This is a genomic window from Vibrio sp. Y58_MX_L22 (assembly GCF_024181865.1).
Lineage (GTDB): Bacteria > Pseudomonadota > Gammaproteobacteria > Enterobacterales > Vibrionaceae > Vibrio > Vibrio alginolyticus.
Genome location: NZ_JAMZAN010000011.1, coordinates 1 through 115,343 on the forward strand (window position 1 = coordinate 1; position 115,343 = coordinate 115,343).

105 protein-coding genes and 7 tRNA genes are annotated in these 115,343 nt (G+C 46.1%); 50 read left to right on the forward strand and 62 right to left on the reverse strand.

The window, feature by feature from the left end:
* From NL626_RS19615 to fkpA, 9 genes are all read right to left on the reverse strand, one after another.
* Nucleotides 1–334: GTP-binding protein (locus tag NL626_RS19615; RefSeq protein WP_253657663.1), on the reverse strand; the 334-nt coding region annotated here is incomplete at its 3' end.
* 153 nt (nucleotides 335–487) lie between these two features.
* Nucleotides 488–2,587 carry an elongation factor G gene (gene fusA / locus NL626_RS19620; protein ID WP_005382794.1) on the reverse strand — a complete coding sequence of 700 codons (2,100 nt, stop codon included), beginning with the start codon at nucleotides 2,585–2,587 and terminating at the stop codon, nucleotides 488–490.
* A 75-nt stretch (nucleotides 2,588–2,662) separates the two neighbouring features.
* Entirely contained in the window at nucleotides 2,663–3,133 is a 471-nt protein-coding gene (rpsG, locus tag NL626_RS19625; protein ID WP_005382796.1) for a 30S ribosomal protein S7, read from the reverse strand.
* A 101-nt stretch (nucleotides 3,134–3,234) separates the two neighbouring features.
* Nucleotides 3,235–3,609: a 30S ribosomal protein S12 gene (gene rpsL, locus NL626_RS19630; RefSeq protein WP_004399892.1), complete on the reverse strand. Its 375-nt coding sequence runs from the start codon at nucleotides 3,607–3,609 to the stop codon at nucleotides 3,235–3,237.
* 177 nt (nucleotides 3,610–3,786) lie between these two features.
* The gene (tusB, locus tag NL626_RS19635; RefSeq protein WP_213891978.1) at nucleotides 3,787–4,062 is read right to left on the reverse strand and encodes a sulfurtransferase complex subunit TusB; all 276 of its coding nucleotides are present in this window, start codon (nucleotides 4,060–4,062) and stop codon (nucleotides 3,787–3,789) included.
* A 7-nt stretch (nucleotides 4,063–4,069) separates the two neighbouring features.
* Nucleotides 4,070–4,426 (reverse strand): sulfurtransferase complex subunit TusC, encoded by a 357-nt coding sequence (gene tusC, locus NL626_RS19640; RefSeq protein ID WP_064354366.1) that lies wholly within the window; start codon nucleotides 4,424–4,426, stop codon nucleotides 4,070–4,072.
* Entirely contained in the window at nucleotides 4,423–4,818 is a 396-nt protein-coding gene (gene tusD, locus NL626_RS19645; RefSeq protein ID WP_017633744.1) for a sulfurtransferase complex subunit TusD, read from the reverse strand. Before tusD ends, tusC begins: the two co-directional genes overlap by 4 nt.
* Nucleotides 4,815–5,537, reverse strand: coding sequence for a transcriptional regulator (locus tag NL626_RS19650; RefSeq protein WP_005382804.1), 723 nt, complete (start codon nucleotides 5,535–5,537; stop codon nucleotides 4,815–4,817). The genes tusD and NL626_RS19650 overlap by 4 nt, the downstream gene beginning before the upstream one ends.
* Before the next feature lie 143 nt (nucleotides 5,538–5,680).
* Nucleotides 5,681–6,463 carry an FKBP-type peptidyl-prolyl cis-trans isomerase gene (gene fkpA, locus NL626_RS19655; protein WP_017821751.1) on the reverse strand — a complete coding sequence of 261 codons (783 nt, stop codon included), beginning with the start codon at nucleotides 6,461–6,463 and terminating at the stop codon, nucleotides 5,681–5,683.
* 128 nt (nucleotides 6,464–6,591) lie between these two features.
* Between fkpA and NL626_RS19660 the strand changes: the two genes are divergently transcribed.
* Entirely contained in the window at nucleotides 6,592–7,578 is a 987-nt protein-coding gene (locus NL626_RS19660; protein ID WP_253657674.1) for a WD40 repeat domain-containing protein, read from the forward strand.
* Nucleotides 7,575–7,802, forward strand: coding sequence for a SlyX family protein (locus tag NL626_RS19665; protein WP_005381455.1), 228 nt, complete (start codon nucleotides 7,575–7,577; stop codon nucleotides 7,800–7,802). The genes NL626_RS19660 and NL626_RS19665 overlap by 4 nt, the downstream gene beginning before the upstream one ends.
* Before the next feature lie 83 nt (nucleotides 7,803–7,885).
* On the opposite strand, the gene NL626_RS19670 is transcribed toward NL626_RS19665, so the two are convergent.
* The 5 genes from NL626_RS19670 to kefG form a co-directional block, all read right to left on the reverse strand.
* Nucleotides 7,886–8,827: an isoaspartyl peptidase/L-asparaginase family protein gene (locus NL626_RS19670; protein WP_085570109.1), complete on the reverse strand. Its 942-nt coding sequence runs from the start codon at nucleotides 8,825–8,827 to the stop codon at nucleotides 7,886–7,888.
* Nucleotides 8,828–8,958: 131 nt separating this feature from the next.
* A complete protein-coding gene (slyD, locus tag NL626_RS19675) occupies nucleotides 8,959–9,510 on the reverse strand; it encodes a peptidylprolyl isomerase (protein ID WP_005381451.1) in 552 nt (183 codons plus the stop codon).
* 92 nt (nucleotides 9,511–9,602) lie between these two features.
* Nucleotides 9,603–9,803, reverse strand: coding sequence for a YheV family putative zinc ribbon protein (locus NL626_RS19680; RefSeq protein WP_005381449.1), 201 nt, complete (start codon nucleotides 9,801–9,803; stop codon nucleotides 9,603–9,605).
* A gap of 33 nt (nucleotides 9,804–9,836) precedes the next feature.
* On the reverse strand, nucleotides 9,837–11,633 hold the full coding sequence (gene kefB, locus NL626_RS19685; protein ID WP_005382809.1) for a glutathione-regulated potassium-efflux system protein KefB: 1,797 nt from the start codon (nucleotides 11,631–11,633) through the stop codon (nucleotides 9,837–9,839).
* Nucleotides 11,617–12,210, reverse strand: coding sequence for a glutathione-regulated potassium-efflux system ancillary protein KefG (gene kefG / locus NL626_RS19690; RefSeq protein ID WP_017821749.1), 594 nt, complete (start codon nucleotides 12,208–12,210; stop codon nucleotides 11,617–11,619). The genes kefB and kefG overlap by 17 nt, the downstream gene beginning before the upstream one ends.
* A gap of 209 nt (nucleotides 12,211–12,419) precedes the next feature.
* Between kefG and NL626_RS19695 the strand changes: the two genes are divergently transcribed.
* The 6 genes from NL626_RS19695 (at nucleotide 12,420) to crp (ending at nucleotide 18,033) form a co-directional block, all read left to right on the forward strand.
* Entirely contained in the window at nucleotides 12,420–14,339 is a 1,920-nt protein-coding gene (locus NL626_RS19695) for an ABC transporter ATP-binding protein (RefSeq protein WP_042523641.1), read from the forward strand.
* Nucleotides 14,336–14,824, forward strand: coding sequence for a TIGR02444 family protein (locus NL626_RS19700; protein ID WP_033907158.1), 489 nt, complete (start codon nucleotides 14,336–14,338; stop codon nucleotides 14,822–14,824). Before NL626_RS19695 ends, NL626_RS19700 begins: the two co-directional genes overlap by 4 nt.
* Nucleotides 14,825–14,911: 87 nt before the next feature.
* Nucleotides 14,912–15,919, forward strand: coding sequence for a hydrolase (locus NL626_RS19705; RefSeq protein WP_033907159.1), 1,008 nt, complete (start codon nucleotides 14,912–14,914; stop codon nucleotides 15,917–15,919).
* A 33-nt stretch (nucleotides 15,920–15,952) separates the two neighbouring features.
* Nucleotides 15,953–16,165 (forward strand): YheU family protein, encoded by a 213-nt coding sequence (locus tag NL626_RS19710; RefSeq protein WP_005382815.1) that lies wholly within the window; start codon nucleotides 15,953–15,955, stop codon nucleotides 16,163–16,165.
* Nucleotides 16,166–16,290: 125 nt separating this feature from the next.
* A complete protein-coding gene (locus NL626_RS19715; protein ID WP_005381434.1) occupies nucleotides 16,291–17,160 on the forward strand; it encodes a phosphoribulokinase in 870 nt (289 codons plus the stop codon).
* 240 nt (nucleotides 17,161–17,400) lie between these two features.
* Nucleotides 17,401–18,033: a cAMP-activated global transcriptional regulator CRP gene (gene crp / locus NL626_RS19720; protein ID WP_005381432.1), complete on the forward strand. Its 633-nt coding sequence runs from the start codon at nucleotides 17,401–17,403 to the stop codon at nucleotides 18,031–18,033.
* A gap of 136 nt (nucleotides 18,034–18,169) precedes the next feature.
* Here the strand turns inward: crp and NL626_RS19725 are convergent, their stop codons facing one another.
* The 6 genes from NL626_RS19725 to NL626_RS19750 form a co-directional block, all read right to left on the reverse strand.
* Complete coding sequence (locus tag NL626_RS19725) at nucleotides 18,170–18,961, reverse strand: DUF1338 domain-containing protein (protein ID WP_064354370.1); 792 nt, start codon at nucleotides 18,959–18,961, stop codon at nucleotides 18,170–18,172.
* 248 nt (nucleotides 18,962–19,209) lie between these two features.
* On the reverse strand, nucleotides 19,210–20,667 hold the full coding sequence (astD, locus tag NL626_RS19730; protein ID WP_005381424.1) for a succinylglutamate-semialdehyde dehydrogenase: 1,458 nt from the start codon (nucleotides 20,665–20,667) through the stop codon (nucleotides 19,210–19,212).
* A gap of 28 nt (nucleotides 20,668–20,695) precedes the next feature.
* Nucleotides 20,696–21,715, reverse strand: coding sequence for an arginine N-succinyltransferase (gene astA / locus NL626_RS19735; protein ID WP_005381422.1), 1,020 nt, complete (start codon nucleotides 21,713–21,715; stop codon nucleotides 20,696–20,698).
* A gap of 109 nt (nucleotides 21,716–21,824) precedes the next feature.
* The gene (locus NL626_RS19740; protein ID WP_005381420.1) at nucleotides 21,825–23,036 is read right to left on the reverse strand and encodes an aspartate aminotransferase family protein; all 1,212 of its coding nucleotides are present in this window, start codon (nucleotides 23,034–23,036) and stop codon (nucleotides 21,825–21,827) included.
* A gap of 361 nt (nucleotides 23,037–23,397) precedes the next feature.
* Entirely contained in the window at nucleotides 23,398–23,985 is a 588-nt protein-coding gene (locus NL626_RS19745; protein WP_033907164.1) for an aminodeoxychorismate/anthranilate synthase component II, read from the reverse strand.
* A gap of 189 nt (nucleotides 23,986–24,174) precedes the next feature.
* Nucleotides 24,175–27,129 (reverse strand): ExeM/NucH family extracellular endonuclease, encoded by a 2,955-nt coding sequence (locus tag NL626_RS19750; RefSeq protein WP_253657664.1) that lies wholly within the window; start codon nucleotides 27,127–27,129, stop codon nucleotides 24,175–24,177.
* 544 nt (nucleotides 27,130–27,673) lie between these two features.
* Here NL626_RS19750 and NL626_RS19755 point away from each other — a divergent pair.
* Nucleotides 27,674–28,048, forward strand: coding sequence for a hypothetical protein (locus NL626_RS19755; RefSeq protein WP_042523632.1), 375 nt, complete (start codon nucleotides 27,674–27,676; stop codon nucleotides 28,046–28,048).
* A 57-nt stretch (nucleotides 28,049–28,105) separates the two neighbouring features.
* Here NL626_RS19755 and trpS read toward each other — a convergent pair whose 3' ends face one another.
* The 5 genes from trpS to nsrR form a co-directional block, all read right to left on the reverse strand.
* Entirely contained in the window at nucleotides 28,106–29,122 is a 1,017-nt protein-coding gene (gene trpS, locus NL626_RS19760) for a tryptophan--tRNA ligase (protein ID WP_005381398.1), read from the reverse strand.
* Nucleotides 29,123–29,238: 116 nt separating this feature from the next.
* On the reverse strand, nucleotides 29,239–29,925 hold the full coding sequence (locus tag NL626_RS19765; RefSeq protein WP_005382834.1) for a phosphoglycolate phosphatase: 687 nt from the start codon (nucleotides 29,923–29,925) through the stop codon (nucleotides 29,239–29,241).
* Between the two features lie 110 nt (nucleotides 29,926–30,035).
* Entirely contained in the window at nucleotides 30,036–30,779 is a 744-nt protein-coding gene (gene rlmB, locus NL626_RS19770; RefSeq protein WP_005381395.1) for a 23S rRNA (guanosine(2251)-2'-O)-methyltransferase RlmB, read from the reverse strand.
* Between the two features lie 67 nt (nucleotides 30,780–30,846).
* Entirely contained in the window at nucleotides 30,847–33,354 is a 2,508-nt protein-coding gene (gene rnr / locus NL626_RS19775) for a ribonuclease R (RefSeq protein ID WP_017821742.1), read from the reverse strand.
* A gap of 115 nt (nucleotides 33,355–33,469) precedes the next feature.
* Complete coding sequence (gene nsrR, locus NL626_RS19780; RefSeq protein WP_017633731.1) at nucleotides 33,470–33,895, reverse strand: nitric oxide-sensing transcriptional repressor NsrR; 426 nt, start codon at nucleotides 33,893–33,895, stop codon at nucleotides 33,470–33,472.
* A 157-nt stretch (nucleotides 33,896–34,052) separates the two neighbouring features.
* Between nsrR and hmpA the strand changes: the two genes are divergently transcribed.
* On the forward strand, nucleotides 34,053–35,237 hold the full coding sequence (gene hmpA, locus NL626_RS19785; RefSeq protein WP_253657665.1) for an NO-inducible flavohemoprotein: 1,185 nt from the start codon (nucleotides 34,053–34,055) through the stop codon (nucleotides 35,235–35,237).
* 80 nt (nucleotides 35,238–35,317) lie between these two features.
* On the opposite strand, the gene NL626_RS19790 is transcribed toward hmpA, so the two are convergent.
* Both NL626_RS19790 and NL626_RS19795 read right to left on the reverse strand, forming a co-directional pair.
* Complete coding sequence (locus tag NL626_RS19790) at nucleotides 35,318–35,953, reverse strand: tetratricopeptide repeat protein (protein WP_167415495.1); 636 nt, start codon at nucleotides 35,951–35,953, stop codon at nucleotides 35,318–35,320.
* Nucleotides 35,954–36,169: 216 nt separating this feature from the next.
* A complete protein-coding gene (locus NL626_RS19795; RefSeq protein WP_005387946.1) occupies nucleotides 36,170–37,486 on the reverse strand; it encodes an adenylosuccinate synthase in 1,317 nt (438 codons plus the stop codon).
* Nucleotides 37,487–37,658: 172 nt separating this feature from the next.
* On the opposite strand from NL626_RS19795, the gene NL626_RS19800 reads away from it, so the two are divergent.
* A complete protein-coding gene (locus tag NL626_RS19800) occupies nucleotides 37,659–37,844 on the forward strand; it encodes a DUF2065 domain-containing protein (protein WP_005381383.1) in 186 nt (61 codons plus the stop codon).
* A 63-nt stretch (nucleotides 37,845–37,907) separates the two neighbouring features.
* On the opposite strand, the gene hflC is transcribed toward NL626_RS19800, so the two are convergent.
* From hflC to tsaE, 8 genes are all read right to left on the reverse strand, one after another.
* Nucleotides 37,908–38,888, reverse strand: a complete 981-nt coding sequence (gene hflC / locus NL626_RS19805) for a protease modulator HflC (RefSeq protein ID WP_005381382.1) — start codon at nucleotides 38,886–38,888, stop codon at nucleotides 37,908–37,910.
* Between the two features lie 2 nt (nucleotides 38,889–38,890).
* Nucleotides 38,891–40,096, reverse strand: coding sequence for an FtsH protease activity modulator HflK (gene hflK / locus NL626_RS19810; protein ID WP_017633728.1), 1,206 nt, complete (start codon nucleotides 40,094–40,096; stop codon nucleotides 38,891–38,893).
* A gap of 45 nt (nucleotides 40,097–40,141) precedes the next feature.
* The gene (hflX, locus tag NL626_RS19815; protein ID WP_005381380.1) at nucleotides 40,142–41,431 is read right to left on the reverse strand and encodes a ribosome rescue GTPase HflX; all 1,290 of its coding nucleotides are present in this window, start codon (nucleotides 41,429–41,431) and stop codon (nucleotides 40,142–40,144) included.
* A 38-nt stretch (nucleotides 41,432–41,469) separates the two neighbouring features.
* A complete protein-coding gene (hfq, locus tag NL626_RS19820; RefSeq protein ID WP_005381379.1) occupies nucleotides 41,470–41,733 on the reverse strand; it encodes an RNA chaperone Hfq in 264 nt (87 codons plus the stop codon).
* Nucleotides 41,734–41,927: 194 nt separating this feature from the next.
* Nucleotides 41,928–42,860: a tRNA (adenosine(37)-N6)-dimethylallyltransferase MiaA gene (gene miaA / locus NL626_RS19825; protein ID WP_253657666.1), complete on the reverse strand. Its 933-nt coding sequence runs from the start codon at nucleotides 42,858–42,860 to the stop codon at nucleotides 41,928–41,930.
* Nucleotides 42,857–44,869, reverse strand: a complete 2,013-nt coding sequence (mutL, locus tag NL626_RS19830; RefSeq protein WP_253657667.1) for a DNA mismatch repair endonuclease MutL — start codon at nucleotides 44,867–44,869, stop codon at nucleotides 42,857–42,859. Before mutL ends, miaA begins: the two co-directional genes overlap by 4 nt.
* An 18-nt stretch (nucleotides 44,870–44,887) precedes the next feature.
* Entirely contained in the window at nucleotides 44,888–46,597 is a 1,710-nt protein-coding gene (locus NL626_RS19835; RefSeq protein ID WP_005381374.1) for an N-acetylmuramoyl-L-alanine amidase, read from the reverse strand.
* Nucleotides 46,591–47,055: a tRNA (adenosine(37)-N6)-threonylcarbamoyltransferase complex ATPase subunit type 1 TsaE gene (gene tsaE, locus NL626_RS19840; RefSeq protein WP_005381372.1), complete on the reverse strand. Its 465-nt coding sequence runs from the start codon at nucleotides 47,053–47,055 to the stop codon at nucleotides 46,591–46,593. The genes NL626_RS19835 and tsaE overlap by 7 nt, the downstream gene beginning before the upstream one ends.
* Before the next feature lie 278 nt (nucleotides 47,056–47,333).
* Between tsaE and queG the strand changes: the two genes are divergently transcribed.
* Nucleotides 47,334–48,461, forward strand: coding sequence for a tRNA epoxyqueuosine(34) reductase QueG (queG, locus tag NL626_RS19845; protein WP_253657668.1), 1,128 nt, complete (start codon nucleotides 47,334–47,336; stop codon nucleotides 48,459–48,461).
* 620 nt (nucleotides 48,462–49,081) lie between these two features.
* Here the strand turns inward: queG and NL626_RS19850 are convergent.
* The 8 genes from NL626_RS19850 to orn form a co-directional block, all read right to left on the reverse strand.
* Nucleotides 49,082–49,158 (reverse strand) — tRNA-Met (locus tag NL626_RS19850).
* 58 nt (nucleotides 49,159–49,216) lie between these two features.
* Nucleotides 49,217–49,292: transfer RNA gene (locus tag NL626_RS19855), tRNA-Gly, on the reverse strand.
* Nucleotides 49,293–49,328: 36 nt separating this feature from the next.
* A tRNA-Gly gene (locus NL626_RS19860) sits at nucleotides 49,329–49,404 on the reverse strand.
* Between the two features lie 30 nt (nucleotides 49,405–49,434).
* Nucleotides 49,435–49,511: transfer RNA gene (locus tag NL626_RS19865), tRNA-Met, on the reverse strand.
* 42 nt (nucleotides 49,512–49,553) lie between these two features.
* A tRNA-Gly gene (locus NL626_RS19870) sits at nucleotides 49,554–49,629 on the reverse strand.
* A gap of 2 nt (nucleotides 49,630–49,631) precedes the next feature.
* Nucleotides 49,632–49,708 (reverse strand) — tRNA-Met (locus tag NL626_RS19875).
* 42 nt (nucleotides 49,709–49,750) lie between these two features.
* Nucleotides 49,751–49,826: transfer RNA gene (locus NL626_RS19880), tRNA-Gly, on the reverse strand.
* 156 nt (nucleotides 49,827–49,982) lie between these two features.
* Nucleotides 49,983–50,528: an oligoribonuclease gene (gene orn / locus NL626_RS19885; RefSeq protein WP_017635574.1), complete on the reverse strand. Its 546-nt coding sequence runs from the start codon at nucleotides 50,526–50,528 to the stop codon at nucleotides 49,983–49,985.
* Nucleotides 50,529–50,657: 129 nt separating this feature from the next.
* Between orn and rsgA the strand changes: the two genes are divergently transcribed.
* From rsgA to NL626_RS19905, 4 genes are all read left to right on the forward strand, one after another.
* Nucleotides 50,658–51,722, forward strand: coding sequence for a small ribosomal subunit biogenesis GTPase RsgA (rsgA, locus tag NL626_RS19890; RefSeq protein WP_025768798.1), 1,065 nt, complete (start codon nucleotides 50,658–50,660; stop codon nucleotides 51,720–51,722).
* Nucleotides 51,723–51,838: 116 nt separating this feature from the next.
* Nucleotides 51,839–52,696 (forward strand): archaetidylserine decarboxylase, encoded by an 858-nt coding sequence (gene asd / locus NL626_RS19895; RefSeq protein WP_005381465.1) that lies wholly within the window; start codon nucleotides 51,839–51,841, stop codon nucleotides 52,694–52,696.
* Nucleotides 52,697–52,862: 166 nt separating this feature from the next.
* Complete coding sequence (locus tag NL626_RS19900) at nucleotides 52,863–54,278, forward strand: DASS family sodium-coupled anion symporter (RefSeq protein ID WP_253657669.1); 1,416 nt, start codon at nucleotides 52,863–52,865, stop codon at nucleotides 54,276–54,278.
* A gap of 132 nt (nucleotides 54,279–54,410) precedes the next feature.
* Entirely contained in the window at nucleotides 54,411–55,298 is an 888-nt protein-coding gene (locus NL626_RS19905; RefSeq protein ID WP_253657670.1) for a DMT family transporter, read from the forward strand.
* An 82-nt stretch (nucleotides 55,299–55,380) separates the two neighbouring features.
* Here the strand turns inward: NL626_RS19905 and gpmM are convergent, their stop codons facing one another.
* Nucleotides 55,381–56,913, reverse strand: a complete 1,533-nt coding sequence (gene gpmM / locus NL626_RS19910; protein ID WP_033907178.1) for a 2,3-bisphosphoglycerate-independent phosphoglycerate mutase — start codon at nucleotides 56,911–56,913, stop codon at nucleotides 55,381–55,383.
* A 547-nt stretch (nucleotides 56,914–57,460) separates the two neighbouring features.
* Between gpmM and NL626_RS19915 the strand changes: the two genes are divergently transcribed.
* The 5 genes from NL626_RS19915 (at nucleotide 57,461) to NL626_RS19935 (ending at nucleotide 61,891) form a co-directional block, all read left to right on the forward strand.
* A complete protein-coding gene (locus NL626_RS19915) occupies nucleotides 57,461–57,895 on the forward strand; it encodes a rhodanese-like domain-containing protein (protein WP_005386415.1) in 435 nt (144 codons plus the stop codon).
* A gap of 225 nt (nucleotides 57,896–58,120) precedes the next feature.
* Nucleotides 58,121–58,585 carry a protein-export chaperone SecB gene (gene secB, locus NL626_RS19920; protein WP_005386410.1) on the forward strand — a complete coding sequence of 155 codons (465 nt, stop codon included), beginning with the start codon at nucleotides 58,121–58,123 and terminating at the stop codon, nucleotides 58,583–58,585.
* 195 nt (nucleotides 58,586–58,780) lie between these two features.
* Nucleotides 58,781–59,818: an NAD(P)H-dependent glycerol-3-phosphate dehydrogenase gene (gene gpsA, locus NL626_RS19925; RefSeq protein ID WP_005381474.1), complete on the forward strand. Its 1,038-nt coding sequence runs from the start codon at nucleotides 58,781–58,783 to the stop codon at nucleotides 59,816–59,818.
* 78 nt (nucleotides 59,819–59,896) lie between these two features.
* Nucleotides 59,897–60,718 (forward strand): serine O-acetyltransferase, encoded by an 822-nt coding sequence (cysE, locus tag NL626_RS19930; RefSeq protein ID WP_005381475.1) that lies wholly within the window; start codon nucleotides 59,897–59,899, stop codon nucleotides 60,716–60,718.
* Between the two features lie 27 nt (nucleotides 60,719–60,745).
* Nucleotides 60,746–61,891, forward strand: a complete 1,146-nt coding sequence (locus NL626_RS19935; protein ID WP_005381476.1) for a murein hydrolase activator EnvC — start codon at nucleotides 60,746–60,748, stop codon at nucleotides 61,889–61,891.
* Between the two features lie 73 nt (nucleotides 61,892–61,964).
* Here the strand turns inward: NL626_RS19935 and NL626_RS19940 are convergent, their stop codons facing one another.
* From NL626_RS19940 to epmA, 4 genes are all read right to left on the reverse strand, one after another.
* Entirely contained in the window at nucleotides 61,965–62,921 is a 957-nt protein-coding gene (locus NL626_RS19940; RefSeq protein ID WP_054575298.1) for an acetyltransferase, read from the reverse strand.
* A 144-nt stretch (nucleotides 62,922–63,065) separates the two neighbouring features.
* The gene (locus NL626_RS19945; RefSeq protein ID WP_005381480.1) at nucleotides 63,066–63,701 is read right to left on the reverse strand and encodes a TetR/AcrR family transcriptional regulator; all 636 of its coding nucleotides are present in this window, start codon (nucleotides 63,699–63,701) and stop codon (nucleotides 63,066–63,068) included.
* A gap of 21 nt (nucleotides 63,702–63,722) precedes the next feature.
* Nucleotides 63,723–64,097: a VanZ family protein gene (locus NL626_RS19950; RefSeq protein ID WP_213968946.1), complete on the reverse strand. Its 375-nt coding sequence runs from the start codon at nucleotides 64,095–64,097 to the stop codon at nucleotides 63,723–63,725.
* Between the two features lie 9 nt (nucleotides 64,098–64,106).
* Nucleotides 64,107–65,078: an elongation factor P--(R)-beta-lysine ligase gene (gene epmA / locus NL626_RS19955; protein WP_005381485.1), complete on the reverse strand. Its 972-nt coding sequence runs from the start codon at nucleotides 65,076–65,078 to the stop codon at nucleotides 64,107–64,109.
* A gap of 435 nt (nucleotides 65,079–65,513) precedes the next feature.
* On the opposite strand from epmA, the gene frdA reads away from it, so the two are divergent.
* Genes frdA through frdD form a run of 4 tightly spaced genes read left to right on the forward strand, consistent with a single transcriptional unit; the run spans nucleotide 65,514 to nucleotide 68,846 of the window.
* Nucleotides 65,514–67,313 carry a fumarate reductase (quinol) flavoprotein subunit gene (gene frdA / locus NL626_RS19960; RefSeq protein ID WP_005381487.1) on the forward strand — a complete coding sequence of 600 codons (1,800 nt, stop codon included), beginning with the start codon at nucleotides 65,514–65,516 and terminating at the stop codon, nucleotides 67,311–67,313.
* The gene (locus NL626_RS19965) at nucleotides 67,313–68,071 is read left to right on the forward strand and encodes a succinate dehydrogenase/fumarate reductase iron-sulfur subunit (RefSeq protein ID WP_005381489.1); all 759 of its coding nucleotides are present in this window, start codon (nucleotides 67,313–67,315) and stop codon (nucleotides 68,069–68,071) included. Before frdA ends, NL626_RS19965 begins: the two co-directional genes overlap by 1 nt.
* Nucleotides 68,072–68,073: 2 nt before the next feature.
* Nucleotides 68,074–68,457, forward strand: a complete 384-nt coding sequence (gene frdC / locus NL626_RS19970) for a fumarate reductase subunit FrdC (protein ID WP_005381491.1) — start codon at nucleotides 68,074–68,076, stop codon at nucleotides 68,455–68,457.
* A gap of 11 nt (nucleotides 68,458–68,468) precedes the next feature.
* The gene (frdD, locus tag NL626_RS19975; protein WP_005381493.1) at nucleotides 68,469–68,846 is read left to right on the forward strand and encodes a fumarate reductase subunit FrdD; all 378 of its coding nucleotides are present in this window, start codon (nucleotides 68,469–68,471) and stop codon (nucleotides 68,844–68,846) included.
* 102 nt (nucleotides 68,847–68,948) lie between these two features.
* Here frdD and NL626_RS19980 read toward each other — a convergent pair whose 3' ends face one another.
* Both NL626_RS19980 and efp read right to left on the reverse strand, forming a co-directional pair.
* Entirely contained in the window at nucleotides 68,949–70,352 is a 1,404-nt protein-coding gene (locus NL626_RS19980) for an SPFH domain-containing protein (RefSeq protein ID WP_005386397.1), read from the reverse strand.
* A 266-nt stretch (nucleotides 70,353–70,618) separates the two neighbouring features.
* Nucleotides 70,619–71,185 (reverse strand): elongation factor P, encoded by a 567-nt coding sequence (gene efp / locus NL626_RS19985; RefSeq protein WP_005381500.1) that lies wholly within the window; start codon nucleotides 71,183–71,185, stop codon nucleotides 70,619–70,621.
* 32 nt (nucleotides 71,186–71,217) lie between these two features.
* Between efp and epmB the strand changes: the two genes are divergently transcribed.
* Both epmB and NL626_RS19995 read left to right on the forward strand, forming a co-directional pair.
* Nucleotides 71,218–72,240 (forward strand): EF-P beta-lysylation protein EpmB, encoded by a 1,023-nt coding sequence (epmB, locus tag NL626_RS19990; protein ID WP_213968947.1) that lies wholly within the window; start codon nucleotides 71,218–71,220, stop codon nucleotides 72,238–72,240.
* 95 nt (nucleotides 72,241–72,335) lie between these two features.
* Nucleotides 72,336–72,833 carry an MgtC/SapB family protein gene (locus NL626_RS19995; RefSeq protein WP_005381504.1) on the forward strand — a complete coding sequence of 166 codons (498 nt, stop codon included), beginning with the start codon at nucleotides 72,336–72,338 and terminating at the stop codon, nucleotides 72,831–72,833.
* A gap of 100 nt (nucleotides 72,834–72,933) precedes the next feature.
* Here NL626_RS19995 and NL626_RS20000 read toward each other — a convergent pair whose 3' ends face one another.
* The 3 genes from NL626_RS20000 to NL626_RS20010 all read right to left on the reverse strand — a co-directional run bounded on the left by NL626_RS20000 (nucleotide 72,934) and on the right by NL626_RS20010 (nucleotide 75,825).
* Nucleotides 72,934–73,497 carry a hypothetical protein gene (locus tag NL626_RS20000; RefSeq protein ID WP_005381507.1) on the reverse strand — a complete coding sequence of 188 codons (564 nt, stop codon included), beginning with the start codon at nucleotides 73,495–73,497 and terminating at the stop codon, nucleotides 72,934–72,936.
* 313 nt (nucleotides 73,498–73,810) lie between these two features.
* The gene (gene groL, locus NL626_RS20005) at nucleotides 73,811–75,457 is read right to left on the reverse strand and encodes a chaperonin GroEL (protein WP_005381509.1); all 1,647 of its coding nucleotides are present in this window, start codon (nucleotides 75,455–75,457) and stop codon (nucleotides 73,811–73,813) included.
* Nucleotides 75,458–75,534: 77 nt separating this feature from the next.
* Nucleotides 75,535–75,825 carry a co-chaperone GroES gene (locus NL626_RS20010; protein ID WP_005381516.1) on the reverse strand — a complete coding sequence of 97 codons (291 nt, stop codon included), beginning with the start codon at nucleotides 75,823–75,825 and terminating at the stop codon, nucleotides 75,535–75,537.
* A gap of 240 nt (nucleotides 75,826–76,065) precedes the next feature.
* Here NL626_RS20010 and NL626_RS20015 point away from each other — a divergent pair, with 240 nt between their 5' ends.
* Nucleotides 76,066–77,448 carry an MATE family efflux transporter gene (locus NL626_RS20015; protein ID WP_213968949.1) on the forward strand — a complete coding sequence of 461 codons (1,383 nt, stop codon included), beginning with the start codon at nucleotides 76,066–76,068 and terminating at the stop codon, nucleotides 77,446–77,448.
* Between the two features lie 90 nt (nucleotides 77,449–77,538).
* Here the strand turns inward: NL626_RS20015 and pfkA are convergent, their stop codons facing one another.
* The 3 genes from pfkA to NL626_RS20030 form a co-directional block, all read right to left on the reverse strand.
* A complete protein-coding gene (pfkA, locus tag NL626_RS20020; protein WP_005381521.1) occupies nucleotides 77,539–78,501 on the reverse strand; it encodes a 6-phosphofructokinase in 963 nt (320 codons plus the stop codon).
* Between the two features lie 283 nt (nucleotides 78,502–78,784).
* Entirely contained in the window at nucleotides 78,785–79,693 is a 909-nt protein-coding gene (gene fieF / locus NL626_RS20025) for a CDF family cation-efflux transporter FieF (protein WP_253657675.1), read from the reverse strand.
* Between the two features lie 111 nt (nucleotides 79,694–79,804).
* Entirely contained in the window at nucleotides 79,805–80,317 is a 513-nt protein-coding gene (locus NL626_RS20030; RefSeq protein ID WP_213968950.1) for a CpxP family protein, read from the reverse strand.
* A 190-nt stretch (nucleotides 80,318–80,507) separates the two neighbouring features.
* Between NL626_RS20030 and NL626_RS20035 the strand changes: the two genes are divergently transcribed.
* The 4 genes from NL626_RS20035 to trmL all read left to right on the forward strand — a co-directional run bounded on the left by NL626_RS20035 (nucleotide 80,508) and on the right by trmL (nucleotide 83,991).
* Nucleotides 80,508–81,197 (forward strand): response regulator, encoded by a 690-nt coding sequence (locus tag NL626_RS20035; RefSeq protein ID WP_005382384.1) that lies wholly within the window; start codon nucleotides 80,508–80,510, stop codon nucleotides 81,195–81,197.
* Complete coding sequence (cpxA, locus tag NL626_RS20040) at nucleotides 81,197–82,591, forward strand: envelope stress sensor histidine kinase CpxA (RefSeq protein WP_054579327.1); 1,395 nt, start codon at nucleotides 81,197–81,199, stop codon at nucleotides 82,589–82,591. The genes NL626_RS20035 and cpxA overlap by 1 nt, the downstream gene beginning before the upstream one ends.
* Before the next feature lie 175 nt (nucleotides 82,592–82,766).
* Nucleotides 82,767–83,375: a superoxide dismutase gene (locus NL626_RS20045; RefSeq protein WP_238843064.1), complete on the forward strand. Its 609-nt coding sequence runs from the start codon at nucleotides 82,767–82,769 to the stop codon at nucleotides 83,373–83,375.
* A 136-nt stretch (nucleotides 83,376–83,511) separates the two neighbouring features.
* Nucleotides 83,512–83,991 (forward strand): tRNA (uridine(34)/cytosine(34)/5-carboxymethylaminomethyluridine(34)-2'-O)-methyltransferase TrmL, encoded by a 480-nt coding sequence (trmL, locus tag NL626_RS20050; RefSeq protein WP_005386384.1) that lies wholly within the window; start codon nucleotides 83,512–83,514, stop codon nucleotides 83,989–83,991.
* Between the two features lie 70 nt (nucleotides 83,992–84,061).
* On the opposite strand, the gene NL626_RS20055 is transcribed toward trmL, so the two are convergent.
* Nucleotides 84,062–84,580, reverse strand: a complete 519-nt coding sequence (locus NL626_RS20055) for an FxsA family protein (RefSeq protein ID WP_005386383.1) — start codon at nucleotides 84,578–84,580, stop codon at nucleotides 84,062–84,064.
* 431 nt (nucleotides 84,581–85,011) lie between these two features.
* Here NL626_RS20055 and aspA point away from each other — a divergent pair, with 431 nt between their 5' ends.
* The 4 genes from aspA to NL626_RS20075 all read left to right on the forward strand — a co-directional run bounded on the left by aspA (nucleotide 85,012) and on the right by NL626_RS20075 (nucleotide 90,750).
* A complete protein-coding gene (aspA, locus tag NL626_RS20060) occupies nucleotides 85,012–86,463 on the forward strand; it encodes an aspartate ammonia-lyase (protein ID WP_005382379.1) in 1,452 nt (483 codons plus the stop codon).
* 176 nt (nucleotides 86,464–86,639) lie between these two features.
* Nucleotides 86,640–87,947: an anaerobic C4-dicarboxylate transporter gene (locus NL626_RS20065; protein WP_005382378.1), complete on the forward strand. Its 1,308-nt coding sequence runs from the start codon at nucleotides 86,640–86,642 to the stop codon at nucleotides 87,945–87,947.
* A 161-nt stretch (nucleotides 87,948–88,108) separates the two neighbouring features.
* Complete coding sequence (locus NL626_RS20070) at nucleotides 88,109–89,926, forward strand: protein-disulfide reductase DsbD (protein WP_253657671.1); 1,818 nt, start codon at nucleotides 88,109–88,111, stop codon at nucleotides 89,924–89,926.
* 194 nt (nucleotides 89,927–90,120) lie between these two features.
* Nucleotides 90,121–90,750 (forward strand): response regulator transcription factor, encoded by a 630-nt coding sequence (locus NL626_RS20075; protein WP_005382375.1) that lies wholly within the window; start codon nucleotides 90,121–90,123, stop codon nucleotides 90,748–90,750.
* On the opposite strand, the gene NL626_RS20080 is transcribed toward NL626_RS20075, so the two are convergent.
* Nucleotides 90,747–92,498 (reverse strand): potassium/proton antiporter, encoded by a 1,752-nt coding sequence (locus tag NL626_RS20080; protein WP_005382374.1) that lies wholly within the window; start codon nucleotides 92,496–92,498, stop codon nucleotides 90,747–90,749. The two genes, NL626_RS20075 and NL626_RS20080, sit on opposite strands and share 4 nt — an antisense overlap.
* A 520-nt stretch (nucleotides 92,499–93,018) precedes the next feature.
* On the opposite strand from NL626_RS20080, the gene NL626_RS20085 reads away from it, so the two are divergent.
* The 5 genes from NL626_RS20085 to NL626_RS20105 all read left to right on the forward strand — a co-directional run bounded on the left by NL626_RS20085 (nucleotide 93,019) and on the right by NL626_RS20105 (nucleotide 97,593).
* Nucleotides 93,019–93,282, forward strand: coding sequence for a DUF4212 domain-containing protein (locus tag NL626_RS20085; RefSeq protein ID WP_005382373.1), 264 nt, complete (start codon nucleotides 93,019–93,021; stop codon nucleotides 93,280–93,282).
* 12 nt (nucleotides 93,283–93,294) lie between these two features.
* Nucleotides 93,295–95,022, forward strand: a complete 1,728-nt coding sequence (locus NL626_RS20090; RefSeq protein WP_005382372.1) for a sodium:solute symporter family protein — start codon at nucleotides 93,295–93,297, stop codon at nucleotides 95,020–95,022.
* Between the two features lie 108 nt (nucleotides 95,023–95,130).
* Nucleotides 95,131–95,613 carry a hypothetical protein gene (locus tag NL626_RS20095; protein ID WP_005382371.1) on the forward strand — a complete coding sequence of 161 codons (483 nt, stop codon included), beginning with the start codon at nucleotides 95,131–95,133 and terminating at the stop codon, nucleotides 95,611–95,613.
* Nucleotides 95,614–95,812: 199 nt separating this feature from the next.
* A complete protein-coding gene (locus tag NL626_RS20100) occupies nucleotides 95,813–96,190 on the forward strand; it encodes a hypothetical protein (protein WP_005382370.1) in 378 nt (125 codons plus the stop codon).
* 17 nt (nucleotides 96,191–96,207) lie between these two features.
* Nucleotides 96,208–97,593 carry a lyase family protein gene (locus tag NL626_RS20105; RefSeq protein ID WP_176311193.1) on the forward strand — a complete coding sequence of 462 codons (1,386 nt, stop codon included), beginning with the start codon at nucleotides 96,208–96,210 and terminating at the stop codon, nucleotides 97,591–97,593.
* Between the two features lie 90 nt (nucleotides 97,594–97,683).
* Here the strand turns inward: NL626_RS20105 and NL626_RS20110 are convergent, their stop codons facing one another.
* Nucleotides 97,684–101,115 (reverse strand): PAS-domain containing protein, encoded by a 3,432-nt coding sequence (locus NL626_RS20110; protein WP_253657672.1) that lies wholly within the window; start codon nucleotides 101,113–101,115, stop codon nucleotides 97,684–97,686.
* A 135-nt stretch (nucleotides 101,116–101,250) separates the two neighbouring features.
* The gene (locus NL626_RS20115; RefSeq protein WP_053307400.1) at nucleotides 101,251–102,438 is read right to left on the reverse strand and encodes a 3-phenylpropionate MFS transporter; all 1,188 of its coding nucleotides are present in this window, start codon (nucleotides 102,436–102,438) and stop codon (nucleotides 101,251–101,253) included.
* Between the two features lie 233 nt (nucleotides 102,439–102,671).
* Between NL626_RS20115 and NL626_RS20120 the strand changes: the two genes are divergently transcribed.
* From NL626_RS20120 to fis, 9 genes are all read left to right on the forward strand, one after another.
* The gene (locus NL626_RS20120) at nucleotides 102,672–104,498 is read left to right on the forward strand and encodes a DUF294 nucleotidyltransferase-like domain-containing protein (protein WP_158159512.1); all 1,827 of its coding nucleotides are present in this window, start codon (nucleotides 102,672–102,674) and stop codon (nucleotides 104,496–104,498) included.
* Between the two features lie 33 nt (nucleotides 104,499–104,531).
* Complete coding sequence (locus tag NL626_RS20125) at nucleotides 104,532–105,161, forward strand: 3'-5' exonuclease (RefSeq protein WP_005382363.1); 630 nt, start codon at nucleotides 104,532–104,534, stop codon at nucleotides 105,159–105,161.
* 237 nt (nucleotides 105,162–105,398) lie between these two features.
* A complete protein-coding gene (gene acs / locus NL626_RS20130; RefSeq protein ID WP_005386359.1) occupies nucleotides 105,399–107,351 on the forward strand; it encodes an acetate--CoA ligase in 1,953 nt (650 codons plus the stop codon).
* Nucleotides 107,352–107,654: 303 nt separating this feature from the next.
* Nucleotides 107,655–108,104 carry a type II 3-dehydroquinate dehydratase gene (gene aroQ, locus NL626_RS20135; protein WP_005382360.1) on the forward strand — a complete coding sequence of 150 codons (450 nt, stop codon included), beginning with the start codon at nucleotides 107,655–107,657 and terminating at the stop codon, nucleotides 108,102–108,104.
* Nucleotides 108,105–108,165: 61 nt separating this feature from the next.
* Nucleotides 108,166–108,627, forward strand: coding sequence for an acetyl-CoA carboxylase biotin carboxyl carrier protein (gene accB / locus NL626_RS20140; protein WP_005386355.1), 462 nt, complete (start codon nucleotides 108,166–108,168; stop codon nucleotides 108,625–108,627).
* A 14-nt stretch (nucleotides 108,628–108,641) separates the two neighbouring features.
* Nucleotides 108,642–109,985, forward strand: coding sequence for an acetyl-CoA carboxylase biotin carboxylase subunit (gene accC, locus NL626_RS20145; protein WP_005382509.1), 1,344 nt, complete (start codon nucleotides 108,642–108,644; stop codon nucleotides 109,983–109,985).
* Nucleotides 109,986–110,150: 165 nt separating this feature from the next.
* Nucleotides 110,151–111,038, forward strand: coding sequence for a 50S ribosomal protein L11 methyltransferase (gene prmA, locus NL626_RS20150; RefSeq protein ID WP_191116275.1), 888 nt, complete (start codon nucleotides 110,151–110,153; stop codon nucleotides 111,036–111,038).
* Nucleotides 111,039–111,177: 139 nt separating this feature from the next.
* The gene (gene dusB / locus NL626_RS20155) at nucleotides 111,178–112,146 is read left to right on the forward strand and encodes a tRNA dihydrouridine synthase DusB (RefSeq protein WP_005382505.1); all 969 of its coding nucleotides are present in this window, start codon (nucleotides 111,178–111,180) and stop codon (nucleotides 112,144–112,146) included.
* A 23-nt stretch (nucleotides 112,147–112,169) separates the two neighbouring features.
* Nucleotides 112,170–112,466: a DNA-binding transcriptional regulator Fis gene (gene fis / locus NL626_RS20160; RefSeq protein WP_000462885.1), complete on the forward strand. Its 297-nt coding sequence runs from the start codon at nucleotides 112,170–112,172 to the stop codon at nucleotides 112,464–112,466.
* Nucleotides 112,467–112,558: 92 nt separating this feature from the next.
* Here fis and NL626_RS20165 read toward each other — a convergent pair whose 3' ends face one another.
* On the reverse strand, nucleotides 112,559–113,698 hold the full coding sequence (locus tag NL626_RS20165) for an MFS transporter (protein ID WP_253657673.1): 1,140 nt from the start codon (nucleotides 113,696–113,698) through the stop codon (nucleotides 112,559–112,561).
* Nucleotides 113,695–115,266 carry an ABC-F family ATP-binding cassette domain-containing protein gene (locus tag NL626_RS20170; protein ID WP_085570093.1) on the reverse strand — a complete coding sequence of 524 codons (1,572 nt, stop codon included), beginning with the start codon at nucleotides 115,264–115,266 and terminating at the stop codon, nucleotides 113,695–113,697. Before NL626_RS20170 ends, NL626_RS20165 begins: the two co-directional genes overlap by 4 nt.
* Nucleotides 115,267–115,343 lie beyond the last annotated feature (77 nt).

Genomic DNA, 115,343 nt, shown 5'->3' on the forward strand with positions numbered 1-115,343 from the left:
GGCCATCTGTCGCAGCAACAACTAGGATACCACCGTCCATCTGTGCAGCACCAGTGATCATGTTTTTAACATAGTCAGCGTGTCCTGGACAGTCAACGTGTGCGTAGTGGCGTGATGGAGTGTCGTACTCAACGTGAGAAGTTGCGATTGTGATACCGCGCTCACGCTCTTCTGGAGCGTTATCGATAGATGCGAAGTCTTTAGCTACACCGCCGTAAACTTTAGCAAGAGTAGTACAGATAGCTGCAGTTAGAGTTGTTTTACCGTGGTCAACGTGGCCGATAGTACCAACGTTAACGTGCGGTTTCGTACGTTCAAATTTTTCTTTAGACACGATCGTGTTCCTTCCTAGTTATGATTCGTCGTGATCATTATTGATCGACGACGCGCCAGAAATTGTTATTTTATGCGCCAACGCCCGTTAGCGCAATATTTGGACGCCCTGATCTCGCAAAAAGTCGTAAACTTTTTGCAGTTCAATCGTCAATTAGTAACCACGCTCTGCAATAATTTTATCTGCGAAGTTTTTCGGCACTTCAGCGTACTCGTGAAACTCCATAGAGTAAGACGCACGGCCTTGAGTTGCAGAACGTAGATCAGTTGCGTAACCGAACATTTCGGATAGTGGTACTTGAGCACGGATGATCTTAAGACCAGCCACACCTTCGTCCATGCCTTCAATGATACCGCGACGACGGTTTAGGTCACCAACAACGTCACCCATCCAGTCTTCCGGAGTGGTTACTTCGACATTCATCATAGGTTCTAGAATCACAGGTTGTGCTTCTAGTGCACCTTTCTTGAATGCCATCGAGCCAGCGATCTTAAACGCCATCTCGCTTGAGTCTACATCGTGGTAAGAACCATCAAATAGTGTAGCTTTAATATCTAGTACAGGGTAACCCGCTAGAACACCACTATTCATTTGCTCTTCGATACCTTTCGATACCGAACTGATGTATTCCTTAGGAATCACACCGCCCACGATTTCGTCTACGAATACGAAACCTTCACCAGGCTCTGAAGGCTCAAGTTTGACCCAAACATGACCGTATTGACCACGACCACCTGATTGACGAACAAACTTACCTTCAACTTCCGCTTTACCACGAATGGTTTCACGGTAAGCAACCTGAGGTTTACCAACGTTACAATCAACGCTGAATTCACGCTTCATACGATCAACGATAATGTCTAGGTGAAGTTCACCCATACCTGAGATCAGAGTCTGACCTGATTCGTCGTCCGTTTCCACGCGGAATGATGGATCTTCCGCTGCTAGTTTACCTAGCGCGATAGCCATTTTCTCTTGGTCTGCCTTAGAACGAGGCTCTACAGCAATCTGAATAACTGGTTCAGGGAACTCCATGCGCTCTAGAATCACTTTGTGGTTCTGATCACACAGTGTGTCACCTGTTGTTACGTCTTTCAGACCGATAGCAGCTGCAATATCACCAGCGCGAACTTCTTTCACTTCTTCACGCTTATTCGCATGCATCTGAACGATACGACCGAAACGCTCTTTCTTCTCTTTTACTGAGTTGTAAACAGCGTCACCCGAGTTTACAACACCGGAGTAAACACGCATGAAAGTTAGCGTGCCCACGAATGGGTCAGTCGCAATCTTAAACGCTAGCGCTGAGAAAGGTTCGTTGTCGTCAGCATGACGCTCAACTTCATTTTCTCTTTCGTCGACACCTTTAATTGCAGGTACGTCAACAGGCGATGGCAAGAACTCAACTACTGCATCCAGTACCGCTTGAACACCTTTGTTCTTAAACGCACTACCACAAGTAGCCAGTACGATTTCGTTATTTAGTGTGCGAGTACGTAGAGCTTGTTTGAGCTCAGCTTCAGTCAATTCACCTTCTTCAAGGTACTTGTCCATCAGCTCTTCGCTAGCTTCAGCAGCGGATTCAACCATGTGGTTGCGCCACTCTTCAGCAAGTTCAATCATGTCAGCTGGGATGTCTTCGTAAGTAAACGAAGTGCCTTGATCGGCATCATTCCAGTTGATCATTTTCATCTTGATAAGGTCGATGACACCTCTGAACTCATCTTCCGCACCAACGTTCAGCTGGATTGGAACAGGAGTCGCACCAAGACGATTCTTAATTTGGTTCACAACGCGTAGGAAGTCTGCGCCCGCACGGTCCATCTTGTTTACAAATACCAAACGTGGAACGTGGTATTTGTCTGCTTGACGCCATACAGTTTCAGACTGAGGTTCAACACCAGATGAGCCACAGAACACAACCACAGCACCATCAAGTACACGAAGAGAACGCTCTACTTCGATAGTAAAGTCAACGTGTCCAGGGGTATCAATGATGTTTACGCGATGCTCAGGGAACTGTGCTTCCATACCACGCCAGAATGTAGTAGTAGCAGCGGATGTGATAGTGATACCACGCTCCTGCTCCTGCTCCATCCAGTCCATGGTTGCTGCACCATCGTGAACTTCGCCGATTTTGTGAGAAAGGCCAGTGTAGAACAGAATACGCTCAGTTGTGGTTGTTTTTCCTGCATCTACGTGAGCACAGATACCGATATTACGGTATAGCTCAATAGGAGTTTTACGAGCCACGATTGTATCCTCTTACTAAGGTGTACCTTAGAGTATAGAAAAGTGCTGCGAGAGAACCTCGCAGCACAGAAGGTATTACCAACGGTAATGAGCGAACGCTTTGTTTGCGTCAGCCATGCGGTGAACGTCTTCACGTTTCTTAACCGCAGTACCTTTGTTCTCAGACGCGTCTAGCATTTCAGCAGCTAGGCGTTGAGCCATAGATTTTTCACCACGCTTGCGCGCAGCTTCAACCAACCAACGCATAGCAAGTGCGTTACGGCGAACCGGACGTACTTCTACAGGTACTTGGTAAGTTGAACCACCAACACGGCGAGATTTAACCTCTACCGCTGGGCGAACGTTTTCAAGAGCTTCTTCAAAAATAGCTAAGTGGTCTTTACCAGACTTTTCAGCCATAGCATCTAGTGCAGTGTAAACGATTTTCTCTGCAGTAGATTTTTTACCGTCAACCATTAGGATGTTAACGAATTTTGCCAGCAATTCAGATTTGAATTTTGGATCTGGAAGGATCTTACGCTGACCAATGACGCGACGACGTGGCATGGATTTATCTCCGTTGTCTTCTTCAGGTTTTATCCAAAACTTTTCAGTTTTTTCAAAAAATTAAAAATAATTTAGTGTTTGGCCTTACTTAACGGAATCCATTAAGACTTAGGACGCTTCACACCGTACTTAGAACGACCTTGTTTACGGTCATTTACGCCAGCACAGTCTAGTGCGCCGCGAACAGTGTGGTAACGCACACCTGGAAGGTCTTTAACACGACCACCACGGATTAGAACAACTGAGTGCTCTTGAAGGTTGTGACCTTCACCGCCGATGTACGATGTAACTTCGAAGCCGTTTGTCAGACGTACACGACAAACTTTACGAAGTGCTGAGTTAGGTTTTTTAGGTGTAGTAGTGTAAACACGAGTACATACACCACGTTTTTGTGGGCACGCTTCTAGTGCAGGCACGTTGCTTTTAACAACTTGCTTTGCACGTGGCTTACGTACCAACTGGTTAATAGTTGCCATTAACTAGCTCCTGATTTACTTGAAAGTAAGCTTTGTGAAAAATCTATCCCCAACTGCCAATGCAGTTAGGGACGCAAAATTCTATGCAGCAGTGAGAGGTGTGTCAAGAAATATACGGATCTTTTTTGTTCAATTAGAACAATTCATCCGTAAAGCTTTGTCGACAGCAAATCTTGTTCAATCCCAAGTTAGGGATTTATCCTGTTTTGCTGTTAGTTCAACGAAGCCTGAGTAATTCACAATCGTCAGGGATGGACTGATACGATTTGCAATACCGCGAGCTTGCGCATCGCTCTCTAACACAAATACGCTGCGGTTTTTGAGATGGGAAAATGCTTTATGTTGCGAGTTAGCAGCGTACACTGAATCTTCTATAAGTAAGATGTCATCCTGTTCACTGCATAAGGGCATGGCGTCTTCTAGAGCAGAGACTGTTTTTATGATGTGTAACATAACTTCCTCAAAAAGACAGTAGCTTGCCAGCGTGTTGTAACTTATCTTTGAGCTGTTCTGAGCTTAACGCTTGGGCTTCAAGGACTAAATCCGCTTGCGCCAAACCTCGCTGGGTTAACGACTCTGAACACACAAAGACTTGTTCGATGTCGTATAAATCGAAAAGCTTTAACATCGGCGCGTAATCTTTACTCAAAATATTGTTGGGGTCTTGTCCGAGTAGAAGCTGGTATACCCCGTCACCCATGAAAATGACGCTGATATCTTCACAGTAAGCCGACGCGGCTAACAGTGCATCCACACCTTCACGACCAGCTGCACTGCCATGTGGCGCACTACGAAATAGATAAGTTAACTGACTCAAAACTGTACCACTCTGTCTTGGGTTAACATCGCTTCAGCTAGGCTACCTAAGCCTGCTTGTTCAAAACCATCGGCTAGATTGTTCTGAACCAAACCATGTTGATTCGCTTCTTCTTCACTTACAATCCCGCGACGCAAAGCGGCCGCGACACAAGTTTCTAGGCGAACACCATGCTCTTTAGCCAAAGACTGCCACGCCTTATTGAGATCAAATTCATCGTTGGCTGGCACACTCAAAGCAGTACCATTAGTCACACCATCTTGATAAAAGAAGACGCTCACTAGCTGATGGCCTTGCTCTATCAACGCTTTGGCGAACTGATAAGCACTGCGCGCTGACTGGCTGCCATAAACGGGACCATTCACCACTAACGTGTAAGTCAGTTTACTCACCTTTCATCATCCTCGGTTTTACGTTGACGAATGTACAAGTAAACGGTGTGTTTTGAAATATTAAGGCGATCCGCGACACGGTTGATGGCATCTTTAATATCGAAGATACCTTTGTCGTACAACTCCATCACGATCTGGCGATTCTTGGTGTTGTTAGACACGGATTTATCCGCATTGATCTCTTCGATGGTGCGTTCAACAGTTTGGTCCACCAGCTCTTCTACGTCACTAGCAAAGTTGACCGAGGAAGCCGCTTCTTTCGCTTCTTGCGTCGGCATGAAAGACTGAAGAACTTGCGAGAAAGGCGCATCCAAGTTGACGTTGATACACAACAAACCAATCACGCGATTTTCGCCATTACGAATGGCGACAGTAATCGACTTCATCAACACGCCACCTTTTGCACGGGTAAAGTACGAACGTGAGAAGTTGCGCTCCGAGCCTTCGATGTCTTTTAGCATCTTAAGCGCTAAATCAGTGATTGGTGAGCCGACTTGGCGCCCCGTGTTTTCACCGTTAGCGATTTTAATTGCAGAGGTATTTAAGTCTTCTAGAGAGTGAAGAACGATTTCACAAAATGGACCTATCAGGCTGGCGATACCATCCACGACCGCCTCATAAGATCTTAAAATGATTTTGTCGTGCTCGGTAAACGGCATCACGTTAACGGATTCCATTTCGAGCAACATCTCCGCGTTTATTGTTTCTGTAGTTGTCATAAGCCTTCGAGCGAAAAATCAACAAATTGGTGTAAGTTTATCAGAAAATTTGAAAAGCAACCTAGCAAACTCACCAACTAGTGACCTAGAACAAAAAAGGCCCGTTAAACGGACCTTTTTCAATAACTTATCGCAGCTTATTGTTATTGCTCTGCGTTGTCGTTCTCAACTTTTAGCAGCTCAACTTCAAATACTAGCGTTGAGTTAGCAGGAATGCTTGGTGTGTCTTGGTCACCGTATGCTAGCTCTGGCGGGATAACGAATTTGAATTTAGAACCCACAGGCATTAACTGAACACCCTCTGTCCAACCTGGGATTACACGGTTAAGTGGGAACGTTGCAGGTTCACCACGATCGTATGAGCTGTCGAACTGAGTACCGTCGATCAGAGTACCTTTGTAGTGTACTTGAACCGTATCAGTGTCTTTTGGCTTCTCACCTTCAGCTGGTGTCATTACTTGGTATAGAAGACCTGTATCTGTCTTCACTACGCCTTCTTGCTTCTCAAACTCAGCTCGGAAATCATCGCCAGCTTTTTTCGCTTCAGCTGCTTTCTCAGCCGCTTGTGCTTGCATCTTTTCTGCAACACGCTTGTCTAGAGATTCTAGTGCTGCACGTGTTTCTTCTTCATTCAATTCAGCATTGCCTTTGAAGACGTCTTCGATACCTTTTAGTACCAAATCTTTGTTAAGATTAATGCCGATTTCGCTTGGCTTGTCGATGCTTGTGCTTAGGTAGTTAGCAAATGAAACACCGATTGCGTATGCCGCTTTGTCGTCGTCGGTTTTAAAGTGAACCGCTTTACCGGTTTCTGCTTGAACTTGTTCTGCTTGAGGTGCGGTTTCTGTTTTAGTTTCTTCTTTCTGACAACCTACCGCTAGCATAACTGTTGCAGCAAGTAGCGACACTTTTAAAACTGATTTCATTAAATTCTCCCAATAATGGCTCTGCCATTGGTTGTTGTGCACAAATCTTCTATGAGACTAGTGAAGACAATCGTTATACCAATATACTAGCTATATGTCTTAAGACACAAACCGGATTATTAGATGTGATGCAAAGAATTTTTCATTTATTCCTATATTTAATTGTCATCACCACGTTAAATGGTTGCTTTTTCGCCGAGCGTGAAGTGCAGCGTTGGCCGATAGAACCTCAAGGTGCGACGAGCTTCGTACTTAGCAGAGATGGACGGTTTGCTCTGCTCTATTCTCAACAACGTCATTTGATGTTGTGGGACCTAGAGCAAAATGAACAACTAGCCAATCTGGGTGAACTCGATGCCGATGCCAATGTGGTTTCCCATATCCGCATATCTGACAATGGTCGCTACGCAATTACAGCAAGCCAAATGAACTTCGCAGTTTGGGACCTAGGCTGGACGCAATCCGAAGGCCTTTGGTCTATCTCTGATGCGCTCATTCGCGACGTTGATATCACCAGTAATGGTGAACAAGTTCTGCTTGGGTTATCCAACGGTAAAGCAATTTATGTCAACTTAGTCACCGGGCGTCGCATGGAGTTCCTTGCGCATCGTGAAAAAGTCAATTCCGTGGCCATTTCTCCTAATGGGCGCTTCGCCCTAACCGGAGGTAATGACTATAAAGCGTATCTGTGGGATACCGAAACCGGACAAGTACTACGAACCTTCGAACATGAACAACGAATTGTTCGCGTGGCCCTGCAAAGAGATGGAAAATTAGCAATGACATCTGATGGCGGAAACCAAGCGATTGTTTGGGATTTAAAAACTGGACAAGAAGTCACACAGTTGAGCAGTTGGTCGCGCCAATTAATTTTCTCTACCGCACGATTTTCTGACGACGGGACTCAACTAGTCACAGGAAGCCCTTCTGGCCGTGTGTCGATATGGGATACTCAAACCGGAAAACGAATGAGTGGATTTGAAGTGGAGCCCAAAAAAGACACTCGCCCTCCCCGTGCGGTCGTGTATGATGCAGCCTTTGATTCAAAACAACGCGTAATTACTGCTACTTCAGCAGGTATTGCCCAAGCTTGGCAGTTAGAGAACGGATCATGACAGAAAAAATCATTCAGCAATTGGAAGCACGCATTAATGACTTAGAATGTCAGCTTGCGTTCCAAGAACAGACTATTGAAGATCTGAACGGAGCTTTATCGCAGCAACAACTGCAAATTACCAAGATGCTCGATCAGATGAAATATGTGGTAGGTAAAGTAAAAAATATGGACTCGTCGAATTTAGCCGATCCGTCAGAAGAAACCCCACCACCGCATTATTAAAATGCAGGCTCAAATAGCATAAAGCCCAGAACATGTTCTGGGCTTTGTTGTATTAATTACTTAAGAAGGTACTCAAGAGGAAGCTATTCGTCGGCGTAGATTTTAACGCTCAGCTCGCCTTGCGTATTAATGCCTGCTCGGTACATGCCAGAACTGTTCATCGCAAAGTGCATCTCACCTTTAGCATCAATGGCAATCAAACCGCCCTCTCCGCCCATCTGTTTGAGATCACCTTGGATAATGTGTTCACAAGCCGTATGAATATCTTCTTGTAAGTAACGCATACGTGCTGCAACGTCTTCCGCAACACGTTTACGAATAAAGAACTCGCCGACACCCGTAGTGGAAACTGCCACGACGCCATTTTCGGCCACCGTACCACAACCAATAAGAGCCGAATCTCCGACTCGGTTGTATTTCTTATTCGTCACGCCACCCGTACTGGTGGCAGCGGCTAAGTTGCCTTGTTGATCTAACGCTACCGCACCAACCGTACCGTGCTTACGGTCATCTGGGTAACGGGACTCGGAAAGAGCAAACAAGCCTTTCTCACGCATAGAAATCAGTTGTTCATAACGACGATCAGTGAAGAAGTAATCTTGCTCGGTATACTCATGGCCTTGCTCAAAAGCAAACTTCTCTGCGCCCTCACCCACCAACAGCACATGATTGCTGTTTCGCATCACGTCACGAGCGAGCTCAATTGGGTTTCTGATATGACGAACCCCAGCGACCGCGCCTGCTGCAAGGTTTCGCCCATCCATCACAGAAGCGTCCATTTCAACCATTTCGTTGTTGGTCAGCACTGAGCCTTTACCCGCATTAAAGTTAGGAGAGTCTTCCAATACTTTCACTGCCGCTACGACGGCATCTAAGGCTTCACCGCCCGTGTCTAGAATTTGATGTCCCGCTTTTACCGCAGCTTCTAAATCCGCCAAGATGGATTGTTGCAGCTCATCGCTCATCTGTTCACGCAAGATGGTGCCCGCACCACCATGAATGGCAATCGAGAAAGGTTTCGTCATCACTTTGTCCAACTGTTATTCCTTGTATGGTTGGCACTACACCTTAGATAAACAAAAAGCGCAAGTTGAAAACTCAACTTGCGCTTTTCAAAGCTTTGCTAGATAAGATTATCTAGTGAAGGAGCTTATGATTAGTGAGAACCACAGCTACCGCCGCCACAGCAGCCGCCTTCTTCTTCGTGATCGTGGTCATGATCGTGACCACCACAACAGCCACCACCTTGGTGGATGTGACCGTGTTCGATCTCTTCTGCTGTTGCTTCACGTGTAGACATGACTTCTACTTCGAAAGTTAGTGTTTGACCAGCTAACATATGGTTACCGTCAACAACCACTTCGTTGCCGTCAACTTCTGTTACTTCAACAGGGATTGGACCTTGGTCAGTGTCAGCTAGGAAGCGCATGCCCACTTCGATTTGCTCAACGCCTTGGAACACGTCCGCAGGAACGCGCTGTACTAGCGCATCGTTGTGCTCACCGTAAGCTTCTTCAGGAGCTACCGTTACTGAGAACTTGTCGCCAGCCACTTTACCTTCAAGTTCTTTTTCAAGACCTGTGATTAGGTTGTTGTGACCGTGAAGGTAATCTAGAGGTGCTTCTGCTGTTGATTGATCAACAACGACACCGTCTTCCATCATTACTTTGTATGCAAGGCTTGCAACAACGTTCTTTTCAATTTTCATACTAACTCCAGGGAGATTAATTGACTTAACCTGAATGGGGTTAAGTACTGAGATATCTGGGTGTATTATGGGGATCAATTATCGAAGTTCAATTATTCCGGCTTAAAAATTCCGATCATTTCCTGATCTGAGTGTTTATTTTTCTCTACAGATTGTGGTTTACGCTGCTCTGTAAACTCACACTCGACACACTCAACTAATTCGATGTTATTTTCAATCCACCAGCGCAGGGTATCTTGCTGGCTGCAATTTGGGCAGCTAGCGCCGGCAATAAAACGTTTCTTGATTTTCACGCTATTTCCTTAGCTTGAGTCTTGGCTCAAGTACTACTTCCAATGATTAGGTGACTGATGGTCGCTCTCCATTTCACGACCAAATATTTCTTCTAGCTCTTTGCGGGCCTCTTTCGCTCTTTGAGCCAATTTCTTATCTTCATTGTGTTGAGGCAATAAGTCCTTAAGCATAGCATTATCCAACTTGCGAAAATGTGCTTCTGCCCGCTTTGCTTGATAAGGATGCATACCCAGTTCTACGAGCGCTTGGCGACCGAGATCTAGCGCCCCTAAAAATGTTTCACGAGAGTAATTCTCTACACCATGACTCATTAACTGGTAAGCCTCGACACGGCTTCTTGCTCGAGCTAACAACTTAAGTTTCGGGAAGTGCACGCGACAAATGTCCACGATGGCCATCACCTCATCAGGTGAATCAGTACAAATAACCAATGCTTCCGCTTTATCAGCGCCAGCTGCCCTCAATAGGTCAATTTGTGTAGCATCGCCATAAAACACTTTGTAACCATACTTACGTAATAGGTGGATTTGGCTGGCATCACTTTCTAATACTGTCACTTTGATTTTATTGGCATACATTAAACGTCCGACGATCTGACCGAAACGTCCAAAGCCTGCAATGATAACGCGTGGTCGGCGATCCACGACTTTCGTGGTCATGCCCTCTTCTTCTTGATTCAGGGTATGAGCAAACCACTTCTTTTGTCCCATCAGCAAAAGAGGAGTCGTCACCATGGATAGACTGACCACCACCAACAGAAACGCCACTTGCTCTTTGGACAAAATGCCCTCTTGGCTCGCCGCGGTAAATATGACAAAGGCAAACTCACCGCCTTGGCTCAAAATTGCAGCCATACGGCTTCTCGCTTTGGCTCCGACACGGGCAGCTCTCGCCAATGCATACAAAACCAAACCCTTAACCACGACCAAAGCCACCACCGCACCGAGAATCTCTAAAGGGTGTAATGCCAATAACCCCAAGTTTACCGCCATGCCCACCGCAATAAAGAATAACCCCAACAACAGACCTTTAAATGGCTCGATAGCGATTTCCAGCTCATGGCGATACTCACTCTCTGCAAGCAAAACGCCTGCTAAAAAAGTCCCCAATGCCATCGAAAGGCCGAGCTTTTGCATCACGACCGAAATGCCAAGCACGACTAAAAGTGCAGCAACGGTAAAGAGCTCACGAACGCCGCTCATCACGACAAAACGAAATAGCGGACGTAGTAAAAAGTGACCACCAATCAACAGTGCTACCACACTGCCTAAAATAGTGAAGACATCCAACCAACTTCCACCACTATGCCCGCCTGCTAGCAAGGGCAACATCGCCAGCATCGGGATCACTGCAATATCTTGAAAGAGCAGCACCGCAAAACCAGATTGCCCCGTTTCGGTACCATTAAGCCCTTGCTCTTCAATGACTTTAAGCGCAATCGCCGTCGAGGACAGCGCCAACCCCATCCCGATCACCAAACTCACTTGCATGCTTACGCCAAACATACTGACGACACTACCAATCACGGCGGTCGTGACCACAACCTGCGCACCGCCTAAACCTAAAATCGGCCCTCGCATCTGCCACAATTTTTTAGGGTTTAATTCCAGCCCTATCAAAAACAGTAACAACACAACCCCAAGCTCGGCAAAATGCAAAATGGCATCAACGTCGCTAATTAAGCCAAGCCCCCATGGGCCAATCAACACACCAGCGAGTAAATAACCTAAAACCGAGCCAAGCCCAAGGCGCTGAGCAATCGGCACCGCAATAACCGCAGCCGAAAGAAAGACCACACTGCTTTGAAGAAACTCACTGGTGATCGCCATACTGACCTCCTCGCTCTGCCGCTTGCCAGTTTTCAAGTGGGTTACTCAGCCATCCACGGTATAACTCGGCATGTTCGTAGCGTTCAATATCTGAAACATTTCTTGACCAATACAACACCAGTGGTTCAATCCAGTGCATTTGACATAGGGCTGCCGTCAGTTCAAACGGTTGCAAGATTTGCTCAAGTGGGTATTTGTTGTACCCCTTCGCGCTGAAGGCTTCTTCTTTACCACCTGTTGTAATGACACTGCGCCAGTATTTTCCTTCTAGCGCCGCACCTCCGCCAAACGCAAAGCCTTTACCTAACACTCGGTCTAGCCACTCTTTTAATAGGGCTGGACATGAATACATATAAAGTGGGTGGTGAAATACAATCACATCGTGAGCGAGCAACAACTCATGTTCGTAATTCACATCAATAAAGAAATCGGGGTAAACACCGTAAAGATCGTGCACAGTGACGTGATCAAGCGACTGAGCTTTTTTTATCATCACTTGATTGGCAATCGAGTTATGTGGCTCTGGATGAGCATAAATGACCAGAACTTTTGGGAGAATAGACGGTGCAACAGCCAAATGGTCGTCCTTGTGGTTATTTTTATCCGTTATCAAATTGTTATACTTTTTTGTACAGCATAATGCAATTAAAGCGAATCAATCGACTTTTCCGGCCAATACCCCTACTATTCACCGCTAGATATATACCCAAGTGGCTTTAAAAACGATTGAAACCACTTCGCTATGTAACCAAGCAACGCGCACTGCGCAAAGTGAATGAAAACTTTATGATTACCTTCTCTGATATTCAGTTACTGCGTGGCGGTAAACCTCTTTTAGACCAAGCTTCTGCGACTATTCACCCTGGCGATAAAGTCGGTCTTGTGGGCAAAAACGGCTGCGGTAAATCAACGCTGTTTGCCCTACTGAAAGATGAACTGTCAATTGATGCAGGCTCATTTAGCCAACCTCAACATTGGGAGTTGGCCTGGGTCGCACAGGAAACGCCTGCGCTAGAGCGCACTGCACTGGAATACGTCATTGATGGTGATCGCGAATACCGCGCTCTCGAAAAGCAGTTAGCTGAAGCAGAAACACAAGACAACGGAACCCTAGTTGCCGAGATACACGGTAAAATTGAAACCATTGGTGGTTACAGCATTCGCGCTCGCGCGGCAGAACTGCTCGATGGTTTAGGGTTCAGCCAAGAGCAAATGAGTTGGAGTTTGACCCAATTCTCGGGTGGTTGGCGTATGCGTCTTAACTTGGCTCAAGCGCTATTGTGTCGTTCTGACTTATTGCTACTCGATGAGCCAACCAACCACTTGGATTTGGACGCGGTAATGTGGTTAGAGCGTTGGCTACAAAACTACCCTGGCACGCTGATTCTGATCTCGCACGACCGAGACTTCCTTGATCCAATTGTTGGTCGCATCATTCACATCGAGAATCAGCAGCTGAACGAATACACGGGTAACTACTCGTCATTCGAAAACCAACGTGCACAAAAAATGGTGTTACAACAAGCGATGTTTGAAAAGCAACAGAAGCAGATGTCGCACATGCAAAGTTACATCGACCGCTTCCGTTACAAAGCATCAAAAGCACGCCAAGCCCAAAGCCGTATCAAAGCTTTGGAGCGAATGGAAAAAGTACTGCCAGCTCAATTCGATAACCCATTTAGCTTCCAATTCCGTGAGCCAGCTGCGCTGCCAAACCCAATCATGATGATGGATGAAGTATCTGCAGGTTACGGTGACAACCTCATCTTAGAGAAGATCCGCTTGAACTTGGTTCCTGGCAGTCGTATTGGTTTACTCGGCCGTAATGGTGCGGGTAAATCGACCTTAATCAAGCTGCTCTCTGGTGAACTTAACGCGCAAGGTGGTGACCTAACTTACTCACAAGGCGTGAAAATTGGTTACTTCGCTCAGCACCAGTTAGAAACGCTTCATCCTGAAGAAACGCCGCTGCAACACATGATGCAAATCGCACCCGATCAAACCGAACAGCAGCTACGTGATTACCTAGGTAGCTTTGGCTTCCAAGGTGACAAAGCACTAGAAAAAGTTGCGCCGTTTTCTGGTGGCGAAAAAGCCCGTTTGGTATTGGCTTTAATTGTGTGGCAAAAGCCAAACCTGTTGCTACTTGATGAACCAACCAACCACTTGGATTTGGACATGCGTCAGGCATTGACGATGGCACTGCAAACGTTCGAAGGTGCAATGGTGATTGTTTCGCACGACCGTTACCTATTGCGTGCTACAACCGATGACTTGTATTTAGTGCATGATAGACAAGTTGCGCCGTTCGATGGTGACTTAAACGACTACTACAAGTGGTTAACCGAGCAACAAAGAGCGGAACGCAAAGAAGCGCAGGCTGCGCAGCCAAGCAAAGATACGGCCAACAGTGCAGCTGCGAAGAAAGAGCAAAAACGTCGCGATGCAGAGTTTCGAAAACAGACAGCGCCAATTCGCAAAACGCTGACACAACTAGAAAATAAAATGGATAAGTTAGGTGCTGCACTGGCCGAAGCTGAAGAACAATTGGCGGACAACTCACTGTATGCGGCCGAAAATAAAGCTAAACTTAACCAAGTGCTGGCACTTCAAGCTTCCAGTAAAGCTGAGCTCGAAGAAATTGAAATGGAATGGATGTCTGCTCAAGAAACGTTGGAGCAGATGGAGCTAGAGTTTAATCAATGAGTAATCAACACGCTGAATACACACTCACCCTAGAACACCTTTGGCAGTTTAGTCTGCAATTTTATGGTGTGCGAGAAGTGAAAGAGGCGTGTTTATCATTACAGAACAACTACCACGGTAACGTGAACCTACTCCTGCTGCTCAGATGGCTCGATGAGCAGCAACTCATTTTCCAAGAAAAAGACTGGCCCTTGGTGCAAGACTGTCTAGGTAGGAGCGAAACTTTACTTCACTCCTTTCGCGACCTTCGTCGCCACCTTAAGTCTCAAGTCAATGACGCTTTGTATCGTGAGACCTTGCAGTTTGAGCTGCAACTAGAAAAGCAGCAACAAGCGGATTTGGTGGACTGCATTAACTCACTTGCACTACTCAAAAATGATGGTGACCCATTGACGTTGAGATACTGTCGTCAACTCGGTGGGGAGCATTTGCAGCAAGCCTTTGCTATTCCGGTGCCAAACATTCAACCACCAAAACGCCCATAAATCTGTAGAATACCTATAATCTTTATAAAGGATTATATTAATAAGTTCTTCAACGGACACCGAAGGACCGCATAAGAGCAGTTAGGTATGACACAATTTTTCGCAGCCGCCGGGATCAAAAACCCGCATCTCCAAACGCTTTTGCCGCGTTTTATTCGCAAAAAAGCGTTATTTACGCCGATTTGGCAAACCCTCGATACATCCGATGGCGACTTTCTCGATCTCGCGTGGAGCGAGGACCCAACCCAAGAGCCTGCACAAAAAAAGCCGATTTTTGTTTTATTTCATGGGTTAGAGGGGTGCTTCTATAGCCCTTATGCCAATGGGCTAATGAATGCATTTGCTCAATCTGGATGGCTGTCGGTGATGATGCATTTTCGTGGCTGCAGCGGTAAACCAAACAAAAAAGCACGAGCTTACCACTCGGGTGAAGTGACGGATGCTCGTTACTTCCTAGAGCACCTTGAACAACGTTTTCCTGATAATCCCAAAGTTGCAGTTGGTATTTCTCTTGGCGGTAACATGTTGGCGAATTATTTAGCCCAATATAAAGACCACCCTATTTTGAATGCAGCGACTATTATCTCAGCGCCTTTAGACCTAGCGGCGTGTGCGAACCGTATTGAACAAGGCTTTTCGAAAGTGTATCGCCGTTATCTGCTTTCTTCACTGAAACGTAACGCGTTACAAAAGCATCATCTATTGCACGGCGAGCTTGCGCTGTCCTACAACTCAATAAAACGTGTCACAAGATTGTATGAATTCGATGATTTGATCACGGCACCACTGCACGGTTTTAAAGACGCACAAGATTATTACGATCAATGTTCTGGCTTAAGTAAACTACAGCAAATCACGCTACCCACACTGATCATCCATGCCAAAGACGATCCGTTCATGACCGATGATGTGATACCGAAGTTTGTTTTGCCAGATAACATTGATTACCGTCTCTTTGAACACGGTGGCCATGTTGGCTTCCTAACAGGAACGGCGTTAAAACCTAAGTTTTGGTTGGAGGAAGCGCTGCCCGCGTATTACGAAAGTATCGCCGCAGATTACCTTTCTGCTGTATCCAAGCAACGAACGCAGTAAACTAGCCGCTCATCATAAAAGTTAGAGGTATTTATGATCATTCCATGGCAAGACATTGCGCCGGAAACATTGGAAAACTTAATTCGTGAATTCGTCTTACGCGAAGGAACGGATTACGGAACCGTCGAGGTTTCTTTGCAAGACAAAATTGATCAAGTTAAAGCTCAATTGGAAAAAGGTGAAGCGGTTATCGTGTTCTCTGAGCTACACGAAACCGTCGATATTCAACATAAAACAAAATTTTAGACCCTTCACATTTTACCGTATCCCACTCGATGACAAGGTATTGTTACGTGCTATAGTGGGATATCGACCGTGCAGTAGTAACTCTACTGCACATTACAGGTAAGTAATTTTCGACAAGGTTTGTCATGTCAGCTAAACACCCAATTATTGCGGTTACTGGTTCGTCCGGTGCCGGCACGACCACTACATCTGAAGCCTTCCGTAAAATGTTCAATATGATGAACGTTAAACCCGCATGGGTTGAAGGCGATAGCTTCCATCGCTTTACTCGCCCAGAAATGGACATCGAAATTCGCAAAGCCCGCGAGCAAGGTCGACACATTAGCTACTTTGGCCCACAAGCTAATGACTTCCCGGGATTAGAAGAGTTTTTCCGTAAGTTCGGGCATGATGGTACTGGCAGCGTGCGCCGTTATCTGCACACGTTTGACGAAGCGGTTCCCTACAATCAAATGCCAGGCACGTTTACACCGTGGCAAGACTTACCCGAAAACAGCGACGTGCTGTTTTATGAAGGGTTACATGGTGGCGTGGTCGATGGCGATGTTAATGTTGCTCAACATGTGGATTTCTTAATTGGTATGGTGCCGATTGTGAACTTAGAGTGGATCCAAAAATTCGTACGTGACACTCGCGATCGCGGCCATTCGCGTGAAGCGGTAATGGACTCAATCGTGCGATCCATGGACGATTACCTCAACTATATCACTCCGCAGTTTTCTCGTACTCACATCAACTTCCAGCGCGTACCGACCGTTGATACTTCCAACCCACTTAATGCAAAAGGCATCCCTAGTTTGGATGAGAGTTTTGTGGTGATTCGCCTACGCGGTATCAAGAATGTCGACTTCCCATATCTGCTGGCCATGATTGATGGCTCATTCATGTCACGCCACAACACGATTGTCGTACCCGGCGGTAAGATGAGCTTTGCAATGGAGCTCATAGTTCGGCCTATCCTACAACAGCTCATCGAAACAGGGAAAATTGGCTAAAAACCTGCCTGCGAAGATGTTTACTTTTCATACCGTGATCATGTGCACAGTTTTGCTTACAAAATCTCAATCATGGCACGATTAAAATCAAGAAATCGTTTTCGAAAAAGGATACTATTTCTTACCGAAACACAAGAGAGCTTGCAGCATATAAAAAGTGCTCTTATTCTAGTAGGCCTAATTCAGGCTTAGCTAAAATATGGATAGCGCAAGCGTACCCTGCAGAGGAAGTGAGATATTATGGTTCTAGGTAAACCTCAAACCGACCCAACATTAGAGTGGTTTCTTTCACACTGTCATATTCATAAGTACCCTTCAAAGAGCACGCTAATTCACGCGGGCGAAAAGGCAGAAACTTTGTACTACATCGTTAAAGGTTCTGTTGCGGTTCTTATCAAAGACGAAGAAGGTAAGGAGATGATCCTTTCTTACCTAAACCAAGGAGACTTTATTGGTGAACTTGGTCTATTCGAGGAAGACCAAGAGCGCACAGCTTGGGTTCGTGCTAAATCTCCTTGTGAAGTTGCTGAAATTTCTTTCAAGAAGTTCCGTCAGCTTATCCAAGTAAACCCAGACATCCTAATGCGTCTTTCTGCGCAGATGGCTCGTCGTCTTCAAGTAACTAGCCAAAAAGTGGGTGACCTGGCGTTCCTAGACGTAACTGGTCGTATCGCTCAGACGCTTCTGAACCTTGCAAAACAACCAGACGCAATGACTCACCCAGACGGCATGCAAATCAAGATCACTCGTCAAGAAATCGGTCAAATTGTTGGCTGTTCTCGTGAGACAGTAGGTCGTATCTTGAAGATGCTAGAAGAGCAGAACCTAATCTCTGCTCACGGTAAAACCATCGTGGTTTACGGTACTCGTTAATCTCGAACTAGAGTGACACGAACAAAATTATAAAAGCCACCAATGGCAACATTGGTGGCTTTTTATTTACTCATGACCAAATGAGATAGGGTGCAGCGAACACTAATGAGTAAGCTTAACAGGTTAACCCTAAAACTTAGCCATTCGTACTTTCAAAGATTTTGTCAGCTGAAGCGGCCACGAAACCTGGGTACAAATCACCATTTTCCATCGGATAGCGCTTAGCAAATTCATAAAACCCGCCAGGGATAATTTCAGTGCCTTCGCTAAAACGAACCGCTACTTTATCTGCCATGGTCGATGACTGCTCTAGCAACACCTCAGGAGTGCCCTTCACTTCACCACCATTTTCATTAATGGTAAACCCAGCGGTACGCAGATGATCGTTTACCTGCTTCACTTCTTCATATTCATTGAGCTGGTTAACGCTCACCGTGAAGTGGTTTGCTCCGTAACCATGCGCCGCAAGCCAAGATGCGTACTCACTTTCTTTAGCCAACGTTTGGTAATCAGCAAAGCTTAAATCCCACAAGCGTCCACCATGTAAGAATGCGCTATCTTTCAGCTTGTCAGCATCGATTTGTGCCACCAAATTTTTCACAATCTCTTGTAGCTCAGGCGAGCACTCTTCAACTTTTAGCTCACTAATAAATACTTTAGGTTGCTTCGGATCTGGGTGCTCATAGTGCTTAGCAACCAGCTTTTTGCTTTCGAAAATGTAATCACCACACGCCTTGTAACCAATAGCTACAAATGGCTTAGCTAGAGTTTCAATACCAAGAGGCGCGATATTGAAGGTACGTAAAGCTATATGATCATTAATCAGAGGCTCATCTTCTTGAAGCAGCTGATGCACTTTAGCAGCCGAAGGGCAAAGACGTTGAATGTAATCTTGCCATAGCGATTCAAATAACACATCGGGCGTCATAACGACTCCTTGTTACGAGATGTAGAGTTTAAAGGTAAGCGGAAGTTGGCTGCTCGTTCACAACAAAAGTTGTCCAGAATAATGAACGAGCAACCATCAACCTGTGACGGTAAATGCCAGTCAGTCAACACGCTTTTCCGAGTCTTTGCTCACTTTTCGTGTTCTGCCAACGATCACTACAACCCATACCTAAATGATGCGCCGGCAAGGTGAGCCGCAATGCATAGTTGCGACTCTATTATTAAAACTTATAGCGCTACACCTGGACTCAATGTTGCAGGCAAGACAGTCTCTTGACCTTCCATTGATGCCATTGGGTACGCACAGTAATCTGCTGCGTAGTAAGCGCTTGGGCGCAAGTTACCCGACGCCCCCGGACCACCAAATGGCGCATCACCGCTTGCCCCAGTAAGCTGGCGGTTACGGTTCACGATTCCTGCACGAATGTGGTCAACGAAGTATTCCCATTCTTGGTCGTCGGTTGAAACCAAACCAGCAGATAAGCCAAAGCGCGTATCGTTTGCTAGCGCCACGGCTTTGTCTAATCCTTCGTAGCGCACCACTTGCAGAAGTGGGCCGAAGTACTCTTCATCTGGTAACTCAGCAATGTTCGTTACATCAATGATGCCTGGAGAAACAAACGCCGCCTCTCCTGCTTTCGCTTCAATCAAGCTTTCACCGCCAAGAGACTGTAGATTAGCTTGTGCATCAAGAATAAACTTGGCTGCCGCGACCGAAATTTGCGGTCCCATAAATGGCGCAGGTTCTGCAAATGGTTGGTCTACGCGAATATTGCGTGTCGCTTCAACGAGTTTGGTGATAAGCGCATCGCCTTTTTCACCCAATGGCACATACAAACGACGAGCACACGTACAACGCTGCCCAGCACTGATAAACGCTGACTGGATGATGGTGTAAACCGTGGCATCCAAATCACCATATTTATCAGAGATCACCATCGGGTTATTACCACCCATTTCTAGTGCGAGCATCTTGCCCGGTTGACCCGCAAATTGACGGTGTAATACATGCCCCGTATTTGCGCTACCCGTAAACAGTACGCCATCGATGCCTTTTGCGTCAGCGAGCGCGATACCAGTTTCTTTCGCGCCTTGAACAAGGTTAATCACGCCTTTCGGCAGACCGGCTTCTTCCCATAGCTTCATTGCCAATTCACCCGTCCATGGCGTTTGCTCAGACGGTTTGAAGACTACCGTGTTACCAGCCAGTAGCGCAGGCACAATGTGACCATTTGGTAGGTGGCCTGGGAAGTTGTAAGGACCAAACACCGCCATCACGCCCAATGGGCGGTGGCGCAATACGATTTGGTTGCCTGCTGCTTCACGGCTCGCCTCACCAGTGCGGTCATGATAAGCGCGAATCGAAATGGCAATTTTACCTGCCATTGCCGCTGCTTCAGTGCGCGTTTCCCAAATTGGCTTACCAGTTTCTTTGGCAATGACTTCGGCGATTTTTTCGCTGTTCTCTTTTACTTTCTCCGCAAAAGCCAACACGATTGCCTCACGCTCTGAAAATGGGCGCTTTTTCCAGTCAATAAACGCTTCACGCGCTGCAGATACCGCCTGGTTCACCTGCTCTGCCGTTGCACCTTTGCCTTGCCAGATCACTTCTTGGTTGTACGGCGACAGAGACGTAAATGCTTCACCCTGACCTTGTACCCATTCACCTGCAATCCAATGTGTCATTGTTTCTATCCTTAAATTCTGTCGTCTGTTACTGCGGAAGAAGGCGAACGAAATCCCCTTCTTCAACCGAAAGTGCATCCGCAACGTCTGGTGCGATCATTACGCTCTGTGTCTCTGCGTCATACGCCGCCTTAGTGACTGTCGCACGGAAGTTCTCGAAAGATGAATTACACATCAAGAAGTCTTGTGTGCTGGAATGTTCAGAGATTTTGACTTGCGCGCGGAATGAATGACGTACCGACTCAATATTACGCAGATCACACTCAACCGTTGGGCCACCATCGAAGATGTCGACGTAGCCTCGGTTGGTAAAACCTTCACGCTCAAGCAGCTTCAGCGCAGGACGCGTGTTGTCATGTACTTGACCAATCACGGCTTGCGCTTCTGGGCTGAGCAGATTGATGTAAATAGGCAGTTTCGGCATCAAGTCGGCGATAAAGCCTTTCTTGCCGATACCTGTCAGGTAATCTGCAAGAGTGAAATCGATAGAGAAGAAATGCTCTTGAAGCCATTGCCAGAATGGTGAATTACCCTCGTCGTCTGAAACGCCACGCATCTCCGCAAAGATCGTTTCAGAGAAGCGCTCTGGGTGCTCTGCCATCATTAGGAAACGACACTTCGACATTAGACGACCATTCAGACCTTGGCGGAATTTCTCACGCAAGAACAAGGTACAAATTTCGCTGTTACCAGTGTAGTTATTACCAAAAGTAAGCAGTTTAACGACGTTGTTAACGCCAAGCTTTGGCGACGAGTGCACAACTTTACTAATGTGATATGAGTAAAATGGGACATCCCAGCCGATAGATGCTTCGATTCCGGTGGTACCCGCAACCTCACCCGTTTCAGAGTCAAAGCCAACCATCAGGTAGCCTTCATCGCCTGGTTCTGCCACATCTGGCTTACCAAAGCTGTACTCTGAATGTTTGATTCGATTGGTTAACAGTTCTTCGTTAACCGGTAGAGATGTAAATCCGTGACCAGACTCCACCGCACAAGTGTGCAGTGCGTCGTAATCCGACATCGCGATAGGGCGAACTACTAGCATCAATACTCCCTCCAGATGCAAGAAGATCCTAACTATATTGTAGGAACAATTCCCCCATCAGAGATCCTTGACGGGGGTGTCTGCGTTGACGTTTAAACTGATATCGCGCTTAAACTAAAGTCGCGATCGCTTTATCCAGTTTCGCCAAGCCTTCTTCAATTTCTTGTTGTGTGATAACGAGTGATGGTGTGAAACGTACGACATTGGCACCCGCAACCAATACCATGAGACCTTGTTTACCTGCAGCAACCAGCACGTCACGCGCACGGCCTTGCCATTCTTCATTTAGTGCAGCGCCAAGTAATAGGCCTTGACCGCGCACTTCTGAGAAGATGTTGTACTTCGCGTTGATCTTCTCTAGACCTTCACGGAACATTGCTTCGCGTTCTAGTACACCAGCCAAAACCTCTGGCTTAGTGACTTCATTTACAACCGCTTCTGCAACCGCACACGCTAGTGGGTTACCTCCATATGTAGAACCGTGAGTGCCCACTTTCATGTGCTCTGCCAATTTTGCTGTCGTTAGCATTGCACCGATTGGGAAACCGCCACCAAGTGATTTCGCAGTACTTAGAATATCTGGCGTGATACCTAAACCTTGGTAAGCGTAGAAGTTACCTGTTCGGCCATTACCAGTTTGCACTTCATCGAAGATCAGTAAGGCGTTGTGTTTGTCACACAGCTCGCGAACCGCTTGAGCGAACTCAGGCGTTGGTGGCACGATGCCGCCTTCACCTTGTAGTGGCTCCATCATGACCGCACAAGTACGATCAGACATGTGCGCTTGTAAAGCTTCGATATCGTTGTAAGGAAGGTGTGTCACGTCGCCTGGCTTAGGACCGAAACCGTCAGAGTATGCCGCTTGGCCACCAACCGTTACGGTAAAGAATGTACGACCGTGGAAACCTTGTTTGAATGCAATGATTTCAGATTTCTCAGTGCCATGAACGTCTGCTGCATAACGACGTGCCAGCTTCAAAGCGGCTTCGTTTGCTTCTGCGCCAGAGTTAGCAAAGAACACTCGCTCAGCAAAACTCACTTCTGTTAGCTTTTTCGCCAGACGAAGGGCTGGTTCGTTCGTCATAACGTTACTTAAGTGCCAAAGCTTGTTAGCTTGCTCTGTTAGTGCGTTTACCATTACTGGATGACAATGGCCAAGACAGCTCACTGCAATACCACCAGCAAAGTCGATGTATTCATTACCTTCCTGATCCCAAACACGTGAACCTTCACCTTTAACAGGGATCATTTCCATCGGGTTATAGCAAGGTACCATTACCTCATCGAATAAACCGCGCTCTACTTTAATTTCCGTTGTCATTGCACATTCCTTCTTGATACCGCATGCGTAGCAGATAAGCGAATTTAACCGGCTCTCTTTGCCAGCAAATAATGTTTTGCATTTAAGCTATTGCGGCATTGTATTTACATTTAATTAACCATTTCAATAGTGATTTATTCTTTTCGTTCTCGAAAGTAACTTCCATTAATCACTGCTTATGACTATTTATGCATCAAGAAAGTAAAATAGAGAAGTGATTTTTTATAAATGTTATGTAATACAGGGGATAGAAGGTTTAAAAAGACATGAATAGACAAAGAGACTCGAGAGAATCGCATAGTTTTGCAATCCGCTCACCTCAGCAAAAAGATGAATGATTTGTTAAGAAAAGTGATCGCGATCAGATCGCTTTGCGTGCTAAAAAGTTCGCAAGCAACTCGTGACCTTGCTCAGTTTTGATTGATTCTGGGTGGAATTGCACCGCATCAATTGGCAAGGTTTTATGTTGGTAACCCATTATTTCATCCATGCTTCCGTCAGGCAGTTCTGTCCATGCAGTCAGTTCAAACACGTCGGGTAAAGTACCGTTTTTCACCACAAGAGAGTGATAACGGGTTACCGTGAGTGGGTTATTCAGATTTTTAAACACACTGCGACCGTTGTGACGAATTGGTGAGGTCTTGCCGTGCATCACTTGTCGAGCACGTACCACTTCCCCTCCAAACACTTGTGCAATCGCCTGATGACCAAGACAAACTCCTAGGATCGGCAACTTACCAGCGAAGTGTTCTATCGCTTTCAGTGAAATACCTGCTTCGTTCGGCGTACATGGCCCTGGCGAGATCACCAAATGAGTTGGGTTGATCGCCTCAATGCCTTGGATATCGATTTCATCGTTACGCACCACCTTTACGTCTGCACCAAGCTCGCAGAAGTATTGGTAAAGGTTGTAGGTAAAAGAGTCGTAGTTATCGATGATCAACAACATAAAGGGTCGGTTGCTCCAATCCGTTTTGGCAATGCTTACGTAGTGAATCGCCACGTTCGTGACAATCAAGGGCGGTATTTTGCTATACCAAGCAAGAAAGGCAAGTTTTTGCTGAATAAAAAGGCCAGCATAGGCTGGCCTTTGGTCTTTACAGCTATTTAGGAACTGTTTGTCAGAAAGTAAATTCGCTTAGCGGCGACGACGGAATAAGCCGAGACCTAGCAGCGCAAATAGCGCGCCAAAACCAAACGAACCACCATCTGAATCCTTCGACCCTTCTGTTCCAGTTTCAGTTTGCGTCATTGAAACATCACGAACAGAGCTAAACTTCACGATATTACCTGTCGAGTCAGTCACTTTCTCTTCTAACTGATAATTACCTTGCTCTGGCGTTTGTTCAAACTCAATATTCACGCTACGCGCATCAATATCAGCTTGAACTAAAGTTTGGCTAGCCGAGTAAGCTTTCGTATCGCTGCTTGCCGCAGCCGCTTGTGTGGATGGCGTTAAGTTCACCGTAACAATATCACCTACAACCGCCGTTGGTGGTAAACGGACATCGACGGCTAAGTTGTCACCTGCTTTCGGTAAATCGATGTCATCATCTGGTAAATCAATCGCGATGATCACTGGATCGTGGTCAGAGGCAGAGAACGCATCTTTGTACTTCGGCATATCACCTGTGTACTTGCTGCTGTATTCGAACAAGTTACTCTCTAGTGAGTTGATGTGCCAATCTTCAATTGCTACCACTTTTTGCGCTAGGCTACTGCTTGCCAATGCATGGTCCAAATTACCCAGCTCGCCCGAATAGGTGTAAGAAAACGTATCAGTGCCGTGCAGCAACGTGTTTAAGTTGTGCAGACCGTAACCTTTTTCAATTTTGGTCTTCTCTACTTGAAGTTCACCATCACCAATGGTTGTGTAAGCAGCAGTATAAATGTCACGGCCGTATTTCTCTTTCGAGTAATCAGTCAGTGTCAGAAGTGGGTCTTCCATGCCATAAGCATTGAGGTCGCCCATGAGCAATACATCGCCTTTCACCTCTTTCAACGCTTCACCCACTGCGTGCGCAGCAGAAACGCGGAAGTTGTTACAGTTGCCTTGCAGATCCGCTGGCTCAGAATCTTCTACACCAGCAATCCACTCTTCAATACACTCAGAGCCTTTCGACTTAAAGTGGTTTACGACAATAGACAAATCTTCACCCGTCTCTTTCACCGTAAAGGTCTGAAGTAGACTGTGGCGTTGGTACTTATCGTAAGCAGGGTTACTTTCTGTGCCCTCTTTACGAGTAATTGTGTTTTCTGCAATGTGCTGCTCTGGCGTGATGATCACTTTTGCAGCGTCTTTTGGCGTTACTGCGTTAGCACGATATAAAATCGCCACCATGATCGCATCACTGCCAAAGTATTCGTCTTGGTATTTGTCTTGCTCTTCGATTTCGACATACGTGTAATGATCTTCAGCGTCATCAATCTCAGCATTTAGGGCATCAACTAAGTTTTGGATAGCACTGCCATCACCAAAGCCGTTGTTTTCCACTTCCATCAAACCAATGATGTCAGCGTCCATCTTGTTCATCGCCGCAACGATTTTCGCTTGTTGGATCAGGAACTCATCTAGGTTAGTCGCACCACGGTTTTGTCCGGTTGGGTTTTCATGGCCACTGTCAGCCACGGAGTTGAAGTAGTTCAGTACGTTGAAGCTTGCAATACGCAAATCTGAGTCCGCAATCGCTGGGGCATCTTTACGAGCCACATCGAAGCCTTCACCTGAAGTCACAAAGTTGGTGTTATCGACTTCATTGGTCGCAATCAGGCGGTATTCGTTGTAGCTGTAAGCCACGACACCCTGAAGACCTTCTACTCGAGAACCAAGGCGAATGTGCTGCTCTGAAGAGCCATCTTGGTCTGCATCTTTAGCAAAATCTGGGTAGTAAGGGATTTGGCCGTTTGGTGCTTTGCCATCAGATTCTAGGTATACGCGGTTCGCTGCGTTGTCTTTTGCTAGCTCAAAGGCTGCATCGCTCTCTGCTGCGTGCAATTGAGTCGGCTTAAACAATGGCGCTTCATGAGACAACATCATGTTGTTACGACGTGAATCGTAGTCGTAAGAGAAGTTGCGAGTTACAAACAAGTCACTTGCCGAAGTTAGTTCAACTTGCATACCTTCATGACGCTCTAGCGCATCACGTAGTGTTTCACCTTCTTTGATAACAAGATCGGTAACTCGAGGAATATCCGATGTGCCTGTTTTCACATAGCTGTTAGCATCAGAAGCAAGCTGAGTATTGCTGTAATACTCTTGAACTTTACCTTTCACACAAACAACGTCACCAGCTTTCAGCGCCGTGTCTGCCGCGTCAGTATGAATGAACAAGCCTTCTGAGGTCTTGTCGTTGTTGTCGCTTTCTAATGCTTGTAGGTAGAAACCTTTGGTTAGGCCAGTGGTAACAGCAGTCACGACACCCGTTACGAAATGATCTTCGTCAGTAATGTATGGGTAACCATCAATGAATGGAGACGTATCGCCTTCACCTTGAATATCTTGGATGGTAGTGAAGTTAGGTTGCTGACCGTCGACTTCACAAGCGAATGGTGCTGGTGGCTCAGTCGCATTTAGCTCACCAAGGCCGTCAATGTTGTCTTTCTCAAATGCCGTCCACTGAGATGCATCATAAGTAGCAGAAGGGGTTAGTGCATCACTGTTACGAACTAATGTGGTGTCTTTACCAAAATCTACGTCACCCATCACACCGATGATGTCGTGCACTTCACCATCTTTAAGCAGTGCGATCGGGTCGTCACCGTTAAAGTTCGCAACGCTTTTATCTGTGATATCCGAGACAGCTTTGATGGTATCGCTCGCGTCACCATGCGCCAGTACATACACTTGGTGAGCTTGTAGCGTCACTTGGCTAAGGTCGAATGTGCTACCCCAATTACCACCACCGTTTGATGATTTCGCCAACTCGTAGCCAGTGAGTGTCACCGCAGTATCACCCGTATTAGCGATCTCTACCGCTTTATTATAAGCGCCGCCTTCTACGTATTGGGAAATAATAATCTCTGCGTTCGCGTTTGCACTAAGTGCACTGGCGATGGTTAATGCGAGTATTGAGGGTTTGATTAACGTGTCCATTGTCATACCTGATATTTATGTAAATGCAAACTTAGCTCTGGTTAGAGCCTGCCATTTGCGTCTACTATCAGGTTTATTTATGAAATAAATAAGAATGAGTAATTAAAGCCGTGAAATGAATCACATGTGAATATAAGAAAATATGCCAGAGCATCCCATTCAAACATTTTTTGTAATAAATACAGAGCGCTATTGATAAACAAGTCAGAATTTAGATTGATTACTCAGTTTACTTTTTCACTTCATGTTAAGGAGTAGAAAATACATCACTTGTTGAGTAGCTTATTAACCCAACCGTTCCTGTTACAAATAAAAAATATAATTAGTCACTAATTTAGAATGCTTTAATTTTCACTTGTATCACTGTTCAAGCCCAAGAATCTATTACTCGCTTCGCTCTCTCTTTTACAGGCCCCTCATACTTCAAAGTTTTCATGATTTATTCAATAACTTTTCATTACTCACTAGCCAAAAACATACACAAAAGATATAACACCTGCGCGAGACAATAAGATCTCATTAGCTGTAAACCCAGGAACGACAAATGAAAAAAATTCAACGCAGTGTGCTAGCTCTCTCCCTACTTAGCTTAATAGCGGGGTGTCAGTTGACCGCCAGTGAGCCACTTCAACCTACCGCGAATCAAGACATCATCGAATCAGCCAAAAATGAACTGGATGGTATTGAAGAGCTAGAAGTCAGTGACGAGGGTGTTATTACCTTTACTCAGCGTCTAAGAACGCCAGGAACCTACTGGATTCCAGCGAGAATTAAAGAACTCAGCTACGATATATCATGCGTACAGCTTAGTTACTTCATTGATAGAGGCATGGTTGTGAAGTCTGCCTTTCTAGGGGCTCGAGGACGTGTTGAATATTACGACATGGAACGCTGTATGAAAGACACACCATTTCAGTAATACAGGCATAAAAAAAGCTCCACCAAAGTGGAGCTTTTTCGTATTCGTTCTTAGCAACTATGGGCGAGCTACAAAACCTACTGCTTCGTATGCTTTCTTAAGCGTTTCAGCCGCTCGTGCCGAGGCTTTCTCAGCGCCTTGCTGCATTACCTCGTCCATGTAAGCACGATCAGCGCGAATACGGTGATATTCTGCTTGAATTGGCTCAAGCATTGCTACAACTGCCTCACCAACATCTTTCTTAAATGGGCCATACATTTCTACGCCTTGGTACTTCGCTTCAATCTCTTCGAAGCTCATGCCTGTCGCCGCGGAGTACAGACCCATTAGGTTAGCAATGCCCGCCTTGTTCTCGATATCATGACGGATACTTGGTGGCGTTTCGGTATCGGTTTGCGCTTTGTTGATCTTCTTAAGGATCGACTTAGGCTCTTCCAGCAGCGTGATAACGTTCTTACGGTTGTCATCAGATTTAGACATCTTCTTCGTTGCATCTTGAAGGCTCATTACACGCGCATTTACTGTCGGAATGTAAGGCTCTGGAACTTGGAAGATTGGCTGCTCTGGCGAGTAAATATTGTTGAAACGCGTTGCGATATCGCGCGCTAATTCTAGATGTTGCTTCTGGTCACTGCCTACAGGTACTTGGTGTGCACCGTAAAGCAAAATGTCAGCCGCCATCAACACCGGGTAGTCAAATAGACCGACGTTTACGTCATTCGCGTAACGTGCCGATTTGTCTTTAAACTGAGTCATACGGCTCAGCTCACCCATTTGAGTGTAGCAGTTAAGAAGCCAACCTAATTGAGCATGCTCTGGTACATGTGACTGAACAAATAGCGTGCTCTTCTTCGGGTCAACACCAACTGCCAGACAAATTGCCAGTGCGTCTAGAGTTGCTTCATGCAGCGCTTTAGGGTCCTGACGAACCGTAATCGCGTGAAGGTCTACCACACAATATTGGCAATCATAATCGTCTTGCATCTGCTGCCATTGACGTAGAGCACCCAAGTAGTTACCGATACTTAGTTCACCTGAAGGTTGAACACCACTCAATACAATGGGTTTGCTCATTAGAATGATTCCTTTGACTTCTTAATCTAATTAAATGAAAAAAACCGTGCAGTAATAGGTGCACGGTTTACTCAGTGTACTCATTAACGAGTATTTTGGAAGCTCTTTTGTAGCCGTTATGCAGAAACCGCTACAACGTCCAATAATTCTGCCAAACTGTCAGCGACGAAATCTGGATTTGATGCTGAAATAGGTTCACCGTGGTTGTAACCATATGTCAGACCAAATGAGGCACAGCCTGCATTCTTTGCTGCGAGAATGTCGTTTTTCGAGTCGCCAACCATCAGCATTTCACTTGGTTGGATTTGGTGCTTTTCCATTAGCCAGTTCAATGCTACTGGGTTTGGTTTTTTCTCTGGGAATGCATCACCGCCAAGGACATCAACGAAGTATTTTGCGATGTCGTGCTTTTCCAAAACGTCAGGCACAAACTTTGAAGGTTTGTTAGTCACCAACGCCATAACAAAGCCCGCTTTGTGCAGCTCTGCTAGTGTCTCTTTTACCGTTGGGTATAGGTGACTGAGCTTGTGACCACTTTGCTCGTAGTAATCATCAAACAATACACGCGCTTTAGCACGAAGCTCTTCACTCAGCTCTGGGTTGATGGTCAGGCTTTGGCTTAATGAGCGACCAATAAGCACGTCTGCGCCGTTACCCACGTAATCACGAACTTGTTCTTCTGAAACCGATGGAAAGCCAAGCGCCTGTACTGCTTGGTCTGCCGCGACAGCTAGATCTGGCACGCTATCAAGCAAAGTGCCATCTAGATCGAAGGCGATGAATTTAATGTCTTGTTGAGTCATAACTTCCCTGAGGATTTTTATTTATAAATCGGTGAAAACGACAAAGGATGGCACCCCATCCTTTGTTTTTATCATTATGTCTGATTCGACAGTAACTGTTTGTTTCGTCGTTACTTTGCAGCAATACGCTGACGAACTGCCTCAAACAAACAGATGCCGGATGCCACAGATACGTTCAAGCTTGAAACGCTACCAGCCATTGGGATCTTAATCAAATCGTCGCAGGTTTCACGAGTCAGACGACGCATACCGTCACCTTCTGCCCCCATTACGATAGCAAGGGGTCCAGTCAGTTTGGCTTGGTAGATGTCGTGCGTTGCTTCACCCGCAGTACCAACAAACCAGATGCCTTTCTCTTGCAATGTACGCATAGTACGAGCCAAGTTAGTCACTCGGATCAATGGTACGACTTCAGCAGCACCACAAGCGACTTTACTTACCGTCGCATTCATTGGCGCAGAACGATCTTTCGGTACGATGATCGCCGCAGCACCTGCCGCATCTGCGTTACGTAAACACGCACCAAGATTGTGTGGATCGGTCACGCCGTCTAACACTAATAGCAGTGGTGATTCGTGCTGCGCCAGGATGTCATCTATATCGTTCTCATTCAGCTGCTTCGCTGGTTTCACACGAGCGATGATGCCTTGGTGATTTGCACCGCGCGCTTTGTCATCCAAAGTTTTACGTGTCATCTGCTGAATAGAAACACCACAAACCTGAAGATCATTTAGGATTGGCATTAGGCGATCATCTTGACGACCTTTTAAAACGTACGCCTCGATAAAACGCTCTGGTTCGCGCTCCAATACCGCCTTCACTGCGTGAATGCCGTAGATAAATTCGTTACTCATTGTTTAACCTGTTGTTCTGGTCGTATTGCCTGCGCCAACCGAGTTTGAACTAAGTTGGCGCTTCAACCTACTGCGCTTCTTTTTTAGTGCGCTTGGTTTTCTTCGGCTTACTGTGCGGCTTCTTTTTACGTGCTTTTTTCACTTTAGGCTTCTCGTTGCCTTCGGCGTCACCACGTTTTGGGCCATTACGCTTACTCGTTGCGCCCGTTTCTTCTGGGCGTTTAGTTGGCTCTATCGCAGGAACTGCACGAGCCGCGCCACCTTCTTTCGATGAAGAGCGAGTCGCAGCGCGTTTTTTATCTTTCGCTTTGCGTTTTGCTTCCGCTGCGCGTTTCTTCGCAGTCTTACCTTCGCCGCGTAGCTTACGACTTGTTTCAACCAATTCAAAGTCAATTTGCTTATCATCGAGGTTAACAGCCAGTACTTTTACTTTTACTGCATCACCTAAGCGATAGATGTTACCGAAACTTTCACCAATAAGTCGTTGACCAATCGGGTCAAATTGATAGTAGTCGTTCGCAAGGGTAGAAATATGTACCAAACCATCGATGTGCAAATCCGTTAAACGTACAAAGAAGCCAAAGCTAGTGACATTAGCAATAACACCGTCTAGTTCGTCACCGACGTGGTCTTGCATATATTCACACTTCAGCCAATCCGCAACATCACGTGTTGCATCATCAGCACGGCGCTCTGTCATCGAACATTGTTCGCCGTAAAAATCCATGTCGTCAAACGAGTAATGATAGCCACCTGTTGGTGTCCAGCGATCTTGATTACGACCTTCTTCTTTAGCAATCAGATACTTGATTGCACGGTGAAGTAACAAGTCAGGGTAACGACGAATTGGCGACGTAAAGTGTGCATAGCGTTTCAATGCCAACCCAAAGTGCCCCGCGTTATCTGCGTTGTATACCGCTTGCTTCATTGAGCGTAGCAGCATGGTCTGAATCAACTCTTGATCTTGACGCCCGGAGATTTGACGTGCGAGATCAGCATAGTCCGTTGGTGAAGGCTCTAAACCACCTTTTAGCTCAAGACCAAGTTCACTTAAGAAGTCACGGAAACCTTGCAGACGTAATTCACCTGGAGATTCGTGGATACGATAAAGCGCGGGCTCTTTCGCTTTTTCTACCAGCGATGCCGAAGCAATGTTGGCTAAAATCATACATTCTTCGATGATCTTATGCGCGTCATTACGAATTACTGGCTCAATGCTTTCGATTTTACGTTCCGCATTGAAAATAAATTTGGTTTCAACGGTTTCAAATTCGATTGCACCGCGTTGATCTCGTGCTTCTTTCAGCACTTTGTACATCTTGTGCAACTCTTCTAGATGAGAAACAAGCGGCTGGTAGCGCTCACGTAGTTCTTCATCCCCTTCTAGAATCGCGCTCACTTTGCTATATGTGAGACGAGCGTGCGAGTTCATCACCGCCTCGTAATGCTTGTAACCAGACAGCTTACCGGTATCAGAAATGGTCATTTCGCACACCATACACAAGCGATCTACTTGCGGGTTGAGCGAACATAGGCCGTTCGATAGTACTTCTGGCAACATCGGCACAACTTGCGACGGGAAATATACTGAGTTACCACGATTGATCGCTTCTTTGTCCAACGCAGAGTCAGGACGAACGTAGTAACTGACGTCAGCAATCGCTACCCATAAACGCCAACCACCTTCTTTGTTCTTTTCACAGTAAACGGCATCATCAAAGTCTCGTGCGTCTTCGCCGTCAATGGTCACTAGTGGCAAATCACGTAGATCCACACGACCAACTTTCGCTTCTTCTGGTACTTCTTCGCCTAAGTTTTCGATTTGTTTATCGACGGCTTCTGGCCATTCGTGAGGGATTTGGTGTGTACGAATCGCAATTTGTGTTTCCATACCTGGTGCCATATTTTCACCAAGGACTTCAACCACTTTACCCATCATGCCGCGTGAGCGTGAGCCACGATCAGTAATTTCAATTACGACTACGTTACCCATGCGTGCACCCGCTTTGTGCTCATTTGGGATTAGGATATCTTGGCTGATACGCGAGTCATCTGGGACAACGTAGGAGTATCCATATTCAAGGAAGAAACGACCGACGATTTGATCATTACGCTCCTCTAGCACACGCACCAAACGTCCTTCACGGCGGCCGCGCTTGCTGTTGTCTGTAGGTTGCACTAAGACAAAATCACCGTGGATGATGTTCTTCATCTGATGGTGCGGTAACAGAATATCATCATCCTTGCCGACGCTGCCTTCTGGACGTACCCAACCATGGCCATCACGATGACCAATCACGTAACCTTTCACCATTTCAAGTTTTTCAGGCAATGCATAGCACTGACGGCGGGTAAACACCAGTTGGCCATCTCGCTCCATCGCACGTAGCCGACGACGCAACCCTTCGTATTGCTCTTCGCCCTCAAGCTTTAGTGCCTCAAACAAGTCGTTACGATTCATTGGAACGCCCGCTTGCTCTAGAAACTCGATGATAAACTCTCGGCTTGGAATTGGATTTTCGTAATTTTTGGATTCACGATCTGCAAAAGGATCGTTTGGAATATTGTCTGACATAGGCACGCCTATCTAGCAAGGAAGGTATATGGCTAGTATATCTGAGTCTCTCGATAAGCTACAGAATTGCTTTGAAAAAAGAATGATCGAGATCGACTCTAGGCATGCAAATGAGTTAAGGACGAGCCAGCAAGATCAAAAGTTCAGAATTGTCACTGAGCAAGGATTCAATCGTGCAGTTATCCAACTCCGCCAGAAAGGCACTTTTTGCTTTCGCCAATTTATCTTTGAGGCGGCAAGCAGGGGTAATATGGCAAAAATCCACACCACAGTTGACTAAATCTAACGGCTCTAAATCGCGCACAACACCACCGACTGTGATTTCAGATGCTGGCTTCATCAGCCGGATACCACCGTTTTTTCCGCGCACGGTATGGACATAACCCAACTGTCCTAACCGATTGATAACTTTAACCATATGGTTGCGCGACACACCAAATAAATCCGTCACTTCGGTAATGCTGGTTAACTCATCTTCCGGCAACGAAGCCAAGAAAATTAAGGTTCTCAACGCATAATCAGTGAAACTAGTTAACTGCATATTCTCTCCCAAAGTGCGACTCAATAACCCGCTGGTGATGCTAAAACCCCAAACTTGAGCTATCGATAAAAGTGTAAATCTTTTCTTGATCGAAAGATACATTTGAGATACAACTTTAAACATGCATTATAAATACAACTTAAAGTAGGAAGCCCTTATGCTCAGCAATCAAACTATCGAGATCGTCAAAGCGACCGCACCACTCATCGCCGAAACAGGACCAAAACTGACCGCGCACTTTTACGAGCGTATGTTTACTCATAACCCTGAGTTGAAAGATATTTTTAACATGAGTAACCAGCGTAACGGCGATCAGCGTGAAGCATTATTCAACGCTATCTGTGCCTATGCTGCCAATATTGAAAATTTGCCAGCTCTGCTTGGCGCAGTAGAGAAAATTGCGCATAAGCACACGAGCTTTTTGATCACAGAAGATCAGTACCAAATCGTTGGTAAGCATTTACTTGCGACAATCGATGAGCTTTTTAATCCAGGTCAAGAGGTGTTGGATGCTTGGGCTGAGGCTTACGGCGTACTTGCGAATGTATTTATTCAGCGCGAAGAACAAATTTACCAACAAAATGAAGCTTTGGAAGGCGGCTGGCGCGGTTTACGCGAATTTGAATTAGTCGATAAAAAGATTGAGAGCAAACACATTTGCAGCTTTGTGTTCAAGCCAACCGATGGCCAAAAAGTGGCGCCGTATAAACCGGGACAATACCTTGGCATCTACATCAACAGTGACCAGTTAGAAAACCAAGAAATTCGCCAATATAGCCTGTCTTCTGCGGTCCAAGAGAACACCTACCGTATCTCAGTAAAACGTGAAGAAGGCGGAAAAGTGTCGAACTACCTGCACGATAGCCTGAACATTGGCGAAAAAGTGCAGCTTGCGGCCCCTGCCGGTGATTTCTTTATGGATGCCGAACCACAAACACCCGTTGTTCTAATTTCTGCTGGTGTGGGACTTACTCCAACGCTGTCAATGCTAGAAAGTCTCTCAGCACATCAAGCACCTGTAACTTGGGTTCATGCAACAGAAAATGGCCAACAGCATGCTTTCAAGCAACACGTAAACCAACTCGTTGCAGAAAAAGAAAATATGAACGCACTCATTTGGTATAACCAACCAACGGCAGAAGACAAACTAGGTGAAGACTTCCACTTCACGGGCTTTGTCAATCTGTATGAAATTGAAGCTGCATTAAAGCAAGATAACGTGCAGGTGTACTTCTGTGGCCCTGTAGGATTTATGCAGCACGTAGCGAAACAGCTATTAGAACTTGGCGTACCACAAGAGCAATTCCATTACGAATGCTTCGGTCCACACAAAGTGGTTTAAGCGCTACCAACTATCGGGAAAACAACAAAGCCCACGTGACGTGGGCTTTGTTGTATGAAGTTGTTTGCAATATTGAAGCGTTACCAAAAGGTGTCTCGCCGTTTAGCTCGAGCAATAACGTTTTGTGGCATGCGCTGTTCAAGGCCGTTTCTCAATACAGTTATGCGCTTATGCTGCCGCTTATCTGCTGTGACAGAGTTATATAACCAACGATACGCATCTTCGTAATCGAGTGGACTGCCATAATCACGTAAAAGCAACTCGGCCAGATGAATACGCGCGTTTAGGTTTCCCATTGACGCAGCTTCTCGCAAATATGGAATTGCACGTTCTTTATCTTGCTGTACTAAAGTGCCACGCGAATAGTATCGGCCAATCTGCTCTAGTGCAGCAGGTAACCCCTGATGCGCTGCATTTTCGATGTAATAAAGACCCAGTTCGACATCTTGCTCGACACACACCCCCCAAGCCAACATATCTCCGTACAGAAATTCATAAGCGGGTAAGTTAATTCGAGTCGCACGAGCTACGATATCCTCCACCAGCTGGCAGTTATCAGCGCGCACACGTTGTAAGTGCTTATTTTGCTCAATAAGCTTTATCAGCTCTGCTTCGGTATAGATCGGAACTGGTGTCCCCACATCAGCAACATTGGCTTTCACTGTGGTAGCAACCAAGGTCAACAACAGTGAAGCAGCCACTGTTCGTAACTTCATAAACGTACCCTTAAGGTATCTAAGAAACCAAAGATCGGTGAAGGATCTCCTCTGCTTGATAACCTTATCGGCAAAAAACAGCTAAGCTTTAGACAATTTTTGCCTCTGATTTAGGCTCAGCGGCAAAAGCTTGCCATATGAGAGTCACGCTGTTTTTGTTCAGATACAAAAAAGCCGACCAGAAGGTCGGCTTTTGCAATCTTTAACGGCTATCAATTAAGCTTCGAATGGGTGAACTTTGATGATAGTTTCGTTACGGTCAGGACCTGTAGAGATGATGTCTACTGGAACGCCAGTTAGCTCTTCAATACGCTTGATGTAGTTAAGAGCTGCTTGTGGTAGAGCATCTAGTGACTTAGCACCAAATGTGTTCTCAGACCAACCAGGCATTGTTTCGTAGATTGGCGTTGCTTTTTCGAATGCTTCAGCAGCCATCGGAGAAACTTCTAGCACAGAGCCATCTTCCATCTTGTAACCAGTACAGATTTTTAACTCTTCTAGACCATCTAGTACGTCTAGTTTAGTTAGACAGAAACCAGATACAGAGTTGATTTGGATTGCACGACGCATAGCAACAGCATCGAACCAACCTGTACGACGTAGACGACCAGTTGTCGCACCGAACTCGTGGCCAACTTCACCTAAGTGCTTACCAATTGGATCTTGCTTATCTAAACCGTCGTATAGTTCAGTCGGGAATGGACCAGCACCAACGCGAGTACAGTACGCTTTTGCGATACCCAAGATGTAACCGATGTGACGAGGACCAAAACCAGAACCTGCAGCAACACCACCAGCAGTCGTGTTAGAAGACGTTACGTACGGGTAAGTACCGTGGTCGATATCAAGTAGTGTACCTTGTGCACCTTCGAACATGATCTTGTCGCCGCGCTTACGTGCTGCGTCTAGTTCGTCAGTTACGTCGATAACCATTGACGTTAGTAGTTCAGCGTAGCCTTTAGCTTGCTCAAGTACTTCTTCGTAGCTTACTGGCTCCGCTTTGTAGAAGTTAACTAGTTGGAAGTTATGGAACTCCATGACTTCTTTTAGCTTCTCTGCGAAAGTCGCCATATCGAATAGGTCGCCAACGCGTAGACCGCGACGAGCAACTTTATCTTCGTATGCTGGACCGATACCACGACCAGTAGTACCGATAGCTTTTTTACCGCGAGCGATTTCGCGAGCTTGGTCCATTGCAACGTGGTAAGGAAGAATTAGCGGACATGCTTCAGAAATGAAAAGACGCTCGCGTACTGGAATACCGCGCTCTTCAAGAGGCTTCATTTCTTTAAGTAGAGCTTCAGGTGATAGTACAACACCGTTACCGATAACACATTTTACGTTATCGCGAAGGATACCTGATGGAATTAAGTGAAGAACGGTTTTTTCACCGTCAATTACGAGAGTGTGACCTGCGTTGTGACCGCCTTGGTAGCGTACCACGTATTTTGCATCTTCAGTTAAAAGGTCTACGATTTTACCTTTACCTTCGTCACCCCATTGGGTGCCTAGAACGACTACGTTATTTCCCATCTTTCCAAGTCTGATTGCTAGTTAAAAATGGATTCTAGCACCGAATCACGCTTCTTGCAGTCATTTTTTGTTCACAGAGTTGCTACCAGAATGTCATCTTGCCGCTTTGTTCATTTTGAAATCAGCATATCACTGATAGTATTTAGCTTTCTCTATTCGACTGGAAAGCGCTATGTCTGAATCCATATGGTTGGCGATTGGGCTCGTCTTGATCGTGGAAGGCATTGGGCCACTGATTGCTCCTAACGGTTGGCGGAATATGGTGGCTCAATTAAGTGAACAACCCAACAATCAGCTACGACGCATCGGTGGCTGCCTAGTAGTTGCTGGAGCCGTCATCGCCATCATGATGAGCTAGCACTTAGCATCAGATACAAAAAAGGCTCCCTAAGGAGCCTTTTATTTCAATGAGACGCGGAGATTATTTCTCCATGCTGCCCTTCGACTGGTTCATGTATTGGAAGAACTCACTCTTCGGATCAAGCACCAGAATATCGCTCTTAGAGCTGAAGGACTTCTCATACGCACGTAGCGAGCGTAGGAAGCTAAAGAACTCAGGGTCTTTGTTGTACGCTTCAGCATAAATCTTCGCAGCTTCAGCATCCGCTTCACCTCGTGTCACACGCGCAGTTTTATCAGCTTCAGCTAGAATAGTTGCTACTTCTAGTTCTGCTTGAGCACGAATAACTTCCGCTTTTTCACGACCTTGAGAACGGTGCTTACGAGCAACGGACTCACGCTCCGCACGCATACGACGGTAGATAGACTCACTGATTTCATCAGGCAGGTTGATTTTCTTCATTCGGAAATCAACGACACGAACACCCAAGTCTTTCATTGCGCTTTCACGCGTGTCCTTCAATACTTCAGACATGATTAGGTCGCGTTCACCATCAATCTCAAGCGCTTCACGAGCCGCTTCAGTTGCGACAACATCAGCACTTGCGTCTTCTGGTAGCACATCATCGTTACGTGGACCAGATACGATCTGTTTGATTTCACGAGCACCGATTTCAGAACGAAGCACGTCCGTCACTTTACGCTCAAGTAGTGCCTCTGCCGTTAGCGAGTTACCACCGCCAGTCGCGAGGTAGTAGCGACCAAAATCTTCAATACGCCACTTCACGTAGGTATCAATGATAACGTCTTTTTTCTCGGACGTTACGAAACGGTCGGCACGACCATCCATTGTTTGGATACGTGCATCAAGTTGTTTCACACGGTCAAACAAAGGCATCTTGAAATGCAGACCAGGCTCGTAAATTCGAGTGATGTCGTTATTGTCTTTCAAGACACGACCAAATCGAACCACGATACCGCGCTCACCTTCAGGAATCACAAACAAAGACATCAACATTAATGCCAGTGCGATTACCAGTACAGGGATCATTAACTTACGCATTCTTAGTATCTCCCTTGACGTGAACCTGTTGAACGAGACTGCGTGTTCGAAGTGTCTTCTTGTGTACGATCAGACTCAAGTTGAATTTGATCATAGGTTGAAGATGACTTCGATTTACGTTTGGTATCTGCTTTGCCCTCTTGTCCCGCCAACTTATCGATTGGAAGGTAAAGAAGATTGCCGCTTGATTCCGAGTCAATCAACACTTTCGAAGTGCTTGAGTACACCTCTTCCATTGCGTCGATGTACAGACGATCACGCGTTACACCAGGCGCTGCTTGGTATTCTGGTAGTAGTTTTTCGAACTGTGCTACCTGACCAAGAGCCTCGTTAGTGACACGCTCATTGTAACCTTGTGCTTCTTTCTTCAAACGCTCTGCACGACCCGTTGCCTTAGGCAAGATTTCGTTCTTGTATGCTTCAGCTTCACGAATGAAACGCTCTTCATCCTCACGTGCTGCGATTGCATCATCAAACGCATCTTTCACTTGCTCTGGTGGACGAGCAGACTGGAAGTTCACATCAACAAGTACCAGACCCATATCATAGCTATCAATGATTTGGTTAAGTGTTTCTTGCGTAGTTTGACGAATTTGCTGACGACCACTGGTTAGAATGCTATCCATCAATGAGTCACCAATTACTGCACGTAGTGCAGAATCCGTTGCTTGACGCAAGCTGTCGTCTGCATTGGTTACACGGTACAAGTATTTGTATGGGTCAGTCACTCGGTACTGCACATCCATCGCAACTGTTACAACGTTTTCATCTTTGGTCAGCATTAGACCAGATGCACGTAGTGAACGAATCGCTTGTACGTTTACCGCTTCGTACTCATCAATAAAGCGAGGACGCCAGTTAAGACCTGGGTCTACGATACGATCGTATTTACCTAAACGCAGTACAACACCACGCTCTGCTTCACCGATGGTGTAAAAACCAGCGAAGAACCAAACTGCAACAGCAATCAGAGCAATCACGCCAAAGCCAATTGCACTACCACCACCGCCGCCGATTGGAGAACCACCGCCGCCTTTTTTACCAAACTTGCCGCCCAGCTTTTGACTCAGTTTGTTGAACACTTCATCTAAATCTGGCGGACCTTGATCTCGGCCACCAGGACGCTGGCCACCACGATTATTATTACCCCAAGGGTCATTATCGCGGCCATTGTTGCCGTTGTTATTTCCAGGCTCATTCCACGCCATTAGAAAGCTCCATCATTTGATATGACGTTATACTGTAGCAGTCCTTTAAGTGACTATAAAGCCAGTCAAAACTGCCCCTTCTCTTTTTTCAAGTCTAGACCAATCTACTTGCTGCATTCGAATATCGATCAACAAGTTACCATCCTGGTCATATTCCTCACGTTGAATACACTTCATTTGGAAGAAGGTACTACGGAATCGTCCTTGATACTGTGGAGGAATTCGCAACTGATGCTCGACCATTTGTGACGCCAGACGTTCCGTCAGAGCCTCAAACAGGACATCAATGCCCAACCCATCCATTGCTGAAACCCAAACTGCGCGAGGTACGCCTTCCTCGTCTCGTTCTATACGTGGTTTCTGCGAATCTAGATTGTCGATTTTGTTCATGACAACCAGAGTCGGCACTTCATGCGCGTCGATCTCTTCTAGTACTTCATGAACAGCTTGAATATTCTCACGAAAACGCTCATCACTGGCATCAACAACATGTAACAAAATGTCAGCTTCTTGCGTTTCCTGCAAGGTTGCCTTGAAGGCCGCAACCAAGTCGTGTGGCAAATGTCGAATAAAACCAACCGTGTCTGCCAAGATGGCAGGGCCAACATCTGCTAACTCTATCTTACGTAAAGTCGGGTCCAAAGTAGCAAATAATTGATCAGCCGCGTACACGCCAGCTTCTGTAATACGGTTGAAGAGTGTCGACTTACCCGCGTTGGTGTAACCCACAAGTGAAACCGTTGGGATTTCAGCTCGATTTCGGGCGCGGCGCCCTTGTTCACGCTGCTTCGCTACTTTGTCTAAGCGTCGCAGGATGGCTTTGATTCTGTCACGCAATAAGCGACGGTCGGTTTCCAGCTGGGTTTCACCCGGGCCACGTAAACCGATACCACCTTTCTGCCTTTCAAGGTGCGTCCAACCACGAATCAAACGAGTAGAGATATGACGAAGTTGAGCCAGCTCTACCTGTAGCTTACCTTCGTGTGTTCGAGCTCGTTGAGCAAAGATATCGAGAATAAGACCAGTGCGGTCGAGAACTCGACATTGGCACAGTGCTTCGAGGTTACGTTCTTGGGCAGGAGAGAGGGCGTGATTAAAAATCACAATTTCGGCACCCGTTGATTGTACCGCTGTAGCAATCTCTTGGGCCTTACCCTCTCCGACATAGTATTTCGGGTGTGGGGATTGACGACTACCAGTTACCACTTGTAGCGCCTCTACCCCAGCAGAAGAAACCAGCATTTCGAACTCAGCCAGATCTTCCCATTCACCTTCTTGCGTGAAGTTGATATGAACAAGTACGGCTCGCTCACCGGATTCATAACGGTCAAACAAGCAATCAACTCCTTATTTTAAAAATACTCGATGAAGAATTAATCTTCTGATTTCTCTTGTGGACGCTCACCTTGTGGACGTTCACCGCTGTGATGGCTCACTGGACGAGCCGGCACAACTGTTGAGATCGCGTGCTTGTACACCATTTGGTTAACAGTATTCTTCAGCAGGATCACAAATTGATCGAATGATTCGATCTGACCTTGTAGTTTAATACCATTCACAAGGTAGATAGATACCGGGATACGCTCACGACGTAGCGCGTTTAGAAATGGGTCTTGTAGAGATTGCCCCTTAGCCATTTTTATTTTCCTTATTTAATTTGTAGTTGTAATTATTTAGCTAGTGGTGCAATGCAAAAGATACGGCTTTTGCATCTGAGCTAAACGAATCAAAAATGCACTCTAAGTAATTAGCAGCATAGTATAAAAACCGCCAACAACAGATCCTTTGAGAGTGCGTTCACGCAAAAACGATCACATTATACACAGCTATGTCAATCAGATGCTATTGCTTCCGACATCGTTTCTAATGCCTGTTCAATGTTCTCGCTATCCAACCAAGTTAAATCATCCCAGCTGCGTAACCAGGTGATTTGACGCTTGGCCAATTGACGAGTCGCGCATACGCCACGAAATACCGCTTCGTCACGTGTACACTCCCCATCTAAATACTCCCACATCTGTCGGTAACCGACGCATCGTATGGAAGGAAGATCGGGGTAAAGATCTTTTCGCGAATGTAACGCTTTCATTTCTTCTTCAAAGCCCGCTTCCATCATCTTCTCGAAACGGAGTTCAATCCGACGGTGAAGTTCTGCCCTATCCTTGGGAGCTATTGCAAACTGCTTGACTCGGTATGGTAGGCTTTCACCTTTCGTTTGAGTCAATTCAGTCAAAGTTTTACCTGAAATGCGAAAAACTTCCAATGCCCGAGATAAACGTTGGGGATCATTGGGATGGATTCTCGCGGCTGACACAGGATCAACCTCTTTGAGTTCATCGTGCAACACTGACCAACCTTTAGTCAATGCCTCTTGTTCAATTTGCTGACGAATTTCAGGATTTGCAGCAGGAAGTGGTGATAAACCTTCAAGTAACGCCTTGTAATACAGCATTGTTCCACCCACAAGAAGTGGAATTTTTCCTTCTGCAACAATATCATCCATCGCTTTCAATGCATCTCGACGAAAGTCGGCGACAGAGTAAGATTCACTTGGATCCAAAATATCTATCAAGCGATGAGGCGCCAAACTTAACTCTTTTTCATCCGGTTTCGCCGTACCGATATCCATCCCTTTGTAGATCAAAGCAGAATCAACACTGATGATCTCAATCGGAAATTTTTGACGAAGACGAATCGCCAGCTCAGTTTTGCCTGATGCAGTTGGCCCCATTAAAAATAGCGCCAAAGGTAGTTTATCTGTCATGGTTTTAATTTGGCTATCGTGGCAGAGAAATCAACAGCGGATACGAATTTTGTATCTTCTAATGGCAATTGACCATGTCTTAGCTGTTCAAGTTCCGCAATAATTTGAATGGCTTCAGAAAAAGTATAGTGACTCTTCACTGTCGTGACCTGTAATGCGAGCCAATCTATCAACTCAGACAGCATCTGAGCCGCTGCTATACCTTCGTTCACACAAGATTGCGCGTAAGATAACAGATCTGGTACTAAATTTTGTAAGTTTTGTTGACGCAGCGGAGCTGGGACGCCCATCACCATTAAGGCGTGCTCGTTTCTCGCTTTCAATTGAATACCAAGCAATGCCAAATCTTGTTGATAATCTTGGGCCAGTCTCACTAATTCGGCCTCTAACTTAATAGATAGAGGAACAAGCAGAGGTTGTGCCTTGAGTGCACCATCGCTTGGAGAAAGCTGGCCTTTTACACGATAAAATTCTGCTCTAGGTAACGAGACTAACGCCGCCCCACTGTCACTGCTCATCAAAACAAATTGTTCATCGACCACCATCAGCGCTTTGCCCAATGCAGTAATCGATGGCATTGATGTGTGCGAAGTTATCGTTTGGGGCGCTATTGGAGTGACTGCCTGAGCCTCAAACTCTGGCGTTTTCAACAGCTCGTGATAAGCGCGTACTTCTTGTTTAGTTGGCGCTGGTTCTACGTGGCGCTCTTTACTGTGACTTGGCTTTGGTGCAGGTTTGGATTCCACCCAATCATTACGTTTGAATGACTCCACTACGCGCGCCTCTCGCACGGAGGTTTCACTAGGACCGCTATTACGAGGCTTCACTTCATAATCACTGCGTCCAGGATAAGCCGGTGTACTCTCTATCGCTTGATAAACCCGCTCTGGTACTGGTGAAGATGCTGGCTCTTGTACATTTTCAGGCTCTGGCGAATGCTCAATCTCTTCGGACTCAGTCGGTTCCACGCGATGAAATGCCGATTCATTCACCTGTGGTTTATCAATCACGGCGCTTTGCGCAAGTGCATCCGTCAAAGCTTGATAGATGAAATCATGCACCAAACGAGCTTGGTGGAAACGCACTTCATGCTTAGCAGGGTGAACATTCACATCTACTTGGTGCGGATCTAGCTCAATAAAGAGCACATACGCAGCAAACTGATCTGGCTTTAAGCTCATTTCATAGCTTTGACGAATCGCGTGATTGATTAATTTGTCACGCATCATTCGGCCATTCACATAGCAATATTGTAAATCGCTTTGCTGCCTTGCTCCCTCTGGCGTGGTAATCCACCCATGTAGCTTTAACCCTTGATGCTCAAGCTCGATTCTGAGCATATGCCGCACAAACGCATTACCGCAGACAGCAGCAATACGCTTTTCGGTTTGAAGCTGATTTTTCGCCGCGCGATATTGACGGATGATCTTGCCGTTATGACGCACATTGATGGTGACATCAAAGCGACTTAACGCAATACGTTTCAATAACTCATCAATATGAGCAAATTCGGTTTTCTCCGTACGAAGAAACTTGCGACGCGCTGGAGTATTAAAAAATAAGTCCAACACCTCAACAGTCGTGCCAATCGGGTGCGCTGCTGGCTTAAGCTTCACCTGCATATCACGCCCTTCGGAGTAGGCACTCCAGGCTTCTTCTTGTGCCGCAGGACGCGACGTGAGCGTCAAACGCGAGACTGAGCTAATACTGGCTAACGCTTCACCGCGAAAACCTAGACTCATAATGGCTTCGAGATCATCTAAGGTATGTATCTTAGATGTCGCATGACGACTGAGCGCTAAGCCAAGTTCATCTTTCGCGATACCTTTTCCGTTATCACGAACACGAATCAGCTTTGCGCCTCCTTTCTCGATATCGATATCGATTCGAGTTGCGCCAGAATCAAGACTGTTTTCAACCAGTTCTTTAATCACAGAAGCAGGTCTTTCGACCACTTCCCCTGCGGCGATTTGGTTTGCAAGTCTGGCTGGCAAAATTTTAATCATCATAATGAGTTAGAAGCTCACCTACTTGTTTGGAATGATCAGGACTTGCCCAACCGCTAGCTGATCAGAGCGTAAGTTATTCGCTTTACGAATGCTCGATACGCTAACGCCGTATTTGGACGCTATTTTGCCAAGGAACTCACCCCGAGAAACCTTGTGCTTACGAATCGGTTTATCTTTTACCGCGACCGTTATCTTCAACTTTTGCCCTACCCACAAGGTATCTGACTTCAAGTTATTCTCTCGGCGGATATCTGAAACCTTCACTTTATAGTGATTCGCAATCTTACCTAAGAACTCACCAGACTTAACCTTGTGCGTAATGGTTTCTGTCTCAACAGTAATCGGTTTACTTGGCACTTTAATCGTACCAGCAGAAGGAATGTTGAGCTTCTGACCAATTGCCAAGCCTGTCGACTTCAAGTTGTTTGCCGACATCAGCGCTTTAGAGCTAAGCCCATATTTGTTCGCGATCACCGATAATGACTCGCCACGCTTTACAATATGTACCATTGGCTTCGCTGAAGGCGAGAACACCGTACCCTCTGGTGGGTTATCTTTTAAGTACTTGACGACCGCCTTAGTGATAGCCTGAGCTAACTTATCTTGGTGCGCTCGTTGAAACAGTAAACGCTCTTCTGTTGGGTTAGAAATAAAGCCCGTTTCCACTAGCACAGACGGAATCTGTGGAGAGCGTAAAACCGCAAGGCTGGTGTTGATCGGTTTGGTGTTATGCAGGTGCGCAACACGTCCCATCTCACCTAGGATTTCTGTTGCCAACTTATAGCCTTCTTTTTGTGAATGACTAAACTGCAAGTCCAACAAAGTTTGGTTCACGTTACGATCTTTTGTCTTCGTGAAGAACGCATTACCCGAGCCGCCCAATAACTCAGACTGTTTCTCATGGTTCTCGACCCAACGAGCAATTTCGGTATTTGCACGACGAGTATTTAGTACGAAGACCGATCCACCGCGAGGCTTCGGTGAAGTAAACGCATCTGCGTGAATGGAAATCAGCAAGTGCGCATCATTTTCACGAGCAATCGCGACACGACGGTTTAAGTTTACAAAATAATCTCCCGTACGAGTCATGCGCGTTTTAATACCAGGAGTCGCATCGAGCTGAGCAGCAATTTTTCTTGAGATACTCAATACCGCATCTTTCTCGTACTTACGACGTGAAGGGCCAATAGAGCCAGGGTCTTCCCCACCGTGACCAGGATCGATAACAATTAACACTTCTTGAGCTCGTTGAACTGAACTCATGTCTTTGCTGGCCGCCGCTGGCTTACTCGGTTTAGAGGTCGATGCCTTCTTACCGTGCGGTAAATCAATCACCAAGCGGTGACCATACTGCCCACCTGGTGTTGGGCTTAATTTAAATAATTCCGCTTGAACGCTCTTTTTTAGTTCAAACACCAAACGATAAGTGCCCTTCTCTGGAGGCGAGCTTTTTCGTACCAGTTTTAAAACAGGGCTATCCGTAACAGTAACAGGCAGTTTGGCCTGCATCGTCGTGCTTTTTAAATCCACGACAAGGCGATCCGGCCCTGATAAAGAGAAATAGGAATAGTCAGCTTCCGAGCCTAAATCGATGACAACACGTGTTTCATCAGGTGAAGGCCAAACTCGAAAACTCTTAACGACGTTAGCAAATGCTAAATTGGGGATGAGAAGGAGAAAAGTGGCGACAAACGTCGCCACTACTCTAAAATTTGAAAAACTCAACATAGCTCCAATCGACTGAGTAACTGCACACCATAATCATTATTAGCTGTTAGTTCGGCTACACGTTGCTCACCTTGGTAGCGAATGTTTACATCAAGATCCGGTTGTGGCAGTAAGCCATGCCCTTTTTCAGGCCATTCAACCAAGCAAATCGCATCGTCTGTGAAATAGTCTCGAATCCCCATAAACTCAAGCTCTTCAGGATCCGCAAGACGATAAAGGTCGAAGTGATATACTTGCCACTGATCCAACTGGTACGGTTCGACTAGAGTATAAGTTGGACTTTTCACGTTACCTTGATGACCAAGAGCACGGACAAAACCACGACTAAAGGTTGTTTTACCTGCACCCAAATCACCATGCAGATAAATTGTGGTTTGCTGGGAACAAAGCTGAGCCAGAGCGGTGCCTAGTGCAACCGTTTCATGCTCATCTTTTAAATTGAATTGTTTCGTGCTCATTGATGCTTCTCTAACTAATGATCGTTGACTATATAAAAATCAAAAGAACAGGAATAGTAAACCGTGTTGGTTTTGAGAGACAAGCTTTCAAATGTCATATGTGCGAAAAAAGTATCCAATAAACGGTATCTTAATCATCTTAGTATCGACCTAGATTTAGAATATATGCAAATGACTTCGATAAGCAGTATTCATAACATCAAAAACGTACCTAACTGGGTAGCACCAAAGCCAGAGATCCGTTAAGATCCGCCCCCCCCTTTATTCCGGTGGTTAACATGAACTACGAACAACTCGCACAACAAATCAAAGTTTGGGGAAAAGAACTCGGCTTCCAAAAAGTTGGGATCTGCGACGTTGATCTGAGTGAACATGAAGCAGCACTACAAAAATGGCTTGATGCAGGCTATCACGGCTCAATGGATTGGATGGCTCGTCACGGCATGATGCGTGCTAGACCCCATGAGCTACTCCCGGGAACCGTTCGTGTTATCAGCGTCCGGATGGACTATCTGCCACCAGAGGCTCAATTCGCTTCAAACCTCGCGAATAAAAGTCATGCCTATATTAGCCGCTACGCACTAGGGCGTGATTATCACAAGCTCGTCAGAAAGCAGCTAAATAAGCTCGGCAAACTTATTGAACAAGAGGTTGGTCAATATGGTTACCGACCTTTCGTTGATTCCGCACCAATATTAGAGCGACCTCTCGCCCAAAAAGCGGGCTTAGGTTGGACCGGGAAACATTCCCTGATTTTAGATCAAGACTGTGGATCGTGGTTCTTTTTAGGTGAACTACTTATCGACTTACCACTACCCGTAGATGAGCCAAGCGTTGATCAGTGCGGCAAATGCAAAGCATGCATTACATCATGCCCAACACAAGCCATCATTGAAGACAAAGTTGTCGATGCCAGGCGTTGTATCTCTTATCTCACCATCGAGTTCGATGGCGTGATTCCTGAAGAGTTTCGAAAGCCAATGGGTAACCGCATTTATGGTTGTGACGACTGTCAATTGGTTTGCCCATGGAACCGCTACGCCGACATAACGGAGCAAGATGATTTCCACCGTCGTGACAGTTTCAAAAACCCTGACCTCGTCGACATGTTTAACTGGGATGAAGTGACCTTTCTAAAAAATATGGAAGGCTCCGCTATCCGTCGTATTGGTCATATACAGTGGCTACGTAACATCGCTGTCGCACTTGGTAATGCAGAATATAGTCAGCGAATCATAGATGCGCTGGAAAGTCGGCAAGGTGAAAATAAATTACTTGATGAGCACATTAAATGGGCTTTGACAGAGCAACTGAATCAACTCCCCACTGAGAGTAATTCATCTATAGAGACGAAAAAGCAACGCTTAATAAGGATAGTCGAGAAGGGACTGCCGAGAGACGCATAGAGCGTAGTCTATATGCAAGAGATTGAAAGTACTTTTGCATGTTCAATTCATGACCTTGTTCTCAATTTTGTAATGTGGAAAAAAATTTGAGATTCAAGAAAAACAAGCTAGCAGAAAAAAGTTAAACACAGCTCGGAGAAATGACTAGGATCAAAAAAATACCAGTTAATGATCGTATTTTAACGTACTCGATCCGACAAAAAACTTATTTTTTCTTTGTATAACAAAGATTTAATTGGTATTTCTTTGTTGTTTCAACTTCATTTTAGAGAAAAGATCTTTCTTCCCCATCATAAAAAGTCAAGCTAAAAACACTTTATCAACCAACTTATCCACAGAACGACGTATGTGGATAACTCTGTTAATTAAAGTAGATAAAACACGCGAAGCCTCATCATACTTGTACGTCAGCCGATTCATATCGTGTTTTAAACACAAACGAAATCGTCCGACATCATATGATGCGGATAAAAGTTTAGCTTTTGGGGATTCATGCTTCGCAGCATTATGAAAAGAGCGATGTGATTGGTTGCGAGAAGCAGGCGTTGAATCAAGCGGCGCATCCGTAGACGACTTAACAATTGTATACTAAATAAGTACTCAATCTATCGTCTTGTATTTGGTTGCGGGGGCCGGATTTGAACCGACGACCTTCGGGTTATGAGCCCGACGAGCTACCAAGCTGCTCCACCCCGCGTCCGAGTGCTTCATCTTCGTTGATGATGAAGGCTTTGCTTTCATTTATAAAAAGAAACTGGAGCGACACACGAGGTTCGAACTCGTGACCTCAACCTTGGCAAGGTTGCGCTCTACCAACTGAGCTAGTGTCGCATTTTGTCACCGTTGAGCACGATGAGGGCTATATATTGGAGCGACACACGAGGTTCGAACTCGTGACCTCAACCTTGGCAAGGTTGCGCTCTACCAACTGAGCTAGTGTCGCATATTAACAGCAGTCGCTATTAATGGAATTTGGTTGCGGGGGCCGGATTTGAACCGACGACCTTCGGGTTATGAGCCCGACGAGCTACCAAGCTGCTCCACCCCGCGTCCGTATTGTGTCACCGTTGAGTACCGTGAGAACTATAAAACTGGAGCGACACACGAGGTTCGAACTCGTGACCTCAACCTTGGCAAGGTTGCGCTCTACCAACTGAGCTAGTGTCGCATTGGTTGCGGGGGCCGGATTTGAACCGACGACCTTCGGGTTATGAGCCCGACGAGCTACCAAGCTGCTCCACCCCGCGTCCGTATTGTGTCACCGTTAAGTACCGTGAGAACTATGAAACTGGAGCGACACACGAGGTTCGAACTCGTGACCTCAACCTTGGCAAGGTTGCGCTCTACCAACTGAGCTAGTGTCGCATCAACAACGTTTCCGCTGTTTAGGGCTGCGAATTATAAGAGCATTTTTTTGTGATGCAAGTCCTTCCTTCAAAAAAACTTTATTTTTTTACTGAACGACGAAAAAGCAATCAAAAGCGATATAAATTACAACAATTTGGATCGCAACCTTAACAGTTAAATCTTGAAAATAGTACCTCGATAGTACTTAAGTTCTGCGATGGACTCACGAATGTCGTCCAAGGCCAAATGTGTTCCCTGTTTTGTGAACCCATTTAGCACCTCAGGTTGCCAGCGACGTGCTAGTTCTTTAAGAGTACTAACGTCAACATATCGGTAATGGAAGAACTCTTCCAACTCAGGCATATGCTTGTATAAAAAGCGACGATCCTGCCCAATGCTGTTACCACATATTGGCGACGCCCCTTTTGGCACCCATTTTTCTAAAAATTCAATGGTTTGTGCGACTGCGTCTTGTTCTGAGATTTGACTGTTTCGAACGCGCTCCACCAAACCGCTTGCCGTATGCGTATTAGTACACCAGTCGTCCATTTTCGCCAGTTCTTCTTCCGGCTGATGAATCGCTAACACTGGACCTTCAGCCAAAATATTTAGTTCGCTATCCGTGACAATAGAAGCAATTTCGATGATTTTGTGCGTTTCAGGATCAAGCCCTGTCATCTCTAAATCAACCCAAATTAGGTTTTGATCGCTAAAGGACATGGTTACGCCGCCTATTTGTTTATCGATAAAAGAGGTACTATACCTCAAAATACGAGAAACACGATACTCATACACGGAGCCAAGAGTACGGCTCAACCATTTGAGTAAATTCACATAAAGTACAGAATTGTGGCAAAGAAGAAAAAGTTAACCAAAGGTCAGGTGCGACGCGTACGTAGCAACCAACAAAAGCGTTTGAAGAAGCAAGAAGAGTCCATCCAGTGGGATGAAAACATGCTAGGCGCCAGCAAGCAAGGTCTCGTGATCACTCGTTTTGGTCAGCACGCGGACATTGAAGACCTTGAAACAGGCGAAATTCAACGCTGTAACCTCCGCCGTGGTATTGAGTCTCTAGTATCTGGCGATCGTGTTTTATGGCGCGAAGGATTGGAGTCTATGGCGGGCATCTCTGGTGTTGTTGAAGCGGTAGAACCTCGCTCTTCAGTGCTCACTCGTCCAGATTATTACGATGGCCTAAAACCCGTTGCAGCCAATATTGATCAAATGGTCATTGTCTCTTCGGTATTACCAGAGCTATCGCTAAATATTATTGACCGCTATCTCGTTGCATCAGAAACACTGAATATTGCGCCATTGTTGGTCTTAAATAAAGTCGACCTTCTAGAAGCCGATGACCGTGCAATGTATGAAGAATGGCTCAAAGAATATGAACGCATTGGCTATAAAGTGCTTCTGGTCAGCAAGAAGTCTGGAGAAGGCATTGCTGAACTAGAAACCCTGCTGCGTGACCGAATTAATATCTTTGTTGGTCAATCAGGCGTAGGGAAATCCAGCTTAGTCAACGCGTTAATGCCGGAACTAGAGAGCGAAGTGGAAGAAGGCGAAGTCTCTGAGAACTCTGGCTTGGGCCAACACACCACGACGGCTGCACGTTTATACCACATTCCAACGGGTGGCGATTTGATCGACTCACCTGGAGTACGTGAATTTGGTCTTTGGCATTTGGAAGCAGAAGAAGTAACAAAAGCATTCGTTGAATTTCGACCATATTTAGGCGGTTGCAAGTTCCGAGATTGTAAACACAATGATGACCCAGGCTGCCTTCTACGCGAAGCTGTCGAGAACGGGGAAATTAACGAAACTCGCTTTGAAAACTATCATCGCATTTTGGAAAGCATGGTTGAAAACAAAGCAAATCGTCAGTATTCACGTAATAAAAAAGCCGATCTGTAATTGAGTTAAGGCTGTAACTGTGTAAAAAGTCTTCACCTAATACTGACAAGCAAATTAAATTTCAGTAACATCACGCGCCCAAAAGCGCGAATCTAACAGAAGTATCGGAATTAAAGATGGACAAGTTTAAAGTTGGACTGCAGTACTGGATCCCACAACACGGCCTCACTCGCCTAATGGGTAAACTGGCTTCAGCAAAAGCTGGCGGTCTAACAACAGCAGTTATTCGTTGGTTTATCAAACAATACAATGTGAATATGGATGAGGCAAAGCACTCAGATCCTAAGCATTTTAAAACGTTCAACGAGTTTTTCGTTCGTGAGCTAAAAGAAGGCGCACGCCCAATTTCTGAAGGCGAAAACGTCATCACTCATCCAGCCGACGCTTGTGTTAGCCAGTTTGGCCCTATTGAAGATGGTCAACTTATCCAAGCAAAAGGTCATCACTTCTCAGCACAAGAATTGCTGGGCGGTGACGCGAATTTAGCGGACGAATTTAAAGATGGTTCTTTTGCCACATTGTATCTATCTCCGCGCGATTACCACCGTGTACACATGCCATGTGACGGCACTCTGCGCCAAATGATTTACGTACCAGGTGACCTGTTCTCAGTAAACCCTCTGACAGCAGAAAACGTACCGAACCTATTTGCTCGTAACGAGCGTGTGGTGTGTATCTTCGATACTGAGTTTGGTCCAATGGCACAGGTGCTTGTTGGTGCGACAATTGTTGGTAGCATTGAGCAAGTATGGGCTGGCACTATCACTCCGCCTCGTGGAAACACTGTCTACAAATGGGATTACCCAGCAGAGGGTGACAAGGCCGTGATCTTGAAAAAAGGCGAAGAGATGGGCCGCTTCAAACTGGGTTCTACTGTTATTAACCTGTTTGCCAAAGACGCGATTGAGTTTGACGCAAGCATGGAAAACGGTAAGCCAACCGTTATGGGCACACCTTACGCCTTGAAAAAATAAGTAAAACACCGTTAAAGAGCCCTTTATTAAGGGCTCTTTTTATTGATAAAAAGCAAAACTCCGTTCGAAATTTAGCCTCTATTTCTCAAACTCATACCTGCCTCTAAGACCCTCATTCCACAATCAATTATCCTGCGCTTAGAATGAATATTTAGAGGGGCAGCCAATGCCAAAGATGAGTGTAAACACGTTGGCGAAATTGCTGGTGTGCTTTTTAATTCCGCTCGGTGTTTTGATGATGCCGATCGATGCTATTCCTATTGACGATCTCACTTTAATTCAGCATCGCCTGTTAGCTATTTTTCTTCTTGCTGCCCTACTTTGGGTTCTCGAGCCGGTTCCCGTTTTTGCTACGTCCATTCTTATTATCGCTCTTGAACTGATCATGATATCGGATAAAGGTTTGCATCTATTTCGCAATCCACCAGCGGGGCATGATTTAGGAGAGTTAATTGCTTACACCGATATTTTCTCGGCCTTCTCTTCACCGATCATTATTCTTTTTATGGGTGGTTTTGCTCTCGCGATTGCGGCTTCCAAATACGAGCTCGACAACAACCTCGCCCGAGTTCTATTAAAACCATTCGGCACACAACCTAAGTTCATCATGCTGGGCTTGATGTTAATTACCGCCGTTTTTTCAATGTTTATGTCCAATACTGCCACGACAGTGATGATGCTAGCCCTGCTTGGCCCCATCGTCGCTTCAGCACCTAAAGGGGATTTAGGCATTAAAGCACTGGTGTTGTGTATTCCAATTGCAGCGAATACAGGCGGCATTGCGACTCCGATAGGCACGCCACCTAATGCGATAGCGCTTCAATATCTCACTGGAGAAAACGCGATAGACTTCCTATCGTGGATGACAATGGGTCTACCATTTGTGTTGGTACAACTCACTGTAGCTTGGTTCTTGTTGCAAAAGCTGTTTCCGTCTAGCGAACCAGAAATGAAACTAAAGCTAGATGGTACATTCAAAAGGAGCTGGCGTGCGATCGTCGTCTACATCACTTTTGCACTAACCATTGTGCTTTGGATGACAACGAAAGTGCATGGCATGAATACATACGTTGTCGCGATTATCCCACTAACAGTGTTCACGTTAACGGGCATTATGGGAAAAGAAGAGCTCAAGCTGATTAACTGGGATGTTTTATGGCTGGTTGCCGGTGGTATAGCAATTGGTATTGCCTTAGACAAAACGGGCTTAGCCGAAGCATTAGCGCACGCCATTGATTACAGCCTGCTATCACCATTTGCCGTTGTTTTAGCCCTATCAGTAGTGTGTTGGTTAATGGCGAACTTTATGTCTAATACCGCAACAGCAAACTTATTGATGCCTATTGCTGCCGCTATTGGTACATCAATGCCAAGCCTTATTGCGGTTGGTGGCCTACAAGGTTTACTGGTTGTCGTCGCCTTCTCCGCATCACTTGGCATGATCTTACCGGTTTCCACACCACCAAACTCTTTGGCTTATTCAACAGGCCTCATCGAGAGCAAAGACATGGCGAAAGTAGGCCTGATTCTCGGTTTGATTGGTCTACTTATCGTGTATGGCGCAGTTTTGGTACTGTTTTAATCGAAGAGCTCCATGAAAAAGCGAGTTGTCATGGAGCTGCTCTCCAGCTACTACCCTTACAGAGCGGCTTTTACATCCCATAAATTTCGTGCATATTAAGACTCCTCTACTCTACAAGGACGTCGACACATCATGGGTTACGAATGGCTTGCTTTATGCGCCGCTTTTCTGTGGGCAGTTTCTAGCCTAATTTCGGTCATTCCTGCACAGCACCTAGGTGCATTTTCTTACAGCCGCTGGCGTATGGGCTGCACGGCCGTGATCTTATCAACAATGGCCTGGATAACTGGCGACTGGTTAACGGTTTCTTGGGAACATGTAACGCCAATGATGGCCTCAGGACTGATTGGTATTTTTATTGGTGATACCGCTCTATTCGCGTGTTTGAATCGTATGGGGCCAAGACAAGCCGGGTTACTCTTCTCTTGCCACGCCGTGTTCTCTGCCATCTTGGGCTACTTCTTATTTAGCGAAGTCATGACCACAATAGAACTACTGGGCGCATCATTGGTATTTAGCGGCGTGGTGATGGCGATATTCTTTGGCCGAAGAGGTCAAGTGAATAACGTCTTGGAAGACATTAAAGGTAACATCTGGGTGGGTATTGGACTTGGCTTAACCGCAGCAATGTGCCAAGCATTGGGCGGCATCATCGCCAAGCCAGTAATGCAAACCAGTATTGACCCAGTTGCGGCTTCTGCTATTCGAATGATCAGTGCCTTTTTCGCCCACAGCATGTTGTTAGTTCTAGGGGTCAAAGTCGCTCGCTCGACGCAACACATTACTTGGCGCGTATTTGGTATTACTGCGCTTAATGGTTTCTTGGCGATGGCCGTCGGCATGACGCTAATCTTATACGCACTGCAAGAAGGAAATGTAGGTATGGTTGCCCTTCTATCTTCAACCACGCCAATTATGTTGCTACCACTGCTCTGGATTTACACCAAACGCCGACCAAACCGATTTGCATGGTTGGGCGCAGCCCTAGCTGTGATTGGTGCGGGCATATTGGTTCAGTAACCTTGCAGACCAGCCCTTACTGCCAGATACAAAAAAGCCCGAGTTTAAACTCGGGCTTTTGTCATGCTGAGCCGTTAGTTAACTATTTAACTAGTACTTCACCCGTCATTTCTGCTGGGATTTCCAGACCAGCTAGAGAAAGCATGGTTGGTGCAAGGTCAGACAGTTTACCGCCTTCTTTGAATTCAACCGCTTTGTCACCTACATAGATTAGAGGCACTGGTAGGTTAGTGTGAGCAGTGTGGATGCCGCCAGTTTCAGGGTCGATCATCATTTCTGCGTTACCGTGGTCCGCAGTGATCAATAGTTGACCGCCAACTTCTTTGATTGCTTCAACCACTTTACCCACGCTTTCATCTAGAGCTTCGATTGCTTTCTCAGCCGCTTCATAAACGCCAGTGTGACCAACCATATCTGCGTTCGGGTAGTTACAGATGATGGTATCGAACTTACCTGATTTGATAGCCGCAACCATCTTCTCTGTTAGTTCTGGAGAGCTCATTTCAGGCTGCATGTCGTACGTTGCAACTTTTGGAGAAGCAACCAACTGACGCTCTTCGCCTTCGAATTCGTTCTCAACACCACCGTTGAAGAAGAAAGTCACGTGTGCGTATTTCTCTGTTTCAGAGATACGTAGCTGAGTTTGACCTTGTTTAGATAGCCACTCACCGTAAGTGTTTTCTAGAGACGCAGGTGGGAATGCGATAGCTAGAGGGATATCAGCCGCGTATTGAGTCAGCATCACAAAGTTGATTGCTGGGAATACTGCACGCTCAAAGCCGTCAAACGCAGGAACGAATGCACGAGTGATTTGACGTGCACGGTCAGCACGGTAGTTCATGAAGATAACCGCATCACCATCTTGCATGATTGCGTCTTCTTGACCTTCCGCTTTGATAGTTGTTGCTTTAACGAATTCGTCGTTTTCTTCACGAGCGTAAGCCGCTTCTAGACCTGCAACTGCCGTTTCTGCTGTGAACTCAGCTTTAGCTTGAGTTAGAAGATCGTAAGCAACTTGGACGCGATCCCAGTTGTTGTCACGGTCCATTGCGTAGTAACGACCTACTAGAGAAGCAACGCGGCCTTTACCTAGTTTCGCAAATAGGTCTTGGAAACGTTGTAGTGAGTTTTCAGCACTACGTGGTGGTGTGTCACGGCCGTCTAGGAAGCAGTGTAGGTAGATTTTCTCTGCGCCACGCGCCGCTGCCATTTCAACTGCAGCGTAAATGTGGTCTTCGTGAGAGTGAACACCGCCTGGAGACATCAGGCCCATGATGTGTACTGCTTTTTCAGCTTTCACTGCAGAGTCGATAGCTTCAACTAGCGCAGGCGTTTCTTCGAACTCACCATCCGCAATTGATTTAGTGATACGAGTCAGGTCTTGGTATACAACGCGGCCTGCACCAATGTTAGTGTGACCAACTTCAGAGTTACCCATTTGACCATCAGGAAGGCCAACATCCATGCCTGAAGCAGAGATTAATGTGTGTGGGTTATTCGCAATCAGAGCATCCATTACTGGTGTTTTCGCATTCGCAATTGCGTTACTTGCTGTGTCTTCACGGTAACCGTAACCGTCAAGGATAACTAGAGCCAGTGGCTTCTTAGCTGACATAGTGATGACCTCATCAAATTTAAGTAACTTTTGGCGTAGGGCCTCGCTGCCCTATCTAACCTTGAAACAAAACTAGCGTAATTTTACTACACTTTTTAACCAAAACTGTAGGTTAAGATCAAATAATGTTTGCGATTTATTGTTGCTATCTTACAAGTTAAGCGAACAACGAGTCAGTGCCGACAAACGTGTTCCACAAGCATAGTCATTTCTAATACGCTTTGTACACCCCAGTCTAAGTTCGGTTTTCTTACGCTTCTCATTCTTATTTTTGCACTTGAAACAGTGCTAATTTAAAGCAACATCAAACAAGATGGGTTAATACCTATTATTCTCTTTTCTCAGTAAAACAGAAGTCACTTAAACCGATAAGTCCAATAGGCCAAAGCAATCAAGCTACCAGAGCGAAATGTACGGATAGTAAGGGCATAACGGGTTTATAGAGATCTCAATTATTCGTTAGAAAATTTTAACCCTCTCGCCTAAGAGCCGTAACCTCGCTATACTCCTGCTTTATTTTTCCGCCAACAGCGTAAGAGCTCAAGACATGCAAGAGTACATTGAATTTTTCCAACAGAACATGATTCTATCTTTGGTTTGGGTAGGTCTTCTTGTCGCCTTTATCATGAACATCGTGAAATCAGCGACAGCCGCATACAAAGAAATCAACGTAAACCAACTGACTCATCTTATGAACCGTGAAAACGGCGTTGTAGTGGATATCCGTACCAAAGACGAGTTCAAAAAAGGTCATATCACCGACTCACTTCACATTTTACCGTCAGACATCAAAGCGGGTAACTTGGGTAGCCTTGAAAACCACAAATCAGACCCAATCATTGTGGTATGTAAGACAGGACAGACCGCTCAAGAAAGCGCAAACCTACTAGTAAAAGCAGGCTTCGAAAACGTGAGCCTACTAAAAAATGGTTTGATTGCGTGGAACGAAGCGAACCTGCCGTTAGTTCGCGGTAAGAAGTAGGAACGTGGCAAGAACGAAAGTTCGTGTTTAAACGCGCTTTTACCAAGCCTCGCGGACAAAAAACTGAGCAAATTGAAAGCAGTTGGAGCACTAAGTTGTGACGCTTTGCACGTAATACACGCTTCATCTAGTCAAGGTAGATTGGCTCAGTTAGTCTCAGGACATACCAGTTTTCTGAGCTTAGACGTTTCTAGGCTCAACAAATATTGATTTAAGGATTAAAAAATGGCTGAAGCAGCACCTCAAGACGCACAACAAAACTTCGCAATTCAACGCATCTTCCTAAAAGACGTTTCTTTTGAAGCGCCGAACTCTCCAGTAATTTTCCAGAAAGAGTGGAACCCAGACGTTAAACTAGACCTAGACACTCAAAGCCGTGAGCTTGGTGAAGGCGTTTACGAAGTTGTTCTACGCCTAACCGTTACTGTGAAGAACGAAGAAGAGACTGCGTTCCTATGTGAAGTTCAACAAGGTGGTATCTTCACTGCTGAACAAATGGAAGCTGGTCAACTTGCACATTGCCTAGGCGCATTCTGCCCGAACATCCTATTCCCATACGCTCGTGAAACTATCTCAAGCCTAGTCGTTAAAGGTACGTTCCCTCAACTGAACCTAGCGCCAGTAAACTTTGACGCGCTATTCATGAACTACCTACAACAGCAAGCTCAACAAGGCGAAGCTGAAGCGTAATTCACGTTTTATAAGTGACGAATAGCCACAGTGCTGACGTCACCGACTCAAATAAAATGCACAGAGCGTCTACCATCCGATGCAATGTGCATTTTTTATTTCTGACAAAAGTTCCTAGTTCCTAATCGCCAGAAGGCGTAAAATTTGACGATTAGGAACTAGATTCTACTAGTAGCAAGACAATTAGGCGGTAGCATGACACAAGCAAATACAAACAATGCTTACGGTAAAGACATCGCAATGACTGTGATTGGCGCAGGCTCATACGGCACCTCTTTGGCAATTTCACTCGCTCGTAACGGCGCGAACGTTGTCCTTTGGGGACACGAGCCAGAGCACATGGCTCGCCTAGAAGCAGACCGAGCTAACCATGCCTTCTTACCAGGTGTTGATTTCCCTGAAAGCTTGATCATTGAATCGGATTTAGAAAAAGCCGTTCAAGCAAGCCGAGATTTGTTGGTTGTGGTTCCAAGCCATGTCTTTGGCATCGTGCTAAACAGCTGTAAACCATTCTTGCGCGAAGACTCTCGCATCTGTTGGGCAACCAAAGGGCTTGAACCTGAAACGGGGCGCCTGCTGAAAGACGTCGCTTATGACATTATCGGTGAAAACTACTCACTAGCAGTATTGTCTGGCCCAACGTTTGCGAAAGAGCTCGCAATGGGTATGCCGACTGCAATTTCAGTTGCGTCTCCAGATTCTGAATTTGTTGCGGATCTACAAGAAAAAATCCACTGTAGCAAAACCTTCCGCGTATATGCCAATAGTGACTTTATTGGTATGCAATTGGGCGGCGCTGTGAAAAACGTTATTGCGATTGGTGCGGGTATGTCTGATGGTATTGGTTTTGGCGCCAACGCCCGTACTGCATTAATTACTCGTGGCTTGGCTGAAATGAGTCGCCTTGGTGCTGCGCTGGGTGCACAGCCAGAAACCTTTATGGGCATGGCAGGTTTAGGCGATCTTGTCCTGACATGTACCGATAACCAATCACGTAACCGACGCTTTGGCTTGGCATTAGGCCAAGGTAAAGACGTTGATACGGCTCAAGAAGAAATTGGCCAAGTGGTTGAGGGTTACCGCAATACAAAAGAAGTATGGCTACTCTCTCAACGTATGGGTGTTGAGATGCCGATAGTTGATCAAATTTATCAAGTATTGTATCAAGGAAAAGATGCGCGCTTAGCAGCGCAAGATTTACTTGCTCGTGACAAAAAAGCCGAAGGAAAGTAGCAATCTACCGCCCTTTGCAGCTCATCTGAGAAAAATTGAAGTTGTCGGGTCACGGAAGAACCACTCTGGATATTGAGAATGAAACACTGCGAAAAACAAAAAGTCTGGAACAAAATTGTCTCAGAAGCCCGTGAAATGTCAGAACAAGAGCCTATGCTGGCGAGCTTCTATCATGCCACCATTATCAAGCATGAAAGTTTGTGTGCCGCTCTGAGTTATATTCTGGCTAACAAATTGAACACCGCTTCCATGCCAGCGATGGCTGTGCGTGAAGTGGTTGAAGAAGCCTTTGCGGCAGATCCAACCATCACTGACGGCGCGGCTTGTGATATTTGTGCCACGGTCAATCGCGACCCTGCTGTTTCAATGTACTCAATGCCATTGCTGTACCTAAAAGGCTATCACGCACTGCAAGGCTACCGAGTAGCAAACTGGCTGTGGAAGCAAGGTCGTCACGCTCTTGCGACTTACCTACAAAATCAGATTTCGGTAGCATGTCAGGTCGATATCCACCCTGCAGCGCGCATTGGTAGTGGCATCATGCTCGACCATGCAACAGGCATCGTGATTGGTGAAACTGCCGTGGTCGAAAACGACGTGTCTATACTGCAAGATGTCACCCTTGGTGGTACTGGTAAAGAATGCGGTGATCGTCACCCGAAAATTCGCGAGGGTGTGATGATCGGAGCTGGTGCAAAGATTCTTGGCAATATCGAAGTCGGTGAAGGCGCGAAAATCGGATCTTGCTCTGTGGTATTGCAAGCCGTGCCTCCTCACACAACGGTGGCTGGCGTGCCTGCAAAAATCGTCGGACGTCCAAAAACGGACAAACCCTCTCTCGATATGGATCAAGGCTTTAACGGCAAGTCGCAAAGCTTTATCCATGGAGATGGTATTTAATCGTCAACAAACCTTTTTGACAACAACGTGGTAGGTAACTCTCAAGTGCGAAAACAAAATCACCCTGTTCTACGCTCGGCTATTTTATTAACTTGTGCTTTATCTGCCACTTATCCCATTACCTCCTCTGCTGTGAGTCAGCAAGAGCTCAAAGGCGTATCCAGTGAGATAAGCCGTCAGCGCAAATCGCTCTCTTCCCAAGAAAAGCAGCTCAATGAGTTACAGAAATCACTAAAAGATCAAGAGCTTGGTATTTCTAAGCTTGAGCGTGAAATACGACAAACCAAGTCTAACCTCGCACAAGCAGACAAAAACATAGAAAACCTAGAAGAGAAAATTGCCTTGCAAGAAGCACAGCGTCAAGAGCAAGAAGAAGAACTCAAACAGCTGCTGCAAACGTATTACGTAACCGAGCGAGCGAAGGCCAATGGTCACTTGTTAAATCAAGGTGTGGAAGAAGACCGCATGAGCCAATACTTCCAGCATTTAGCTAAAGCACGTGCTGAAGTGATTGATGCGATCACCAAAATAACCCAAGAATTAGCGCACAACAAAAACCAACTCGAGCTAGAAAAAGAGCAAATCGAGACTCTGCTCAAGCAGCAATCCGAAAAACGTACAGCGCTAGCGAGTACACAATCCAAGCGTAAGCAAACCCTGAATAAAATTCAGAGCAGTATCAAGAATGACAAACGCTACTTAGCAGAGCTGCAACGCAACGAAACCCGTTTAAAAGCAGAGATCGCCAAAGCAGCGAAGCGTAATGCGGTGCCAATGGACGGACTCGGCAAACAGCGCGGTAAGTTGCCTTGGCCACTAAAAGGCAGTGTGTTACACAACTTTGGTACGCGACAAACCGGGCAGGTAAACTGGAAGGGCATGGTGCTGTCTGCCAACTATGGTCAACAAGTGAAAGCCGTTTATCCTGGTACTGTCGTATTTGCGGAGTATCTGCGCGGATACGGTTTAGTGGTACTGCTCGACCACGGCAAAGGTGACATGACCCTCTATGGTTACAACCAAGCCTTAACTAAAAAAGAAGGCGACCGAGTCACCGCCGGCGAAGTGATTGCTCTCGCGGGTGATACGGGCGGTCAAGACAGGCCATCGCTGTACTTCGAAATTCGTCGTAATAGTGAAGCGCAGAATCCGAAATCTTGGTTAAAGCGCTAATTATCTGACTTATTGACTTGTCATAAAAAAGGAGCCACTCGGCTCCTTTTTTGTATTCATATTTTGGAAAATACTATGCGTAGTAGGTTTCTACCGCATCAATAAAAGCATTCACATCATCTTTGCTTAACGCGTTGATTCCTGCCGCCGCCTCTCGCCCCCCACCTGTCGGGAACTGACCACACACGGCCACGGCACCTTGTTTATTGTTTAACGGGGCACGGAGTGAAACCGTATAAGTCCCATCTGCATTTTCAGTAAGTACCGCATGCGCAGAGTCAGGGTTTTGGTTTGCCAGCCAGTTGCCATAAACACCACTGATTCGGCGTGATGCCGCCGTGTTTGGTAACTCAAACAACTTCAGCTTACCGCTCTCATGCATGGCAGGCACTGCGAGAGCCGCCTCCATGTCTTGTTGGTAAGCCGATTGCAATTGGTAGTATGGCGAGGCCGTATCTTCAATAGCTTCAAATGGTGACGTGTACTTCAGCAAAGCTCGGTACAGCTCTGCAGGATGAAAGTGTAAATCTTCAACTTTCGAGCCGTAGCCGTTGTAGTTAATTAAAGTACCCAGCTCTTTTAGCTGCTCTTTCTGTTGCTGCGACAAGCCCGCGTTATTCGCTAACTCATCGGCTTTAGCAATCATGTTATCGCCATAAGCCGCCGTAATCGCCCAGTCATGAAAACGTCCATCGAGCAACTTATCGACAATCAACGCCGTGCACATGTTGGCATCGAGATCGATGTGCGCATCCAAATTACCATGCTGAGGAATGTCGCCCGCTTTGTGATGATCGGCGTAAAAGACGTGCGCGCCTTGAGCCAAAGCTTGCTCTAGACCTGCCATGTTCTTTTCCATCGAAATGTCTAACACAGTCAGCTCATCACCCGCTTGCACGTCTACTTTTTCCACCAGCTTGATGTCGCGCTTTACACCGGTTATTAACTGGGCATCGACAGGATCAGCCAAACGCAATTGTAGAAGAGCAATGATGCCATCAGCATCACCATTAAAAATGTCGTAATTCATGGGGCGATAGTTCCTTTATCGAGAATCTTATCCCTGCAAGGGTTTTTAGCGTATGGGACTATTGTGCGTGGCATATTTGACAAGTCAACTCGAGCCACGACTCGAAAATGAGAGTGACTCTCGAAATATTAAGCAGTTTGACGTTTAACTGTGTAGATTGCTAACCGCATCTTCTAATAACAGTAGCTGCTCTAAGCCCTGCTCAGTTGCTAATGGCTTAACGACATTAAGCATCTGCAACATCCCTTGCTTCACCATTTGCTCGGTAATGTTGGTTTTTGAAGCCATCGCGGATTGATACGCCAACCAACTACACGCAATCAAGTGCAATGTACATACCAATGACTTCAACTGTTGTTGATCGACATTCAACAGCTTCATCGTTACGAACTCTTGCATAATAGCAATGAGGTTCGCTTGCAGCTTCTCTTGCACATCGATGTACTGTTCGTGTAGCTGTTCATCTCGTGACAAAATTTCTGGTAAGTTTGCGTAGAAAAAGCGGTATTTCCACATCAAGGTAAAAATAGAGTCTAGGTAGCTCTTCAGCATAGTCAGGCTCTCTTGCGAACCTTGAATAGGGGTAAATCTTTCTAAAAGTTCTGCTGAATAAAGCGCAAAGATCTCGCGAACGATTTCTTGCTTATTGCGGAAGTGGTAATACAGATTACCAGGGCTAATTTCGATGTGATCGGCAATGTGATTGGTGGTGATGTTGCGCTCACCATGTTGGTTGAACAACTCCAGTGCCGCGTAGACGATTTTGTCGCGCGTTTTCATTGTTATCGTGTTCCCTCTTCATTAACGAATCGAGTATAGCGACTTCACCAACCTAGGTCGATAGAGGCTCCAAATACAGTAACATAACAGACCAGTTAAGATGCCAGTTGAGTTGGCGACAAGGTCTAACCAAGAAGTTTGTCGCCCTACATACCCTTGCAACCACTCAATAACGGCGCTGAATAGCAAAATACTAATCGCCACCGCCCAACGTTGACGCCAACGCCACACGCAAAAACAACCTAAAAACGCAAAGCCGCTGTACGCCATAGCGTGCTGCATTTTGTCGAGATACGCGATATTGCCCCAGTCTTGCAGTTCACCTGAACTCAGAGATAAAAAAGCGATCAATATGGCGTAGCTAAAGATGACGAAACGTGCAGCCGTCAGGTTCATTGGACGTCCTTATGCAATTGGAAATGGAAAGGCCGTCACTTGATCAATGTGGTCACAGCCTAGCGCCAGCATGATCAAACGATCGATACCCAACGCGACCCCTGCACAATCTGGCAACCCTGCTTCCAGTGCAGAGATCAGATGATAATCGATCGGCTGTGGTTTTAAACCCATTTCGATACGCTTTGCGTTATCTTGTTCAAAGCGCGCTAATTGCTCTTTCGGGTTATCCAGTTCATGAAATCCGTTCGCCAGCTCTATCCCCTTAAAGTACACTTCAAAACGATCCGCGACGCGATGATCTTGAGGATTGATTTTCGCAAGCGCCGCCTGTGATGCAGGGAAGTCGTACACAAAAGCCGGCACGTCCTGACCAATTTTGTTTTCTACTCCCACGCTAAATAGTAGTTGCAGCAGCGTATCGCGATCTTCTTCTGGCTCAGCAATGTCACTCAAACCCAGCTTGCTTGCCGCCGCTTTCAGCTCAGTCATCGAGCCTTCCAGTGGACACACACCCAACACATCAATGAAGGCTTGCTGATACGTCATGCGCTGCGCTGCGCCACACTTCAATACCAGCTGCAACAGGTCATCCATTTCATCCATCAATTTATGATGGTCAAAGCCAACGCGATACCACTCCAACATCGTGAATTCAGGGTTGTGGTAGCGACCATTCTCTTCATTACGAAATGCTTTGTTGATTTGATAAATACAACCGCTGCCCGCAGCCAAAAGGCGCTTCATATGGAATTCTGGGCTGGTCATAAAAAACAGCTTACTGCCATCGGCGTAGCCTGGGCCAACAAACTCGGTTTGGAAAGTATGCAAATGAATGTCAGTCACGGTTGCGTGACTCATGGCTGGCGTATCGACTTCCATCACCTGTCGGTCAGCGAAGAATTGTCGAATCGACGCGATTAACGTCGCACGTTGACGAAGTTGGTCAATGGAAGCAGTAGGTTGCCAGTTGGTTTGCATAACAAGTCTCTCAAACTTTAATTCAGCGAGGAAAGTCTCATTCTACATGCTTTTTACTCTTCAAGAAGAGAGGAATATCCCTTCTTCTTTTTACTAATGTGCTCGCCAATTTGAGGCAAGCATTACTCGTGCCGCAGAACAAAAAACGCTCAGTTAAAATCCTATTATCCATGCGGTTAATGTCACGCAACACAGGTTTAACATCCCTAATGTTAATGCTTGAGGGCCAAAACCTCGATGCCGTGATAGCAGTCACATAACCTATAAATTCTATGCCCTTAAGTGCATTACCGAAGCAAAAACCCAATTACATCAATTTTTCTGCCATGTGGCTCATCTACACTAACCCTACTACTTTTGGGGAGTTCTTTTTAAAGAGCGCCTCGTAATGACAATAACAAGCGGATTTCCGCAATCACACACTGGAGGATAACTGTGCAAATTATCACCACAGATATCGCAGTCATCGGCGCAGGCGGCGCTGGTCTTCGTACTGCTATTGCAGCGGCTGAAGCAAACCCAGACTTAGAAGTCGCTCTGATTTCTAAAGTTTATCCAATGCGCTCCCACACGGTCGCTGCAGAGGGTGGCTCAGCAGCAGTTATCAAGGATGAAGATAGCTTAGACAACCACTTCAACGACACTGTTGGCGGTGGTGACTGGCTATGTGAACAGGATGTTGTTGAATACTTTGTAGAGAACGCGACTCGCGAAATGATCCAAATGGAGCAATGGGGTTGCCCATGGAGTCGTAAAGAGAACGGTGAAGTCAACGTACGCCGCTTTGGTGGTATGAAGGTTGAACGTACTTGGTTCGCTGCAGACAAAACTGGCTTCCACATGCTTCATACGCTATTCCAGACATCAATGAAGTACAGCAACATCAAACGTTTTGATGAGTACTTTGTGGTGGATCTGCTTGTTGATGAAGGCGAAGTTCAAGGTCTGATTGCTATTCACATGTCTGAAGGCGAGCTTGTTACTATCAAAGCAAAATCTGTTGTTCTAGCAACAGGTGGCGCGGGCCGTGTTTACCACTGTAACACCAACGGCGGTATCGTAACGGGCGATGGTATGGCAATGGCTTACCGTCACGGCGTTCCTCTACGTGATATGGAATTCGTTCAATACCACCCAACCGGTCTTCCAGGCACAGGTATCCTGATGACGGAAGGTTGTCGTGGTGAAGGCGGTATCATCGTTAACAAGAATGGCTACCGTTACCTACAAGATTACGGCATGGGCCCTGAAACTCCAGTTGGCCAACCGAAGAACAAATACATGGAACTGGGTCCTCGTGACAAAGTTTCTCAAGCTTTCTGGCACGAACAACAGAAAGGCAACACCATCAAACACCCACTGGGTGACGTGGTGCACCTAGACCTTCGCCACCTTGGTGAAGAGTACCTACAAGAGCGTCTACCGTTCATCTGTGAGCTAGCAAAAGCTTACGTAAACGTGGACCCTGCAAAAGAGCCAATTCCAATTCGTCCAACCGTTCACTACACCATGGGTGGTATTGAAACGGACGGCGGATGTGAAACTCGCATTAAAGGCCTATTCGCGGTGGGTGAATGTGCGTCTGTTGGTCTTCACGGTGCAAACCGTTTAGGGTCTAACTCACTGGCTGAGTTCGTGGTATTTGGCCGCGTAGCGGGTGAAAACGCAGTGAAACGCGCAGCAGAATTCAAAGGTTGGAACGACGCGGCAATTGACGCGCAAGTCAAAGCCGTTGAAGAGCGCATCGCGAAACTGATGAACCAAGAAGGCGACGAAAACTGGGCAGAAATACGCACAGAAATGGGCCACACCATGGAAGCGGGCTGTGGTATATACCGCCAAGAAGATTTGATGCAAGCGACTATCGACAAAATCACTGAGTTGAAAGAACGCTACAAGCGCATCAGCATCAAAGACAAAGGTAAAGTGTTCAACACAGACCTTCTATACGCAATCGAAGTGGGTTACGGCCTAGAAGTCGCAGAAGCGATGGTTCACTCTGCGATTCTACGTAAAGAGTCGCGCGGCGCGCACCAACGTCTAGACGACGGTTGTACAGAACGTGATGACGTGAATTTCCTAAAACACTCACTTGCTTTCTACAAGCCAGAGTCAGCACCAAGTATCGATTACAGCAATGTGACCATCACTAAGTCACAGCCAAAAGCTCGTCTATACGGTGAAGCAGCAGAAAAAGCAGCGGCTGAAGAGAAGAACGCAGAGGAGCAAGCATAATGTCAGCAAATCGCATTCAAAAAGTAGACATCCTGCGTTACGACCCAGAGAAAGATGCAGAACCATACAAGCAAACATTCGAAGTCCCATTCGATGAAACCATGTCTGTACTTGACGCACTTGGTTACATCAAAGACCACCTAGACAAAGATCTGTCTTACCGTTGGTCTTGCCGTATGGCGATCTGTGGTTCTTGCGGCATCATGGTGAACAACGTACCGAAACTTGCTTGTAAGAGCTTCCTACGTGACTACCCAGACGGTGTGACTATCGAGCCTCTAGCGAACTTCCCAATCGAGAAAGACTTGATTGTTGATATGACGCCATTCATCGAGCGCCTAGAAGCAATCAAACCATACATCATTGGTAACGATCGTAAACCAGAAGACGGTACGAACTTGCAAACGCCAGAACAGATGGCGAAATACAAACAGTTTGCTGGCTGTATCAACTGTGGTCTGTGCTATGCCGCATGTCCTCAGTTTGGTCTTAACCCAGAGTTCATCGGTCCTGCTGCACTAACGCTAGCCCACCGCTACAACCTAGACAGCCGTGACAACGGTAAAGATGAGCGCATGAAGCTTATCAACGGTGAAAACGGTGCTTGGGGTTGTACGTTTGTTGGTTACTGTTCTGAAGTTTGTCCGAAGAACGTTGACCCAGCAGCGGCAGTAAACCAAGGCAAAGTGGAGTCTTCTATGGACTTCGTGATTGCTATGTTGAAACCTGATGGTTCACCAAAGAAAGTGGAGGCATAAGGATGAGCAATCGTAAACCTTACGTTCGTGAAGTAAAACGCACTTGGTGGAAGAACCATCCTTTCTACCGCTTCTACATGCTACGTGAAGCGACGGTGCTTCCGTTAATTCTATTCACTCTGTTCCTAACTTTCGGTTTAGGTTGCTTGGTGAAAGGTCCTGAAGCATGGCAAGGTTGGTTAGCGTTCATGGCGAACCCAATCGTAGTCGCAATCAACATCGTTGCACTACTCGGTAGCCTATTCCACGCTCAAACTTTCTTCAGCATGATGCCACAAGTAATGCCAATTCGTTTGAAAGGCAAACCAGTGGACAAGAAGATCATCGTATTGACTCAGTGGGCCGCGGTTGCGTTCATCTCACTGATCGTTCTCATCGTGGTGTAAGGAGCTGAGCAATGAAACCGAATTATAGTGTAAACACATCACCAAAACGTTCTGATGAGCCAATCTGGTGGGGTCTGTTTGGCGCAGGTGGTACTTGGTTCGCGATGATCACGCCAATCACGGTATTGGTGCTGGGCATCTTGGTCCCACTAGGCGTGATTGATGCAGAAGCGATGAGCTACGAGCGTGTCTCTGCATTCGCAACCAGCATCATCGGTGCGCTATTCATCATTGGCACGCTAGCATTGCCAATGTGGCATGCAATGCACCGTGTACACCACGGCATGCACGACCTTAAATTCCACACTGGTGTGATTGGTAAAATTGCATGCTATGCATTTGCAGGCCTCATCACTGCACTAGCAGTTATCTTTATCTTCATGATTTAAGAGACTGACCAAAAAAGAAAAAGCTGGCTAAATGCCAGCTTTTTTATTGCTTTGGGTTACCTATGATCTTTTTGCTTTTTAAGCTTTTGACCACCCATAATCTTATTGCTGTGCGACCTTCTTTGTCTGGTCCATAAGACCCAGAGCACCAAAGCCAGTAATCACATCTAGGTTTGTTTTCAAGCCCGTTTCGTCACTTCCACCAATGTAGTTTTGTGGCATCTGAACTTGGAAGTTTTGCAAATTGTTGTACAGCGAGTTCGCTACGTCTCGATTCAATTCTGCCAAGTAAACTTCACGGTTTGCTCCTAACGCTGCATACTTACCTTTTAGGACTTCAGATTCTGCGCGACCTTTCGCTAATATCGCTTTCGCTTCAAACTCAGCAGAAAGTGCGTTCGCTTTTTGAATCGCTAAGTTAGCCTCTGCGATAGCTAGCTCTTTCTCCTTCTCTACTTCAGCAAGTCGTTTGGTTTTTTCCACTTCAACGATTTCACGCTCTGCAATCTGACGTGCAACTTCCACTTCTTTTTGCTGAGCAATAATTGCGAGTTCTTTACCACGCTGGGCGTCTTGCACCTCACGTGTTCGTTGAATCTCTTTGCGTAACTGCTCGGTCTCTGCCTGTGCTTTCGACGTTTCTTGTTCCTGAATCGCGCGAATACGATCCGCCACTAAACGCTTTTTATCTGCCAATAGCTGATCTAATTGCTTTTCGGGCTGTGGGTCACCAATGGTCACCTGCGTCACTTGAATACCGTATTGTTGTAACGGATTGTCTTGACGAATCGGTTGCCCGGTTTTGTCTACGACAGGTACGGTTTTCCAAACCAGTTGATTGGTGCGCTGTAATTGGTTCGGATTGGCTTGATTCGCCCCAACAGGCGCAAGATCCAACTCTTCCACTTCAACCTGACGTCGCTCTGTTAGATAAATCCCCTCTCGTAACTGATCGCCAAGTTTCGATTTGAATTGGTTCAAACCACCTTGGAAAAACTCTTCACCCGTGTATTGGGTTGCGGTAATCACCGTTACGTTACGTGCGTTCTTTACAAGCAGCGCATCGATCAAGTTACTGTTGTTGCGGAACTCTTTGTGCATCTTCTTCACCGCTTCAGGGTCATTACTGAGCTTAAAGCGGAATGTTACGGGGATCTGACCAATATAGGTGTCGGCAAATCGAACCTGAATCGCATCAAGGCGTTGATAAAAATCTTCGCCCTTGCTGTTACCGAATGACACGGTGATCACTTGGTCATACTTGGTGATTTTGGACAGAAATGGCATGCGAAAATGAATGCCAGGTTCAGTAAACACATCCAACTCACCAGTAATATTATTCTGATGCACGTAGCTGTAACCCGCATCGGTCATCAGCACCGAGCTATTAATCGTTAAGCCTATTGCCAACAGCGGTACGCCAAATACGGCTGCTTTTAATCCTTTATGTAGTAACTGACGTCTTTCTTCCACCTTTAAACCCCTTCCTAAACCTCTGCTTTCCATTTTGTTCTCCTTTTTGGATTGTTACTGAGTTAAATCGATAAAAATCAGATTGCTATGCAACTCAGCGACAAGTACTAATGTATCAAAATGTTACATTAAGGAATAATCGACAGATTCATGGAATAAATAAGATTTTTACGAATAATACAAAATCATCAAAAATTTGCGGAGGATATCGATGTTTTACGCAGAGGGATTAAAAGAGAAGAGTCACAGGCAATAAAAAAGGCCGCCGAAGCGACCTTTCTAACAATCATATAAAGTGCTTACTTCACACGACCTACGTATTCAGCAGTACGAGTATCTACGCGAATCACTTCACCAATTGAGATGAACAGAGGAACGCGAACAACAGCGCCAGTTGATAGCGTCGCTGGTTTACCGCCAGTACCTTGAGTATCACCTTTCAGGCCTGGGTCTGTGTCTACAACTTCTAGCTCAACGAAGTTTGGTGGAGTAACAGTAATTGGGTTACCGTTCCAAAGTGTGATCATACAAGTGTTGTTTTCTACCAACCACTTAGCGTTTTCACCTACCGCTTTTGCATCCGCTGCGATCTGTTCAAACGTTTCACTGTTCATAAAGTGGTAGAATTCGCCGTCTGAATATAGATAATCTAGGTCGATATCCATTACGTCTGCCACTTCACAAGTGTCACCAGACTTGAATGTTTTCTCTAGCACTTTACCAGAAAGAAGTTTACGAATTTTAACACGGTTGAACGCTTGGCCTTTACCTGGTTTAACGTATTCGTTTTCCAGAATTACACAAGGCTCGTTATCAAGCATTAACTTAAGACCGCCTTTAAATTCATTGGTGCTAACTGTAGCCATTTTTTCCTCTTACATTCTTAGAGCTAAATTCAATGCCGCACATAATAACCCGAAAAGTCGAATCTGTTGAGCAAAACTGGCTCAAACAGTTGGCGAATGGGATCTCTGATCCTGCAAAATTGCTCGAAATACTGGAAATTGATCCTTCACCGTGGCAAGACGGGTTTGCCGCGCGCAAGCTGTTTGCACAGCGTGTACCGCAAAGTTTTGTCGATAGGATGGAGAAAGGCAACCCTAAAGACCCTCTTTTACGTCAGGTTTTACCACTGAGCGACGAATTTGAGGCGCATCCGGGTTACTCCAATGATCCATTGGAAGAGCAGGACAATGAAGTCCCTGGCCTGCTACACAAGTATCGCAACCGCGCCCTGATGATTGTCAAAGGTGGCTGCGCGGTAAATTGCCGTTACTGTTTTCGTCGTCACTTCCCTTATCAAGAGAACAAAAGCGGGAAACAAGCCTGGACCAAGTGCTTAGAGTACATGGCACAACAACCAGAGTTGAACGAAATCATCTTCTCAGGTGGTGATCCATTAATGGCAAAAGACGATGAGATTCATTGGCTTTTAGAGCACATTGCTCATATTCCTCACATCAAACGTCTGCGTATTCATAGCCGTTTACCTGTGGTGATTCCTGCTCGAGTCACTGATGAACTATGCCAACTGCTGCAAGCATCAAGGTTACAAATCATCCTCGTCACTCACATCAACCATGCTAACGAAATCAATGACGAATTTGCTGAACAGATGTTCAAGCTCAAAAGAGCGGGCGTTACGCTTCTAAACCAAGGCGTTCTGCTGAAAGGCGTGAATGATTCGGTAGAAGCTCAAGTGGCATTAAGTGAGGCCTTATTTGACGCGGGTATCTTGCCTTATTACCTCCACGTTCTTGATAAGGTGCAAGGCGCAGCGCACTACTTTATTTCGGACGAAGAAGCGAGAGCTATTATGCGCGGACTCATCACGCGTGTATCGGGTTATCTGGTGCCAAAACTCACACGAGAAATTGGTGGCAGGCCAAGTAAAACGCCGTTGGATTTGCATTTAGAATAAGCTCCAACGCTCAATTAAATTTGTCGTCTAGATTGATTATTTTTGTTCGCTTTGCACGGTAAGTCTATGCATACTCCGCACTTTTGGAGGTCAAGATGCATACTGCATTCGAACAAATTTTCGATCTTGGCCCATTCAGTTGGCCTGCCCTACTATGCTGCGCCATTAATGGGCTCATGATCGGTATAGAGCGCCAAACTCGTGGTAAACCGGTTGGCATTCGCACAGCAATACTAATTATTTCAGGCACCTACCTGTTTATGTCGATGGCCGTGTCGTTATCGCCAAATACACTTGATCAAGCACGAGTGCTTGGTCAGATCATTACTGGCGTCGGCTTCTTAGGCGCTGGCGTTATGATGACACTTGATGGAAAAATCCATGGCGTAACATCCGCGGCTGTAATATGGGTGCTAGCAGGTTTAGGTTTGATGATAGGTTTGGGTTATTTAACGCAGTCGGTGGTTATTACTCTCCTGACATTAACCGTGTTGTTAGGTGTGGATAAAGCAGAAAACCACATCAAAGCATTACGCCGCGGTGTTCATCAAAGAATTCAACAACGCAAAACTTCATCACGATTAATTAAATAGTTAACGCTCCGAGAAACTCGCTTCATCCCATCTGTAATTAAAAAGCCCTCGACGAACATCGAGGGCTTTCTGTATATAAAGATTCTGACTTTCTCAGGGATTACTTAGCAAAGTTGATGAGTGGGAAACACTTGAAGAAACCGTTATCCGCACAGTTCAAAAGACCAATTTGCACGCCATCGATTTGATCGGTCATGTTGAAGAAACCAAACTGGAAATTAGACTTCTTAGAGATACTCGCTAAGCCCACATCCGCCATGGTGTAGCCTTCAGAATAGTTCACCGCGCTCCAGTTCAAGCCTTTTACGTTGTTCGTAATGTTAACAGCACCCAAGTTAACACCCGTCGTCTGACCTTGGTTCCAGTTAACTAAGCCTAAAGACGCGCCTTTCATTTCTTGATTTACTTTTGCTGCACCAAAAAACAGACCGAAGTTCACACCTGTCGTACGATCCGTTTCTGACATACCAAGCAGTGAAAAGTCGACACCTTTAACCTCATTTACCTGCCCATGCAACACAGCTAAACGAACGCCACCTACTGAAGAATTAGAGGGTGCGTTTGTGTTATCGATAGTAGAGAACATCACAGGTGTACTGTCGGCAAAAGCAACAGGTGATGCGATAGCGGCTGCAACCGCCAATGACGTCATAAGCTTTTTCATTTTCATCTCCATGATGGGAAGCAACAATTTACAACATAGTGTAATGTTCAGATTTTGCTCTGTCCCCGTTCAAAAAGTGTTAGCAATAGGTCAGATTTAACCATCTGACTCAAAAGAAAAAATATTTCTCTTCGATTTTTTGCTTCTGAAATGGCGCTTTTTACGCTCAAAAGTTTCATGATAAGCCACACCAGAACGTCATGTTTCTCAGGTGACACGCATAAAAAAGTCGAGGCATCTGCCTCGACTTTTAAGGGTTTGGTCGGTTATCTTTCCGCTATAAGGTTTCCCTAGAGCGATGAGATAAGCTGGCTTACATCATGCCGCCCATACCGCCCATGCCACCCATGCCGCCCATGTCAGGCATCGCTGGCGCGTCTTTTTGCGGTAGGTCAGTAACCATCGCTTCAGTTGTGATCATCAGACCTGCAACCGATGCTGCGAATTGTAGTGCAGAACGAGTAACTTTAGTTGGATCTAGGATACCCATTTCTAGCATGTCGCCGTATTCGCCTGTTGCCGCGTTGTAGCCGTAGCTACCTTCACCCGCTTTCACGTTGTTCGCAACAACTGAGTCTTCCTCACCTGCATTCTTCGTGATTTGACGGATTGGCGCTTCCATTGCACGTAGTGCAACGCGGATACCAACGTTTTGTTCTTCGTTGTCACCTGTTAGGTGAGCAATCTTAGATGCCGCGCGGATAAGTGCAACACCACCACCAGCAACAACACCTTCTTCAACCGCTGCGCGAGTTGCGGCTAGCGCATCTTCTACACGGTCTTTCTTCTCTTTCATTTCAACTTCAGTCGCTGCACCGACTTTGATTACTGCAACACCGCCAGCCAGTTTAGCAACGCGCTCTTGTAGTTTCTCTTTGTCGTAGTCTGAAGTTGCGTCTTCGATTTGTTGACGAATCTGAGCAACACGGCCAGAGATCATCTCTTCTTCACCGATACCATCGATGATAGTCGTGTTTTCCTTTGTGATAGAAACACGCTTCGCTTGACCTAGATCTTCTAGTGCAACTTTTTCTAGCTCTAGACCGATCTCTTCAGAAATCACAGTACCGCCAGTTAGGATAGCGATGTCTTGTAGCATTGCTTTACGGCGGTCACCGAAACCAGGTGCTTTTACAGCTGCAACTTTTACGATGCCACGCATGTTGTTCACAACCAATGTTGCTAGCGCTTCGCCTTCTACATCTTCTGCAATGATAAGCAGTGGACGAGATGCTTTCGCGACAGCTTCTAGCGTTGGAAGAAGCTCACGAATGTTTGAGATCTTCTTATCAACAAGAAGAATGAATGGGTTTTCTAGATCAACACTGCCTGATTCTTGGTTGTTGATGAAGTAAGGAGACAGGTAACCGCGGTCGAACTGCATCCCTTCTACTACGTCTAACTCGTCTTGTAGCGCCTGACCTTCTTCAACCGTGATAACGCCATCACGACCCACACGCTCCATTGCTTCTGCAATGATATTACCTACGCTTGCGTCTGAGTTTGCAGAGATAGTACCAACCTGCGCGATCGCTTTTGTGTCGTTACATTCAACAGAAAGCTCTTTTAGTTGCTCAACTGCCGCTGCAACAGCTTTGTCGATACCGCGCTTAAGATCCATTGGGTTCATGCCCGCTGCGACTGCTTTTAGACCTTCGTTAACGATAGATTGCGCTAGTACCGTTGCTGTTGTTGTACCGTCACCCGCTGCGTCGTTTGCTTTAGACGCAACTTCTTTAACCATTTGTGCGCCCATGTTCTGGAATTTATCTTCCAGCTCGATTTCACGCGCTACTGATACACCATCTTTAGTGATAGTCGGTGCACCAAAAGATTTGTCTAGAACGACATTACGTCCTTTAGGACCCAGTGTTACTTTTACTGCGTCAGCCAGAACGTTTACACCTTCCAGCATTTTAACTCGTGCGTCATTACCAAATTTAACGTCTTTAGCAGCCATCTTTGATTTCCTTTCTAAAATTCTTTGTGTGTAATTTCGTAATTGAATCTGAGCAAAAAATTACTCAATGATTGCTATTATTCAACGATCGCCATGATGTCGTTTTCAGACATGACAAGCACTTCTTTACCGTCGATTTTTTCAGTTTTTGTACCGTAACCTTCAGCGAAGATAACGGTATCACCGACTTTAACGTCTAGTGGCAGTACGGTGCCGTTTTCTAGGATGCGGCCTTTACCCACAGCTAGAACAACACCGCGAGTCGATTTTTCTGCAGCAGAACCAGTCAGAACGATGCCACCAGCAGACTTAGATTCAACTTCTTTACGTTCAACGATAACTCGGTCATGTAATGGACGAATGTTCATCGGTCGTCTCTCCTGAAAATTTCCATGTTTATTTGATAATTGTCCTTAGGGACTGTAGCCCCAGACACGTGATCCCTATATAAGGGGTCGAAGCAGCGATCCCAAGGGGGTGGCACAAAATTTTTGTGACTTAGTTAAAATAACGAACAACTAGGCAACGGTTTGCGTTAGAAATGCTCACTCGCTCGGCATCTCGCTTTCTTGTATCCTTGCAGTTTGCTCACCAGATAGTTGTCACACATGCAGGAAAATAACAAGCTGGAACCCCAAGCGAACGATAAGCATGGTTTGTTGACCGCACCCATTCCTGAAACGCTGCGGAAAATGACCGTACCCATGACCATGGGCATGATCGCAATTTTGATGTTTAACTTGGTGGACACGTTTTTTATCTCGTTGCTTGGCACTCAAGCGCTAGCAGCTATCAGCTATACCTTCCCTGTAACCTTTGCGGTTAACTGCATTACGATGGGGATTGGGATGGGACTATCGACCAATATTGGTCGCTTGCTTGGGCAAGGTCATGCACCACAAGCTGCTCGGTTCACCACCCACGGTTTGTTGTTAGCCGTGTTACTTGTGGCTATCGCGTCTTCTATTGGCTTTACCACCATTGCGCCATTGTTTCGTTTTCTTGGTGCGTCTGATGATCTCATCCCTCTTATTGAGCAATATATGCAGGTCTGGTATCTCACCATTCCTCTGCTAGTGATCCCAATGGCGGGCAACAGTGCTATCCGAGCTACTGGCGACACAAAAACACCAGCAAAAGTCATGATGTTGGCTGGTTTGATTAATGGCATGCTCGATCCATTGTTGATTTTCGGTTATGGCCCTTTTCCGGAACTTGGCATTCAAGGCGCAGCCATAGCAAGTGCCTTTAGCTGGTTAGGTGCTTTGTGTGGCTCATTCTATGTGCTAATTAAACGGGAAAAATTGCTTGCTCAACCCCAATGGGCTTTGCTGAAACAAGACTGGCAACAGACACTAAAAATTGGTACCCCTGCTGCGCTATCAAACGCGATGAATCCGTTGTCCGGTGCCATTCTGATGATGCTGTTATCCAACCATGGTACAGCGGCGGTTGCTGCTTACGGCGCAGCGCAGCGTATTGAGTCTATATTGATTTTAGTATTGATGTCGCTGACCTCTGCCCTCACACCGTTTATGGCACAAAATTTAGGAGCCAAACAACCGCAACGAGCCTTTTCCGGTTTATTTATTAGCATGCGTTTTGCAGTGGTATTCCAAGGGTTTATCTTCTTGATGATGGTACCGCTGAGCATTCCTCTGGCTGCGCTATTTTCTCAGGAAGATGCAGTGAAAAACCTGCTTTGGCATTATTTACTGGTGGTGCCATTTAGTTATGGCTTCCAAGGCATCGTAATGATGTTAGTCAGTGGTTTGAATGCGATGCACAAGCCATTGCGTGCATTCCAGTGGAGCTTTATGCGGCTGTTCATTTTTACCTTGCCATCGGCGTGGATCGGGAGCCAAATCTACAGCATTGAAGGCTTGTTTATCGGTATCGCGGTTGGAAATACGTTGGGTGGGCTACTGGGCTACTTGTTTGCGCTGCGCGAGCGAAAATTAACGCTCATAGAGCAGAGCAGCGTGTCTTAACACTCGTCTATCACTAGTTTCTTTTTGTTGATTCTCAAATACAAAAAAACCGCGGAAAGCCGCGGTTTTGTTTATCTATTTCAAGCTTGCTTAGAACAACTCTTCAGCAACTTTGTATAGATCGTTGCGTACTGGACGCTTCATGTTTTCGATTGCGTCGATGATATCGTGGTGAACAAGTTGCTCTTTCACGATACCTACACAACGACCACCATGACCTTCGATCAATAGGTGAACAGCGTAGTTACCCATACGAGATGCTAGTACGCGGTCAAATGCAGTTGGACGACCACCACGTTGGATGTGACCAAGTACTGTTGCACGAGTTTCACGACCTGTCGCGGCTTCGATGTCACGTGCTAGTTCATTAGCATCCATCATTAGCTCAGTAAGCGCGATGATCGCGTGTTTCTTACCTTTAGCGATACCATCTTGGATGTTGCTGATCAGCTTGTCTTTGTCTAGACCAGTTTCCGGAGTGATGATGTATTCACAACCGCCCGCAATTGCAGACATCAGAGTCAAATCACCACAGTGACGGCCCATGATTTCTACAATTGAAATGCGTTGGTGAGATGAAGAAGTATCACGTAGACGGTCGATTGCATCGATAACGGTGTTTAGTGCACTTAGGTAGCCCACAGTGTAATCCGTACCTGCGATATCGTTGTCGATTGTGCCCGGAAGACCGATACATGGGTAACCCATTTCAGTCAGTTTCTTCGCACCCATGTACGAACCATCACCACCGATTACCACTAGTGCATCGATACCATGTTTTTTCAGGTTCTCAATCGCTTTTTCACGAACTTCCACTTGTTTAAATTCAGGGAAACGTGCAGAACCTAGGAACGTACCACCTTTGTTGATCACATCTGAAACGCTAGAACGATCTAGCTTCTCGATGCGGCCTTCGTATAGGCCTAGGTAGCCGTCGTACACACCGAAAACTTCCAATCCTTCGGATAGTGCTGTACGTACTACGCCGCGTATCGCAGCGTTCATACCAGGTGCGTCACCGCCACTTGTTAAAACACCGATCTTCTTAATCATGCTCACCCTCGATCTTTGGCAATCAATTATTTAATTTTCTTTTAGGCCCCTTGTTACCAAGCAACCTGCATAATCCAGAACTGTGCGTTATGTTACATTTCCTCTACAGGATTACCAATGAAAACGCACTTTTTTATGTAACTTTTCTACTTATGTAAGAGTATTACAGTTTCTCTATGAAACTTTGTTGATTCATATCAGGATCACGAATCTTAATAAGTATTGATGGAAAGATAGTCAATAAGTACCTGTTTGTCGTCGGGCACTGATGGATTTTTCAAGCCTACCAATCTTGCGCTTTCTGCTCTTTCTCTGGTCCGAAAACGACAGACAATGGATCTTGATGGATCAATACATCCGCATCAGGAAACAGAGCCAATAAATTATCTTCCACTTTATCAGCGATGTAATGCGCCTCAATTAATCGTAAGTTATCGTCTAGCTCTAAATGCAACTGTATAAAGCGCGTCGGTCCTGACATTCGCGTGCGTAACTGATGCACGCCCAATACCCCTTTTACGCTCAAACAAGCTTGGTTAATTTGCTCAAGCTCTTCATCGGGCAACTTTCTATCAAGTAAGGTTTGAATCGCTTCGCTGACCATTTTGAAAGCGCTATAAAGAATGAAGACACCAATACCAATCGCAAACACAGCATCCGCTTGAGTCACTCCAAAATAACTGAGCCCCAGAGCCACCATGATCGCAGCATTCATATACAAGTCAGTCTGATAATGCAGAGAATCCGCCGCTATTGCTTGGCTCCCCGTCATGCGAACCACATGTTTTTGGAACATCACCAAGCCAAGTGTGACCACAATCGCAAACAGCGATACATACACACCTAACTCCGGTGCGTGTAAAGCATGCGGGCGGAAAAATCGGTCAATCCCGTTAAGAATCAAAAATACTGCCGAGCCCGAAATAAACATTGCTTGGGCTAGGGCCGCTAAGGACTCAGCTTTACCATGTCCAAACGTATGTTCGCGGTCTGCCGGTTGTAAGGCGTAACGAACCACCACAAGATTCACAACCGAAGCCGCGATATCTAACATGGAGTCAATCAATGACGCCAATAAGCTCACTGAGCCGGTTACCCACCACGTGATGACTTTTACTATCAGAAGAAGCGTCGCCACAATGGTTGCAGTCCAAGCGGCGGTCGTAACTAAACGTGCGTATTGCTGTTTCATAATCAAAGAGTTAACTAAAACCATACGTTGAGTATATTGAATGACCATGAAATAACCAGATCAAAAAGAGGCAACCAATGGCTGCCTCTTTATATAACATCAATTCATGACTTAATTATTGCGCGACTTTTCCATGCGCTTGTGCATTCTGTCGCCACACTCTTGCATACGTTCATTTTGTAGCTCAACAAATTTCGCTTTCTGCTCAGGTGTTAATACGCTAAGCATTTGGTGCTTTCTTTCTAGCATTTGCACGCGACGTTCCGTTTGGCGCTCAACCATCTCTTTTGCTAATTCGCTAGCTTGAGCTTCATCAAAGTTATCCGCCAGCAAAAGCGATTGTACTTTTGCGTGATGCGCTTGACGCTCAGCCATACGTGCTTCTTTGCCATCAGCGAATTTTGCTTTCATTTCTGCTTTGTTTACTTCACGCATTTCTTTTAGCTGATCTTTTTGTGCATCAGTCAGGTCTAGTTGACGCATGACACCTCGGTCCATACCCATGCCGCATTCGTCACGAGGGCCTTTATGATGGTTTTTACCACCGTAAGCGAATGCGCTTGCGGCGCCAAGAGTAAGAGGTAGAACAACAGCAGCTAACACAAGTTTTTTTGCAGACTTCATAATACGATTCCTTACACAGGTGAGTGGTTCTTCTGAGCTGTTCTCACAGCGCTTGAGTATAGAATACGACCCGCTAGGTAAAGCGACGTATAGGGAGCGTAAAGAATCGTAAAGAGTGATTTTTCTCCTCTTCGTTGCGCATCATTCCAATGTAATATTAGGCTATCGGTAACTTACTATAGGTGCCCCCATGGCAAACATTCTTTTAATCGATGACGATATCGAGCTAACCAGCTTATTAAAAGAAGTACTCAGTTTCGAAGGGTTTGACGTCAGCGAAGCAAATGACGGTGAAGCCGGCTTAGCCGCGATCAATGATAAGATTGATTTGATTTTGTTGGATGTCATGATGCCAAAACTCAATGGCATGGAAACGCTGAAACGCTTACGTGAAAATTGGGAAACTCCCGTCTTGATGCTGACCGCTAAAGGGGAAGAAATTGATCGCGTGATCGGCTTGGAACTGGGCGCGGATGATTATTTACCAAAACCTTTTAGTGACCGAGAGCTGTTGGCGCGTATCCGTGCGATTTTACGCCGCACTAGCAGCACACAAAAAAATACCAAAAACAGCGATTGCATTGAGTATCAAGAAATCCGCCTCTATCCCGGTAAGCAAGAAGCGTATTGTGAGCAACAGCTACTCGACCTCACGGCAACCGAGTTTGCGCTACTCACCCACTTCGTACAAAACCCAGGACAAGTGCTGACCAAAGAGACACTGAGCTTAGATGTGCTTGGTAAACGACTCGCTGCTTTTGATCGCGCTATCGATATGCATGTCTCGAACTTACGTAAAAAATTACCAGATCAAAGCAATGGCAAGCCGCGAATTAAAACCCTGCGTGGTCGTGGCTACATGCTGCTTGAGGAGGATTAATGCACCTATCACGCATCAAACTGCCAAACATCAATAGCCTGTATGGACGCATCTTTGCCATTTTTTGGTTCACCATGTTATTAGTATTGATAGCCGTGCTATCACTGCCACATTTGGACCCACGCAAAGCTCGCGATATTCCAGAAGAACACTACAAACGTATGGTAGAAACGCGTGACTCAATCCAACAAAAATACAGCCAGCAAACTGATTTAGGCCGCATACTTTTTCGTATCGAGGGCAACCGCCACGGCAAGCACGACCCTCGCCCACGAGTCTTTTTTTCTGACTACAGCGGTAATGTTCTTACGACAGAAAAACGCAGCAATTTTCAATTGCGTGCCATGCAAAACTTTGTCACCAGTATCGAAGATTACAATAATCCAAAGCAGAAGCTGTATGGTCGATACATGATTGCGGGCCCAATTCCTATCACTTTGGCAGGTTCCGATATCTTGATGTACGTGGGCTTCAAGTGGAATGAGCCACCACCTCTACTCCTGCGTCTGTTTGATCACCCATTCCAGCTCTTGCTTGCGGTCATGCTGGTTAGTACACCATTGCTGTTATGGCTTGCTTGGGCTTTGAGTCAGCCTGCACGTCGTCTTGAAGCCGCTGCTCAACGTGTGGCGAAAGGTGAATTTGTCACAGACCCAAATTTAGAAAAAGGTACGGCGGAATTTCGTCAAGCAGGCAGCAGCTTCAACCAGATGGTCGAAGCGGTTAATCAAATGATTTCAGGACAACAACGTTTGCTATCCGATATCTCTCACGAGCTGCGCTCACCTTTAACTCGTCTGCGCATGGCAAGCGCATTAGCGACGCGTAAACAAGGCGAAAGCCCAGAACTGACTCGTATCGATACCGAAGCGCAGCGCTTGGAACAGATGATCAGCGAACTATTAGAGCTTTCTCGCATGCAGGCGAACAGTCATATGACTCGCGAAACACAGCCACTAGAAAGTTTATGGGAAGAAATCATTAAAGATGCGCAGTTTGAAGCAGAGCAAATGGGCAAACAGCTACACTATTCAGAATTACCTAAGCGCAATATTTCCGGTAACCCTAAACTGCTGATGAGTGCGGTGGAAAATATCGTTCGTAACGCCATTTACTACGGAAAAGATGAGGTACAAATCGACATCAAAGCCGATGACGATACGCTTCGTATCACGGTTGACGATAATGGAGAAGGTGTACCAGAAGAGGAACTAGCCGCGATTTTTCGCCCGTTCTATCGCGTTTCAACGGCACGCGATCGCCACTCTGGCGGCACAGGTCTCGGCCTAACCATTACCGAAAGTGCCATTCGCCAGCACAGTGGCACGATCGCAGCCAGCCGAAGTCCTTTAGGCGGATTGCGCATGAGTATCACCTTACCGATCAATTGTTAGTCTCAATTTGATGAACTAACAATAATTCGCACCATATTTCTAGAGTGAGTGATTCACAGCCCCACCCTCACTTTAGAAATTGGTGAGGTCTTCTTAGAATACCCTTACAAAGATCAAAGTTGATAATAATTATCGTTAGCATTAAAGTGAATTTTCCAATTAAGGAGGATTTACTATGTCACATACATTTCCCGCTCTGCCTTACCCGTACGATTCGCTAGAGCCGTACATCGACGCGAAAACCATGGAAGTGCATTACAGCAAACACCACAAGACGTACTTTGATAAGTTTGTAAATGCCGTTGAAGGGAGCGAGCTCGAAACTCAGTCATTAGACGAGATCTTTGACAATATCTCTAAGCTCAGCCCTGCGGTACGTAATAATGGTGGCGGCTATTACAACCACATCATTTATTGGAATTGCATGTCACCAAACGGTGGCGGAGAGCCTCAAGGCGCGCTTGCTCAAGCAATTAACGATAAATTTGGTAGCTTTGAGCAATTTAAAGAAGCGTTTGCCCAAGCAGCCATCAATACCTTTGGGTCTGGCTTTGCATGGCTGATCGTAAAAGATGGTGAGATTCACATTACGTCCACCAGTAATCAAGACAACCCTCTGATGGATGTAGTGGATGTGCGCGGTGAACCAATCCTCGCATTAGACGTGTGGGAGCACGCGTATTACATCAGCTACCAAAACCGTCGCCCAGAATATATTGATGCGTGGTGGAACGTCGTCAACTGGCGAGCAGTTGAAGAAAACTATGCTCACGCTCTCTTATAAAGAGCATCGCTACTTACGGTATTAACATCCGCGCTAATGCCTGCTTTCATACCCAGGTCAATCTTGCTGAATCTCGCATATCTCGGTGACTTGGGTATATACTGCCCCTCTCTTTGACCAACTCTATTTCAATACCATGTTTGATATCGCTTTATACGAACCAGAAATCGCGCCGAACACCGGCAACATCATTCGACTATGCGCCAACTGCGGTGCAAACCTTCACTTAATTGAACCTCTGGGTTTCGATCTTGAAGAGAAAAAAGTCCGCCGCGCTGGTTTGGATTACCATGATTTAGCTCGCGTAACGCGCCATAAAAACTATCAAGCGTTCTTAGAATATTTAGAGAAAGAGAGGCAAGGTAACTACCGATTGTTTGCCTGCACCACCAAAACCACAGGTCACCACGTTGATGCACAATACCAAACGGGTGATGTTTTGATGTTTGGTCCAGAAACTCGTGGTTTGCCTGCTGAAATCATCGATAGCTTGCCAATGGAGCAGCGTATTCGCATTCCAATGATGCCGGACGCACGCAGCCTAAACCTTTCTAATGCCGTTGCGATCATTGCTTTTGAAGCATGGCGTCAAATGGGCTTTGAAGGCGCATTGTAAGCAGCACGAATTCCAAATACAGAAAAGGGCGCTTGGTGCGCCCTTTTGTTTTCTTTACTGACTAACTCAATCAGTTGAGCTTGTTGCGATCATCATCGTCTTTACGCTCGTATTCCCCTTCGAAGGTCTTGCCATTATCTGACTGGGAATCAAATGGGTCACGACGGAACGGGTCTTGCTCAAATGGCCCCTGGTTAGAGAAACCACCTTGGAAGCCACCGCCATGCATGGTTTTCACCACCATTTTGCTCATCAAGTATTTAGCTATCGCGGCGCGTGGCGCAGGAAGCAACACCAACATACCAAGGGCATCGGTCATAAAGCCCGGGGTTAACAGTAACACGCCAGCCACCGCTAGCATTACGCCTTCAAAAATTTGCTGGGCTGGAATTTCACCTTGTTCAAGACGCCCCTGTACTGACATCAGTGTTTGTATACCTTGGCTACGAACCAACGATGCACCAACAAATGCCGTGATTAAGACTAGTGCAATGGTCGGCCATAAACCTAAAAAACCGCCCACCTGAATAAATAAGCCGATTTCAATGATCGGAACAAAAATAAACGCTAATAATAAGATAGGAAACACACGCCCTCCTTTGTTTAATTCAGTGTAATGGTAAAAGCAGACTAAGCTCAAACGAATCGTTGTAAAAAAGCGTGTTCATACTGGTCTCCTTCTCTTTTAGACAAAGTAGCGGGAGCGCGTTTCATTCAATTGCATACCGATTTTTTCGTGCTTTTAAAGTGCTAATTTCGAACTCTAAAAACTCATGTTTGTCGAGGAAAATCGAGTACCCATAAAGGGTTATTAATAACCCGTTCATACTTTGCAAATTATTGACTCATGAAAAACGAAAAAGGTGATCTAGTTACTATTTTTATGCGCTAGGTGCAGTATCATGTGCCACATAAGTCAGGACGGATTTTCCAGCCAAAAATTCTGATGAATGGATTCTAGATTGCAGAAATGGCTAATAAATAACTTTATTATCAGAATTATCATCTAAGGATCCTGCTATGGCTACCCTATCTGATGCTCCAAAAACAGCAAACCCAGCCACTCGTATTGAAGAAGATCTATTAGGTCAACGTCATGTCCCTGCAGATGCGTACTACGGTATTCATACGCTACGTGCGATCGAGAACTTCAACATCTCTAATATGACCATCTCTGACGTACCAGAATTTGTACGCGGCATGGTAATGACCAAAAAAGCAGCAGCGTTAGCAAACAAAGAACTTGGCGCTATTCCAAAAGACGTTGCAAACTACATCATCGAAGCGTGTGATTTGATCCTAGAAACTGGCAAGTGTATGGATCAGTTCCCATCAGACGTATTCCAAGGCGGTGCAGGCACTTCAGTTAACATGAACACGAACGAAGTGATCGCAAACGTTGCGCTTGAGTTGATGGGTAAAGAGAAAGGCCAATACGAATTTGTTAACCCAAATGACCATGTAAACAAGAGCCAATCAACCAACTGTGCGTACCCAACAGGTTTCCGTATTGCGGTATACAACAGCGTACACAAGCTAATGGAAGCAATTGAGTACCTAAAAGGCGCATTCGAACTTAAAGCCGTTGAGTTTAAAGATGTACTGAAAATGGGCCGTACTCAGCTTCAAGACGCAGTACCAATGACAGTAGGTCAAGAGTTCCATGCGTGGGCGGTAACACTAAACGAAGAGATTCGTGCTCTAGATTACACATCTAAACTCCTCCTAGAAATCAACCTAGGCGCAACCGCAATCGGTACTGGTCTAAATACACCAACTGGCTACCAAGCGCTTGCAGTAAAACACCTAGCGGAAGTAACAGGCCTTGACGTTGTTGCAGCAGAAGACCTTATCGAAGCAACGTCTGACTGTGGTGCATACGTAATGACTCACGGCGCGCTAAAACGCCTAGCAGTGAAACTATCGAAGATCTGTAACGACCTTCGTCTACTTTCTTCTGGTCCTCGTGCGGGTCTAAATGAATTGAACCTACCTGAAATGCAAGCAGGCTCTTCAATCATGCCAGCTAAAGTAAACCCAGTTATCCCAGAAGTAGTAAACCAAGTTTGCTTCAAAGTTCTCGGTAACGACAACACGGTTTCTTTCGCAGCAGAAGGCGGTCAGCTACAGCTAAACGTTATGGAACCTGTGATCGCACAAAGTGTGTTTGAGTCTATCTCTCTACTACACAACGCGTGTGTGAACCTACGTGATAAATGTATCGACGGCATCACTGTGAACAAAGAAGTTTGCGAAAACTACGTTTACAACTCTATCGGTATCGTCACTTACCTAAACCCATACATCGGCCACCACGAAGGTGACATCGTAGGTAAGATTTGTGCAGAAACTGGTAAAAGTGTTCGTGAAGTCGTGCTAGAGCGCGGTCTGCTTACAGCAGAGGAGCTTGATGAAATCTTGTCAGTAGAAAACTTCATGCATCCTACTTACAAAGCAAAACGTTACGAGTAATAACGAATCCGAAGGGGGCCACTCAGGCCCCTTTTTTAGGCTCTCATACGGTTAACCACATTTTTTATATGCTTTTATTGCCGCTAAACCACTAGGTTCTCATTCTCTGAGCATTTACTCCTGTTCCTGAGTGTTCAAAAAATCAGAATCAAATAAAAAACTAAAGAGGTATCAATATGGTCATGGTCGAACTCTTCGTGGTTCTGCTCTTCATCTATTTGGGGGCAAGAATCGGTGGTATCGGCATTGGTTTTGCCGGTGGTGCTGGGGTCATTGCGTTGTCTTTGATCTTGGGCGTACCAACAAGCCAAGCTTACATTCCCGTTGACGTAATTTTGATCATCATGTCTGTAATCACCGCTATCGCAGCAATGCAAGTAGCTGGTGGTTTAGACTGGATGGTGCAAGTTGCTGAAAACTTTTTGCGCAAGCATCCTGAGCGCATCACCTTTTATGCGCCTATCGTAACTTACCTAATGACATTAATGGCGGGTACTGGCCACACGGCATTCTCTACTTTGCCAGTGATTGCAGAAGTAGCGAAAGGCCAAGGCGTGCGCCCTTCTCGTCCACTGTCTATCGCGGTCGTAGCATCGCAAATCGCTATCACCGCATCACCAATCTCAGCGGCTGTTGTAGCGTTCGCGGCAATGCTGCACCCATTTGGCGTTGACTACCTAACACTACTAGCAATCTGTATCCCAACGACGTTCATCGCGTGCATGATCGGTGCGTTCGTGGCGAACTTCATGGGCTGTGAGCTAAAAGACGATGCTGAATACCAAGAGCGTCTAGAAAAAGGCTTAATCAAGCTAAATACAGAAGCAAAACGCGAAATCCTACCAACAGCGAAGAAAGCGACATTCATCTTCCTAGGCGCAATCGCATTCGTAGTATGTTACGCAGCAGCAATTTCTGGCTCTGTGGGTCTTATCGAGAACCCTGCTCTAGGCCGTAACGAAGCTATCATGACGGTAATGCTAGCAGCTGCGGCAGCTATCGTAATGAGCTGTAAAATCGATGCTGGCAAAATCCCAGCCGCAGCAACATTCCGCTCTGGTATGACAGCGTGTGTGTGTGTTCTTGGTGTGGCATGGCTAGGTTCTACGTTCGTTAACGCGCACGTTGACGGCATCAAAGAAGTGGCTGGTGCGCTACTAGCAGACTACCCATGGATGCTAGCACTTGTTCTATTCTTCGCTTCAATGCTGCTTTACTCGCAAGGTGCAACTACTGTTGCGCTGATGCCAGCAGCACTAGCAATCGGTGTGGCACCACTTACCGCAGTTGCATCTTTCGCAGCAGTAAGTGCGCTATTCGTGCTGCCAACTTACCCAACGCTTCTAGCAGCGGTTGAGATGGACGACACGGGTTCAACTCGTATCGGTAAGTACGTATTCAACCACCCATTCTTTGTACCTGGTGTGGTAACCATCGCTTCTGCGGTAGCACTTGGCTTCGCATTCGGTGGTCTACTGATCTAGTAGAAACAGAGTCTTACTCGGGGAGCTTCGGCTCCCTTTTTTATTCCCTGTTGTCTTGATTTATGCTCAATAAATCTTCATTTTCATGAAACTTATTGACTCGCCTCCGGGTCTGATTGAGTTACACTAACGGCAATTATCTAAGATGAATTGACTCTTTTATGCGCGCATTACTTTCCGTTTTACTCTTAGGGCTCATTACCTTTTCCACTCCGTCTTTAGCTTTATTTGGCAAAGACCAGTTTAACAGTAGCCAGAACAACAGTTTTGGTACCAGCAGCGACAGTTTTGTTCCTGTTGATCAGGCGTTTCCATTTAACTTCTACCAGCAAGATGACAAATTGATGCTCGATTGGCAGGTACGTGACGGGTACTACCTATATCAAGAGCGCTTGTCTGTAGCTGGTGAGAAAGTATCGCTAGGCGAACTGCAAATGGAAGACGGCACACCGCATAAAGATGAATTCTTTGGTGACGTGCATATCTATACTCAACCTCTCTTCGTTAATGTACCAATGCATGATTGGCAAGACGGTGCGCGCGTAGTCGTGCAATACCAAGGTTGTGCGAAAGCAGGCTTCTGTTACCCGCCAGAAACTCGCGTGATTCCTATCAGCGCGTTTACTTCGTCGAACTCAGATTCAACAACGGCGACAACTGCACCAAAAGCAGAACAGGCACCAGCGGCGCAATCATCTACGTCTGGTGACACATCATCAGCGCCAGTAACACAGCAAGATAGCCTTGCAGCCAACCTTGCTGATAACTGGTGGACACCACTTCTGTTCTTGGCGCTTGGTGTGGGCTTGGCGTTTACACCTTGTGTGCTGCCGATGTACCCAATTCTGACCAGCATAGTGCTTGGCAGTGGCAAACTAAGCCAACGCCGCGCGCTAGGCTTGTCATTCGTCTACGTGCAAGGCATGGCGCTGACTTACACCCTACTCGGCCTTGTGGTGGCATCTGCAGGTATGCAGTTCCAAGCGGCAATGCAACACCCTTATGTGCTGACTGGCTTGAGCGTACTGTTCATCGCACTCGCTTTGTCTATGTTTGGTCTGTACTCATTACAGCTACCAAGCAACGTTCAAACGTGGTTAAACAACCTCAGCAACAAACAGCAAGGCGGCAGCAGTGCAGGCGTATTCGCCATGGGGGCGATTTCTGGACTGGTGTGCTCACCATGTACCACGGCACCTCTGTCTGGTGCGCTACTTTACGTGGCACAAAGCGGCGATTTGCTGACGGGTGGTATCGCGTTATACGCGCTGGCGATGGGCATGGGTATTCCGCTTATTCTTGTTGCAGTCTTCGGCAACAAACTGCTACCAAAAGCAGGTGGTTGGATGGACCGAGTGAAAACACTCTTCGGCTTTATTCTGCTTGCCGCACCTATCTTCTTACTAGAACGCATCATGCCAGAAATGTGGTCAACGATTCTGTGGTCAGCACTGGGTATTGCTGCTTTTGGTTGGCTATACCACATCAAAAACAGTCTAGAGTTTGGTGGCTGGAAACAAAGTGCCGTGGGCATAATCGCCGTCTTAGGTTTGCTAGCCTCAGCACAACCTATCTTAAATTACTGGTTTGGCAACAACACAACACAAACTCAGCAAGCCACTGTTAGCTTTACTCGCATTGCTAACGTGGCGGAGCTTGAAGAACAACTGGCACTTGCGAAAGCGGCAGGTAAACCCGTCATGCTCGATTTCTACGCCGATTGGTGTGTAGCATGTAAAGAGTTTGAAAAGTACACCTTCCATGACCCAAGCGTCGAAGCAAAACTGCAAGACTTCGTTCTTCTGCAAGCGGACGTGACCAAAAACCAAGTGCAAGACATCGAACTACTGAAGCACATGAATGTACTTGGTTTACCAACAATTGAGTTTTGGGATGCCAGTGGCGAACACGTTTCAAACGCTCGTTTGACGGGCTTTATGCAAGCTGAGCCTTTCTTAGAGCATATCAAGCAGTTCTGATAACCAGATATTCAAACGCCAGTGATGTCCACTGGCGTTTTTTATTGCTCAGATTTGAATAAGAACATTGCGTTTATATGCAATTTTCCTAATAAAAGTCGATTTGGTTCAGACTTTTAGCGAATAAATATTGTCCACTCTCTCAAAGCTGGACAATAATAAATTTAACGAAATAGTCAAAAGTGTTTAACGTCATGGATTCGACCTACACCATCATTATTGCAGATGATCACCCACTCTTCCGGAATGCCTTGTTTCAATCTATCCACATGGCTATTAGTGGTGCAAATTTGCTGGAAGCGGACTCACTCGACGCACTTCTGGCTTTGTTGGAGCGAGAGGAAGAGCCAGATTTAGTGCTATTGGACCTCAAAATGCCAGGAGCAAATGGTATGTCTGGCTTGATTCATTTGCGAGCAGAGCATCCAGATTTACCTATCGTCGTCGTTTCAGCGAGTGAAGAGCCGGCGATCGTGACGCAGGTGAAAAGCCATGGTGCATTTGGTTTTATTCCCAAGTCCAGCGACATGCGCGAATTAGTGAACGCACTCAATCAAGTGCTGAATGGCGACCCATATTTCCCTGAAGGGCTGATCACCAATAACGCGGCATGTAATGACTTAGCGGAAAAGATTGCTGCGCTAACACCACAGCAATATAAAGTGTTGGGAATGTTGTCCGATGGCTTGCTGAACAAGCAAATCGCTTACGAATTGAATGTTTCAGAAGCCACCATAAAAGCGCACATGACAGCGATTTTCCGTAAGCTCGGCGTAAAGAACCGCACGCAAGCCGTGATTATGCTGACGGAAATGAGCGACTAGATTGACGTCTTATCGTCAGACTTACTTTTTTCGTTTGGCAATCGGATACCGACTTTAGTGACCTGCTGATCAACAACATCAGCGACGATCCAATGCAAACCTTGCCACTCGAAATGGTCTCCCAATACTGGCGTGCTACCTAATTGCTCTTCGACAAGGTTTCTCAAACTTTTATCCAGCGGTTCATCCCCCAGATTCAAACCATACATCACGGCAATATCGGCAAGCTTCACTTCAATATCGAGGAAGAAGTCACCGAAGAATCGCGCTAGCGACGCTTTCTCTGGGGCTTCACTAAACAGTAAGCTCAGTGCATCTAAATCCTTTTCTTGTGCTAATACACACAAGGTATCATCTTCCTCAAGGCGCGTACTGCCGGATGGGTGCAATAGCTCTTTACTGCGAAATACAGCGGCGATACGCGTTCCTTCCGGCATCGAAAGACTACGTAATGGCTCACCAATGCACCATTTATCTGCTTTAAGTCTATAGATAAACAGCTCCCACTCACTGGTCGGGTAAATCTCTACACCCGTACGCGAAATTGGCTCAGGCTTAGAAGGTAGCTCGACCTTTGCAAGAGACATCGCCTTAGTCAACGTGCCCCCTTGTACTATCAAAGACACCATTACTACAAAGAATGCCAAATTGAAGTACAGTTGAGCATCTGGCAACCCTGCCATCATTGGAAATACCGCGAGGATGATAGGTACAGCGCCACGCAATCCTACCCAAGAGACAAACCACTTTTCACGTGGCGTGAAACTCTTGAATGGCAGTAAACCAATCCAAACTGAGATTGGTCGGGCAAACAAAATCATCCCGAAGGCAAGCGCAAGACCTGGCAACGCAATAGAGAGTAAATTAGATGGTGTAACCAACAAGCCAAGCACCAAGAACATACCAATTTGAGCTAGCCACGTCATACCATCTAAAACATGAAGAATAGAGTGTCGGCTGCGTGTTGGACGGTTACCTAATAAAAGACCAACAAGGTAAATCGACAAAATACCACTGCCACCTAAAGTGTTAGATAAAGCAAAAATAAGCAAGCCACCACTGACCGTTAAAATAGAATACAGCCCATCTGGTAATTGATTGCGATTGATAACTTTCCATAAGATCCAGCCACCAGCGAAGCCAAGTAACGCGCCGATACCAAACTGCTTAAGAAAACTGAACGCCAAAAAGCCCGCACTTAAATCTGCGCCAGGGTTCGCTAAAATAGCAATCAGAGTTACGGTCAGAAACACCGCCATTGGGTCATTGGTGCCGGATTCAATTTCCAGCGTTGAACCAACACGTTCGTTCAGGCTACGACCTTTGAGTAGAGAGAAGACCGCGGCAGCATCGGTGGAGCCAACAATCGCACCAACCAATATGCCTTGCAATAAATCTAAGTCGAATAACCACGTTGCCATCAGCCCGGTCAAAATGGTGGTGATCGCAACGCCAAATGTCGCCAAAGAGACCGAGGGCCATAACGCAACCCTAAAGCTGGCGACCCGCGTTCTCATCCCACCATCAAGCAAAATGATGGCTAATGCGAGGTTACTAACCAAATAAGCGATCGAAAAGTTATCGAATAAGATGCCGCCTAAGCCGTCTTCCCCCGCCAGCATTCCAACGGCTAAAAATACCAAAAGAATTGGGATTCCCAACTTAGAAGACACTGGGCTTAAAAGAACGCTAAGTGCGATTAACAACGCACCTATTAGAAAAAAACTGTTAATGGTGTCTGCGTCCATTCTCACCCTCCCTTAATGAAAAACGATAATAATTGTGATGAGCAAGGCTACTTCGTTAATGAGGTAATGCCCTAATCTGCCTCCCCTTTACACCGTCTCAAAATGCGAGGTTGTACGAGAATGACTCAGTTATATTACTTTATTGTGCGTTAAAACGGTGATTTGATGCGAAAACTTTATGTAAATAAATTACTTGTGATCTTTCTTATCTACGCCTTCTCTCATTGAGAGCCACAAGATCACCACCAATATTTACACAGCATCTCCAAATTCAATGAAGAAAAGATTAATGGCCAGTCTTAATCATGCTTGTTTATCCAATCAACCTTTAGACCTTTGGCTAACTTAACAGTTTATTAACATGACATTTTACCCCTTTATTCGCTGCAAAAGCCCATAGTATGGAGGTTCTTCATTTTTAACACCCCGACTAAAGTTGAAAAGAGTTATTGCCAACACCTTGCTAATGTACACATTGAAACATTTCATTAACAACAATACCAATCGTAAGGAGACGGCAATGGCATTTGAAAGCGAAGAAAGAGCCAAAGCCTATTGGGACAAAAACGTGAAGCTCATGATCGGCCTAATGGTCATCTGGTTCGTCGTGTCTTTCGGCTGCGGCATCTTATTTGTCGACGTACTAAATCAATTTCAACTAGGCGGTTACAAACTCGGTTTCTGGTTTGCTCAACAAGGCTCCATCTATGCCTTCCTAGGAATTATTTTCTATTACGCATGGAAGATGCGCCAAATTGACCGTGAATTCGGCGTGGACGAATAAGGAGTCACTCAGATGGATTTGAAAACTATTACCTACCTGGTCGTTGGCGCCACGTTCATCCTGTACATCGGGATTGCTATTTGGGCTCGCGCCGGCTCAACCAAAGAGTTTTATGTTGCTGGTGGCGGTGTAAACCCGATTGCAAACGGTATGGCAACCGCAGCCGATTGGATGTCCGCAGCGTCGTTTATCTCAATGGCAGGCTTAATTGCCTTCATGGGCTATGGCGGCTCAGTATTTCTAATGGGTTGGACTGGTGGCTACGTTCTGCTTGCGCTGTTGCTAGCGCCTTACCTACGCAAATTTGGTAAGTTTACGGTGCCAGAGTTTGTTGGTGAACGCTTTTACTCCAACACAGCACGTATCGTAGCGGTTGTTTGTCTTATCATCGCATCAGTGACTTATGTTATCGGTCAGATGAAAGGCGTAGGTGTTGCGTTTGGTCGCTTCTTAGAAGTGGATTACTCCACCGGCCTATTAATTGGTATGTGTATCGTTTTCATGTACGCGGTTCTTGGCGGCATGAAAGGCATCACTTACACGCAGATTGCTCAATATTGCGTACTCATTCTTGCTTACACTATCCCTGCAATCTTTATCTCTCTGCAACTCACTGGTAACCCAATCCCACAAATTGGTCTGGGGAGTACCATGGCTGGTACCGATGTCTATCTACTCGATCGGCTTGACCAAGTTGTGACCGAACTCGGATTCAGTGAATACACGACCCAAGTACGTGGCGACACACTTAATATGTTTGTCTACACCATGTCACTGATGATTGGTACTGCCGGTCTACCACACGTAATTATCCGTTTCTTTACCGTGCCGAAGGTTCGCGACGCACGTACATCAGCAGGCTGGGCTCTGATCTTCATCGCAATCCTTTACACTACTGCACCAGCGGTATCAGCGATGGCTCGTCTCAACCTAATGAATACGGTAAATCCAGCTCCGGGTCAGCACCTAGCGTATGACGAGCGTCCTGCGTGGTTCAAAAACTGGGAAACAACTGGACTACTCGGTTTTGACGATAAAAATGGCGATGGCAATATCCAATACACTTCAGATGCGTCCACCAACGAACTGCGCGTTGATAACGACATCATGGTATTGGCTAACCCAGAGATCGCTAAACTACCAAACTGGGTGATTGCACTTGTGGCAGCAGGTGGCCTTGCAGCTGCACTATCTACCGCAGCAGGTTTACTACTCGCCATTTCTTCAGCTATTTCCCATGACTTAATCAAAGGGGTTATCAATCCGAACATATCCGAGAAAAAAGAGCTACTTGCTAGTCGAATATCAATGGCAGTAGCGATAGCAGCCGCAGGCTATCTCGGTTTAAATCCGCCTGGATTTGCCGCAGGTACAGTAGCACTCGCCTTTGGTCTTGCCGCTTCATCCATCTTCCCTGCATTGATGATGGGCATCTTCAGCAAGAGCATCAACAAAGAAGGCGCAATCGCCGGTATGATTGCAGGTATCAGTATTACGCTGTTCTACGTATTCCAACACAAAGGCATTCTTTTCGTTGCTGATTGGAAATATCTAGAAAGCTGGGGAACAAACTGGTTCCTAGGTATTGAGCCAAACGCGTTTGGTGCTATTGGCGCACTATTTAACTTCATTGTTGCATTCGCTGTATCCAAAGTAACTGCAGAAACGCCACAAGAAGTAAAAGACCTAGTCGAACACGTTCGCGTACCAGTAGGTGCTGGTAGCGCAGTGGATCACTAAAAACTAATCAAAACCACAAAAGCCCCGTTTGGAACCTGCCGTCCGGGGCTTTTTTATTCTCACTTTTCAGTTACCATATTCGCAGTATGTCGTTGCAAGGAAGCCAAGATGTTCAAAAACAAGCACTTTATTCTCGCTCTACTGATTGCGCCAGTTCTCTCTTTGATCGCTTACTTCGGTACCGATATGGCCCTCAGCGAGAAGCCCCACGCGGCGCAAGAAGGGGAAACTTACAAACTCGCGAGTAAGTCTAATTGTCGTTACACCAGTGGTCTGTGTGATATGGAAAATGGCGATTTTAAAGTGAAATTTCGCTCGGAAAAACTCACTAAAAATAACTTAGAATTGTCACTCAACGCCGCTTACCCACTCGAAGGGGTTAAAGTTTCTATTGTGAGTGACAAAGAGAAAAACGCTCAACCGATTGATATGAAGCCCGCCGATCAAGCAGGCCAAAGCTGGTACATCACCTTACCAAAGCCTGCATCTGCAGAAAGCTGGTTAAGAGTCGTCATTCAATCAGGCGGCACACTGTATTATGGTGAAACGCAAACCGCATTTGTGAAGTACGAAACCTTATTTACTGAATAACGCTGACAAGCTAATTCACTGGTCTTCAAATGACAGTGACTTAGTTTCACTCAGCATAAATGAACTCCTACTCAGCCGACGCCTTTGCGTCGGCTTTTGTTTCCGTAAGTCTTTCTTCAACAACCTCTTACTCTAAAAAGGGTTGCCAACTCACAAGTTAATTGATAATAATTATCATTACATTTAATAAGAGGTGGTTATGGACAACAAACGGGACATCTTTAACGCATTTTTTAAAGCCCAAGATAGATTCCTTCTCGCCGCACCACATGGCTTTGAGCCAGACGTGATTCATGACTATATTCATTGGGGAATGGTGTTGTCTTCCTGTTATGAACACGATGCCGATGAAGAAAATCTATTGTTGTGTGAGCTGTTTTTACGTCAGGTTTATTTCCATTTACTAGACGCAATTCAAGACTCAACTCGCAGTCGTATCTTCCGTCGTGTCTGTCTTGATTCTATCCATACGCCATTATTTTGCCTCAAACGCTATTACTACCAGTTTGAACAAGGCGACGTGAAATTTCTCGCACTACAACAACAATTACGCCTGATTCAAATCTCACTCGATTAACCAAAAGGATCCCTACCATGAGCACCGAATTCCGCATAGAAACTGACAGTATGGGCGAAGTAACGGTCCCTGCAGATGCTCTCTACCAAGCCCAGACTCAACGCGCCGTCGATAACTTCTCATTCAGTCAACATAAAATGCCATCTGGTTTTATCAAAGCGTTAGCACACATCAAGCAGACTGCGGCACTCACCAACGCACAGCTAGGGCTGCTTGAGGGAGATATTGCCAACGCGATTGCTGACGCAGCTCAAGCAATTATCGAAGGCAATCATATTGAGCAATTCCCAATTGACGTGTTCCAAACGGGATCAGGCACTAGCTCAAATATGAATGCGAATGAAGTAATTGCAACACTGGCCTCCCAGCATCTAGGCGGCACTGTCAGCCCTAATGATCACGTCAACATGGGGCAAAGCAGCAACGATGTGGTACCAACGGCCATTCAAGTTAGCGCAGCATTAGCCATCGAAAAACAGCTCTTCCCGGCCCTGTCACACCTCAGCCAAACACTAGAGTCTAAACAGCAAGCATTGAAAGATGTTGTAAAAACCGGTCGCACCCACTTAATGGACGCGATGCCAATTACCTTTGCTCAAGAACTTGGCGGTTGGCAGTTCCAAATCGAGCATGCAAAACAAGCGATTGAACAAGCTCTTCCTGCTGTAAAAGCCTTAGCCCAAGGTGGTACGGCGGTTGGAACGGGGATCAATGCTGATCCACGCTTTGCAGACTTATTCGCTAGCAACCTAACCCAGTCAACTCGTATTCAGTTCACGGCCAGTGATAACTTCTTTTTCAATTTAAGCAGTCAAGATGCGATCGTCGCTCTGTCGGGACAGCTCAAAACAGCAGCAGTTGCGATCATGAAGATCGCAAACGATCTTCGTTGGATGAATTCAGGCCCATTGGCTGGTTTAGGTGAAATTGAATTACAAGGCTTGCAACCGGGTTCTTCCATCATGCCTGGCAAAGTAAATCCTGTGATCCCAGAAGCCGCAGCTATGGCATCAGCGCAAGTCATTGGTAATGACACCACCATTACCGTCGCAGGCCAAGCGGGCAACTTCCAGCTTAACGTCATGCTGCCAGTTATTGCTCATAACGTATTGGAGAGCGTCGAGTTACTCTCTAACAGCGCAACCGCTTTAGCTGACAAAGCCATTGCGACGTTTGAAGTTCGCCAAGATAACTTGGATGTAGCACTCGCCAAAAACCCAATTTTGGTCACGGCTCTCAACCCGGTCATTGGTTACCTAAAAGCGGCAGAAGTCGCGAAAAAAGCCTACAAACAGGGACGCGCGATTATTGATGTCGCGGAAGAAGAAACTGATTTGGATAGAGCCACACTAGAGCGATTGCTTAATCCAGCCAAACTGACCCAAGGCGGCGTCGCAGAATAAACGGCAAACTCAGCCTATCAACTAAGATTACAAACATCGAGACCTCCATTCGGAGGTCTCTTTTATAGCGATTTTTCAAACACTCCAATCCTAAGCGACTCGATTGAGCACCGAACGCAACTTAAGCGGCTTAACTGGCTTAGCAATAAAGCTGAACCCATTTGCTTTGATGCCATCAAGCATATCATCGGTACGATCTGCACTGATGATGACGCCTTCGAAGCTGTGGCCTAATCTCAGGCGGCATTGCTGTAGCACTTCTAAACCAGTACGACCATCATCAAGTCGGTAATCGGAGAAAATTACATCCGGAATCCAACCATCCTCAAGCGCTTGTAGACTTTCAACTAAATCAATCGCAACTCGTGTATCGCAACCCCATCGGGAAAGTAAGTTTTCCATGCCGACTAGAATGTCAGGCTCATTATCGACACAAAGGATTCTCAGATGACCAAGTTCAGATTGCTTACTCATTGCCACGTGAACTGGATGAGGCTGAACATGATCAGCTTTATCTAGGGTGATGGAAAAAACACTGCCTTTTCCAACCCAAGAGCGCATCGAAATTTCATGCCCAAGTACCTGAGCAATTCCTTTCGAAATCGCCAAACCAAGCCCGAGACCTTGGTCGGAACGAACTTGAGTTCCGCGATTAAACTCTTCAAAAATCTCTTGCTGCTTCTCTTCTTCAATCCCCACTCCATTATCCCATACATCAATACGCACTCGCCCTTTCACACGGCGAACACCGAGTGCGACTTTGCCATTCGGGTTATAACGAAACGCATTGGTCAGGAAGTTTTGCACCACACGGCGCAGCAGTTTGGGATCCGACTTAACCATGAGTGAGGACGGAATCATGGTGAACTCTATACCTTGCTGTTTGGCTAACGCACTAAACTCAGCATTCAAATTCGATAACACATCATTTAACGCAAAGCCATGCACGTTGACTTCCAACTTGCCCGATTCCAAACGCGAGATATCCAGCAAATCTCCAATTAAGTCTTCGGCAGCCTCTAAAGCACTTTCAATGTGTGCTGACAGCTTTTTGGCTTCGCTGTCTTTGGCGACTTCCGATAGTGAAGATGCGAATAGACGCGCCGCGTTGAGCGGTTGCATCAAGTCATGGCTTACTGCCGCCAAGAACCGTGATTTGGACTTCGATTCCAAATCCGAGCGCTGCGTCGCTTCCACCAGCTGCTTGTTAAGTTGTTCTAATTCTCGAGTCCGCAGACGTACCCTTTCTTCCAATGTCTCGTTGGCGTCTTTCAGTGCTTGCTCTGCATCACGGAATACGGTGATGTCGGTAAAGCTCATCACAAAGCCACCACCTGGCATTGGGTTACCTTGCACCTCTATCACGCGACCATCGGGACGAACCCGAGAAGAGGTGTGCCGAGTCCCTTGCTCAAGGTGATAAACACGGCGACGGACGTGGTCATCAGGGTCACCAGGGCCACACAACCCCTGCTCTGCATTGTGCCGAATCACATCCGCAATCGGTCGACCTACTTGAATCAGGCCTGGCGGAAATTCAAAGAGTTCTAAATAGCGTTGGTTCCACGCTACCAAGCGTAGTTGCTTATCGACGACCGCAATACCTTGTCCAATATGCTCAATCGCGCCTTGGAGTAAACCCCGACTAAAATCGTACAGTTCAGAGGCTTCATCGACGATAGTCGCCACCTCTTCAAGCTGCATGTTTCTTCCTTGCAGAGCGGAAGTAAGTACTAACTTAGCAGAAGATGCTCCAAATACCCCTGCTAGCACACGCTCCGTATGCCGAATCAGAGAAGATGGCGCTTGTTGATTCGGCATCAACTCTTCTCGTTGCTGGCTCCAGTAGGCTTGAAACGCCGCTTTAACTCGCGTTCGTCCTACAAATCTGGACGCTAGCATTTCCAGTTCTGCAACCGTAACGCGGCTCTGGTACAGACTCATATTTTCGCTTTCAGGCAACGGTGTACCAACGAATGATGCCGATTGTAAGCGCTCACTTAGGCTTGGTCGGGTAGCCATAGAAACCACAACAAAACACACTGCATTAGCGACCACGCTGAGGATCATCCCCCAATCTGAAATCGCGATATCAAAGCTAGCCAATACCTCTGGTGGCGTAATCAACCAGATCAGGAAGTTATTACTGGCGTCTCCGGCAAGCATGTCTGTTTGGCTCATTAACGTAATCAACCAGGTAGCAAAACCCACCGCGAGGCCAACATACACACCTTTCTTATTCCCTTGACGCCAATACATACCGCCAACCAGCGCAGGAGCGAATTGCGTGATAGCCGCGAACGAGAGAAAGCCGATAGCAGAAAGTGAATGAATGGTGTCCAACGCTTGATAGAAACACCACGCGCCAATCAACAAAACTAAAATCAAACCACGGCGGATCCGCAGTAATAATTCAGAAAAATGGTGATGGTTACGCTGCGTCAGTCGCATGCGACGCAATAGCAATGGCATAACCAAGTCATTCGAGACCATAATCGCTAAGGCAATCGTCGATACGATAACCATGCCACTTGCCGCTGAAGTACCGCCTAGAAACGCAAGCAAGGCGATTTCACTCGCCCCTACCGACATCGGCACACTGATGACATAAGTATCAGGCGAAGCGCCACTCAAGAGACCTTGCCCTACCCACGCAATAGGTAAAACAAAAATCCCCATTAAGATCAGATAAATGGGGAACAACCAACGAGCCACATGCAAATCTTGAGCACGTTCATTTTCCACCACCATCGTATGGAATTGTCGCGGAAGGCAAACGATCGCCAGCATCGTGAGTACAGTATGAATCAATATAGTCGGGATATTTGGTGACTGATACGTCTGTGCGGCAACATCAATTAAGCTCAAATTCTCGGTGTTCATCGCCAACCAAACAATGAAGACACCAACCACTAAAAAAGCCAGCAGTTTGATAATGGATTCGAAGGCAATTGCCATCATCATCCCACGATGGTGTTCCGTGTTATCAATGTGGCGGGTACCGAATAGCATCGTAAAAATCGCCAATGCGACCACAACAAACCACGACACGCTACCGTTTTGATAACCAAAATCAGTAGCCAGCTCCGGAGCAATAATTTCAAGCCCCATAGTGATACCACGCAGCTGTAAAGCGATGTACGGCAAAATTCCCGCAACCGCTATGAGCGTAACAACCACGGCCAAACCTTGGGATTTACCGTAGCGTGCTCCGATAAAGTCAGCAATCGACGTGATGTGTTCCCGTTTAGCAATCAAAATAAGCCGAGCTAAAACGCGCCATCCGATGGTAAACACTAAAATGGGAGCAATATAGATGGGCAAGAAAGACCAAGGATTACTGCTGGCCTGCCCGACCGTGCCGTAGAAGGTCCATGATGTACAGTACACCGCAATGGAAAGGCTATAAATCCAAGGCCGCCAGCGCGCTAGCCACCTTTTCTGAATATCGCCGTACCACGCGATGATAAATAAAGCTCCCAAATACGCTAAAGAAACGGGAACCACCAGCCATCCTTGCATCCGATATCCTTTCTTGCCTTTCTTGCTACTTTTAAAGCAAGAGAATAAAAAAACCTCTCCATGAGGGAGAGGTTTCATTTAACACTGCTTTGATAACGGAGACAAAGCTTAGTTTTTAACCTTTGTTACATAAGTCTAATTCTGTGTTTCAAGTGGCTTGTCTGATACATCAACCACCTGATGTGGGTCTTGCGAATCAAGCTTGATGAACAGAGCCAATAACCCCATCGCGGCCATGCCCCAGAACACAAGAGGTCCCCAGTGCTCATAACCCCAGCCACTCAATACGGTCATTAACGCGATAAATGCGCCCAACGGAATCGCGTTATACAACGCTTGCAACGCTACGATCTTATTTTCTTCGGAGTTTTGGATATATTGGATCGCGGCAATGTGCGCGGTAGCGAAAGTCACACCATGCAATAGTTGAACAACCACCAAAGCAATAATTGATGTTGTCGACGCCGTAATACCCCAACGCATCATTACACCAACGGCAGCAGCAATAAACAGCGCGCGTATTGACCAACCTACGAATAAGCGCTTACTCAATGCAAACACTGCCACTTCTGCGGCTACTCCTAAGCTCCACAAGTAGCCAATGACATCTTCCGAGTGACCAGCGGCCTTCCAGTGAATCGCACTAAAGCCGTAGTAAGCCGCATGACTGCCCTGAATTAGTGACACCAACACTAAGAATTTTAGTATCGGCTTGTCGGTCAAAAGAGCGGTCAGCTTTGGACGTTCTGCGCTTTGCCCACCGTGCGTTACAGGCATTGGGTTAGTCGGTCGCATAGCAAACAGCAACGAGATAAACACGCCGAACATCGCAGTGTACAAGATCATATCGGAGCCAAATTCAGCCACCAGGTAGCCCACTGCCGTCGAGCCTGCGATAAAGGCGATCGAACCCCATAGCCGCGTGCGGCCATAATCGAGCATTTTCAGGCGAGCGTAGTAATTTGCCATCGCGTCCGACAACGGAATAATCGGTCCACAACAAAGATTGAACAACACTGTCGCTAGTGCCATTAACCAAAAGCTACCACCCGTAAAAAAGTGAAATCCAACAAAAAGGAGGGCAGCGAAACTCAACCAACGTAAAGCAGGCATAAGATGTTCGACTTTGTGTACTCGTGGGGTGATCACGATATTGGCAACACAACGTGTCGCAAGGCCTAACCCGACCAGCAAACCGATATCTGTCGAAGATACGCCCTGATCCTTAAACCAAAGTGACCAAAATGGCAGATACACGCCATACGCAAAGAAGAATCCGAGAAAGTACTGGGAAATCCAGCCATACGGAGAAGGTTTCAACATTACTAATATCCTAAAACGGGAACACCAACGTTCGAGCCGGGAATTATGGATCGCCATGCGTATTATAAAAAGGGAAGAATAAGAAACTTATCGTTTCCTCGATGGAATACTAACTTTGCGACATTTGGCATCTTCAAACGAAAACATCGTAATTTAGACCAAAGTCGTCTGGCTTCCGGTAAGAAATTTGTCAGACTTAGAGAGTGTTCCTTCCATCATTATTGGGTGTTCTCATGCCTGACAAATTTAACATGCAATCTCCACCGTTCGATCGCTTAACTGAAGCACAACAAACGCGACTGCGATCGTCTCTGGACGTCGCCTACTATCGAGCTCGAGATGTTATTTTATCCTGCGGACAGAAGAACCCCCACTTACATATTCTGATCAAAGGCGCGGTAGAAGAGCGCTCCAACGATCAACAGGAAGTGTTCGCACATTATGCCAACGACGATATGTTCGATGTACGCTCGTTACTTGAAGACAAGGTACGTCATCACTACATCGCGCTTGAGGACACGCTCTCTTACCTACTGCCGAAAGAAATTTTCCTTGCCCTTTACAACGAAAATGGCCAGTTTGCAGCCTATTTCGATAACAATTTATCGAAACGGCAAGAGCTCATCGAAGCGGCCCATCAACAGCAAAACTTAGCGGAGTTTATTCTCACTAAAGTTGACCGCAGCATTTATCACCCACCGATGATCCTCGAACCAAATACACCAATTAACGAGGTAACACGTTCCTTAAAAGAAAATGGGATTGACGCTGCATTGGTTCAACTCCATGGCGATGATCCACGATTGGAAAAATGGCCATCAGCCCACCCGTACGCAATAGTGACTCGTACTAATATGCTGCATTCTGTGATGATAGATGGTTGCGCGCTCGACACACCAGTGGGTGAGATCGCGAGCTTTCCTGTTTATCACGTTGATGATGGTGACTTTCTATTCAACGCCATGATCACAATGACCAGAAACAGAATGAAACGCCTCATGGTATGTGAAGGCAACAGAGCCGTTGGCATGCTGGATATGACCCAAATTCTTAGCGCGTTCTCAACCCACTCTCACGTGTTAACGCTCAGTATTGCTCGAGCAAGCAGCGTGGAAGAGCTCGCTTTGGCCTCAAACCGCCAACGTCAATTGGTCGAGAGCTTATTGAAAAACGGCATCCGCACTCGCTTCATCATGGAGCTGATCTCAGCCGTAAACGAGCAAATTATCGAGAAAGCGTTCGAGTTAGTAATACCACCAGCCTTGCACGACCATTGTTGCTTGATCGTACTCGGCTCTGAAGGCCGAGGAGAGCAAATTCTCAAAACCGATCAAGACAATGCCCTGATTATTCAAGATGGCCTGGAATGGCCTCATTGCGAACAAGTGATGCAATCCTTCACACACACCCTACAACAGCTCGGTTATCCACTTTGCCCTGGTAAAGTGATGGTTAACAACCCGAAATGGGTCAAAACACAGCAAGAATGGATAAGCACCCTAAACCACTGGATAGCTAAAGCCGAACCACAACAAATCATGGACTTAGCCATTTTCAGTGACGCCCATGCTGTTGCTGGGAATTGCGAGCTGCTGGCTCCAATTGCGGCGCATCTTCGTGACACAATGAAAGATCGCATGTTGATATTGTCTGACTTTACTCGCCCTGCCTTGCAGTTTTCGGTGCCCCTAACTCTATTTGGCAACGTAAAAAGTGCTAAAGACGGATTGGACATTAAACGCGGCGGTATTTTCCCAATTGTACACGGCATTCGCACCTTGTCTTTGGAATATGCCATTGAGGAGAAGAACACGTTTGAGCGCATTGAAGCTCTGAGAAATAAGCGCATCTTAGAATCTGAAACGGCAGATAATCTCAACGAAGCACTGAAATTGTTCTTTAAACTTCGCCTTAATCAGCAACTCAAAAAGCAAGAAGCGTTGAATAACATTGATATTAAACAACTGGATAGAACTGAGCGTGATTTGCTTCGCCACAGCTTACATGTGGTGAAGAAATTTAAGCAATTTTTAGGCTTCCATTATCAAATTCGTGATTAACCCTGATTTTCATAAATCACAGAGGCGTAGGCAATGAACTGGTTACAACGCAAATACTGGCACTACAAACTGAAAGGTTCGCCTTATCAGTCGCTGTTTTGCACGCCAGATAAAACAGAATACGTCTCTCTTGACTGCGAAACCACCAGCCTTGACCCAAATCGCGCCGAGCTGGTGACTATTGCAGCCACCAAGATCATCGACAACCGCATCATCACCAGTCAACCATTTGAAGTCCGCTTACGCGCGCCGCAATCGCTCGACTCAGGCTCGGTCAAGATCCATCGAATTCGCCACCAAGACTTAGTCGATGGCATCAGTGAAAAAGAGGCGCTGCTCGAGCTGCTCGACTTTATCGGCAACCGACCACTTGTGGGCTATCACATTCGTTACGATAAAAAGATCTTAGACCTTGCTTGTCTGCGGCAACTTGGCTTCCCACTTCCTAACCCACTTATCGAGGTCAGTCAGATTTATCACGATAAGTTGGAACGACATTTGCCGAATGCCTATTTCGACTTAAGTCTGGATGCCATTTGTAAACACCTCGAACTTCCTATCCAAGACAAACACGACGCCTTGCAAGACGCGATTTCTGCCGCTTTGGTCTTTGTCCGCTTAACGAAAGGCGATTTACCCAACCTAACCGCACCGTATACATAAAAATCAGTTGACCTAGCTCCCAGAAATACTTTTGTTTCAGCGATTTCCCGGCGCTTCTATCACTCTCATCCTAAAGTCTAATTGTGGAAATACGCGCGGTGACTGACAGTTATAAGCACAACGTCGTCATTACCACGACCAAGTTATTTAGAACCAAAAAACAGCCCTACAAAAATATATTCAAAATCTTATCTAGATTGGTGTAAGGCCGAGAAATAAGGCACAAGGAGAGAAGCCATGAGCGAAGCCCACGTTTATCCGGTAAAAGAAAATATTAAAACTCATACACACGCGGATAATGATACTTACTTAGCCATGTATCAGCAGTCGGTAACCGATCCAGAGGGCTTCTGGAACGAACACGGCAAAATCGTTGATTGGATCAAACCTTTCACCAAAGTAAAAAGCACTTCTTTCGATACTGGCCATGTTGATATTCGCTGGTTTGAAGATGGCACACTGAACGTCTCGGCTAACTGTATTGACCGTCATCTTGCAGAACACGGGGATGACGTCGCCATCATTTGGGAAGGCGATGATCCAGCCGACGACAAAACACTCACTTTCAACGAACTGCACAAAGAAGTGTGTAAATTCTCCAACGCATTGAAAGAGCAAGGCGTACGCAAGGGCGACGTGGTGTGTCTATACATGCCAATGGTGCCAGAAGCCGCAGTGGCTATGCTCGCTTGTACCCGTATTGGTGCGGTTCACACCGTAGTATTTGGCGGTTTCTCACCAGAAGCGCTATCCGGCCGTATCATCGACTCTGACGCTAAAGTCGTGATCACCGCAGACGAAGGCGTACGTGGCGGACGCGCTGTTCCACTGAAAAAGAACGTGGATGAAGCACTAACCAACCCAGACGTAAAAACCATCAATAAAGTCGTCGTGCTTAAACGTACAGGTGGTGATGTTGAATGGCATGAACACCGTGATGTTTGGTGGCACGAAGCAACAGCCAATGTTTCTGACGTTTGCCCACCAGAAGAGATGAAAGCCGAAGACCCGCTGTTCATCCTCTACACATCTGGCTCGACAGGTAAACCTAAAGGCGTACTACATACTACAGGCGGTTACCTCGTCTACGCGGCAATGACCTTTAAATATGTCTTCGATTATCAACCAGGTGAAACCTTCTGGTGTACCGCGGATGTGGGCTGGATTACAGGCCATACTTACCTAATTTATGGTCCACTAGCGAACGGGGCCAAAACCATTCTGTTTGAAGGTGTTCCAAACTACCCAAGCACGGCTCGTATGAGTGAAGTGGTTGATAAGCACCAAGTGAACATTCTCTACACTGCGCCAACCGCTATTCGTGCACTAATGGCAAAAGGTAACGAAGCGGTAGCAGGGACATCTCGTTCAAGCTTACGTGTGATGGGTTCAGTAGGTGAGCCTATCAACCCTGAAGCGTGGGAGTGGTACTACAAAACGATTGGTAACGAGAGCTCGCCTATCGTTGATACTTGGTGGCAAACAGAGACCGGCGGTATCTTAATTGCACCACTACCAGGCGCAACAGACTTAAAACCAGGCTCAGCAACTCGACCATTCTTCGGAGTCCAACCTGCACTGGTTGATAACATGGGCAACATCATTGAAGAAACCGCAGCAGAAGGTAACTTGGTGATCCTTGATTCATGGCCAGGTCAGATGCGCACTGTTTATGGCGACCACGAGCGCTTTGAACAGACCTACTTCTCAACCTTCAAGGGAATGTACTTTACTAGTGATGGAGCTCGTCGTGACGAAGACGGTTACTACTGGATCACGGGCCGTGTTGATGACGTACTAAACGTGTCGGGTCACCGCATGGGTACCGCTGAAATAGAATCGGCTCTTGTCGCACATCATAAAATTGCTGAGGCCGCTATTGTGGGCATTCCGCATGATATCAAAGGCCAAGCTATCTACGCTTACATTACCTTGAACGATGGTGAATTCCCGTCAGCAGAGCTACACAAAGAAGTGAAAGATTGGGTGCGTAAAGAGATTGGTCCAATTGCAACACCAGATGTACTGCACTGGACGGATTCCTTACCGAAGACTCGTTCTGGTAAGATCATGCGTCGAATCCTGCGTAAAATTGCAACGGGTGATACCAGCAACCTCGGAGACACATCAACGCTTGCCGATCCGAGCGTTGTAGATAAACTTATCGCAGAGAAAGCAGAATTGGCATAAATTCAACCAACTGTTTTAAAAGCACTTTAAAAACCGCCATCACTCATGGCGGTTTTTTGCTTTAGTGCACAAATTGGCCACACAAAAAATATGGCAATTATGTTGTTTTTGTTAACTTGGTTACAGAAACGAGAGTGGCTATTAGGAGATTAGACCAGTAAATTGCTGCTAATTGCTATGAATTAGCTATAATCTTGGTCGATTTTTTAAAATTTGCTCGGTTTTAACAAAAAAATCGTGCTGAACTATCGTATATTTGGGAATATAAACGTTCCACTCACGATAAGGGAAGATAGCAACACAATGTCTGCAAAGTCACGGATTCTTGTTCTAAACGGACCAAATCTTAATCTATTGGGTCTGCGCGAACCGACACACTATGGTCACAGTACCTTAGCTCAAGTTGTGGATACTCTTACAGAGCAAGCCCATAACGCTGGGGTAGAACTGGAACACCTACAATCAAATCGTGAGTACGAACTGATTGAAGCCATTCACGCTGCCTATGGCAAGATTGACTTCATCATCATCAATCCAGCGGCTTTCACTCATACTAGTGTGGCGCTGCGAGATGCATTACTTGGCGTCGCCATCCCATTTATTGAGGTGCACTTATCAAATGTGCACGCACGTGAACCATTCCGTCATCACTCTTATCTGTCAGATAAAGCAGAGGGTGTGATTTGCGGTTTAGGCGCACAAGGTTATGAATTTGCTCTGTCTGCAGCGATCAATAAGCTACAGGCAAAGTAACCCTAACACTCTGCAACCCTACGAGGGTTGTCTTAATCACAAGATAAAAGAGAAAGAAAAGATGGATATTCGTAAAATCAAGAAGCTAATTGAGTTAGTTGAAGAGTCTGGCATTGCTGAGCTAGAGATCTCTGAAGGTGAAGAGTCAGTGCGCATCAGCCGTCATGGCACTGCAGCCCCTCAAGCACCAATTCACTACGCAGCAGCTCCAGCGGCGGCACCTGCTCCAGTAGCAGCGGCACCAGTAGCGGAAGCGCCAGCAGCAGAAGCTCCAGCAGCAACACCTGCAGGTCACCAAGTTCTTTCTCCAATGGTTGGTACTTTCTACCGCTCTCCAAGCCCAGACTCTAAAGCATTCGTAGAAGTGGGTCAGAAAGTAAATGCTGGCGATACTCTATGTATTGTTGAAGCAATGAAAATGATGAACCAAATCGAAGCGGACAAATCTGGCGTTGTTACAGCAATCCTAGCTGAAGACGGCCAACCAGTTGAATTCGACCAACCTCTTGTTGTAATCGAATAAGCGGGGCTTGCCTTATGCTAGACAAAGTAGTCATCGCGAACCGAGGTGAAATTGCACTTCGTATTCTTCGCGCTTGTAAAGAATTAGGTATTAAGACCGTCGCTGTTCACTCAACAGCTGACCGCGATCTTAAGCACGTACTACTCGCAGACGAAACCGTATGTATCGGCCCTGCTCGTGGTATCGACAGCTACCTAAACATTCCACGCATCATTTCTGCAGCAGAAGTGACTGGTGCTGTGGCTATCCACCCAGGTTACGGCTTCCTGTCTGAGAACGCAGACTTCGCAGAGCAAGTTGAGCGCAGTGGTTTCATCTTCGTTGGTCCAAAGGCAGACACTATCCGCCTAATGGGCGATAAAGTATCTGCTATCAATGCAATGAAGAAAGCAGGCGTTCCTTGTGTACCGGGTTCTGACGGCCCTCTAGACAATGACGAAGAGAAAAACAAAGCATTTGCTAAGCGCATTGGTTACCCAGTAATCATCAAAGCATCTGGCGGCGGCGGCGGTCGTGGCATGCGTGTTGTTCGAGCAGAGAAAGACCTTATCCAAGCCATTGCAATGACACGTGCTGAAGCAAAAGCGGCGTTCAACAATGACATGGTTTACATGGAGAAATTCCTAGAAAACCCTCGTCACGTTGAAGTTCAGGTTATTGCTGACGGTCAAGGCGGCGCAATCCACCTTGGTGAGCGTGACTGTTCAATGCAACGTCGTCACCAAAAAGTAGTGGAAGAAGCTCCAGCACCTGGTATCACTGAAGAAATGCGTAAGTACATCGGTGAACGCTGTACTCGTGCATGTATCGAGATCGGTTACCGCGGCGCAGGTACGTTTGAATTCCTATACGAGAACGGTGAGTTCTACTTCATCGAAATGAACACTCGTATTCAGGTAGAGCACCCAGTAACAGAGATGGTTACTGGCATCGACCTAATCAAAGAACAGCTTCGTGTTGCAGCGGGTCAGCCTCTGTCATTCACTCAAGATGATATTAAGATCCGTGGCCATGCGATTGAGTGTCGTATCAACGCAGAAGACCCTGAGCGCTTCCTACCATCTCCGGGTAAGATCGAGCGTTTCCACGCTCCTGGCGGTATGGGTGTACGTTGGGAATCTCATATCTACACAGGCTACACAGTTCCACCTCATTACGATTCAATGATTGGTAAACTGATCACTTACGGTGAGAACCGTGATGTAGCGATTGCACGTATGAAGAACGCACTGGGTGAGATGATCATCGAAGGCATCAAAACTAACGTACCACTGCAATTCTCCATTATGAATGACGAAAACTTCCAACACGGTGGTGCAAACATCCACTACTTAGAGAAGAAGCTTGGCTTACAATAAACCTAAGCAAACGTCTTAAAAAATGCCCACTCCCGTGGGCATTTTTGTTTTATATGTACGCGAACGGCTCAACATATAAATCGGCTTATTTGGGTATATACTCAAACAAATCGTAGAGTTCTGGTAAACTCTGCGCCACTTCATTCACTTTAAGAGCAAAAACCAATGCCTTGGATTCAAATCAAACTCAACGCGACCAATGAAAACGCTGAGCAAATCGGCGATATGCTAATGGAAGAGACTGGCGCGCTGTCTGTTACATTCTTAGACGCGCAGGATACACCTGTATTCGAACCTCTACCTGGCGAAACTCGCTTATGGGGCGATACTGATATTCTGGCACTGTATGATGCAGAAGCAGACACTAACTTCATCATCGACCAAATTAAAGCGAGCAATATGCTGGCTGACAATTTTGCTTACAAAGTAGAACAGCTTGAAGATAAAGACTGGGAACGCGAATGGATGGAAAACTTCCACCCAATGAAATTTGGTGAACGCTTATGGATTTGTCCAAGCTGGCGCGACATTCCAGATCCTGACGCTGTTAATGTTATGTTGGATCCAGGCCTTGCATTCGGTACGGGTACTCACCCTACAACAGCACTTTGTCTTGAGTGGCTAGAAAGCATGGACTTAAGCGGTAAGACCGTTATCGACTTCGGTTGTGGCTCAGGTATTCTTGCGATCGCAGCGATCAAACTGGGCGCTGAAAAAGTGATAGGGATCGACATTGATCCTCAAGCCCTGCTTGCTTCAAAAGACAATGCTGAGCGTAATGGCGTTGCAGACAGACTAGAAGTTTACTTACCGCAAAATCAACCAGAAGGTCTCGTCGCTGACGTCGTTGTGGCCAACATCCTTGCGGGACCTTTACGTGAACTTGCACCTATCATCAAAGGACTAGTTAAGCCAAATGGCGACCTCGCTATGTCCGGCGTATTAGACACTCAAGCTGAAGATGTTGCGAACTATTACCGTGACGAGCTTCACATTGACCCGATTGTTGAGCAAAGTGAATGGTGTCGCATCTCTGGTCGTAAGCAAGGCTAGACAAGGTTTTCAGAGCTAATTGTTTGAAATTCATACAATTTACAAAAACAATTTGTAAATGCTCAAATATTAGTCTTTTCACGCAGTGAAAAAATGCGTAAAATGCGCGCCCTTGCTGGTACAGAACTGTGATGACGTTTTGAAAATCGGAAACTATCAACTTAAGAACAATCTAATCGTAGCCCCTATGGCTGGTGTAACGGATAGACCGTTTCGCGAGTTGTGTCTTCGCTATGGTGCGGGAATGGCCGTCAGTGAAATGATGTCTGCTAACCCAAAACTATGGGGAACGTCAAAGTCGAAACAGCGCATGGTACACGAGGGCGAATCGGGCATTCGCTCTGTACAGATTGCGGGTTCCGATCCACAGCTTATGGCGGACGCAGCTCAATTCAGTGTTGAGAACGGTGCACAAATCATCGACATCAACATGGGCTGCCCGGCAAAAAAAGTGAATAAGAAGCTAGCGGGCTCTGCTCTGCTTCAATACCCAAACATTATCGAAGAGATTTTGAAAGCGGTCGTGAATGCAGTGGACGTTCCTGTAACGTTAAAGACTCGAACTGGCTGGGATACAGACAACAAGAACTGTGTCCAGATCGCTAAATTAGCCGAAAACTGCGGCATACAAGCTCTTGCTCTGCATGGCAGAACGAAAGCATGTATGTACAAAGGTGAGGCCGAATATGACAGCATTAAAGCGGTAAAAGAGGCGATTTCAATTCCGGTTATCGCGAACGGTGATATCGATAGCCCGGAGAAAGCCAAATTTGTACTGGAGTACACCGGTGCGGACGCTTTAATGATTGGACGCCCTGCCCAGGGTCGTCCTTGGATTTTCCAGGAAATCCATCACTATTTGGAAAACGGCACCACAATGGAGGAGCTTCCAACTGAGGAAGTGAAAACCATTATGCTTGGTCATGTAAATGCTCTGCATGAATTTTATGGGGAGTTCTTAGGTCCACGTATCGCGCGCAAGCACGTTGGGTGGTACCTGAAAGAGCATGAACAGGCAAGTGAGTTTCGCCGTACCTTCAACGCTATCGACGCAGCTCCGCTGCAAATAGAGGCGTTAGAAGGTTATTTTGATAACGTTGCATCATAATTAAGAGAAGAGCTAGACCGAATATGTTCGAACAAAATCTGACTTCAGAAGCATTAACAGTAACTACAGTAACGTCACAAGACCAGATTACTCAGAAGCCTTTACGTGACTCTGTTAAAGCGTCTCTTAAAAACTACCTTGCTCAACTAAACGGCCAGGAAGTAACAGAACTATACGAATTAGTTCTAGCTGAAGTTGAACAGCCACTACTAGATACTATCATGCAGTACACTCGCGGTAACCAAACTCGCGCAGCAACTATGATGGGTATCAACCGCGGTACTCTTCGCAAAAAACTTAAGAAATACGGCATGAACTAAGACCGGCTTTCAAAAAGTATTTGGAACAAGCCGTTACCTTTTTAGGTAACGGCTTTTCTTTATCTACTAAAACACTACGAATAACGCTCACTTTATTCAGCATTACCAACTGGCTTTAATATAACTACCGCTGACCCAAACAATAACAAAGCCACGACAGCGACCCATTCACTACCTACAGAATAAGCAAAGCCCGCCAAGGCAGACCAAATCGCGACACCAAAGTGCATCATACTCATTCCAGAAGACATCAGCACACCTCGATATTCATCAGATAAGCTTGCTATATGTGCTTGTAATGCCGGAGAACCAACCCCTCCAGCAAGAGACCAGAGCACTAGAGCTGGAAGATAAGCGGTCACCGTACTCATCCCATTTGAGAACACCCATGCACTACAAGGTATGCACACCATTAAGGCCACTCGCATAACGGCTCGAGAGCTACCAAGCCAGCGAGAAGCTCTCGCCACGCACATATTTCCAACCACACTCACGATCCCTAGAGCTGCATAAATAGCGCCCACCCAACCGAGCGCCAAATCGCTGGTATCTCGAATATGAAGGCCTATCAGGTTAAATACACCAATACCTCCCCCTAAACCTAAACACATCGCTAAAATCGCCCTCAACGCGCCAGGAACATGAATTACACCTGTTATAGGTGGCAGAGCATCTGACATTTGGGACTCATCATGCTGGTCATTCATGAACACTACGCTCATAACACTGACAAGAAGAGCCGCAACGCCCAAAATAATAAAAGCGGCACGCCATGATAAAAGCTGGGTCAACAATGCTCCGATCGCAGGGCTAGTTATCATACCTAGCGTTAATCCCGCCTGAACCATCACAATTTGACGCATCGCTCTATTACCCTTCGCGTCTCCCGCTAACGCGAATGCAATTGGCAACATGCCTGCACTTGCAATACCAGTGATCACTCGAGTTGCAATAGCAAGTTCAAAATCATGAACTATGCCCGTCGTAATAGACGCAACCCCAAATACAAAGCAAGCAGGCACCATGATACGAATACGCCCAACTCGGTCTGATAAACGGCCCAAGTAAGGAGCGCAAATTGCTATGGCTAAACTATATGCCGTAATAAATAAGGTCACCTGACTCGGTTGAACACTTAAATCATTTCCGATAGGTTCAAGAATAGATCCAAGCATCAACTCATCAGCACCAACAAGAAAAGCAACGAGAAATAGGATCATGGACTGCATCATAGCTCCACCTCCTGTTCTGTTTTCGATTCAGCACAAGTGAGCAACGAAATATCTAAAACTCTATCAGGCCAAGATTGCAAAAATGCCTTCTCATGAGATACCACAATCACGCTACCGGAAAAGCGCTGGAGAGCCTCTTTAAGCGCATTTTTGCTGCTGCTATCCAAATGTGTTGTTGGTTCGTCCAACAGCAAAACATTGCATTTCTGAACCGATAAACAACACAGTTTCACCCGAGTTTGCTCACCACCGCTCAATGTATCTAAGTGGCGCTGCGTCTTATCCCCCGTGATCCCAAAGCGAGCTAATAGCTTGCGTGACTCTTTGCTTGAGATTGTTGGCGCACAAGAGCACAGCTCCTGTTCAGGCGTGTTCTGAGGATGGCGCCAAGACAAATCTTGAGAAAAATAACCAATCATTGCACCTTTTGCCAATACCACCTCACCAGAGAGTGGCTCGATCTTCCCCATCAGGGTTTTAAGTAAGGTCGACTTACCCACGCCGTTAAAGCCAGCAACAACCAACTTTTCCCCGCGCGCTAACGTGATATCAAATACTGGAAGCAGAGGCTGCTGATAACCGATCATCAACGCTTTTGCCTCAACCACATTCGGTTGCTCAATGGGCTGGTAAGCAAAGTCAAACGTCGATACTTTCTCTACATGATTCAGTTGAATACGTTCGATTTTATCCAGTCTCTTCTTACGCCCTTTAGCAAGACTGGCGTTAACTCCTGCACCATTTTGGGCAATAAATTTCTCTAACTTTCGAATTTCACTTTGCTGAGCCTTATATTGCTTTTCTAATAAAGCACCGTCGTGCTGCTTTTGCTGCATTGCTTTGACATAAGTACCGCTGTATTTTCGAACTGTTTGATAATCAATATCACAAATACTGGTCGCTACTTGATTAAGAAAATCAACATCATGAGAAACCAGTAAAACGGTACCAATGTAATCATTGAGAAACGTGACTAGCCATTCAATGTGCGGAGCATCAAGATAGTTTGTCGGCTCATCAAGAATTAACACATCGGGGTTGCGAAGTAACAACCTGCCTAAAAGGACTTTGTGCCTTTGACCGCCACTTAGCGAGATAAGCGGTGTATCTAAGCCAAATTGATAAATACCAAGACCTACAGCAACTCGTTCAATTTTGGTATTAATTGCATAGAAGTCTTCATCTTCTAAATATGCCTGTAGCCGAGCGACTTGGCTTAAAAGAGATGTAGAGTGAGACTCGGTCATCGCATGATACAAAGTCCAAAGCTTTTGCTCTGCAGCGTATAAACTCTCAAAAGAGCCCTTTAAACACTCATGAACTGTCAGCACATTATCGATCTTAAAATGTTGTTCTAAATACCCCACCTCAAGGTTTGGTAACCATTCAATGCAGCCCTTATCTGCAGATAATTCACCGAAAAGCAGTTTCAATAAGGTGCTTTTTCCAACACCATTCGCTCCGGTGATACCTATTTTCTCTCCCACGTTAATACGAAAGGTCACGTTGTTGTATAACGTCTTATCAGCTATCTGATAAGACAAATTTTTAACTTGTAAAATACTCATGTTTTCAACCAAATAAAAAAGGGCCGGTGATCAATACCGGCCCTTATTTCAATACTGGGTAATGCTTTGTAGCTGCT

Coding starts and splice junctions, on each gene's coding strand:
- NL626_RS20065 (WP_005382378.1), top strand. CDS start 86,640: ATGGTCATGGTCGAACTCTTCGTGGTTCTGCTCTTCATCTATTTGGGG.
- tsaE (WP_005381372.1), bottom strand. CDS start 47,055: ATGAGCACGAAACAATTCAATTTAAAAGATGAGCATGAAACGGTTGCA.
- epmA (WP_005381485.1), bottom strand. CDS start 65,078: ATGCAAACCAACTGGCAACCTACTGCTTCCATTGACCAACTTCGTCAA.
- kefB (WP_005382809.1), bottom strand. CDS start 11,633: ATGGCGATCACCAGTGAGTTTCTTCAAAGCAGTGTGGTCTTTCTTTCG.
- NL626_RS20075 (WP_005382375.1), top strand. CDS start 90,121: ATGGATTCGACCTACACCATCATTATTGCAGATGATCACCCACTCTTC.
- NL626_RS20110 (WP_253657672.1), bottom strand. CDS start 101,115: ATGCAAGGATGGCTGGTGGTTCCCGTTTCTTTAGCGTATTTGGGAGCT.
- NL626_RS19740 (WP_005381420.1), bottom strand. CDS start 23,036: ATGACAACGGAAATTAAAGTAGAGCGCGGTTTATTCGATGAGGTAATG.
- aspA (WP_005382379.1), top strand. CDS start 85,012: ATGGCTACCCTATCTGATGCTCCAAAAACAGCAAACCCAGCCACTCGT.
- NL626_RS19905 (WP_253657670.1), top strand. CDS start 54,411: ATGGGTTACGAATGGCTTGCTTTATGCGCCGCTTTTCTGTGGGCAGTT.
- NL626_RS19790 (WP_167415495.1), bottom strand. CDS start 35,953: ATGAAGTTACGAACAGTGGCTGCTTCACTGTTGTTGACCTTGGTTGCT.
- NL626_RS20085 (WP_005382373.1), top strand. CDS start 93,019: ATGGCATTTGAAAGCGAAGAAAGAGCCAAAGCCTATTGGGACAAAAAC.
- NL626_RS19950 (WP_213968946.1), bottom strand. CDS start 64,097: ATGAACCTGACGGCTGCACGTTTCGTCATCTTTAGCTACGCCATATTG.
- orn (WP_017635574.1), bottom strand. CDS start 50,528: ATGTCCTTTAGCGATCAAAACCTAATTTGGGTTGATTTAGAGATGACA.
- fieF (WP_253657675.1), bottom strand. CDS start 79,693: ATGAAACAGCAATACGCACGTTTAGTTACGACCGCCGCTTGGACTGCA.
- trmL (WP_005386384.1), top strand. CDS start 83,512: ATGTTTGATATCGCTTTATACGAACCAGAAATCGCGCCGAACACCGGC.
- NL626_RS19800 (WP_005381383.1), top strand. CDS start 37,659: ATGTCTGAATCCATATGGTTGGCGATTGGGCTCGTCTTGATCGTGGAA.
- hflK (WP_017633728.1), bottom strand. CDS start 40,096: ATGGCGTGGAATGAGCCTGGAAATAACAACGGCAACAATGGCCGCGAT.
- NL626_RS19700 (WP_033907158.1), top strand. CDS start 14,336: ATGAGTAATCAACACGCTGAATACACACTCACCCTAGAACACCTTTGG.
- hmpA (WP_253657665.1), top strand. CDS start 34,053: ATGCTCAGCAATCAAACTATCGAGATCGTCAAAGCGACCGCACCACTC.
- acs (WP_005386359.1), top strand. CDS start 105,399: ATGAGCGAAGCCCACGTTTATCCGGTAAAAGAAAATATTAAAACTCAT.
- frdD (WP_005381493.1), top strand. CDS start 68,469: ATGAAACCGAATTATAGTGTAAACACATCACCAAAACGTTCTGATGAG.
- NL626_RS20080 (WP_005382374.1), bottom strand. CDS start 92,498: ATGGACGCAGACACCATTAACAGTTTTTTTCTAATAGGTGCGTTGTTA.
- accC (WP_005382509.1), top strand. CDS start 108,642: ATGCTAGACAAAGTAGTCATCGCGAACCGAGGTGAAATTGCACTTCGT.
- NL626_RS19900 (WP_253657669.1), top strand. CDS start 52,863: ATGCCAAAGATGAGTGTAAACACGTTGGCGAAATTGCTGGTGTGCTTT.
- NL626_RS19695 (WP_042523641.1), top strand. CDS start 12,420: ATGATTACCTTCTCTGATATTCAGTTACTGCGTGGCGGTAAACCTCTT.
- groL (WP_005381509.1), bottom strand. CDS start 75,457: ATGGCTGCTAAAGACGTTAAATTTGGTAATGACGCACGAGTTAAAATG.
- hfq (WP_005381379.1), bottom strand. CDS start 41,733: ATGGCTAAGGGGCAATCTCTACAAGACCCATTTCTAAACGCGCTACGT.
- efp (WP_005381500.1), bottom strand. CDS start 71,185: ATGGCTACAGTTAGCACCAATGAATTTAAAGGCGGTCTTAAGTTAATG.
- rnr (WP_017821742.1), bottom strand. CDS start 33,354: ATGTCAGACAATATTCCAAACGATCCTTTTGCAGATCGTGAATCCAAA.
- frdC (WP_005381491.1), top strand. CDS start 68,074: ATGAGCAATCGTAAACCTTACGTTCGTGAAGTAAAACGCACTTGGTGG.
- NL626_RS19755 (WP_042523632.1), top strand. CDS start 27,674: ATGAAAAAAATTCAACGCAGTGTGCTAGCTCTCTCCCTACTTAGCTTA.
- tusB (WP_213891978.1), bottom strand. CDS start 4,062: ATGTTACACATCATAAAAACAGTCTCTGCTCTAGAAGACGCCATGCCC.
- NL626_RS19980 (WP_005386397.1), bottom strand. CDS start 70,352: ATGGAAAGCAGAGGTTTAGGAAGGGGTTTAAAGGTGGAAGAAAGACGT.
- prmA (WP_191116275.1), top strand. CDS start 110,151: ATGCCTTGGATTCAAATCAAACTCAACGCGACCAATGAAAACGCTGAG.
- rpsL (WP_004399892.1), bottom strand. CDS start 3,609: ATGGCAACTATTAACCAGTTGGTACGTAAGCCACGTGCAAAGCAAGTT.
- gpmM (WP_033907178.1), bottom strand. CDS start 56,913: ATGTCAGCTAAGAAGCCACTGGCTCTAGTTATCCTTGACGGTTACGGT.
- NL626_RS19765 (WP_005382834.1), bottom strand. CDS start 29,925: ATGACTCAACAAGACATTAAATTCATCGCCTTCGATCTAGATGGCACT.
- NL626_RS19660 (WP_253657674.1), top strand. CDS start 6,592: ATGCAAAGAATTTTTCATTTATTCCTATATTTAATTGTCATCACCACG.
- gpsA (WP_005381474.1), top strand. CDS start 58,781: ATGACACAAGCAAATACAAACAATGCTTACGGTAAAGACATCGCAATG.
- astD (WP_005381424.1), bottom strand. CDS start 20,667: ATGACACATTGGATTGCAGGTGAATGGGTACAAGGTCAGGGTGAAGCA.
- cysE (WP_005381475.1), top strand. CDS start 59,897: ATGAAACACTGCGAAAAACAAAAAGTCTGGAACAAAATTGTCTCAGAA.
- NL626_RS20015 (WP_213968949.1), top strand. CDS start 76,066: ATGCAGGAAAATAACAAGCTGGAACCCCAAGCGAACGATAAGCATGGT.
- mutL (WP_253657667.1), bottom strand. CDS start 44,869: ATGATGATTAAAATTTTGCCAGCCAGACTTGCAAACCAAATCGCCGCA.
- NL626_RS20010 (WP_005381516.1), bottom strand. CDS start 75,825: ATGAACATTCGTCCATTACATGACCGAGTTATCGTTGAACGTAAAGAA.
- NL626_RS20115 (WP_053307400.1), bottom strand. CDS start 102,438: ATGTTGAAACCTTCTCCGTATGGCTGGATTTCCCAGTACTTTCTCGGA.
- NL626_RS20070 (WP_253657671.1), top strand. CDS start 88,109: ATGCGCGCATTACTTTCCGTTTTACTCTTAGGGCTCATTACCTTTTCC.
- NL626_RS20045 (WP_238843064.1), top strand. CDS start 82,767: ATGTCACATACATTTCCCGCTCTGCCTTACCCGTACGATTCGCTAGAG.
- NL626_RS19965 (WP_005381489.1), top strand. CDS start 67,313: ATGTCAGCAAATCGCATTCAAAAAGTAGACATCCTGCGTTACGACCCA.
- astA (WP_005381422.1), bottom strand. CDS start 21,715: ATGCTAGTAGTTCGCCCTATCGCGATGTCGGATTACGACGCACTGCAC.
- NL626_RS20030 (WP_213968950.1), bottom strand. CDS start 80,317: ATGAAGTCTGCAAAAAAACTTGTGTTAGCTGCTGTTGTTCTACCTCTT.
- NL626_RS19945 (WP_005381480.1), bottom strand. CDS start 63,701: ATGAAAACGCGCGACAAAATCGTCTACGCGGCACTGGAGTTGTTCAAC.
- queG (WP_253657668.1), top strand. CDS start 47,334: ATGAACTACGAACAACTCGCACAACAAATCAAAGTTTGGGGAAAAGAA.
- aroQ (WP_005382360.1), top strand. CDS start 107,655: ATGTCTGCAAAGTCACGGATTCTTGTTCTAAACGGACCAAATCTTAAT.
- fis (WP_000462885.1), top strand. CDS start 112,170: ATGTTCGAACAAAATCTGACTTCAGAAGCATTAACAGTAACTACAGTA.
- NL626_RS19750 (WP_253657664.1), bottom strand. CDS start 27,129: ATGGACACGTTAATCAAACCCTCAATACTCGCATTAACCATCGCCAGT.
- NL626_RS19995 (WP_005381504.1), top strand. CDS start 72,336: ATGCATACTGCATTCGAACAAATTTTCGATCTTGGCCCATTCAGTTGG.
- trpS (WP_005381398.1), bottom strand. CDS start 29,122: ATGAGCAAACCCATTGTATTGAGTGGTGTTCAACCTTCAGGTGAACTA.
- NL626_RS20090 (WP_005382372.1), top strand. CDS start 93,295: ATGGATTTGAAAACTATTACCTACCTGGTCGTTGGCGCCACGTTCATC.
- NL626_RS19725 (WP_064354370.1), bottom strand. CDS start 18,961: ATGACGCCCGATGTGTTATTTGAATCGCTATGGCAAGATTACATTCAA.
- cpxA (WP_054579327.1), top strand. CDS start 81,197: ATGCACCTATCACGCATCAAACTGCCAAACATCAATAGCCTGTATGGA.
- fkpA (WP_017821751.1), bottom strand. CDS start 6,463: ATGAAATCAGTTTTAAAAGTGTCGCTACTTGCTGCAACAGTTATGCTA.
- crp (WP_005381432.1), top strand. CDS start 17,401: ATGGTTCTAGGTAAACCTCAAACCGACCCAACATTAGAGTGGTTTCTT.
- rlmB (WP_005381395.1), bottom strand. CDS start 30,779: ATGAGTAACGAATTTATCTACGGCATTCACGCAGTGAAGGCGGTATTG.
- NL626_RS19670 (WP_085570109.1), bottom strand. CDS start 8,827: ATGACGAAACCTTTCTCGATTGCCATTCATGGTGGTGCGGGCACCATC.
- NL626_RS19835 (WP_005381374.1), bottom strand. CDS start 46,597: ATGTTGAGTTTTTCAAATTTTAGAGTAGTGGCGACGTTTGTCGCCACT.
- NL626_RS20170 (WP_085570093.1), bottom strand. CDS start 115,266: ATGAGTATTTTACAAGTTAAAAATTTGTCTTATCAGATAGCTGATAAG.
- NL626_RS20100 (WP_005382370.1), top strand. CDS start 95,813: ATGGACAACAAACGGGACATCTTTAACGCATTTTTTAAAGCCCAAGAT.
- NL626_RS19715 (WP_005381434.1), top strand. CDS start 16,291: ATGTCAGCTAAACACCCAATTATTGCGGTTACTGGTTCGTCCGGTGCC.
- NL626_RS20165 (WP_253657673.1), bottom strand. CDS start 113,698: ATGATGCAGTCCATGATCCTATTTCTCGTTGCTTTTCTTGTTGGTGCT.
- miaA (WP_253657666.1), bottom strand. CDS start 42,860: ATGACAGATAAACTACCTTTGGCGCTATTTTTAATGGGGCCAACTGCA.
- asd (WP_005381465.1), top strand. CDS start 51,839: ATGGACAAGTTTAAAGTTGGACTGCAGTACTGGATCCCACAACACGGC.
- NL626_RS20125 (WP_005382363.1), top strand. CDS start 104,532: ATGAACTGGTTACAACGCAAATACTGGCACTACAAACTGAAAGGTTCG.
- NL626_RS20035 (WP_005382384.1), top strand. CDS start 80,508: ATGGCAAACATTCTTTTAATCGATGACGATATCGAGCTAACCAGCTTA.
- NL626_RS19705 (WP_033907159.1), top strand. CDS start 14,912: ATGACACAATTTTTCGCAGCCGCCGGGATCAAAAACCCGCATCTCCAA.
- accB (WP_005386355.1), top strand. CDS start 108,166: ATGGATATTCGTAAAATCAAGAAGCTAATTGAGTTAGTTGAAGAGTCT.
- slyD (WP_005381451.1), bottom strand. CDS start 9,510: ATGAAAATTGAAAAGAACGTTGTTGCAAGCCTTGCATACAAAGTAATG.
- nsrR (WP_017633731.1), bottom strand. CDS start 33,895: ATGCAGTTAACTAGTTTCACTGATTATGCGTTGAGAACCTTAATTTTC.
- secB (WP_005386410.1), top strand. CDS start 58,121: ATGGCTGAAGCAGCACCTCAAGACGCACAACAAAACTTCGCAATTCAA.
- NL626_RS19745 (WP_033907164.1), bottom strand. CDS start 23,985: ATGTTGTTGATCATCGATAACTACGACTCTTTTACCTACAACCTTTAC.
- epmB (WP_213968947.1), top strand. CDS start 71,218: ATGCCGCACATAATAACCCGAAAAGTCGAATCTGTTGAGCAAAACTGG.
- NL626_RS19940 (WP_054575298.1), bottom strand. CDS start 62,921: ATGAATTACGACATTTTTAATGGTGATGCTGATGGCATCATTGCTCTT.
- NL626_RS20000 (WP_005381507.1), bottom strand. CDS start 73,497: ATGAAAAAGCTTATGACGTCATTGGCGGTTGCAGCCGCTATCGCATCA.
- pfkA (WP_005381521.1), bottom strand. CDS start 78,501: ATGATTAAGAAGATCGGTGTTTTAACAAGTGGCGGTGACGCACCTGGT.
- NL626_RS19795 (WP_005387946.1), bottom strand. CDS start 37,486: ATGGGAAATAACGTAGTCGTTCTAGGCACCCAATGGGGTGACGAAGGT.
- NL626_RS19915 (WP_005386415.1), top strand. CDS start 57,461: ATGCAAGAGTACATTGAATTTTTCCAACAGAACATGATTCTATCTTTG.
- NL626_RS20095 (WP_005382371.1), top strand. CDS start 95,131: ATGTTCAAAAACAAGCACTTTATTCTCGCTCTACTGATTGCGCCAGTT.
- NL626_RS20105 (WP_176311193.1), top strand. CDS start 96,208: ATGAGCACCGAATTCCGCATAGAAACTGACAGTATGGGCGAAGTAACG.
- NL626_RS20120 (WP_158159512.1), top strand. CDS start 102,672: ATGCCTGACAAATTTAACATGCAATCTCCACCGTTCGATCGCTTAACT.
- hflC (WP_005381382.1), bottom strand. CDS start 38,888: ATGCGTAAGTTAATGATCCCTGTACTGGTAATCGCACTGGCATTAATG.
- NL626_RS19710 (WP_005382815.1), top strand. CDS start 15,953: ATGATCATTCCATGGCAAGACATTGCGCCGGAAACATTGGAAAACTTA.
- NL626_RS19650 (WP_005382804.1), bottom strand. CDS start 5,537: ATGACAACTACAGAAACAATAAACGCGGAGATGTTGCTCGAAATGGAA.
- NL626_RS19665 (WP_005381455.1), top strand. CDS start 7,575: ATGACAGAAAAAATCATTCAGCAATTGGAAGCACGCATTAATGACTTA.
- rpsG (WP_005382796.1), bottom strand. CDS start 3,133: ATGCCACGTCGTCGCGTCATTGGTCAGCGTAAGATCCTTCCAGATCCA.